The sequence below is a fragment of the Stenotrophomonas sp. GbtcB23 genome, from assembly GCF_019091045.1.
GTDB classification, from domain to species: Bacteria; Pseudomonadota; Gammaproteobacteria; order Xanthomonadales; family Xanthomonadaceae; genus Stenotrophomonas; species Stenotrophomonas rhizophila_A.
The window spans coordinates 1-88,566 of sequence record NZ_JAGXKC010000015.1 but is presented as its reverse complement, the minus strand read 5'-3'; the positions used below and the strand labels follow the sequence as shown (position 1 = coordinate 88,566).

Below are 88,566 nucleotides of genomic sequence, written 5' to 3'. Positions count from 1 at the left end.
GATGTCTACGAACGCCTCGGCAGCCGCTACGGATCGGTTTGTCTTGTTGATCAGAATGGAGGCATTGGGGTCAGCGCCGTTTCCGATCAGCCAGGTGACGGCCTCCAGGCTGGACTGCGGATTCTCGCCGTAGGCCTTGACCGCATATCTCAGCGGCGTACTTATTCCGGCCCGCGTGGTCGGGTCCACCGCTGCGCCTGCGTCGAACAGCAGCTGCCTCGTGGCGGCAGGGTGGGGCGACGTGGCGGCCAGGTGCATCGGCGTGCGTGCGGCACCGTTGGTGCTGTTTACGAAGCTCTTGAGCGCTGCAGGATCATCCGCATGCATGCGACGGTTCTTGTCCAGCGACGCTTGCACCGCAGCGTCGTCGACAAGGGTGGCGGCGTGGTGCAATGGCGAAGAGCCAGCCTTGTCGCGGGTGTGCACCTGGATGTGCTCCGCACCAAGCAGGGCGTTAAGAGTCGGTGTATCGCCCATGTGGATGGCATGATGCAGCAGCGACCATTTTTCCATGCCGGTGCCCTTGCGCAGATCCTGAGCATTGATGTTGTCGATGCCATTGGTGATGGCCAGGAGCAACATCTTGCCCTTCTCCTCGCGGCTGCGGGTTGGCTCGCACAGCCGACCGAACAGATGGACGGCCTTTTCGCGGAGCTGGGGGGATGCGGACGAAGGTGCGGCTACTGGCGTCGCAATGTCTCCAGCCGCTGTATATGCGTCAGTTGATGGCGCTTTCGGCGTCTGCAAGTCGCTCAGCGCATTCTGCAACATGGTCAACGTCAACGCGCCGCTCTCTCCAGGGGTGGGTTGGCGCGATGGACCTGCCGGCGTCAAGGTACGGACCATGGGCCCTGGTGGGATCAGATCTTTGGGAATCATGCGGGACGTTCCAGATGAGTGACCCACAACCGTAGCGGCATGTGCGCCAAGGGACTTCCCGATATTCGTCATCCTGTACCGCGTGCCGACGACTGATTGGCCACCACTGGGCGCATCGTCCGGAACGAAAACGGCCCGCTTTCGCGGGCCGTTTTCGTCTCACGCACGCGGGAGAATCAGACCTCCACGCCCTCGTCTTCCTTGTAGGCGTCGACCGGGATGCAGGCGCACATCACGTTCTTGTCGCCGTAGACGTTGTCCACGCGTGCCACCGGCGGCCAGTACTTCTGCTGGCGCAGGCTGGCCAGCGGGAAGGCGGCCAGTTCACGCGGGTAGGCGTGCGACCACTCGCTGGCCGACACCGCCGTGGCGGTGTGCGGGGCGTGCTTGAGCGGGTTGTCCTCGCGGTCCAGGCGGCCGTCTTCGATCGCGGCGATTTCTTCGCGGATCTGGATCATCGCGTTGATGAAGCGGTCCAGCTCATGCAGCGACTCGCTTTCGGTCGGCTCCACCATCAGCGTGCCGGCGACCGGGAAGCTCAGGGTCGGGGCATGGAAGCCGAAGTCGATCAGGCGCTTGGCCACGTCTTCGGCGCCCACGCCGGAGGTCTTCTCCAGCGGCCGCACGTCCAGGATGCACTCGTGCGCCACCAGCCCGTTGCGGCCGGTGTACAGCGTCTTGAAGTGCGGGGCCAGGCGCTTGGCGATGTAGTTGGCGTTGAGCAGCGCCACCTGGGTGGCCTTGCGCAGGCCTTCGGTACCCATCAGCGTGATGTACATCCAGCTGATCGGCAGGATCGAGGCGCTGCCGAAGCTGGCCGCGCTGACCATGCCCACCGGGCCGTTGTCGCCGAGCTTGCCCGGCAGGAACGGGGCAAGGTGGGACTTGACCGCGCACGGGCCCACGCCCGGGCCGCCGCCGCCGTGCGGAATGCAGAACGTCTTGTGCAGGTTCAGGTGCGACACGTCCGAGCCCCACTTGCCGGGCTTGGCCACGCCGACCAGGGCGTTCATGTTGGCGCCGTCGGTGTACACCTGGCCGCCATGCTTGTGGATGATCTCGCAGATCTCGACCACTTCTTCCTCGAACACGCCATGCGTGGAGGGGTAGGTCATCATGATCGCGGCCAGGCGGTCGCTGTACTTCTCGGCGTTGATGCGGATGTCTTCCACATCCACGTTGCCATTGCCGTCGGTCTTGGTCACCACCACCTTCATGCCGCACATCTGCGCGGAGGCCGGGTTGGTGCCGTGCGCCGAATCCGGAATCAGGCAGACGTCGCGATGGCCTTCGCCGCGCGAGCGGTGGTAGGCGCGGATCGCCAGCAGGCCGGCGTACTCGCCCTGCGCGCCGGAGTTCGGCTGCAGGCTCACCGCGTCATAGCCGGTGCACTCGACCAGCATCGCTTCCAGCCCGTCGATCAGTTCCTTGTAACCAAGGGCCTGGTCGGCCGGGGCGAGCGGGTGGATGTTGGCGAACTCCGGCCAGGTCACCGGGATCATCTCGGCGGTGGCATTGAGCTTCATGGTGCAGCTGCCCAGCGGGATCATGGTGCGATCCATCGCCAGGTCCTTGTCGGCCAGCGAGCGCAGGTAGCGCAGAAGCTCGTGTTCGCTGTGGTGGGTGTTGAACACCGGGTGGGTCAGGAACGCGCTGGTACGCACCAGGCCGGCCGGCAGGGCGTCGGCGGTGGCCGCGTCCAGTGCGTCCACGTCCACGCTGGCACCGAACAGCTGGCCCAGCGCGACGATGTCGGCGCGGGTGGTGGTTTCGTCCAGGCTGATGCCGACCGCTTCACTGTCGATCGCGCGCAGGTTGATGCGGGCGGCGGCGGCCTTGGCATGGATCGCGGTCGCGTCGATGTCCTTGACGTGCAGGGTGTCGAAGAACTGCTCGCCGACGTTGATGCCGGCCGTGCGCAGCGCGGCAGCCAGGATCGCGGCCAGGCGGTGGGTGCGGCGGGCGATGCGGGTCAGGCCCTCCGGGCCGTGGTACACCGCATACATCGAGGCCATAACCGCCAGCAGCACCTGCGCGGTGCAGATGTTGGAAGTGGCCTTCTCGCGGCGGATGTGCTGTTCGCGGGTCTGCAGGGTGAGGCGGTAGGCCGCATTGCCCTGCGCATCGACCGACACGCCGATCAGGCGGCCGGGCATCGAACGCTTGTAGGCATCACGGCAGGCCATGAAGGCCGCGTGCGGGCCGCCGAAGCCGAACGGCACGCCGAAGCGCTGCGAATTGCCCACCACGATGTCCGCGCCCCATTCGCCGGGGGCGGCGATCAGGGTCAGCGCCAGAAGGTCGGTGGCCACGGCCACCAGGCCACCACGGGCATGCACGGCATCGGCCAGCGCCTTGTAGTCGCCGATGTGGCCGAAGGTATCGGGGTACTGCAGCAGCACGCCGTAGGCTTCGGCTTCCATGGCTTCGGCCGGGGTGCCCACGCGCAGCACGATGCCCATCGGCTCGGCGCGGGTGCGCAGCAGTTCCAGCGTCTGCGGGTGCACGGCGTCGTGCACGAAGAAGGTGTCGGACTTGGACTTGGCCGAACGCTTGGCCAGGGTCATCGCTTCGGCCGCGGCGGTGGCTTCATCCAGCAGCGAGGCGTTGGCGATCTCCATGCCGGTCAGGTCGGCGCACAGGGTCTGGAAGTTGATCAGCGCTTCCATGCGGCCCTGCGAGATCTCGGCCTGGTACGGGGTGTAGGCGGTGTACCACGCCGGGTTTTCAAGCACGTTGCGCAGGATGACGTTCGGGGTGAGGGTGCCGTAGTACCCCTGGCCGATGAAGGTGCGGAACACCTGGTTCCTGTCGGCGATGGCGCGGATCTTGGCCAGTGCTTCCACTTCGGTCAGCGAGCTGGGCAGCGCCAGTGCGGCCGGCGACTTGATGCCCGACGGCACGATGGCGTCGGTCAGTGCGTCCAGCGAGGCGTGGCCGACCACGTCGAGCATCTGCGCGATTTCGGCGTCGTTGGGGCCGATGTGGCGTTCAACGAACGCGTGGTGGTGTTCAAGCTCGCGCAGGGTAGGGGTGTTCTGGGACATGGCTGGCATCCAAAAGAGTGGGCACGCACGTTCGGAAGCGCGGACGGGGCGTGTCATGGGCGACAACGATCCACCGGACCCTGCGGTCTTCCTGGGTGCCCCTCTGTCCTTTTGCCTGAGAGTTTAAAAGCGCGCGGCTGCGTGCTTCGTGCCCCTTCGGCGCCGGCACTGGCCGGTCTCTCCAGAGTTTTGGTGCGGGTGGTATCGGGCCTGAGCGATTACGGGCGTTGCGCCTTCGGCAGCGGGTGCTTCAACACAAAGCGCCGCTTCTCCCACCATGTAGCCCGGCAATTATAGCCCAGCGGCCCGTCCGGCAACGCCCGTCCGGCACATGAACAGGGGGCGCCGACCGCGTCATAACCGGGCGCCGGGCATGGTGCCAGGCAGGCGGACGGCCTATCATGGCTGCATCCTCGTATTCATCAGGCGCCACCGCAGGCTGCGGCCGGCGCCTTCCGTGCGTTCGCACGGCCGCTGACGGAAGACCCGATGACACCCGCTCCGCCCTCCAACCGCCGCCTGGCCCTGCTGCTTGCCGGCCTGGCCATGTTCGGCCCGTTCTCGATCGACACCATCTTCCCGGCGTTCCTGCTGCTGGGCGAGCGGATGCAGGTCGACCAGGTGGCGGTGCAGCAGACGGTGAGCGTATACCTGCTGTTCTACGGCCTGATGAGCCTGGCGCACGGCCCGCTGTCGGACGCGTTCGGCCGCCGCCGGGTGATCCTGGGCGGGCTGGTGCTGTTCATCGCCGCCTCCATCGGCTGCGCGCTGTCGCGCGACCTGACCACGCTGCTGGTGTTCCGCGCGCTGCAGGGCGTCACCGCCGGCGTAGGCGTGATCGTCGGCCGCGCGGTGATCCGCGACCTCTACCATGGCGCCGACGCGCAGCGGCTGATGAGCCAGGTCTCGATGATCTTCGGCATCGCCCCGGCGATCGCGCCGATCATCGGCGGCTGGATCCTGCTCGGCGGCGGCGATTGGCCGCTGATTTTCTGGTTCCTGGTGGTGTTCGCGCTGGTCTTGCTCGCCGCCACCGGCAAGTGGCTGCCGGAGACCCACCCGGTGGAAGCCCGCACCCCGCTGTCCACCCGCGCGCTGCTGCGCAGCTACCTGCAGATGGGCACCAACCCGCGCCTGCTGCGCCTGGCGGCAGCCGGCGCGTTCAATTTCTCCGGCATCTTCCTGTACATCGCCTCGGCACCGGTGTTCGTGATGCAGCACCTGCAGTTGGGCGAGGGCGGTTTTGCCTGGCTGTTCATTCCCACCATCGGCGGCATGACCACGGGCTCGTTCCTCTCCGGACGCATGGCCGGGCGGATGACCGCCGCCCGCCAGGTCGGGATCGGCTTCAGCTTGTGCGCGGTATCGGCGCTGGTCAACCTGGCCTATGTGCTGGCGGTGGACCAGATCGCGCTGCCCTGGGCGGTGCTGCCGATCTTCGTCGGTGGCGTGGGCATGGCGCTGATCTTCCCGATCCTGGCGCTTGCGGTGCTGGATATGTACCCGCACCAGCGCGGTCTTGCCTCGTCGATGCAGATGTTCCTGCAGCTGATGATCAACACCGTGGTGGCCGGGGTGGTGTCGCCGATGCTCAGCCACACTCCGCTTCACCTGGCGCTGGGCTATGCCGGCTTCTTCGCCATCGGCGCCAGCTTCTGGTTCTGGGAGCGTCGCTGCGAACGCCGCCGCGAGGCTGCGGCGGCCCTTGCCTGAGCCCCCGTGCGGTATTCTTTCACCATTGTTGCGGTACGGAACTCCCCCTGATGTCGACCACCTCCAAACTGCGTCGTGACCTGCGCCGGCGCCGCGAAATCGAAGAAGCCAACCGCGAAAAGGCCCATGCATCGCCGGTCGAGCCGCATGCCGAGCTGCGCGACCAGCAACGCACGCTGCTGGCCGGGGTGGTCCGTCGCGACGGCGAGTGGGTGCTGGGCATGGATGGCCGTATCGCCGGGCAGACCCCCAGCGCCGCCCGCGTGCTGGCGCTGATCATGCAGGCCGCCGAACTGCACGAGCGCCAGGGCACCCCGGTGCGCCTGGTGTATTCGGATGCGCTGAAAGACGCCGCGCACGCCGAAGCCAAGGGCGAGGGCAAGGATTTCGAGCAGTTCAAGACCGAGTTGGCCGCGTCGCTGAAACCCAAATCCTGACAACCGACCGCGCAGAAAAAAACCGGCCATTGGCCGGTTTTTTTCGTTTACGGGGCCTTCGGCGCCGCCGCCGCGCCAGGCGGCTGCCAGCCACACATCTGGCCCTGGTTCTGCTGCTTGAGCCACTCGTTGACCGGGGTGAAGTACTCGATCATCGGGCCGGCATCGAGCTTGTCGCCGCCGGTGATTTCCTTCAGCGTGGCCTGCCACGGCTGGCTGGCACCCTTGCTCAGCATCGCCCAGAACTTCTGGCCGGCTTCCTTGTTGCCGTAGAAGCTGCACTGGTGCAGCGGGCCCTTGTAGCCGGCCGCATCGCACAGGCCCTTGTAGAACTGGAACTGCAGGATGCGCGCCAGGAAGTAGCGCGTGTACGGGGTATTGCCCGGCACGTGGTACTTGGCGCCCGGATCGAAGAACTCCTCGCCGCGCGCCGAGGCCGGGGCCACGCCCTGGTACTTGGCCTTCAGGTCCCACCACGCCTTGTTGTACTGGTCCGGGCTGATCGAGCCATCGAACACGCCCCAGCGCCAGCGGTCGATCATCAGGCCGAACGGCAGGAACGACACGCCGCTCAGGGCCATGCGCATCTGCGCGTTGATGGTGGCCTCGCGGCTTTCCTGCGGCTTGTCGACCAGCCCGATCGAGTTCAGGTACTGCGGGGTCATCGCCAGCACGATGGTGTCGCCGATCGCTTCGTGGAAGCCATCGTTGGCACCGCCCTGGAACAGCGGCGGCAGCGGGTTGTAGGCCAGGTCGTAATAGATGTGGCCCAGCTCATGGTAGATGGTGGTGAAGTTTTCCTCGGTCGGCTTGATGCACATCTTGGTGCGCACGTCGCCTTCCATGTTCATGTCCCACGCACTGGCGTGGCAGACCACGTCGCGGTCCAGCGGCTTGATGAACTGGGTCTTGTCCCAGTACGACTTCGGCAGCGCCGGCATGCCCAGCGACACGTAGAAGTCCTGCGCGCGTTCGGTCATCTGCTTGGCGGTGCGCAGTTCGGCCTCGCGCTGCGCCTTGTACAGCGCTTCCACGTTCGCGTTGCTGCCGCCGGCCTTGGCCAGTGCACCGCTCAGGTTGGCCTGGTACTGCTTTTCCAGCGCAGCGGTGATGTCCAGGCTGCCTGCGCCCGGGTACGGCTCAAGCTGGTCCCACAGGTTGGACCAGTCCTGCTGCCACATGTTGCCCAGCAGGTGCGCGGCGATCAGGCCGCCTTCGGTTTCGGCCTTGTCCTTGCCGTAGGTGCCGTCCAGTTTGGTACGCGCGTAGCAGTGCAGCTGCTCGTACATCGGCTTGACCTGTTCCCACAGGCGGTCGGTTTCCGGGCCGATCTGCTCGGGCGGCATGTCGTAGCCGCTGCGCCACATCTGCCCGGCATCGGCGAAGCCCATTTCCTTGGCGCCTTCGTTGACCAGGCCGACGAAGCGCTGGTAGTCGGCGCGCATCGGCTTGGTGGTGCCGTGCCAGCCCTGCCAGGCGTCCAGCTGCTTGTCGTAGTCGCGGCTGCTGGCCAGCACTTCTTCCAGGTCGCCCAGCTGGCGGCAGGTGGCCGGGTTGGCTTCGTCGGTGCAGTACTTGCCCGAGCCGTACGCGCCTTCCATGCGGCTGGCGATGCGGGTCAGCTCGCCCAGCTTGGCCGGGTCGCGCGGCGCCGGCATGGCGGTCATCAGCTTGAGCAGGTGGATCTGGCGCTTGGTGTCCTCGCTCATCGGCTGGCCGTCGTACTTGCCGGCCTGGGCGATCCAGCCGTTGAGGATGGTCAGCCAGCGTTCGTTGGCCTTGGCCGCCACGCGCTCGGAATCGTCATTGATGTAGGTCGAGGACAGCCACTGGGCCGAGGTCATTTCCGGGTACAGGGCCTTGTACTCGGCGTTGACGCGGGCGATGAACTGGTCCGCGGTCTCGGTCGGCGCGGTGGTGCCTGCGGCCGGTGCGGTGGTGGGGGACGATTCCTTCTGGCAGGCCGCCAGCGTCAGTGCGGCAGCACCGACAGCCAGGGCCAGCAGGAGCGGGCGGTGGTTCACGGGGACATCCTTGGGTGGTGACAGACCGGCGAAGGCTAGTGGGGCCGCCGCCGCACCGCAAGGGCCACAGGTCCCGTCAGCGCGCGCAGCCGGCGAACAGGTCGCGGTCGCGCTCGTACAGCGCGGTCTTCACCTGCATCAGGCCCAGTACCGACGGGAACACGTTGTCATGGTCCGTGTACTGGCTGGCGCGCCGCCGCACGCAGGCCAGGTCCAGCCCACGGCTGGCGGCGAAGCCGGGCGAGAACCACATCGTCATCGGCACCCGGGTCTGTTCCTGCGGGGCGATCGCGTACGGCACCCCGTGCAGGTACAGGCCCTTCTCGCCGAGCGATTCGCCATGGTCGGACAGGTAGATCATCGCCGTGTCGTAATCCTGCATGCCCTGCAGCGTGCCGATGGTGTGGGCCAGCAGCTGGTCGGTGTACAGCAGCGCGTTGTCGTAGCTGTTGGTGATTTCCTCGCGGCTGCACTTGCCCAGGTCCGGGGTGTCGCAGGTCGGGGTGAAGCGGCGGAAGCGGGCGGGGTAGCGCTCGAAGTAGCTTGGGCCGTGGTTGCCCAGCTGGTGCAGCACCACCACCCGGTCGCCCGGCGTTGCACGGACCTGTTCGGCGAGGTTGTCGATCAGGATCTCGTCCCTGCAACGGCCGTTGGCGCACAGGGTGGGATGCGTTGCATCGTCCAGTGCCTGCATCGGCAGCCCTTCGCACACGCCCTTGCAGCCGGACTGGTTGTCGCGCCACAGCGTGCCGATGCCGGCGTGGTCGAGCACGTGCAGCAGCGACTGGTGCGCGCGGATCTTCTTCTCATCGTAATCGTGGCGGCCATAGGGCGAGAACAGGCAGGGCAACGACACTTCGGTGCTGGTACCGCACGAATGCATGTCCGGGAAGTTGATCGCGCTGGTCTGCGCCAGCTGCGGCGTGGTCTGCCGGGCGTAGCCGTTCAAGCCCCAGTCCTGCGCACGCGCGGTTTCACCCATCACGATCACCAGCAGCCGCGGCTTGCTGTCGGCCGCGCGCGGGGTGGCCTTGGCATCCAGCCCGATCGGCAGCTTCGGTGCGCGCTGGATCGGGTTGTCGCCGCGCAGCGCCTTGGGCAGGCCCAGCAGGTAGTTGCCCGGCGTGGCCAGGTAGCGCACCTCGCGCTGGTTGCGCATCAGCGCCGACATTTCCTGGAACGACAGCAGCGAACCGCCCAGTGCCACGGCGGCCGACAGCAGCAGGAAGCCGCCACGCCACAGCAGTGCCTTGCCCCAGCTGCGGCGCAGCAGCTGCACGCGCCACAGCACGACCATCGGCAGCGCCGCCAGCAGCACCAGCGGAGCGATCAGGCTGGGAGTGATCAGCTCGCGGCTTTCCTTGTGGTCGGTCGCCAGCACGTTGCGCAGCATGTCCGCATCCAGGTAGATGTGGTAGCTGCCCATGTAATGGGCGGCCATCGCCGTGCCCAGCAGCAGCACGCCGATCATCACTTTCGCATTCCAGCGCCACACCAGCAGGCCCATCAGCAGGCTGTGCGCGCCGCCCAGCAGCAACAGCAGCGAAAGGCCGAAGCGCAGGCTGCCCGGATGGGTGGCCATCGCGCTGTGCCAGAACAGGCCGTTGCAGGCCAGCGCGAAGAACATGCTGGTGAGCGCGATGAGGGTTTCGGTGGACCAGGTCGGGCGCCAGTGGCGCAGGGCTGACAGCGAGGCAAGGCGCGGCATGTGCGATGCGAGGGTGTTCATGCGCGTGCTCCCGCCATGCGGCGTACCAGCAGGAACAACAGCAGCGACACCGTCCAGCAGGTCGCCAGCGTCCACAGGTCATGCGACAGGAAATGCGCGCCGCGCAGCTGCTGCGCGGCACCGAACACGCCGCCGGCGACCAGCCCCACGGCAAGGCCACGCCATCGCCATGCCGGGCGCACCAGCAGCGCGAAGAAGTACAGGCTCACCCAGGCAAACCCGGCGCTGGAATGCCCGGCCGGGAAGCACACCCCGCGCGGCATGCCGTGCGGGCGGGTGGCGAACAGGCCCACGTATTCGCGCAGGCCGCCGTAGCGCGCCAAGTCCCACGGGCAATCCATGTTGGTGAGGGACTTCAGCAGCGACACCACGCCGGTGCCCAGCGCGACGGCCATTACCAGGTACAGCAGCGGCCAGCGCCATGCGGCCGCGCGTTCGTGGCGCCAGGCGTGGAAGCACAACACGAGGGTCAGCAGCGTTGCCGCTGCGCTCAGCCACTTGCCACCCTTGTGGATCAACTGGCTCGTCGCCCATGCGTTCTGCAGGAGCCAGTGATGGCCTTCCATGCGGTACAGCTGGTCCGCAAGCCACTGGTCACCCCCGCCCGCCATCAGTGCGGCACTGGCGGCCAGCACGGCCAGCAGCGGCCAACCGAGATGGCGGCGCAGGAACCCGGACGCCTGCGCGGGCGCGTCGGAAGCGAGCGGGACAAGTGCAGGGGAAGCAGGAAGCATCAGGCAGGGCCGGCGGGGAAACCGGCGCCATGGTCGTCAGCGGCGTGTCGGAGACCGGTCGGAGCGATGTTCCCCGCGCGTTAATCGGCCGCGCCGTGCATCCGCGATTCAGTCACCGTCGTCCACGCCGGCGGCTGCATCCCTGGACAGTTCCGCGTGGCAGGCTGCATTCCATGCCGTGCCGGGTACTAGCCACCAGCGGTTGCGGTTGGCACTGCCGATCATTACCGCCTGCGCGCGATCCACGCACGGACTGATCGCCTGCTCCAGCACCAGCAGCCAGCGGTCTTGCGGCGCCTGCGCCAGCCACGGGCCAGCGTCATGCCACTGTTCGTCCCAGGGGCGCTTGAACCCGAAGTCGGTCACCGGCCGGTCGGCCTGCAGCAGGTTCTGCTCGCGCCAGGCCAGCGCGCCCAGCTCGGCCGACGGGCCGATCCGCTCGCCGACCTGCTGCATCAATGCCGACGAAGAACTGTACGGACCCAATGCAGGCATCAGGCCCCAGCCGTGCAGGTTCCACAACAGCACCGCAGTCAACACAGCAAGCATGCCGGCACGCCGCTGGCGAAGCCAGGCGGCCAGCAGCAGCACCACAATGCCGAAGCCAAGCAGCCACGCCCCGAGTACCGGCAGCAGGGTTTCTGGCATGCCGCGCCTGGCCAGCTGCGCATGCGCCCAGGCACCGTCGCCCAGCAACTGCGCGCCGATCCCCAGCGCCGCCGCGCCCAGCACCAGCACGTAGGCCAGCAGCAGCCAGCGCGGACCAGGCCGGCGCAGCAGGCCGGGCAGCAGCGGGGCGGCGGCCACGCACAGCGCCGGCAGCATCGGGAAGATGTAGACCTCGCGCTTGCCGGGGCTGGCACTGAAGAACAGCAGCACCAGCAGCGCCCAGCCGAGCAGCAGCCAGTAGCGCCCATCCAGGCGCTTCAGGCGCCTCCACCACGCCGGAACCAGCGCGGGCAGCAGCAGGCTGCCGGGCAGCCACAGCGTGGCGATCACCTGCAGGTAGTACCAGGCCGGCTGCACGTGGTGCCAGGCATTGGCATAGCGGGTGCCGGTCTGCTTGAACAGCAGTTCGCGCGCATAGCCCTGCAGCTCCGGCGAGGGGTCATTGAGCAGCGCGATCCCAAGTGGGCCCAGCCACACGGCGGTGCCGAGCAGGAATGCCGGTATCAGCCACAGCAGTGAACGCGCGCGGGGCAGGGCAGCGCCAGGCCGCGGCTGGCCTTTCCAGCGCCACAGCGCCCACGGCAGCAGCACCAGCAGCGGCAGGAAGCCCACGCCCTTGGTGACCGTGCCGAGACCCGCGGCGAACCCGGCCACCCACAGCATCCGCGTGTTCGGCCGTTCCAGCAGGTGGCGCAGCAGCGCCCACAACGACAGGGTGGTAAGCGCGACCAGCACCATGTCGATCTGTGCACGCTTGGCCATCAGCCCGAACTGCAGGCAGCTGGCCAGCGCCAGCAGCGCCCACCAGGCGATGCGCCGGTTCCACAGGCGCCGCGCCAGGTCCCAGCTCAGCCACAACGTGGCCAGCCCGGCCAGCAGCGAGGGCAGCAGGAAGGCCAGGTTCCAGTTCCCGATGACCTGGTAGGTCGCCGCCTGGATCCACATGAACACCGGCGGCTTTTCGGCGTACAGGTCGCTGCCCCGGTGGGGCAGCAGCCACTGGCCGGTCTCGACCATGGCCCGGGCGGCCAGCACGAAACGGGGCTCATCCGGCGGGGTAGGGGCGCGCAGTCCGATCCCTGCGGCAAGGGCCAACAGCAGGGCGAGGCAGGTCAGCAGTCGCCACCGATGGCGGGTCAGGATCGTCTGCAAGGGCAAGGGATCGGTTGGAAAGCCCGCACTGTCGCCCAGCCGATGTAAGAAAGGCGTCGAACCGGGGCGATTGCGACCGGATTCCGACATTCCAGCGGCTACCATGGCGGTATCACTCCCGAGTTCCCGACGCATGCGGCTCCTGGTCATTGAAGACAACCGCCAACTGGTCGCCAACCTGTTCGAGTATTTCGAAGCGCGTGGCCATGTCCTCGACGTCGCCCCCGATGGCGTCACCGGCCTGCACCTGGCCGCCACCCAGAGCTACGACGCGCTGATCCTGGACTGGATGCTGCCGCGCATGGAAGGCCCCGACGTGCTGCGCCGCCTGCGAATCGAGCACGGCTCGGAGGTGCCGGTGATCATGCTCACCGCGCGCGACGAACTGCCCGACAAGATCGCCGGCTTCCGCGCCGGCGCCGACGACTACCTGACCAAGCCGTTCGCCCTGCCGGAACTGGAAGTCCGGCTGGAAGCGCTGCGCGTGCGCGCGCAGGGGCGCAACCCGCGCAAGGTGCTGGAAGTAGCCGATCTCACCCTGGACCTGGCCACGCTGGAGGCGCAGCGCGACGGCCAGGCCCTGCACCTGTACCCGGCCTGCCGCAAGCTGCTGGAAGTGCTGATGCGCGCCAGCCCGGCGGCGGTCACCCGCCAGCAGCTGGAGTTCGCGCTGTGGGGCGATGAGCTGCCCGACGGCGACCTGCTGCGTTCCCACATCTACGAACTGCGCCGCAGCGTGGACGGTCCGTTCCAGCACAAGCTCATCCATACCCTGCCGCGCGTGGGGTATCGCCTGGGTGCGCCGGCCACCGAAGGCCACGATGAAACTGCGTAAGCCCGCGCCGCTGCACCGGCGGCTGGTCTGGTGGCTGCTGGGCTACCTGGCGTTGATCTCGCTGGCGGTGTTCAGCGTGGGCAACTACGTGCACGAGCATGCCGAGCATTCGGCGTGGCGCGCACTGCTGAACTCCGAACTGGACAGCATCGTCAGCCACATCGAACACGAACCGCACTACCGCTGGCAGGACTCGGACACGTTGCGCCTGTTCACCGTCGATGACAGTCCCGGTGTTCCGCCGATCCTGCGCACCCTGCATCCGGGCCTGCACGACGGCGTGGAAATCGCCGGCCGCGCCAGCGCGGTGATGGTGCGCGACACCGCCGGGCAGGGCCGGCTTGCACTGGTGCTGGACATCAACGACTTCCACGACCTGGAAGAATTCGCCACCCGCTGGGTGATGCTGGCCAGCGTGGTGATGATCGTAGTGACGGTAGTGATGGCCTCGTTCGGCGTCAGCCGCCTGGTCAGCCCGCTGCGCTCACTGGCCCGGCATATCGACGGCCTCAAGCCCGGCATGGCTGGCCAGCGCGTCGAAGTCGACCCGCGCGGCAGTTCCGAGCTGTACGTCATCGCCGCCGCACTCAACGACTACCTGGCCCGCAACGAACAGTTCGTGGAACGCGAACGGGTGTTCATCAGCACCGCCAGCCACGAACTGCGCACCCCCATCGCAGTGATCACCGGCGCCGCCGAACTGGCGCTGGAGCAGCCCGCGCTGCCCGACCGTGCGCGCCAGCAGATGCAGCGCGTGCACCGCACCGCCCAGGGCGTGGAGCAGCTTATCCAGCTGCTGCTGGTACTCGCGCGCGAACCGGCGCGCCTGGCCGCGTTGAAGGAACGCATCCCGCTGGACCAGCTGGTGCCGGACATCATCGAAGACCATCGCCACCTGATGGGCGACAAGGACCTGCAGATCGCCGTGCAGGGCCTGGCCAACGTGGACATCATCGCGCCGCTCGGCGTGGTCCAGGCCGCGATCGGCAACCTGCTGCGCAACGCCATCGAAAACAGTGGCCGCGGCACCATCACCATCAACGTATCCGACCGTGCCGTGGTCACCCTGCAGGATCCCGGCGAAGGCATGAGCCCTGAAGAAATTGCCGCGGTCTACGCGCGCATGGCCCGCGGTGATCGCAACGGACAGAGCGGCATCGGCCTCGAACTGATCGCCCGCCTGTGCGAACACCTCGGCTGGGCACTCACCATCGAACAGAGCGAACCGCGCGGTACCCGCGTCATCCTCGACCTGAGCGCATCGCTGCCAGGGTAGGCGTGGCAGTGCGCGGCAGCGCAACGTGGCATGTGGTGAAGACAGTGTTAAGCTCAAAAAGGCGTCGCATCATGCGGCGCTTTTTTTTGCCCTTTCGATCGACAGAGGATCGCATGCCGACCGAACCCAGTATTGCCCTCATCACCAACGATATCGTTGGCCTTGGCCTGATCGCTGCCACCCTGGCCCTGATTTTCTGGGCCGCCAGCGGCCCGACCCCCCTGCTGAAGAAAATCTTCGCCTGGGTGCCCGCCCTGCTGCTGTGCTACTTCATCCCGGCCATCTACAACACCGCTGGCCTTATCGACGGCCACGACACCGCCCTCTACAACCCCATCGCCCGCGACGTGCTGCTGCCCGCCGCCCTGGTGCTGCTCACCCTTTCCATCGACCTCAAGGGCATCCTCAAGCTCGGCCCCAAGCTGCTCATCGTGTTCTGCGCCGGCACCTTCGGCATCATGCTCGGCGCCGTGGTGTCGTTCCAGCTGATGTCCTGGATCCACCCGGAAACCGTCGCCGGCGATACCTGGGCCGGCATGGCCGCACTGGCCGGCAGCTGGATCGGTGGCGGCGCCAACATGGTCGCCATGCGCGAAGTATTCGGTACCGACGCCACCACCTTCGGCCAGTTCGCCGTCGTCGACGTCGCCTGCGCCAGCCTGTGGATGGCCGTCCTGCTGTTCCTGGCCAACCGCGCCACCCAGATCGACACCCGCAACGGCGCCGACACCCGCGCCATCGACGAAATGAAAGCGCGCATCAGTGCCTATGAGGCCCAGAACGCCCGCATTCCCAGCCTCACCGACCTCATGCTGATCGTCGGCGTCGCGCTCGGCGGCGTCGGCCTGGCCCACGCCATCGCCGCCCCCCTGAGCGCCTGGTTCAAAGCCCACATCAGCTGGGCCAGCCAGTTCAGCCTCGACAGCGCCTTCGTCTGGGTGGTCCTGCTCTCCACGCTGCTCGGCCTCGGCCTGAGCTTCACCCGCGCACGCCGGCTCGAATCGGCCGGCGCATCCCGCCTGGGCACCGTGTTCCTGTACTTCCTGATCGCCTGCATCGGCATGCAGATGAACCTGCTGTCCCTGCTGGACCGCCCGTGGCTGTTCCTGCTCGGCGTGATCTGGATGCTCACCCACATCCTCGTCCTGTGGACCGTCGCCAAGCTGGTCAAAGCGCCGTTGTTCTTCTTCGGCATCGGCTCGATGGGCAACATCGGCGCAGCGGCATCGGCGCCCGTGGTGGCAGCGGCGTTCCATCCCAGCCTGGCGCCGGTGGGGGTGCTCCTCGGAACAGTCGGATACGCCACGGGAACCGGTCTGGCATACGTAACCGGCTTGATCCTTAAATGGATGGCCGGAGCATAACGACGCCATCAGCATCGGGAAGGCCGGCCAACGGCCGGCGCTACCGCTTTTCCGCTCCGTCATCAGGGAACTGTGGATGGCGGGGCGGCGGTGGGGGTGCGGGACTGTAGAAAACATGGATGTTTTCTACAAGCCCCCAGGGATGGGTTCACGGCGTGTCCCGCACCCCCACCGGCGTCCCGCCATAGCCGATGGAAATGCAGAGCCAAAGGAAAAGGCGGCGCGAATGCGCCGCCTTTTCGCTTCTAGAAGCCGTCTCGACCAACGGTCGAGACCTACCGTTCAACAGCGCGATAGCGCCAATGTCAGCAGCAGCGACCCCCATTGCGGCCGCCGTAACGCGCTTCCTGACGCTCGCGGAAGAACGTCTTGTAGTCCATCGGCGTGCGGTCCGGATGCTTCTCCAGCACGTGCCGCACGTAGTTGTCGTAATCGGGAATCCCGCAGCACAGACGTGCCGTCTGCACCAGGCGCCGCCAGATGCGTCGGTGCGCCTGGTACTGCCCGACCGGAACCAGACCCGTGCTCATCACAGGTCCGCCATCTGGTGCGGCTGCAGCGCCACGTATTCCGTCTCACGGTCCGTGCGCTGCGGCGTACGGCGTGCCACCACGATCGTCTTGATCGCATAGGCCAGGATCGCGAACACCACGAACAGGAACAGCACCGTCAGCCCCGTGTTGACGTACGCGTTCACCACGATCTGCTGCATCTGCCCCACCGTCTTGGCCGGTGCCGTGATCGTCCCGCTCGCAATCGCATCCTGGAACTTGTGCGCCTGCGCCAGGAAGCCCTGCGCCGGATTGCTGTCGAAGATCTTGATCAGCCCCGCATACGTCGTGCAGATCAGCAGCCATACCGCCGGCACCGCCGTCACCCACGCATAGCGGTCACGCTTCATCTTGAACAGCACCACCGTACCCAGCATCAGCGCGATACCCGCCAGCATCTGGTTCGAGATGCCGAACAGCGGCCACAACGTCTGGATGCCACCGAACGGATCCACCACGCCCGTGTACAGCAGATAGCCCCACAGCGCCACGCAGCCCGCCGTCGCGATGATGTTCGCCGTCCACGACTCGGTCTTCTTCAGCGCCGGGATGAAGTTGCCCAACAGGTCCTGCAGCATGAAGCGGCCCGCACGCGTACCCGCATCCACCGCCGTCAGGATGAACAGTGCCTCGAACAGGATCGCGAAGTGGTACCAGAACGCCATCATCGCGTTGCTGCCACTCGGGATCGCCTGGTGCAGGATCTGCGCGATACCCACCGCCAGCGTCGGCGCGCCACCCGCACGGTGCAGGATCGTCGGCTCGCCAATCGCCGCCGCCGTCGCCTCCAGCTGCTCCGGCGTGATCGTGAAGCCCCACGTCGTGGTGATGTAGTGTGCCGCCGAGACCGCATCGGCACCGATCACCGCCGCCGGGCTGTTCATCGCAAAGTAGATGCCCGGATCGATGATCGATGCCGCCACCAGCGCCATCACCGCCACGAACGATTCCATCAGCATGCCGCCGTAACCGATGTAGCGCATGTGGCGCTCATTGGCCAGCAGCTTCGGCGTCGTACCCGACGCGATCAGCGCATGGAAGCCCGACACCGCACCGCACGCAATGGTGATGAACAGGAACGGGAACATGCCGCCCTTCCACACCGGACCATCACCGCTGGCCGCGAACTGCGTCAGCGCCGGCATCTTCAGCTCCGGCATCACGATCAGGATGCCGATGGCCAGCGCCACGATCGTGCCGATCTTCAGGAACGTCGACAGGTAATCGCGCGGGGCCAGCAGCAGCCACACCGGCAGCACCGATGCCACGAAGCCGTAACCGATCAGCATCCAGGTGATCTGGATCCCGGTGAAGGTGAAGGCCGGGCCCCAGACCGGGTCCGCCGCCACCTTGCCGCCGTACCAGATCGCCAGCAGCAGCAGGATCAACCCCACCACCGAAATTTCGCCGATCTTGCCCGGGCGGATGTAGCGCATGTAGATGCCCATCAGGATCGCGATGGGCATCGTCGCAATCACCGTGAACATGCCCCACGGGCTTTCCGCCAGTGCCTTCACCACCACCATCGCCAGCACCGCCAGGATGATGATCATGATCAGGAATGCGCCGAACAACGCGATGGTGCCAGGCACCTGGCCCATTTCCTCGCGCACCAGGTCACCCAGTGAACGCCCGTTGCGGCGGCTGGAAATGAACAGGATCATGAAGTCCTGCACCGCGCCGGCCAGTACCACGCCCACCACCAGCCACAGCAGGCCGGGCAGGTAGCCCATCTGCGCCGCCAGCACCGGGCCTACCAGCGGCCCCGCACCGGCGATGGCCGCGAAGTGGTGGCCGAACAGCACGTGCTTGTTGGTGGGCACGTAATCCAGGCCATCGTTGTTGATCACCGCGGGCGTGGCCCGGGTGGGATCGAGCTGCATCACCTTGTCGGCGATGAACAGGCTGTAGAAGCGATAGGCAATGAGATAGATGGAGACTGCGGCGACCACGATCCACAGCGCGTTGATGTGTTCGCCCCGCCGCAATGCGACGGTGCCAAGACAGAATGCGCCGAGCAGCGCGAGCGCCGCCCAACCCAGCTTGGAAAAACCTTTCATGAGATTGCGTCTCCCTGAAGAACTCCGTAAGGGTCCGCCCTGGCAGTGACCGGGTCAATGCGCCTGCGGAGGCTTGCCGCTAGTACTTTGGTCGTACACGGGTACAGAACACCACGCTTGGAACAATCGGTTGCGGGCATGACGGTTGGCGCCTCCGGGGGCTGCGCCCATCTTGTATCCATCTTCCTTTCGCCGGAGTCAACATGAGCAGCCCAACCCCGGTGCGCGTGCAGCGCACCATCCGTGGCATGGCCACCTCCGACGGGGCCGGCGTGCGCCTGACCCGGGTCATCGGTGGTCCCTCGCTGCCGGACCTTGACCCGTTCCTGCTGCTGGATGAATTCGGCACCGATCGCGCCGAGGACTACATCGCCGGCTTCCCCAGCCACCCGCATCGCGGCTTCGAGACCGTGACCTACATGCTCGACGGGCGCATGCGGCACAAGGACAACCACGGCAACGAGGGCCTGCTCACCCCGGGCAGCGTGCAGTGGATGACCGCCGGCCGCGGCCTGGTGCATTCGGAAATGCCCGAGCAGGAATCGGGGCAGATGCGCGGCTTCCAGTTGTGGGTGAACCTGCCGGCGCGCGACAAGATGACCGATCCCAAGTACCAGGAGTTCGCGCCGGACCGCATTCCGCTGGCGCAGCCGGCGCCGGGCGTGCAGGTCAAGGTGATCGCCGGGCAGGTGGGCGACACGGTCGGCCCGATCGTGCAGCCGGCCACCGATCCGTTGTACCTGGATGTGCAGCTGGATGCAGGCACGGCCTGGGATTACGTGCTGCCTGAAGGGCATAACGCGTTCGCCTATGTGTTCGAAGGCGGGCTGACGATTGGCGACGGCGATGACGCGCGTCCGGTCGACCGGCAGGAAATGGCGGTGCTCGATGGCGGCGAACTGCTGCAGCTGCGCGCGGGCGCCGGTGGAGCGCGATTGATCCTGGTCGCCGGGCGGCCGTTGCGGGAGCCGGTGATGCGCCATGGCCCGTTCGTGATGAACACCAGGCAGGAACTGATGCAGGCCTTCGTGGATTTCCAGGAAGGCCGCTTCTGAAACAAGCCAGCGCCGGCCAACGGCCGGCGCTACCGGGTGTCACCGCTCGGCGGCGACCGCCGACGGATTGAGGTTCATGCCCTGCGACAACGTCTGCAGCGCGCGCAGCTCGCTGGCGTCGCTGGGATACAGCGAAATCTGCGCGTAGCGGTTCTTGTCGAACTTGACCACGGTCATGCGGCGGGTGGCATACCCCGGCGGCTGCTGTCCGCCCAGGTCAGGCTGGTACCAGTACAGCGACTCACCGGCGAAGTTGCCCTTTTCCTGGCGCAGCGGGCGGGGCAGCGGAATATCCGGGTCGCGCCCGGTGAGCATCATGGTCATGACTTCGCGCCCGTCTGCCGCAGTGGCCTTGCAGAGCACGTAGGTGGCCGCAGACTGTTCCTGCCATTGCAGGCCGCTGGATTCGGGCAGTGCCGGGCATTTGGCGGCCGATTGCGCCGTGGCGATGCCGGCCGTCAGTGAAAGGCCAAGGAATATCAAGGCGTGCAGGATCTTCATGCGTTCCCCCAAGTGTGCAAGTAGCCGTGCCGTCCCCTGCGGGCGCTTCCGGTGGCCAAGCGTTCCCTGGCCGATGTGCTGCGCATGCCCCATGCGCTTACCGGAAGGACCCGTCAGGTGACGGTCTGGTGATTTCGACCTTAACGGAATGTGACCGGTTCTTCAAATAACCGTTTCAAATGATTCTGAACCCGGTTAGCGGGGTGGGCCATCGGCACCGATCCATTTGTAGGCGATGCCGCCGATCAGGCCGCCCAGCAGCGGGGCCAGCCAGAACAGCCACAGCTGGCCCAGCGCGCCGCTGCCGGCGAACACCGCCACGGCGGTGGAGCGGGCCGGGTTCACGGAGGTGTTGGTGACCGGGATGCTGATCAGGTGGATCAGGGTCAGGGCCAGGCCGATGGCGATCGGGGCGAAGCCCGCCGGGGCACGGCCGTGGGTGGCGCCCATGATGACCACCAGGAACAGGGCGGTGAGCACCACTTCGCACAGGAAGGCGGCGGCGACGCTGTAGCCACCGGGCGAGAGTGCGCCGTAACCGTTGCTGGCGAAGGCACCGGCCTGGTTGTTGTCGATCTGGAAACCGGGTGCCCCGGAGGCGATCTGCAGCAGGATGAAGCCGGCCAGCAGGCCGCCCAGCACCTGGGCGACGATGTAGGGCAGCAGGTCGCGCGCCGGGAAACGCCCGCCGACCCACAGGCCGACGCTGACAGCGGGGTTGAAGTGGGCGCCGGAGATGTGGCCGAACGCGTAGGCGCCGGTCAGCACGGTGAGGCCGAAAGCCAGTGCGACGCCGAGGAAGCCGATGCCCAGCGGGTTGCCGTCACCGCCGAATTTCGCTGCGAGGACGGCGCTGCCACAGCCGCCGAGAACCAGCCAGAAGGTGCCGAGGAATTCGGCGGCCAGACGCTTGCCCATGCTCATTGAAGATCTCCACGGATGCCCAGGGGGAATCACGTCGGAAATCGGATGATGCAACGGGCGCGCATCACGCCGGCAGTGGAATGAATTCCTTGTCGTCGCCGGGAATGTTGCCGAAAGCACCCGATTCCCAATCGTGCTTGGCCTGCTCGATGCGTTCCTTGGAACTGGACACGAAGTTCCACCAGAGGTGGCGCGGTCCGTCCAGCGGTTCACCACCGAGCAGCATGGCCTTCAACGGCGTCTTGGCACGCAACCGGCCACGGGCGCCGGCTTCGGGAATGATGAGATGCTGGGCGGGCAGATCGACGCCGTCGAGCTGGGCCTCGCCTTCCAGGATGTAGAGCGCGCGTTCGACGTGGCCGGTATCGAGGTCGAGTTCGGCACCGGGGTCCAGGTCGATGGCGACGTTGAGGGTGTCGGCAAAGACTTTAACGGGGGATTCTTCGCCGTAGGCGCGACCGGCGATGACGCGCAGCCAGGCGCCATTGCGGCGCTGCTCGGGCAGGGTGGCGGCGGCGTGGTGGTAGAAGGCGGGCGCGGTTTCTTCATACGCCTTCGGCAGTGCGACCCAGGTCTGCATGCCGTGGATGGGATGGTCGTGTTCGCGTTCGACCGGCGGGGTGCGTTCGGAGTGGGCGATGCCGCGGCCGGCGGTCATCCAGTTGACGTCGCCGGGGCGGATCACCTGGTCGGAGCCGAGGGTGTCGCGGTGGCCGATGGCGCCGGACCAGAGGAAGGTGACGGTGGCCAGGCCGATGTGCGGGTGCGGGCGGACGTCGATGCCGGCACCGGCGCCCATGACGGCGGGGCCCATCTGGTCGACGAACACGAACGGGCCGACGCTGCGCGCCTGGATGCTGGGCACGGCGCGGCGGACTTCGAGGCCGCCGATGTCATGGACACGCGGGGCGATGATGGTCGTCATGCGGGCTTTCTCGCTGGCGGGGACAGGCAGGAAGAATGGCACGCGCGCAGGGCGGTTTCATGGCCCGTTCGGGTAACAGGTTGTTCCAGCCAACCGCAGGTCGCCCGCATTACATGTTGGTGGGTTGACCTGGATCCGAATGGGCCCGTGGTGGGTCAATCCCGATCCCAATGGGCCCGTAAAAACTCGTAGCCCCGGCCGTTGGCCGGACACCGCGCGCAGCGCGGCCCAGGTTTCCGAAGATCGTGTTTCATCGCCCGCGACCATCAACCCGACGTTTGGACCATACCGAAATCGTGTTTCAGGCGTTCATGACCCCGGACGGACGGCTTCGGAACGTTTAAACGCCGGGTGGATGGTCGCGATCGTTGCGCAACCGCCTTCGGATGCTTGGGCCGCGCTGCGCGCGGTGTCCGGCCAACGGCCGGGGCTACGAATCGTTACGTAACGTCCGCAGATCGGGATGAACCAACCAGAGGCCAGTAACCGTTATCGGCCCATTGGGATCGGGATCAACCAACTAACGGCAAACAGAAACGCCACCGGGCGGTGGCGTTTCTGTTTTGGTCAATCAACCGTCAGATCACCGGTTCGCGCAGCACTGCCGCATCCCAACCCGGTCGCGGGGCAAAACGGTCGCCGTGGCGCTGCTGCAGTACCTTCAGGCGCTCCACCAGCGCATCGGCGCCGGTGGCGCGGATGTACTGGATCGGGCCGCCGCGGAACGGGGCGAAGCCGGTACCGAAGATGACACCGGCATCGAGCAGGTCGGCGTCTGCCACCACGCCGTCGTGCAGGCAGGCGACCGCTTCGTTGAGCAGCGGCAGGATCAGGCGGTCCTCCAGGTCCTCCGGCGCCTGGTAATTGGCTGGTACGTCCGGCTTCTGGGCGCGGCCGTTGTCCCACTTGTAGATGCCCTGGCCATCCTTCTTGCCGCGCTTGCCCGGTTCGACGGTCTGCAGGGCAGCGGGGATCTGCAGGCCGAGGAACGGGGCCAGTTCCTTGCCGACGCCGGCGGCGACGTCCAGACCGACGGTGTCGAGCAGTTCGATCGGGCCCATGGGCATGCCGAACTTGACGGCGGCCTTGTCGATGACCGGGCCGGGCACGCCTTCGGCGTAAGCGGTGGCCGCTTCGAGCATGTAGGGGAACAGGACGCGGTTGACCAGGAAACCAGGGGTTCCGGCGACGGGCACGGGGAACTTGCCCAGGGCCTTGCAGAACGAGGCCAGGCGGCGTTCGGTTTCCGGGGCCATGCCGTCGTGGTGGATGATTTCCACCAGCGGCATCTGGGCGACGGGATTGAAGTAGTGCAGGCCGGCGAACTGGGCCGGGCGCTGGATGTGGTCGCGCAGTTCCACCAGCGGGATGGAGGAGGTGTTGGTGGTCAGCAGGGCGTCGACCTTCATCTTCGGCTCGAGCGTCTGGTACAGGCCACGCTTGGCTTCGGCATCTTCGATGATGGCTTCGATCACCAGGTCGGCCACGGCAACGCCGTCACCGGCGAGGTCGGCCTTGAGGCGGGCGGCGACGGCGGGGCGCTTGCTCTCGTCACGCACTTTCTTGGCGAACAGGGCCTGGGCGCGTTGGATGGCCGGGTCGATGAAGCGCTGTTCGCGGTCCTGCAGGGTGACCTCGAAGCCCTTGTAGGCAGACCACGCGGCGATGTCGCCGCCCATCACGCCGGCGCCGACCACGTGCACGTGGCGGATGCCGTGGTCCTTTCCGCCCAGTGCCTTGAGGCGCTCGGTCAGGAAGAAGATGCGGATCAGGTTGCGCGCGGTCGGGGTGCCGGCCAGCTTGACCACGGCGCGGCGTTCGGCGTCCAGGCGAGCCTGGATGCCGCTGCCGCCGGTGCGTGCCCAGGTGTTGATCAGGGCATACGGGGCAGGGTAGTGGTCTTTCCTGGCCTTGCGCGCGACCTGCTTGGCCATCTGCGGGGCGAGCAGCCTGCGCGCCAGCCAGGTGTTGGAGGCCCAGGCGGTCAGGCGCTGTTTGAACGGGCGGGTGGTGCCGGACAGGCCCAGTGCGACGGCGGTGTCGAGCAGCACCGCCGGGGCGACGACCTTGTCGACCAGGCCGATGTTGCGGGCGGCCGATGCCGACAGGTTGCGGCCGGTCAGCATCATGTCCATGGCGGCGGGGGCGCCGACCAGCTGCGGCAGCCGCGCGCTGCCACCCCAACCGGGGAAGATGCCGAGCTGGGTTTCGGGCAGGCCGATCCGGGTGGAGGGATCGTTGGAGGCCACGCGGTAGCGGCAGGCCAGCGCCAGCTCGGTGCCGCCGCCCAGGCAGTGGCCATGGATGGCGGCCACGGTCGGGCAGGGCAGCTCGGACAGCTTCTGGTAGGTGGTCTGGCCACGGCGGATGGCGTCGTTGACGGTGCCGCGGCGATCGAACTCCTGGAATTCCTTCAGGTCCGCACCGGCGATGAAGCCGGCCGGCTTGATCGACTGCACCACCACCGCCTTGGGCGGGTCCAGCGCCAGGCGTTCGACCAGGTCGCCCAGTTCCAGCAACACGTCCTGCGACATCGCATTGACGCTGCTGTCGTGGCGGTCGAGGCTGAGCACCACGACACCATCGTCACGGATCTCGGGGTGCCAATGTGAGAAGCGGAGCCCATCGAAGCCTGAGAGCATGGAGGCGTTCCATCCGGTTGTGTATGGAGAAGGGGGCTATGATCCAGAGGTTGTTTCCTCCCCGTCAAATCCCCATAGCTGGGGGGGAGGAGCACCCGGTTCATGGCGGTGATCTGGAACCTTAACGGAACGGTGGTTAAAAGCTGGTACGGCGCGCGGTGATCGGCGCTGAACTTTTCCCGGGATTGGCAGTCTCATTGCCCGACGTCGGTTGGGCTGACAGGAGTGCGGCCCCCCATGGCCGAGGTTGAAACACCACAGGAGCTGGACCTGGAGCTGGTCCGGCGCGTGCAGCGCGGCGAAAGTGCGGCGTTCGATGTGCTGGTGCGCAAGTACCAGCATCGGATCGTCGCCTTGATCGGGCGCTACATCGCCGACTGGAGTGAATGTCAGGACGTTGCCCAGGATACGTTCGTCCGCGCTTACCGCGCGATCGGCAGTTTCCGCGGCGATGCCCAGTTCTATACCTGGTTGCACCGGATCGCCGTGAATACTGCCAAAAACCATCTAGCCGCCCACAACCGCCGCCCGCCCACCGATGACATCGAGATCGGGGACGCCGAACAGTTCGACAGCGGCACCCGCCTGCGCGATACCGACACGCCCGAACGCGAGTTGATGCGCCAGGAGCTGGAGCAGACGGTGATGAAGGCGGTGTCGGCGTTGCCGGAAGAGTTGAGATCGGCCATCACCCTGCGCGAGGTTGAGGGCCTGAGTTACGAAGAAATCGCGCAGAAGATGGGGTGCCCGATCGGCACCGTGCGGTCGCGGATTTTCCGTGCCCGCGAGGCGATCGACACTGAACTTCGGCCGCTGCTGGATGTCGGCAGCGCCACCCGCGAGAAGAGCCGCGTATGAGCCACCAGATGCCTGACAAATTCGATTCCCACCACCGCCAGCAGCTTTCTGCGCTGGTCGATGGAGAGCTGCCGCTGGAAGAGGCGCGGTTCCTGCTGCGCCGCCTGGAACACGATGAAGACCTGTCGCGCTGCCAGGAACGCTGGCAGCTGCTGGGCGATGTGCTGCGCGGGCAGGCCTGTGCGCCGGCGCCGCAGGGCTTTGCCGACCGGATCCAGGCCGCTGTCGCGGCCGAGCCGGTCACGGTGGTCGCCGCAACGCCGGCGCCGCGCCAGCGCCGCGGCGGTCTGCTGCGCTGGGGTGGCGGTGCCGCGCTGGCCGCCTCGGTGGCCGCCATCGCGCTGTTCATGAGCCGCGAGCAGTTGCCCGGGCAGGCGCCGCTGGAGCAACCGACCACGATCATCGCCAGCCAGGCGCGGCTGCCGCCGGCACCGCCGCGCGCGCCGCTGGATGCCGCCGTGGTGGCCGATGCCGCCCTGGCCGTGGCCGCCGTGCCGGCCGCAGCCGTCACTGCCCGCCGTAGCAGTGCCACCCGCACCCAGCAGGCCGCCGCGCGCAGCGTGGCCGGCCGCAGCGCCGAACCGGTGCGTGCGGTGGCCAGCCAGCCGGCGCCGGCCCCGTCGGTGCCAGCCACCGATGCCCGGACCCTGCCGTTCGGTGAAGTCGGCAACCTGCAGGCCCGGCCGTGGCCGCGCTCGACGGTGGGCAGCAGCGGGGCGCTCAATGCCAGCTTCTCCACGCAGGAGCCCCAGGCGGCGTTCTATCCGTTCGAGCCGCGCCTGCAGGATGACGCGTCCGGCGCGCCGCCGGTGCGTCGCCAGCGCGACTGACCTTTGCCTCCATTCCCGACATCCAGGCGCTGCACGCGACGTGCAGCGCCACCCCTTCCCCTGAACATCCCTGACCCGGAGGCTCGAGTCTGATGACCGCCCGTATCCGCACGCACGCCATGGCCCTGCTGGCCATCACCCTTCCGCTGGTGGCCTGTGCCCAGTCGCCCAGCCCGACCGCGCCTGCAGCGCAGGTGGCCGCCGCCCCGCGTGCGCCGGCCGCGCCGCTGGTCAGTGGCCTGCCGGACTTCACCAACCTGGTGGAGCAGGTCGGTCCGGGCGTGGTCAACATTGAAACCACCATCGTGCGCAGCAACCGCCAGGCGCGCGGCGCCGGCCCCGGTCCGGGCGATGACGAGATGCCGGAGTTCTTCCGCCGCTTCTTCGGCCCGGACTTCCAGATGCCGGGCCAGCCCGGTGGCGACGATGAAGGTCCCAGCATCCGCGGCCGCGGCATGGGCTCGGGCTTCATCATCTCGCCCGACGGCTACGTGCTGACCAACCACCATGTGGTGGCCGACGCCGGCGAAGTGAAGGTCAAGCTGGGCGACCGCCGCGAGTTCACCGCCAAGGTGATCGGCAGCGACCAGCAGTACGACGTGGCCCTGCTCAAGATCGATGCGAAGAACCTGCCGACCGTGCGCGTGGGCGATTCCAACACGCTCAAGCCCGGCCAGTGGGTGGTCGCGATCGGCTCGCCGTTCGGACTGGACCACTCGGTCACCGCCGGCGTGGTCAGTGCGGTCGGGCGCAGCACCGGCGGCCAGGACCAGCGCTACGTGCCGTTCATCCAGACCGACGTGGCGATCAACCAGGGCAACTCGGGCGGCCCGCTGCTCAATACCCGCGGTGAAGTGGTCGGCATCAACTCGCAGATCTTCTCCGCTTCGGGCGGCTACATGGGCATCAGCTTCGCGATCCCGATCGACCTGGCCATGGGGGCGGTCGAGCAGATCAAGAAGAACGGGCGCGTGAGCCGTGGCCAGCTGGGCGCCATCGTGGGCGCCATCACCGGCGACGTGGCGCAGGGCTTCAACCTGCCCGACAGCCGTGGCGCGCTGGTCAACGAACTGGTTCCGGGCAGTGCCGCGGCCAGATCCGGGCTGGAAGTCGGCGATGTGATCCGCTCGGTCAACGGCACCCCGATCAACACCTTCAGCGATCTGCCGCCGCTGATCGGCGCCCAGGCGCCGGGCAGCAAGGTCCGCTTGGGCGTGCTGCGCGAAGGGAAGGAACGTGAGATCACCGCGACCCTGACCGAGCTGGCCGAGGATGCCGCCCGCGGCACCGCCGGTCCGGCTGCCGCCGACGCGGCGCCGCAGGTGGGTGCCAACGCCCTGCTGGGCCTGGACGTGGCCGACCTGACCGCCCCGCAGCGCCAGCAGCTGGGGCTGGACGCGGGCGAAGGCGTGCGCATCACCAACGTCAAGGGCCAGGCTGCCCGCGATGCCCGGTTGTCGCCGGGCATGGTGATCCTGCAGGTCGGGCGCACCCCGGTCGGCAGCGTGGCTGCGCTGAACAAGGCGCTGGGCGGCTACAAGAAGGGCGACGTGGTGATGCTGCTGGTGCGCGCGGGCAGCAACAGCGCCTTCGTGGCGGTCAAAACCGGGCAGTAAACCCCGTCCCTGCTGCGTTTCCGGGCCCGCTTCGGCGGGCCCGGTCGTATTTGGCGCCCCGGCACGCGGGGAGGGGTCGGCCATGCGATAATGTGCCGTTATCCTGACGACGCGCCGCGCCGCCGCCACCTATGTCCTCTGATTCGATGCGGAACATCCGCAACTTCTCCATCATCGCCCACGTCGACCACGGCAAGTCCACGCTGGCCGACCGCATCATCCAGCTTTGCGGCGGCCTCCAGGCCCGCGAGATGGAGGCGCAGGTGCTCGACTCCAATCCGATCGAGCGCGAGCGCGGCATCACCATCAAGGCCCAGTCGGTGTCGCTGCCGTACGTGGCCAAAGATGGCCAGACCTACCACCTGAATTTCATCGACACCCCCGGGCACGTCGACTTCTCCTATGAAGTCAGCCGCTCGCTGGCCGCCTGCGAAGGCGCGCTGCTGGTGGTGGATGCGGCCCAGGGCGTGGAAGCACAGTCGGTCGCCAACTGCTACACCGCCGTGGAGCAGGGCCTGGAAGTGGTGCCGGTGATCAACAAGATCGACCTGCCCACTGCCGACATCGAGCGCGCCAAGGCCGAAATCGAAGCCGTGATCGGCATCGATGCCAGCGACGCGGTGCCGGTGAGTGCCAAGACCGGCCTGAACGTGGTGGACGTGCTGGAAGCCATCGTGCATCGCATCCCGGCCCCGCAGCCGCGCGATACCGACAAGCTGCAGGCGCTGATCATCGACTCCTGGTTCGACAACTACCTGGGCGTGGTCTCGCTGGTGCGCGTGATGCAGGGCCAGATCAAGGCCGGTGACAAGCTGCAGGTGATGTCCACCGGCCGCAACCACCAGGTCGACAACGTCGGCGTGTTCACCCCCAAGCGCAAGGTGCTGCCGGCCCTGCGCGCGGGCGAGGTGGGCTGGGTCACGGCCAGCATCAAGGACGTGCATGGTGCCCCGGTGGGCGACACCCTGACCCTGGCCGCCGACCCGGCGCCGTCGGCATTGCCCGGCTTCCAGGAAATGCAGCCGCGCGTGTTCGCCGGCCTGTTCCCGGTCGATGCCGAAGACTACCCGGACCTGCGCGAAGCGCTGGACAAGCTGCGCCTGAACGATGCGGCGCTGCGCTTCGAGCCGGAAAGCTCCGAAGCGATGGGCTTCGGCTTCCGCTGCGGCTTCCTGGGCATGCTGCACATGGAAATCGTGCAGGAGCGGCTGGAGCGCGAGTACAACCTCGACCTGATCAGCACCGCGCCGACCGTCATCTATGAAGTCCTGAAGACCGACGGCACGATCATCAACATGGACAACCCGGCCAAGCTGCCGCCGGTGAACATGGTGAGCGAGATCCGCGAGCCGATCATCCGTGCCAACGTGCTTACCCCCGAGGAGTACATCGGCAACATCATCAAGCTGTGCGAGGAAAAGCGCGGCAGCCAGATCGGCATCAACTACCTGGGCAGCCAGGTGCAGATCAGCTACGAGCTGCCGATGGCCGAGGTGGTGCTGGACTTCTTCGACAAGCTCAAGTCGGTCAGCCGCGGCTATGCCTCGCTGGATTACCAGTTCGTGCGGTTCGACGCCGGTCCGTTCGTCCGCGTGGACGTGCTGATCAACGGCGACAAGGTCGATGCGCTGTCGCTGATCGTGCACCGCAGCCATGCCGACCGGCGCGGCCGCGAGCTGTGCGAAAAGATGAAGGAACTGATCCCGCGGCAGATGTTCGACGTGGCGATCCAGGCCGCCGTCGGCTCGCAGATCATCTCCCGCACCACGGTCAAGGCCATGCGCAAGAACGTGCTGGCCAAGTGCTATGGTGGCGACGTTTCGCGCAAGAAGAAGCTGCTGGAGAAGCAGAAGGAAGGCAAGAAGCGCATGAAGCAGGTCGGCCGCGTGGAGATTCCGCAGGAAGCCTTCCTCGCCGTGCTGCAGATGGACAAGTAAGGCTCCCGTTCCCAAGGACACTGCATGAAACTGTTTGAAATCCTGCTGGTCGTACTGACGCTGGCCTCGGGCCTGATCCTGCTGGCCGACAAGCTGTACTTCGCCAAGCGCCGCGCGGCGCGGGCCGGTCTGCTGGACAGCGAGCCGGTACTGGTGGATTACTCCCGGGCGTTCTTCCCGGTGCTGGCCATCGTGCTGGTGGTGCGCAGCTTCATTGCAGAGCCTTACAAGATCCCGTCCAGTTCGATGATGCCGAACCTGCTGATCGGCGATTTCATCCTGGTCAACAAGTTCGCCTATGGCCTGCGCCTGCCGCTGAACAACGCCAAGGTCGTCCCGATCGGCGAGCCGGCGCGCGGTGACGTGGTGGTGTTCCACTTCCCGGGCCATTCGGACAACGACCCGAACAAGGGCGAGAACTTCATCAAGCGCGTGATCGGCGTCCCGGGCGACGAAATCGCCTTCCAGGGCGATGGGGTCATCCTCAACGGCACCCCGCTCAAGTACGACAGCAAGGGGTTGTATGCTGGGCACCGTGGCCAGGGGGAGGGCGCCTCGTTGCTGGTGGAGCACCTGCCGGGCCGCACCCATACCGTGCTGGAGACCGATTATCCGCGTGGCGAAGGCCAGTGGACCGTGCCGCCGGGCAAGTACCTGGTCATGGGCGACAACCGCGACAACAGCGATGACGGCCGTTTCTGGGGCCTGCTGCCGGAAGAGAACCTTCGCGGCAAGGCGTTCCTGATCTGGCTGAACTGCTCGGGCTGGTTCTGCAAGGATGGTTTCGAACCGTCCCGCATCGGCACCGGCATCAACTGATTCCAATGGCAAACGCGTATCTGGGGAGAACGCAATGAAGACGATGAAGACGCAGCGTGGCATGACCCTGACCTCGTTCCTGGTCGTGCTGTGCATCGTGGGGTTCGGCCTGTACATCGGCATGAAGCTGTTCCCGATGTATTCCGAGTTCTACGCAGTGAAGACCGCGCTCAAGGGCGTGGCCAAGGAACCGGGCGTGGCCAACATGGAACCGGGCAAGGTGCAGGAAATGTTCTTCCGCCGGCTGGACATCAGCTATTCGGAGAGCGTCAAGCCGGCCAACGTCAAGTTCGAACGCGTCAGTGGCGGTTGGAACATGAAGGTCAACTACGAAGTGCGTCGCCCGCTGGTGGGCAACCTCGACGTGGTTGGAAAATTTGATGCACACCAGGAATTGACCCTCAGCGGTGCCGACTAAAACCTATCAACGTGGTGACCAGATCGGTCACGCCTTCCAGGATCCGGGCCTGCTCCAGCAGGCCCTGACGCATCGCAGTGCCGGCACGCCGAACAACGAGCGGCTGGAATTCCTCGGTGACAGCATCGTCAACATGATGGTGGCCCAAGCGCTCTACCAGCGCTGGCCGAAGGCCGACGAGGGCGCCTTGACCCGGGCGCGGGCCGAGCTGGTGCGCGAAGGCGCGCTGGCGGTCATTGCCCGCACCCTGCATCTGGGCGAGCGGCTCACGCTCGGGCCGGGCGAGATGAAATCCGGCGGCCACCGGCGGGACTCGATCCTGGCCGACGCGCTGGAGGCCGTGGTGGCCGCCATCTACCTGGACGCAGGCTTCGCCGCGTGCCAGGCAGTGGTCCTGCCCTGGTTTGGCCCCTCCATGGAGGCGCTGCCGGCTACCGGCAAGCCTGAAAAAGACCCCAAGACCCGGCTCCAGGAATGGCTGCAGGGCCGACAGAAGGCGCTGCCGCTGTACGAATTGGTGTCAGAATCAGGCGACGATCACGCCAAGACCTTCCGGGTACGCTGTGGCGTAGCCGATCCTGCTGTCAGCACCGAAGGCGAAGGTGCCTCGCGACGGCTGGCCGAACAACAGGCGGCAGCTGCCGCCCTCGAGCAACTGGATTCCAAGTGAGCGAAGCAACCCCCCATCATTGCGGCAGCGTGGCCGTCATCGGCCGCCCCAACGTCGGCAAGTCGACCCTGACCAACGCCCTGGTGGGCGCCAAGGTCAGCATCGTCTCCAACCGGCCGCAGACCACCCGCCACCGGCTGCTGGGTATTGCCAGCTATCCGGAAGGCCAGCTGGTGCTGGTCGACACCCCCGGCCTGCACCGCGTGCAGAAGCGCGCCATGAACCGGGTGATGAACCGCGCCGCGCGCGGCTCGCTCGAGGGCGTGGATGCCGGCATGCTGGTGATCGAGGCTGGCCGCTGGGACGAAGAAGACACACTGGCGTTCAACGTGCTCAGCGACGCCGGCATTCCGGTGGTGCTGGTGGTGAACAAGGTCGATCGACTGAAGGACAAGGCGGCCCTGCTGCCGTTCCTGCAGCAGGTCACCGAAGGCCGTACGTTCGCGTCCGTGCACCCCATCTCCGCGCAGAAACGCAACGGCCTGGAAGCGCTGGTGCGCGACCTCCTGAAGCTGCTGCCCGAAGCCCCGCCGATGTTCGGCGAAGATGAAATCACCGACCGCAGCCAGCGCTTCCTGGCCGGCGAACTGGTTCGTGAGCAGCTGATGCGCCAGCTCGGTGAAGAGCTGCCGTACGCCACCACGGTGGAAATCGAGCGCTTCGTCGAAGACGGCAACCTGCTGCGCATCGGTGCGGTGATCTGGGTCGAACGCGAAGGCCAGAAGGCCATCGTGATCGGCAAGGGCGGCAGCCGCCTGAAGGACATCGGCGCCAAGTCGCGCATGCAGATGGAGCGCCTGTTCGACGCCAAGGTCTTCCTGGAAACCTGGGTGCGCGTGCGCGAAGGCTGGTCGGACGACGAAGCTGCGCTGAAGGCCTTCGGCTACGAGTAAACCCGGCAGGGTTGCCGCTCACCGCCCCCGGCCATGCGCATCGACGACGAACCGGCCTTCGTGCTGCATGCCCGCCCCTGGCGGGAGACCAGCCTGCTGGTCGAGGTCCTGACCGAGCAGCATGGCCGGATCGGACTGCTGGCGCGCGGCGTGAGCAGCCCGCGCAGCCAGGCGCTGCGCGCCGCCCTCCAGCCCCTGCAATGGATCCGCCTGGCCGCCGTGCAGCGCGGCGAGCTGGCCCAGCTGCGTGGGGCCGAGGCCCTGGATGCCGCGCCGCGGCTGAGCGGCGATGCCATGCTGGCCGGCTTCTATCTCAATGAACTGGTGATGCGGCTGGCGCCCCGCCAGGACCCGCTGCCCGAGCTCTACGACCACTACGGGCAGGTGCGCCAGCGGCTGGCAGCCGCCGAGCCATTGGCCTGGACCCTGCGGCGGTTCGAGCGCGACCTGCTGGAAGCACTGGGGTTTGGCTTCGACCTGACCCATGGCAGCGATGGCGAGCCGGTCGACCCGGCCGCGCGTTATGAGCTGGACCCGCTGGAGGGGCCGCGACGGTTGCTCAGCGAGCGCGGGGTGGATCCGCGGCGGGGGACGGCGACCGGGAGTGCGTTGCTGGCGTTGGCTGGCGACGTCCTGCCCGGCGCGGAGGATCTGGCCAGCCTGCGGCGAGGCATGCGCGCGGTGCTGCTGCACCACCTGGGTGGGCGTGGTCTGAAATCGTGGGAGATGCTGGAGGATCTGGCGCGCAGGCGGTGAGGTGCGTGCTCGGGGGGGGGGGGCTTGGCTGGTGCGGAGGGCGGTTTACGTGCGCAGGGGCATGGCTTTGACACGCATGGCGTGTCACTACGACCCTTGGTCGCTTGGGTTTGGGGTCGAACGTTGGGGGCATCCGTAGGGACACGCCATGCGTGTCTGCGGGGTGCCTAATGCAACAGGGACTCTACGGCCGCCTTGAACTGGGTGTGGGCGCCGTTGGATTCGGGGGCCTGGTGCAGCTGGCGTACCGCGCGCGCGAGGCGCGCGGCGCCGACGAAGCCGCAGCTGGCCTGCAGCCGGTGCAGCTGGCCCTTCAAGGTGCCTACATCGTGTTGCTGTACCGCCTGGGCCACCGCGTCGCGGACCCCGGGCAGCTCGGCCAGGAACAGTTCGCGCAGGGCGATCAGGTGATGGCGCTGCCCATTCAGGGCCGCCAGGGCGGTGATTTCGTCCCAGTCCTCGCGTTCGAGCTCACTGCCCCCAGCGGCGACGGCCCGGGCGGCGCTGCCGGGACTGTTGACCAGCGCACGGCGCACGGCCTGCAGCAGCTGCTCACGGCTCAACGGTTTGACCAGGGTTTCGCTGAAACCGTCATCCCGCAGACGGGCATGGATGCTGGTGTCGCCATCGGCCGTGTGGGCCAGGGCGGGCGTGTCCGGACGCGTCAGCCGCAAGGCGCTCAGCAGCTGGCTGCCATTGCCGTCAGGCAGGTTCACATCGATCAGCCACAGATCGTGCTCGCCGTTGCGGCCCCGTTCCAGGGCAGTGACCAGTGAATCGGCGGTTTCAACCTGCGCGGGCAGGGTTTCCAGCGCGGCCCGGAAAAAGCCGCGACTGATGGTGTCGTCCTCGACGAGCAGGAGTCGGGGCATGGGAACCCTCGGGGTCATCTGCATTGGGGCTGCCTCCATGTCAGCTATGCCCATATTAAACACGATATGGCGTGCTGCAAGCCTCCCGATGGGGTCACCCGGCAGCTCGCGGTGCGTATCTGCGACAATACGCACCCTTTTTGCCCGCAGCCTGTTGCCACGTGGCCCGATCCCGTTCCCGCCTCGACAAGACGCCGTTCCAGACCGACATCCTCGACCTCAGCCATGATGGCCGGGGCGTCGCCCGCCGTGAAGGCGAGGGCGGCAAGGTCACCTTCATTTCCGGCGCCTTGCCGGGCGAAATGGTGCGCGCCGAGCCCACCGCCCGCAACCGCCATTTCGACGAGGCGCGGACCGTGGAGGTCCTGCAGCCCTCGCCGCAGCGGGTCACCCCGCGCTGCCCGCACTTCGGCGTCTGTGCCGGCTGCGTGCTGCAGCACCTGGAAGAAGGTCAGCAGATCGTGGCCAAGCAGCGCGTGCTGCTCGACAACCTGACCCGGATCGGCCATGTCAGCCCGGGCACCGTGCTGCCGCCGCTGGTCGGCGAAAGCTGGGGCTACCGCCGCAAGGGGCGCTTCTCCGTGCGCCGGGTGGAAAAGAAGGACAAGACCCTGGTCGGCTTCCGTGAACAGGACCCGCGCTTCGTGGCGGACCTGAGCCAGTGCCTGACCGTGATCCCGGAAATCGGCCTGAAGGTGGCGGCACTGTCGGCGTTCATCGAATCCCTGGATGGCAAGCGCGACATCCCCCAGGTGGAGTTCATTGCCGGCGACGATGCGATCGTGCTGACCATCCGCCACATGCTGCCGCTCAGCGATGCGGACAAGGCGGCCTGGGCCGCGTTCGGGGCTGAGCACGGGTTTGCGATCTTCCTGCAGCCCGGCGGTGTTGAATCGGTGCACCCGCTGCTGCCTGGCGAGGTGCCGCTGTCGTTCCGGCTGGCGCCGTGGAACGTGGAGCTGGCGTTCCGCCCGCTGGATTTCATCCAGGTCAACGCCAAGCTCAATGAAAAGATGATCGCGCTGGCGCTCGAGCTGCTCGACGCCGGCCCGGACGAGCGCGTGCTCGATCTGTTCTGTGGCCTGGGCAACTTCACCCTGCCGCTGGCGCGCACCGTCCGCGAAGTGGTGGGCGTGGAAGGCGAAGCCGGGCTGGTGGCGCGGGCCAGGGAAAACGCCGCGCGCAACGGCCTGGACAACGCGCAGTTCTTCGCCGCCGACCTGACCCAGGACCAGCGCCAGACCCCGTGGATGCGCCAGGGCTTCGACAAGCTGCTGCTGGACCCGCCGCGCTCGGGCGCGATCGAAGTCCTGCAGCAGTTGCCGCTCAAGCAGTTCAAGCGCATCGTCTACGTCAGCTGCCACCCCGGCTCGCTGGCGCGCGACGCCGGCTATCTGGTCAACGAGCAGGGCTTCACCCTGGTGTCGGCCGGTGCGATGGACATGTTCCCGCACACCGCGCACGTGGAAAGCATCGCCGTCTTCGAGAAGCGTTGAGATGGGCATCGAGATCGAGCGCAAGTTCCTGGTCACCGGCGATGACTGGCGCGCCGCCGCGCACGCGGTCATTCCGATGGCACAGGGCTACATCAACGACACCGCCTCGATCGACAGCGGCGCCCAGAAGGCCTCGGTGCGGGTGCGCATCCAGGGCGATGAGGCATTTCTCAACATGAAGTCGCGCGAGATCGGGCACACCCGCCAGGAATTCGATTACCCGATCCCGGTGGAGGACGCCCGCGCGCTGCTGGCGCTGTGCGTGGGCGGCCTGATCGACAAGCGCCGGCACCTGGTCCACCACGGCGGGCTGCTGTGGGAAGTGGACGAGTTCCTGGGCGACAACGCCGGGCTGGTGGTGGCCGAGGTCGAACTGGAGCAGGCCGACCAGGCCATCGACCTGCCGTCCTGGGTCGGGGAGGAAGTGACCGACCAGGTCCGGTATTACAACCTCGCCCTGGCCTCGAACCCTTACAGCCGCTGGCCCTGAATACGCCCGCCGCGCCCGTGGCCTCGGGGACACGCCTTCTGCGACAATGCGGCAGTGCGCCATCACGGCGCCCCGCTTTGGAGATCGACCCATGCTCGTGATCGGCGTTGCCGGGACCGAACTTACCGCCCAGGAACGCGATTGGCTGCAGCACGACGCCGTGTCCGGCGTCATCCTGTTCAAGCGCAATTTCGCCTCGCGCCAGCAGATCGCCGGGCTGTCGGCCGCGATCCGCGCCGCCGCGCCGCGGCCGCTGCTGATCTGCGTGGACCAGGAAGGCGGCCGTGTGCAGCGCTTCCGCGACGGGTTCAGCGCGCTGCCGCCGCTGCAGGGCTTCGACTCCCTGTACGCACAGGATCCCGAGGCAGCCCTGGCCCTTGCCGAACAGCACGCCTGGCTGATGGCCAGCGAAGTGCGCGCCAGCGGCGTGGACCTCAGTTTCGCCCCGGTGGTCGACCTGGGCCGTGGCAACCGCGCCATCGGCGACCGTGCCTTCAGTGCCGACCCGGAGGTCGTGGCCGCCTTCACCCGCGCCTACGTGCGCGGCATGCACAGCGTCGGCATGGCCGCCACCCTCAAGCATTTCCCCGGCCACGGCAGCGTGCTGGAAGACACCCACGTGGCCGCCGCCAGCGATCCGCGTGACCTCGACGCACTGCGGGCACTGGACCTGGTGCCGTTCGTTGCCGGCATCGATGCCGGCGCCGACGCGGTGATGATGGCCCATGTGGTCTACCCGCAGGTCGCACCGGAACCGGCCGGTTACTCGTCGCGCTGGATCCAGCAGATCCTGCGCGGGGAAATGGGCTTCCGTGGCGTGGTGTTTTCCGACGACATCGGCATGGCCGCCTCGTTCTCCGCCGGGGGCGTGCAGGCGCGCGTGCATGCGCACCTGGATGCCGGCTGCGACGTGGTGCTGGTCTGCCACCCGGAACTGGTCGACGAGGCGCTGCGCGCGGTCGACGGCCGCCCCTTCAATACTGCTGCGCTGCTCGGGCTGATCGGCCGGGGCGCGCTTGGCTGGGACGGCCTGCTGGCCGATGCCCGCCATGGCACCTCCCAATCCCGTTTGCTCGACACCCTTGGAAGAAACGTCTGATGCCCAACCTCACCATTTCCCAGGCCCTGGCCCAGGCCGACCTGCTGGTCGACCGCCCCACCATCGATGCGGCCATCGCGGCCATCGCCGATGCCATCGCGGCGGATTACAAGGGCGAGGTCCCGCTGTTCCTGTCGATCATGCACGGCGCGCTGCCGTTCGCCGGCCAGCTGGCGCTGGAGCTGGGCGCGCGCGGCCAGGACCTGCAGTTCGATTACCTGCACGCCACCCGCTACCGCGGTGAAACCACCGGCGGCGAGCTGGTCTGGAAGCACAAGCCGGCCACCTCGCTGTTCGGCCGCCGCGTGCTGCTGGTCGACGATATCCTGGACGAAGGCTTCACCCTGCAGGGCGTGCGCACCTGGTGCCTGGAGCAGGGCGCCACCGATGTGCGCATCGCCGCGATGACGGTGAAGAAGCACGACCGCGCGCTGCCCGACGTCAAGGCCGACTACGCCGGTGTCGAACTGCCGGACCGTTACGTGTTCGGCTTCGGCATGGACGTCAACGAAGCGCTGCGCGGCGTGCCGGCCATCTACGCGATGAAGGAATAAGCAGCGCCCATGGACCCTATTGCCCTGGCCGTCATCGGCGGCACCGGTGTGTACAAGCTGGCCCAGCTCGATGACGTGAACAGCCACGTGGTCGAAACCCGTTACGGCACGCCGTCCGGCCCGATCCGGGTCGGCACGCTGCTCGGCCAGCGCGTGGCGTTCCTGGCCCGGCATGGCGAAGGCCATTCACTGCCGCCGCACAAGATCAATTACCGCGCGAATCTTGCTGCGTTGCAGCAGATCGGTGCCACCCGCGTGCTCGCGCTCAACACTGTCGGCGGCATCACCGAGCAGTTCGGTCCGCGCGTGCTGGCCTGCCCGGACCAGCTGATCGATTACACGTGGGGCCGCATCTCCACGCTCAGCGAGGAGCCGGGCACCGAGGTGCTGCATGTGGACTTCGGCCACCCGTACACGCCGATGCTGCGCAGCAAGGTGCTGGCGGCGGCCAAGGTCACCGGGGTGCGCCTGCAGGACGGCGGCTGCTACGGCGCCACGCAGGGGCCGCGGCTGGAGACCAATGCGGAAATCGCGCGCATGCGCCGTGATGGCTGCGACCTGGTCGGCATGACCGGCATGCCCGAAGCCGGCCTGGCCCGCGAGCTGGGCCTGGACTACGCCTGCCTGGCGATCGTGGCCAACTGGGCGGCCGGCTGTGGCGATGGCGACGAGATCACGATGGCCGAAGTACTGGCCAATGTTGACGCGGCTTCGGCCGGATTGCCGGAACTGATTGGCGAATTGGCACGCGGATGATTGTCATTGCATGACAAGCTTTGCATACTCCGCCAGTGCGCTGGTTGAGCGTACACCACCCATTCATTGAAGAAGGTCTCGCATTACCATGCCGAACGGTACCGTCAAGTGGTTCAACGACGCCAAGGGATTTGGCTTTATCTCGCCGGATGACGGCAGCGCTGATGTCTTCGCGCACTTCTCCGCGATCAACTCCAAGGGCTTCCGCAGCCTGCAGGAAGGCCAGAAGGTCACTTATGAAGTGAGCCAGGGTCCGAAGGGCGCCCAGGCTTCGAACATCGCGCCGGCGGAGTAACTCCACCGCAGCGCAAGGAAAACCCCGCTTCGGCGGGGTTTTTTTTGATGCCGGACAGGACGTCAGATGAAAAAACGTACGATTGCCATCGTTGGCTACGGAACGGCGGGCCAGGCGCTCTCGATTCTCCTTTCACGCGACCATCACGATGTGCACGTGTTCGAGCGCGCGCCCAAGCCCGGTCCGGTAGGCGCGGGGTTCCTGCTGCAGCCGAGCGGTCTGGACGTGCTGTGGCAGATGGACCTGCTGCCAGAGGTGCTGCGGCACGGCGCGCCGGTGCGCCGGCTGTACGGTGAAACGCCGTGCGGGCGCGCGGTGATGGACATGCGCTATGCGGCGCTGCATGCGCACCTGCACGGCATCGGCATGCAGCGCGGCGCGCTGTTCTCGCTGCTGGCCCAGGCCTGGGAGCACCCGGGCAACCTGCAGGCCGACACCGCCATCGTCGATGTGGATACCGAAAATGGCCGCGTGCGCGACGCGCGCGGGCACTGGCACGGCCCGTATGACCTGGTGATCGCCGCCGATGGGTCGGCCTCGTCGCTGCGCACGCTGGTACAGGGCACGCGGCTTGACCGCGAATACCCGTGGGGTGCGCTGTGGTGCCTGTTGCCGCGCGGCGACTGGCCGCACCATGACGAGCTGCGGCAGCGCTACGTGGCGGCGCGCAAGATGATCGGGCTGTTGCCGGTCGGCACCCGCCCCGATGATGCGCAGCCGCGCCTGAGCTTCTTCTGGAGCCTGCCGCGCGCGCAGTTCGAGCAGTGGGAACGGGATGGCATGCAGCGCTGGCTGGAGGAGATCGCCGCGCTGTGGCCGCAGGCGCACCTGCGCCTGCAGGACGTGCGCGATGGCGCGCAGCTGGCGCGTGCCGGTTACCGGGATGCCGTGATGAGCCGCTGGCACCGCGACCGGCTGGTGCTGGCCGGGGATTCGGCGCATGCCATGAGCCCGCAGCTGGGGCAGGGCGTGAACATGGCGCTGATGGACGCGCTGGCGCTGCGCGATGCGCTGCGCGCGCACGACGCTGCCGATGCCGCGCTCCAGGCCTACCAGGCGCAGCGCAGTGCACACGTGGGCATCTACCAGTTCTGGAGCCGGTGGCTGACCCCGGTGTTCCAGTCCGAGCGCGACCTGCTCGCGCACGCACGCGATGTGCTGTTCCAGCCGATGGGTCGGCTGCCGGGTGGTCGCGGCCACATGCTGCGCGTGCTCAGCGGCACCCAGCGCGGCTGGTGGGGCACGCTGGGATTGTCGCCGGGTTTCGTCGAGGCGATGAGCACATGAATGGCAGCCGTTGACGGCAGGGTCACTTGCCTTGTGGCACAAGAACAATGCTGTGTTGTTGCCCCCAAGGAGAAAGACATGTTGTTTCCGGCCGACGTTCTCGATTCTGAAATCCGCAAACTGCGCGGGTTGCTGCAGATGCTCCACGAGGATCAGCCGGATGTGATGGAAGATGTGTTCGACTTCCATGTCACCAGTCTGATCACCCATGCCGCCCCCGAACACCACGCCCGCATCCGCGCCGCAGCGCGTTCCATGCTGGTCGAGGTGCAGCGCTGTCCCGTGCGGCGCAATCCCGATGCCCCGCAGATCCTGCTGATGGCAGCGCTGCCTTCGGCAGCGTAGGCCGCTGTACCCGCGCGTGCCGGCATCAACGTGCCGGCAGCGCGATCGCGTCGTCGTCGACGCACGCGACCAGTCGCTCGCCGGCGCCCACGACCGGTGCGATGCCGGCGGTGAAGCGCGAGTATGCCGGCAGCACGGTCAAGCGTTCGCGCAGCCAGAAGGCCGGCCAGCGTCGTTGCATGCCCGGCAGGCGGGCCAGTGGATGCAGGTGGCCACACAGCACATGCAGGCTGGGATGCGGTTGTGGATCATGGCGCAGCAGGAACGGCCCCTCCTGGACGCGTTCGCCGAGCAGGGTGATGCCCAGGTCGGCCTTGGGCAGCACGCGGTCATGGTTGCCGGCCACTGCGCCGATCTCCAGTCGCGGATGCTGCTCCCGCCATGCCTGCCATTGCCGGTACCACGCGGCCCGATGCGCAGGGCCATGCAGCACGTCGCCCAGGATCCAAACCGTGCGGATGGGGTGGTCGACCACCAGTGCCGACAGCCGCGCCAGATCGTCACCGGTGCCGCCGCTGGGCAACCCGATGCCCGCGCGCCGGAACAGATCGGCCTTGCCAAGGTGGAGGTCGGCAATCAGCAGCGCTTCGCGCGCCGGCCAGTACAGCGCGCGCGCGCCAAGCAGGCGGACCTGCTCGCCCGCGATCTCGGTCACGACGTCAGTCGGCATGGCGTTTCTCCAGTTGGCCCACGGCGCGCAGCACGCGCGTCTTCCAGTCTTCATTGCTGAGCTGCCCGCGCAGGCGCTCGGCCCACAGCGGGAAAGACAAGGGCCCCAGCGTTGCCGGGTGCTGCACGCACAACGTGCGGCCCTGGCAGCGGCGCAGCGTTTCGGCCAGGCAGGTCAGGTCGAGCTGCTCATGCAGTACCTCACGTTCGGCCAGGCCGAGCAGGATGTGCCCGGGATCATGCTGGCGCAGCACGTCATACAGCAGTCCGGCCGACGCCTGCAGCTGGCGCAGGCTGCGTGGCGTGCGGCCTGGCAATGCGGGAATCAACAGCCCGGACACACGCGCGATATCGCGGAACTGGCGGCGTGCCAGCTCGCCCAGGTTGAGGCTGTCGCGCAGGTCCTCGAACAGACCGTCCGGCTGCAGCAGCGCCGCTACCCGCGCCGCATCCACCTCCACCGCGCGCGCCGGTGCCAGCACGAAGCCGTAATCGTTGGCGGCGTAGCCGAAGGTATTGGCCTGCAGGCGCGTCCAGCGCATCGCCATCAGCGCCGCCAGCCCCTCGTTGACCTGGCGCCCGGCGAACGGATACACGAACACGAACTGTCCTTCGCGGCGGCGCACGCTTTCCACCAGCAGCAGTGACGGGCCGGGCAGCGCGGATACGCGTGCCTGCAGGCGCAGCAGCGGTGCAAGCCAGTGCATTTCAGGGCTCTCCGGCGCGGACGCGAGCACGCTTTCCATTTCGTGGCCCAGCGCCTCGGACAGCGGCAGGCGGCCCCCCTGCCAGCGCGGCACCACGCCATCGCCGCCACGCGCCATCTTGACGTAAGCAGTGAGGTTCTCCAGCCGTACCAGCTCCAGCAGCCGGCCGGCGAACTGGAAGCGGTCGCCGGGGCGCAGGCGACCGACGAACTGTTCTTCCACGCTGCCGAGCCGGCCGCCGCGCAGGAACTGCACCATGACGCTGCCATCGCTGGTGATGGTGCCGATCGACAGCCGGTGGCGCAGCGCCACGCGGCGGTCGTTCACGCGGTAGATGCCGTCGTCGTCGCGCACCACCTTGTGGAAGTCCGGGTACTGCGCAAGCGCCTGGCCGCCCTGCACGATGAAGTCCAGGACGCCCTGCCACTGCGCCAGCTCCAGCGATGCGAACGCGTGCGTGCGCCGGACCTGGGCCAGCAGCTCGTCGGCGCGGAAGCCGCCGCCCAGCGCGCAGCTCACGCAGTGCTGGGCCAGCACATCCAGCGACAACCGCAGCGGGCGCCGCGCTTCGATCACGCCAGCGGCCAGTGCACGCCGCGCGGCGGCGTATTCCACCAGCTCCAGCGCGTGCGACGGCACGCAGACGATGTGGCCCGATTCCCCCGGGCGATGCCGCGCGCGCCCGGCGCGCTGCACCAGCCGCGCGATGCCTTTCGGGCTGCCGATCTGCAGGACCTGGTCGACGGCCGGGAAATCCACCCCCAGGTCGAGGCTGGAGGTGGCCACCACGCAGCGCAGTGCCCCGTCGCGCAGGCCCTGCTCGACGATGCGGCGCTGCACCGGGTCCAGCGAGCCGTGGTGCAGGCCCAGCGTGGCCGGATCTTCGGGCCACACCGCCGACAGCGCCTGGTGCCACAGTTCGGCTTGCGCGCGGGTATTGGTGAACAGCAGGCTGGTGCCGACCGCGAACAGCTTCTGCTGCACCCGCTGCAGCTGCGACAGGCCGAGGTGGCCCGCCCATGGAAAGCGCTCGCCGTGCGCGGGCAACAGCGTTTCCACCTTTACCGGGCGTGGCCGCGCCCCCGACACCAGCGGCGCGTCGGCAACATCCGGCAGCAACACCTCGCGCGCTTCGTCCAGGTTGCCGAGCGTGGCCGACAGGCCCCACACCTGCAGCGCCGGCAGCGCATCGCGCAGGCGGCGCAGATTCAACTGCAGCAGCACGCCGCGCTTGTTACCCAGCAGCTCATGCCACTCATCCACCACCACGCAGCGCAGCCGGCGCATGCGCTCCAGCGTATCGGGGTAGCTCAGCAGCAGCGCCAGCGATTCGGGCGTGGTCACCAGTACATCCACCCGGCCTTCGCGGGCCAGGCGTTTGTCGCGCGCGCTGGCATCGCCGGTGCGCAGCCCCACCTGCCAGTCCAGCCCAAGCGCCGCCAGCGGTTCACGCAGCGCGCGTGCGGTATCGCTGGCCAGCGCGCGCAGCGGGGTGATCCACAGCACCTGCAGCGCCGGCACGGTCTTGCCGGCGCGCGCACCCGGTGCGCGCGGCAGCGGATCGACCAGCGCCTGCAGCAGCGGCCCGCCGAACATCGCCAGCGTCTTGCCGCTGCCGGTAGGCGTGTGCAGCAACCCGGATTCGCCGGCAAGGTAGTGCCGCCACATCGTCTTCTGGAACGCCAGCGGCGACCAGCCACGGCTGGCGAACCACGCGGTCAGCCGCGCCATCGCGTCGCGTCGGGTCACCGCGCCAGTGCCTGCAGCTGGGCCAGCGTGTCGGCTTCGCCGGCCGGCTTGTCATGGCGCCAGCGCAGGATGCGCGGGAAGCGCACTGCGATGCCCGACTTGTGCCGGCTGCTGCGGTTGACCGCTTCAAAACCGAGTTCGAACACCTGCTCGCCGCGGACGCTGCGCACCGGCCCGAAGCGTTCGATCGTGTTGGCCCGGATCCAGCGGTCCAGGGCCAGGATTTCCTTGTCGTCCAGCCCCGAATACGCCTTGGCCACCGGCACCAGCCGCTCGCCGTCCCACACCCCGAAGGTGTAGTCGGTGTACAGCGTGCTGCGCCGGCCATGCCCGGCCTGCGCGTAGATCATCACCGCATCGATGGTCAGCGGTTCTATCTTCCACTTCCACCAGTCGCCACGGCGGCGCCCGCCCTGGTAGACCGACGTGCTGCGCTTGAGCATCAGCCCTTCCACGCCGCGTTCGCGCGCCAATGCCCGCTGAGCGGCGGCGTCCTGCCAGTCCGTGGCATCGAGCGTGGGCGACACCACCATGCGCGTATCGCCGAGCGTGGCAAGCAATCCGGCGAGCAGGGTGCGCCGTTCGCCCAGCGGCTGCTGGCGCAGATCGTTACCGTCCAGTTCGAGCAGGTCGTAGGCAAGCACGCGCACCGGCGTATCGCGCAATGTCTTCGGGCCGGGTCTGCGCCGTTGGATCCGGGTCTGCAGTGCGGTGAAAGGCAGCGGCTGTGCCTCGTCATCGCGCCAGGCGAGAAGCTCGCCATCGATCACGGTGCCATCCGGCAACGCCATCGCGGCTGCTTCGATTTCCGGAAAGCGCCCATCCAGCCGCTCTTCGCCGCGCGACCACAGGGCGACTTCGCCTTTGCGACGCAGCACCTGCAGGCGGATGCCATCCCACTTCCATTCCAGCGTCCACTCGTCGATCGGGCCCAGGCTGTCGGCCTCGGCTTCCAATGGCGAGGCCAGGAAGAACGGATACGGCTGCTGGCGGTCTTCAGGCCGTTCTTCGGCGCTGAGCAGGTTGGCGAGCAGCCCCGGCGAGGGCACCCACTCGCCCAGCATGCGCTGCGCGATGCGGGCGATGTCGATCCCCGACAGTTCCGCCAGCGCCTGCTGGACCAGCCGCTGGGAGACGCCTACGCGCAACGCCCCGGTCAGCAGCTTGTTGAATACCAGCCGTTCGGCGGCAGGCAGCTGCCTCCAGCCTGCCTCCACCGCAGCACGACGTACCGGTTCCGGCTGGTTCGCCACGGCCAGCAGGTGGCCTTCGATCCAGTCGGCAAGGGGGCGGTCCTGCGCGCCTTCCGCAGGATCATCCAACAGCAGGGTCAGGGTTTCGGCCAGGTCGCCGACCTGGTCGTAGCTGTCGGCCACCAGCCACGCGGGCAGGCCCGATGCCTCGGCGATCCACGCGCGCAGCTCGCCGCTGGCCGCGATCTTGCGGCGTGCGCCACCGACCTTGCCGCCGCTGAGCAGGTACAGCGCCCACGCTGCGTCATGCGGGCGCGCGTCGCGGAAGTACGCCACCAGCGCGGCGCGTTTGTCCGACGTGGCGGTGCTGCGGTCCAGGCGCTGGTACAGCGCGGCAAACGCCCTCATTCCTCGCTCCCGAAATCGGTGCGGAAGGCTTCGGCGGCAACACCACGTTCGCGCAGGAACGGAATCAGCGCATCGGTATTGCCGTGGGTGGCGATCACCCGGCGCGCACCGGTCTGTTCAATGGTCTGCAGCAACGCCGGCCAATCGGCGTGGTCGGAAACGACGAAGCCACGGTCGTAGTTGCGCCGCCGCCGGTTGCCGCGCAACCGCATCCAGCCCGACGCAAACCCCAGCTGGTGCCTGCCGAAACGACGTACCCACGTGGTGCCGGCGGCGGAGGGGGGCGCCAGGATCAACTTGCCCGCCGCGTCGGGTTCGCGCCTCTGTTCGGCCACCGTACGCGTGTCCAGCATGGCGATGCCGGCCTCGCGATACACCGCCACCCCATTGGCGATGGCGCCGTGAAGCCAGGCCGGTTGATCATCCAGCGGCAGCAGTTCGGCCAGCACCCGCTGCGCCTTGCCCAGCGCGTAACACAGCAGGATCGCCGCTTCGCCGCGCTGTTCGCACTCGCGCCGCCAGGCCACGATCTCGGCGGCGACCTCGCGCGTGTCCTGCCAGCGGTAGATCGGCAATGCGAACGTCGCCTCGGTGATGAACACATCGCAGGGCACCACCTCGAACGGTGCGCAGGTCGGGTCCGGTTGGCGCTTGTAGTCGCCCGACGCCACCCACACCTGCTGGCCGTCATCGATGCGCACCTGCGCCGACCCCAGCACATGCCCGGCCGAATGCAGCGACACCTGCACGCCGCCCAACGTGAAGCGTTCACCGTAGTCATGTGCTTCCAGGGCCACATCACCCAGCCGCCAGCGCAGGATCGGCACGCTGCCGGTACTGCAGTAGTAGCGGCCCATGCCGCTGCGCGCATGGTCGCCGTGGCCGTGGGTGATGACCGCGCGCGGCACCGGTCGCCACGGGTCGATATGGAAATCGCCTGCTGGGCAGTACAGGCCCTCGGGGCGCAGTACTACCAGGTCGCTGTTTGCCGCGTGCGTCGTCATGCCTGCACTGTGCCGACGGGTTCGTGCACGAGGTGAGAATCCGCCTGAACAGCAGCCCGCATGCGGATGCGGCAGAATCATCGGGTCCGCCAGGAGGCCCGCACGATGACGTCCGCATTGCCTGTATTCGAGACCCATGAAGTGGCCAACCAGCCGCCCCCGTTCGGCGGCCGCAACCTGTGGGCCGACGACGTGGCATTGAGCGAGGCAGTGCGTCGCGAAGGTGGTGCCGCGTTCATCGATACGCTGCAGGCCTACGGCGCCATTGCGGGCGACACCCTCTACCGGCTCGGTTTCGACGCCAACCGCGACCGCCCGCGGCTACGCACGCACGACCCGCAGGGGCACCGCATCGACACCGTGGAGTTCCATCCGGCCTACCACCAGCTGATGGAGCTGGCCAAGCGCCACGGGGTGGCGGGACTGTCGTGGCACGAGGGCGGCCCCGGCGCGCACGTGGCCCGCGCCGCACTGAGTTTCCTGCACCACCAGGCCGATGCCGGTACCAGTTGCCCGCTGACCATGACCCACGCCGCGGTGGCGGTGCTGCGCCAGGACCCGTTGCTGGCCGAGTGGGCCGAAAAAGCCGCCGCACCGGTCTACGATCCGCGCGACGTGCCGATGGCCGACAAGGCCGGCATCACGCTGGGCATGGGCATGACCGAGAAGCAGGGCGGCTCGGACGTGCGCAGCAACACCACCCGCGCCGAACGTCGCGACGATGGCAGCTACGGGCTGGTGGGGCACAAGTGGTTCTTCTCCGCGCCGATGTCCGATGCATTCCTGGTGCTGGCGCAGGCGGCGGGAGGACTGACCTGCTTCCTGATGCCACGCCGGCTGGCTGATGGCAACCGCAACGCGTTCCGCCTGATGCGGCTGAAGGAAAAGCTGGGCGACTGGTCCAATGCCTCCAGCGAGATCGAGCTGTGCGGCGCCTGGGCGCGCCGGGTCGGCGCCGAAGGGCGGGGCGTGGCAACCATCATCGGCATGGTGATGATGACCCGGCTGGACTGCATGCTGGGCGCGGCGGCGGAAATGCGCATGGCCCTGGCGCAGGCGCTGCACCACACCCGTCACCGCAGCAGCTTCGGACGCCGCCTGTGCGACCACCCGCTGATGGCCAACGTGCTGGCCGACCTCGCCATCGAATCCGAAGCGGCCACCACCTTCGCCATGCGCGTGGCACGCGCGGTGGACCAGGCGCCGCAGGATGCGCAGGAGGCCGCGTTCGCACGCATTGCAACGGCGGTGGGCAAGTACTGGGTGTGCAAGCGCGCGGCGGTGTTCGTCAACGAAGCGCAGGAATGCCTGGGCGGCGCGGGCTACGTGGAGGAGTCGATCCTGCCGCGGCTGTACCGGCAGGCACCGCTGAATTCCATCTGGGAAGGCAGCGGCAACATCCAGTGCCTGGATGTGCTGCGTGCGTTGGCGCGCGAGCCGCAGGTGCTGCCGGTGCTGGATGCGGAGCTGGACGCGGTGGCCGGGCGCGATGCGGACTATGACCACGCGTTGGCGTCGTTGCGGGAGCTGTTGGCCGCTACGCCATCGGAAGCGCAGGCACGGGTGGTGACCGAACGGCTGGCGCTGCTGCTGCAGGCCGCCGTACTGCTGCGTGCGGGCAGCCCGATGGCCCCTGCGTTCGTGCGCTCGCGGTTGGGCGGGGCGCATGGAGCGGCATTCGGGACGCTGCCTGATGAGGTGGACGTCGGCGCGGTGATGGCGCGGGCGTTGCCTTGATCGATTGCCAGGCCGGACCTGGCACTACCGCTGGAGGTCACGCCGGCCGGTGGCCGGCGTGACAGGTCGCATCAGCGTTTGGCGGCGTCTGCGTTCTGCTTGGCGTCTTCGGCCACCTCACGCGCCTTGTCGGCCACCTTCTCGGCGGCATCGGCGGTCGCCTCGCTGGCATGCGCCGCCGCATCGCGCGCGGCAACCTTGGCATCGGCAGCCGCCGCTGCACTGGCGTCGGCGGCACGGTCCAAGGCCGGTTGTACATCGGCCGCGGCGCGTTCGGAGGCGGCAGCCGCTTCATCGGCGGCATTGCGGGTGGATGCCGCAGCCTTGTCCACGGCGACACGTGCCGCTTCGCCGGTGCTGTCGGCCGCCTGCGCGGCATCGGCACGCGCCTGTTCGGCTTCCGGCCCCTTGCAGGCCACCAGGGCCAGCAGCAGGGAGGCGGCCATCAGCGGGGTGGTGATCGAACGAATCTTCATGGCGTTCTCCGTCAGGTTTCAGGGACGCTGATCCTATTCACCCTGCCGTGAAGCCAAAGAAAAAGCCGCTGGCGAACCAGCGGCTTCTTCAGACTTGCTTGAAGAAAGAAGTGATTACTTCTTGGCTTCTTCAGCAGCGTCCTTGGCCTGCTCGGCGGTGGCTTCACCGGCCTTGGCAGCGTCGGCAGCAGCGTCGGCAGCAGCGTCGGTGGCAGCAGCGCCAGCCTGGGCAGCGGCATCAGCCGAAGCGTCAGCAGCGGTGGTGGCGGTGTCGGCGGCAGCCTGGGCAGCGTCGGCGGTCTGGGCGCCAGCAGCAGCGGCCTGGTCGGCAGCGACCTGGGCGTCGGCAGCAGCTTCGTTGGCCGAAGCGGCGGCGTCAGCAGCCTGCTCCTGCTTCGAGCAGGCGGTCAGAGCCAGGCCCAGGGCCATTGCGATCAGCAGCTTGTTGATGCTCATTTGTGTGAATCCTCGTCGTTAGATTAGGCAACGCGCTATTGCGCGCCCGGCAACATGATGACAAGCCACGTTGGGCTGTCAAGCGATCCCGCATTCAGTTTTGCGAAACGGGTGTTAAAACCAATCAAATCAATTCGATGGCGATGGCGGTTGCTTCCCCGCCACCAATGCACAGTGTAGCAATTCCGCGCTTTGCATCACGCTTGCGCAAGGCATTGACCAACGTCACCACCAGCCGGGCGCCCGATGCACCAATCGGGTGGCCCAGTGCGCAGGCGCCGCCGTTGACGTTGACCTTCGCCGGGTCGATGCCCAGTTCGCGGATGGGCGCCATGGCCACCACGGCGAACGCCTCGTTGATCTCGAACAGGTCCACCTGGTCCTGGCTCCAGCCGGCCTTTTCAAGCACTTTGTGGATGGCGCCGATCGGCGCCGTGGTGAACCACTCCGGTTCCTGCGAGTGGGTGGCGTGGGCGATGATCCGGGCCAGCGGCTGCACGCCGCGGGCGGCGGCATCGTCTTCGGACAGCAGCACGACGGCGGCAGCGCCGTCGGAAATGCTGGACGAACTGGCAGCGGTCACCGTGCCGTCCTTCTTGAACGCCGGGCGCAGGGTCGGGATCTTGGCGATATCCGAACGGCCGGGCTGCTCGTCCTGGCTGTACTCCACCTCGCCCTTGCGACCCGCGACCTTCACGGCCACGATTTCATCATCGAACGCACCGGCAGCCTGCGCGGCCTGCGCGCGGCGCACCGATTCGATCGCATACGCGTCCTGTTCCTCGCGGCTGAACTGGAACTTGTCCACCGCGCATTCGGCGAATTCGCCCATGGCCTTGCCGTCGTACGCATTGACCAGGCCGTCGTGGGCCATGTGGTCGACCGCCTGGAAGTTGCCGAAGCGGTTGCCGGTGCGCGAATTGGGCAGCAGGTGCGGCGCGTTGGACATCGATTCCATGCCGCCGGCGACCACGATGCTGGCCGAGCCGGCCTTGATCAGGTCGTGGCCCAGCATGATGGCCTTCATGCCCGACCCGCAGACCTTGTTCAGGGTGGTTGCGCCGGTGGCGTAGGGGATGCCGGCGGCCACGGCGGCCTGGCGGGCCGGGGCCTGGCCCAGGTTGGCCGGCAGCACGCAGCCCATGATCACTTCGGAGACATCCGCCGCTGGCACGCCGGACTGTTCCAGGGCGGCGGCGATGGCAGTGGCGCCCAGGGTGGGGGTGGGCACGCCGTTGAACTGGCCGAGGAAGGAACCGATGGCGGTCCGCTTGGCAGCGGCGATGACAATGTTGGGCATGGCAATCTCGTTATTGCGTGAGCGATTTACGAAAAGGGAACGCAGGGCATGGTATGGCGGCGCGTTTCCCGGCAGACTGCGTGGGGGTGGCCCAGTATAGAGGGTCAGCATTTACCACCGGTGTCGGCCGGACAGGCGGGACGCAACGCGTGGTTTCAATTACGTTTTGGGGAGCAGGGATGAATCAGGTAGTTTTCAGCAGGAACGTGCTGGCCGCCGCGCTGGCCGTGGCCTTGAGCGCGTGCGGTGGCGGCAGCGGCAACAGCAAGGGGGACCTGCCGGTAGCGCCGGTCGTGCCGCCGGTCACGCCACCAGTCGTGGTGGTGCCGCCGGTGACGCCGCCGCCGGTCAAGCCGACCCAGCCGGCCATCGACGCGCACCTTGCCATCATCAACGGCAAGGACCGGCAGGACCTGACCGGTGCCGGGATCCGGATCGGCGTGGTCGATTCCGGCGTGAACCGTGCCCATCCCACGCTGGCCGGCCGGGTCGTTGCCAGCCACAACTACGTGGATCCGCGCACCAACAACCTGGCGGTGGACGATGTGGTCGGTCATGGCACGACCGTGGCGTCGCTGGCCGCTGGCGCCGCATACGGCGACTGGCCGGGCGGGGTCGCCCCGGGGGCGCAGATCGTGTCGGCGCGCATCATCGCCGACAAGGCGCCGGTCGATGACGGCACCGGCAACGGCAACCAGGTGGATGGCGCGCTGGGACTGGCCACCGTGCACCAGGATCTGATCGCCGACGGTGTGAAGATCATGAACAACTCCTGGGGCGGGCTGTACTGGACCAACCCGGCTGCGACCGCTGCCATTGCGGCCGAGTATCGGCCCTTCATCACCACCAACAACGGCCTGGTGGTATTTGCCACCGGCAACGAAAGCAAGGCGGACCCGTCCAACATGGCCGCACTGCCGAGCCAGGCCGGCCCGAATGGTACCCGCCCGGCCGCCGACCTGGAGCGTGGCTGGCTGGCAGTCACCGCGGTCAATTCCAACCAGCCCGACACCCTGGCGTCCTACGCCAACGCCTGTGGCGTGGCGGCCAATTACTGCCTGGCCGCGCCAGGCGAAGCGGTGTTTGTCGACCCCGCAAGCACCACGGGCAGTACCCCCAGCTACCTCTGGGGCGGCGGTACCTCCTACGCGGCCCCGCTGGTCTCGGGTACGGCGGCGCTGGTCTGGCAGAAGTACCCGTACTTCAGCAACGACCAGGTGCGGCAGACCCTCCTCGGCACCGCCACCGATCTGGGCGCGGCCGGCGTGGACAGCGTGTTCGGCTACGGCCTGCTCAACGTGGGCAAGGCGATCAACGGCCCCGGCCGGTTCGACTGGGGCACCATGGTGGTCGACCTGCCGGGTTCGTCCAACTTCAGCACCTGGAGCAACAACATCGGCGGTGCCGGCGGACTGGACAAGTCCGGCGCGGGAACGCTGATCCTCGGCGGCAAGAACACCTACACCGGCGGCACCATCGTCCGCTCGGGCGCGCTCTCGCTGGCCGACGGCGCGTCGCTGGGTTCCGACGTCCAGGTCCTGCAGGCCGGCGGCCTGCAGTTCCGCGCCGGTACCACCGGGGTTACCGGCAACGTGGTCAACCGCGGCACGCTGTACCTGTTCGAGGCCGGCGTTACCGCCGTGATCCAGGGCAACTACACCCACGAGGCCACCGGCGTGTTCTCGACCGCGCTGGGTGCGCAGGCGTTGAAGGTGACCGGCACCGCCCAGCTCAACGGCGGTACGGTACTGATCGACCGCGCGGTGGAAGGCTATGTGCCGCGGACGGGTGTCCGGCAGGAGCTGATTACCGCCGCCCAGGGCCTGACCGGCACGTTCGATCGCTACACCGCGCTCGGCAACGTCGTGCTGCTGGATGCGACGTTCACCTATGACCACTACTCGGCCGGGTTGAACATCAACCGCGTGAGCGTTTCCGGCGCTGCGGCGTCGGCCGGATTGGGTGCCATTTCGGCCGCCTCGGCCCTGCGCGTGGAACAGGCGTTCGACCTGCTCGATACCGGCACCGGTCCGGGCACGCCGGGCTTTGCCGATGCGGCCGGCGAGCTGCAGCGGGTGCAGGGCGCGGCCGGCCTGGAGGCCAGCCTGGAAAGCCTGTCGGGCAAGGCGCACAGCCTGGCCAACGGCATGACCTTCGACAACCTCGACATGAATCGCCGCGCCTTGTCGACGCGCTTCGATGCCGTGTCCGCCGCACCGCGCCTGCGCGGCGCCTGGCAGAGTGCGTTGGGCGAGGCCGGGCAGGGCAGCTTCGCCGGCAGCGGCTTCCAGACCCAGGGCTGGATGATGGGCCAGGACATGGCGCTGGGCAGCAACGGCGTCATGGGCTTTGCCTTTGGCGAAACGCGCAGCAACAGCAGCCGCGAGTGGGGCGGCGACAGCGGTCGTGACCGCCAGTCGCAGGCCCAGCTGTACGCGGGTTGGAACAGTGGTGCGGCCTACACCCTGGCGCAGCTGGGCGCCGGCCAGTTCACCCGCGAGATCGACCGCCAGCTGTTGCTGGGCGCGGGGCAGTACGGGGTCAATGCCCGTTACGGCGGCAACTTCAGCACCGCCAGCGTGGAATCGGGCTACCGCTTCGGCGGTGCCGGGGCATCGTTGACGCCGTACCTCGGTGCGGACTACGCGCGCCTGGACAGCGACAGCTTCAGCGAAGACGGCGGCTTCGGCTTCGGCCTGCGTGCGGACAGCCGCGCGTCGAGCCGCAGCCAGGCGCTGGCCGGCCTGCGAGCGGAAACGCGCCTGCGTGGCTGGTCGCTGCGCGGCTATGCCGAGTGGCAGCAGACGCTGTCCAGCGATGGCCTGGCCTTCGATGCCAGCTTCGTGGGCGTGGATGCCTGGGCGCCGGTGGCCGGGCTGCAGCCGGCCCGCTCCGGCGGCCTGTTCGGCCTGTCGGTGCAGTCCTGGCTGACGCGCAACTCGCAGCTCTCGTTCGGCTACGACCAGCGCTTCGGCCCGCGAGGCGACCTCAGCCAGGTCGCGCTGCGGTACGCCGCCGCGTTCTGATCCAGGCGCGACAGGCAACAAAAAAGGGCGCGAGTTGATCGCGCCCTTTTTTTTCATCTGCCCGTTGGGATCACCCGCCGCGCAGCGTGCCCAGTCGCGGGCGCGCACGACCCAGCGGCATCTTCAGCTTGCCGATCGACTGGATGCGGGTTTCGGCGATGCGGTCGGCGGCGCGCTGCGGCGCAATGCCTTCCTGCTGGGACAGCGCGAAGATGCGGCCCAGGTTGTGGTAGATGCTGCGGATCAGGCGCATCGCGCGTTCGCGGTTGTAGCCGTCGATTTCCAGCGACACATTCATCACCCCGCCCGCATTCACCGCATAGTCCGGGGCATACAGGATGCCGCGGGCATGCAGCTCATCGCCGATCTCTGGCGTGGAGAGCTGGTTGTTGGCGGTGCCGCAGACGATTCTGCACTTCAGGCGCGGCAGGGTCTGCGCATTGATCGCCCCTTCCAGCGCGCAGGGCGCGAACACATCGGCGTTGACGTCGTAGATGTCATCGGGCTTGACCGCCTCGGCGCCGTACTCGGTCACCGCGCGCTCCACCAGCACAGGGTCCAGATCGGTGACGAACAGCTTGGCGCCGCGATCCCGCAACAGCTTCACCAGTTCCATGCCGATATGGCCCAGGCCCTGCACCGCGATGCTGACCTTGCCCACTTCCTCGTGGCCGAGCTTGTGCTGCATGGCCGCCATCAGCGCCTGCAGCGCGCCGTAGGCGGTGAACGGGGCCGGGTCGCCCGAGCCGCCGTGTACCTGGTGCACGCCGGTGACGTACTCGCTTTCCAGGTAGATGTTTTCCATGTCATTGACGTCGGTACCGACGTCCTCGGCGGTGATGTAGCGCCCGCCGAGCGAATCCACGTAACGGCCGAACGCGCGGAACAGCACTTCGGTCTTGTCTTTGCGCGGGTCGCCGATGATCACCGCCTTGCCACCCCCGACATTCAAGCCCGCCAGCGCGTTCTTGTAGGTCATCGTGCGGCTGAGCCGCAGCGCGTCGGCCAGCGCGTCGTCCGTGCTGGCGTAAGGGCGCATGCGCACACCGCCCAGCGCCGGACCCAGCGTGGTGTTGTGGATGGCGATGATGGCCCTCAGACCGGCATCGCGGCTGTGGCAGAACACCACCTGTTCATGGCCGGACGTTTCGAGGGTTTCAAATAACATGGCGACTCCGATGCTGCGAACGACGGCAAACGCCGGCGAACGCACCAGCAAAAGGTGGGTGTAAAACAAAAAAAGCGACGTCGTCGGTTGGTCAGGACGGGTCGCGCGGCGCCATTCTAGTGCATTCCGCCGGACGGTGTTGTCAGGGCGGGGTGACCATCGCCCGCTAAAGTTGCCCCGTTCCGGGCCGATGCCGTGGCAACGGTGCGCAGTACCGGCAAGCCAGGACGGAACACGTGGGTGCAGTGGCGACAATTCGGGTGCGGTGCCGCACCGGCAGGGGCGCGGCCCGATGATGGCGATCCTGGCGGGGGTCGGCGTGCTGGTCGTGGCATTTCTGGGGTGGGGCTGGTATCGCCGCCCGGCGGAGGCGGGACCGGCGCCGGGTAGTACCGGCGGCCGGGCCCGTACGCAGCCGCAGCCGCCGACCCCGCCTCAGCCCTGCAGTGGCGATGCGGACCAGGTGCTGCAGGCCGGCCTGCACGCACTGGCGTTGCGGCCGGGCAGCGGCAGCGCGCCGGCCACCGTCGCGCAGGACGCGGCCCTGCTGGCGGCGGTGGCGGCAGCGCTGGAGGCGCAGGACTGGTCGGCCCGGCACTTGCCGCGCCGGCCGCAGCTGCTGCCACAGCTGATCCAGACCGTGAACGACAGCGATGCCTCGGCGCGCAGCATGGCCTCGATCATCAGCCAGGATGCGGTGCTGACCGGCAACCTGCTGCGCATCGCCAACAGCCCGGTCTACCGGCTGCAGGCCAAGCCGGTGGACAGCCTGCAGCGTGCGGTCACGCTGGTCGGTACCGAGGGCATCCGCCAGATCATCAGCGCGGTGCTGGTGCAACCGGTGATGCAACTGCACAGCGACGCCTTTCCGCAGTTCGGAACCGTGGTCTGGGAGCACGCGCTGCTGGCCTCGCGGGCCGCAGCCGATCACGCCCGCCTGGTGACCCATGAAGACGGCTTCGCCGCGCAGTGGATGGGGCTGACCCAAGGCCTTGGCGCGGCCCTGGTGATGCGACACCTGCTGGACGTTGCCCGTGAACAGGCTGTGCTGCCGTCACCGCAGCTTGCCGGCACCCTGCTGGATGCCTGGACCCTGCCGGTGGCCAGCCGCATCGCGGCGGCCTGGGAACTGCCGCCCTCGGTGCACCAGGCGCTGCTGCGCGACGCCGATGCGACAGGCGGTGGGCTGGCGGCCAGCCTGCACTTCGCGCGTGCCGGGGCATCGGCCAGCCTGTTGTGCCGGCATGGCCGGATCAGCCAGGCCCAGGCGCTGGCGCTGCTGGAGCAGCTGCATGACACCCCGGCGCATGCATTGCAGTGGATCTGGCGCCGCCTGCATGGTCGCGCGGTGGAAACGCTGGAGGCGGACGAGTCGGCCGACGCGTAGCGCCACGCCCCGCGTGGCTGCTCCTAAAGTTGGGATTCCAAGGGCAACCAGCTGATGGCGCGGGCGCTGGCGCGCTGCCAGAACGAGGTGTCCGGCTCTCGATCCAGCAATTGCGGGGGCTGTTCGGCCCGATCCAGCCAACGCACCTGGTCATCGGCACCCAGCGTCACCCAATAGCTCTGCTTCGGATCGGCCAGGCGCAGGTATTCCGCGCGCAACTGCGCGGCCAGTTCCCGATCATCAAACAGCACCCCCATCTCCGTGTTGAGGTAGGCAGAACGCGGGTCCAGGTTGAACGAGCCGACGAAGCCACGCTGGTCATCGATCATGAAGGCCTTGGTATGCAGGCTGGCGCCGCTGCTGCCGAACAGGCCGCCGCTGCCGCCACCCGCGCCGCGCGATCGCAGTTCGTACAGGTGCACGCCATCGCGCAGCAGCGGTGCACGGTAATGCATGTAGCCGCTGTGCACGGCCGCCACGTCATTGGCGGCCAGTGAGTTGGTGACCACGCCTACGTAGGCGCCGCGCTGCACCATCGCGGCCATCCCGCGCGTGCCTTCCTCGCCTGGCACGAAGTAGGGCGAGATCAACAGCGCCTTGTGGCGGGTGGCCTCAAGTTCGCGCACCAGGCGGGTGACCAGCCAGTTGGCGGGGTCGTCGCGGCGGTGCTTCATCGCCGGATCGGACACGATCTCCACGCCCGGCGACCAGTGCAGGTCTACCGCATCGGTGTAGAACGAACGCGCTGCCGGCGAACGCTCGACGCGCTCAAGATAGGGTCGGGCGGCCGCCAGCTTGGCCTCGTGTGCCGATTCAAGCATCAGCAGGCGCAGCTGGGCCGGGGTGTGGAAGGCGAGGGCGGCCACGGGGACCGCCGCGTCGCTGTTCCAGTACGCATCGAAGATCGTGTTGGCCTGCTGCACCGCCTTGCCGGCCACGATCAGGTCCAGGTCGCGGAAGTTCACATCGCTGCGCGCGCTGAAGTATTCCTCGCCGATGTTGCGTCCGCCGACGATGGCGATCCGGCCATCGGCGATCCACTGTTTGTTGTGCATGCGGTGGTTGACGCTGAAGAAGCGCTGCACCATCTCCACCAGCCGCCACAGTCCATCGCGGTTGCGGAAGGGGTTGTAGAGGCGGATCTCGATGTTGGGGTGCTCATCGAGCGCCATCATCAATGCATCCTTGTCCTGCGCGTTCATGTCATCCAGCAGCAGGCGCACGCGCACGCCACGTTCGGCGGCCTGGTACAGCTCCTGCGCCATCAGGTGGCCGATCAGGTCGTCCTTCCAGATGTAGTACTGCAGGTCCAGGCTGCGGGCGGCATGGCGGGTGATCACCGCGCGCGCGGCGTACGCATCCAGCCCTTCGGACAGGAACGCCACGCCGGACTGGTCCGGGTGCTCGGCCTGCAGGCGCACCACCTCGCGATCGATCGCGCTCTGTGCCGGCTGCAGCGGCAGCACGGTGCTGCGCGGTCCCATCGCCTTGGGCGTGAGGTGGTCGCCCAGCAGCAGCCCGCTGAGCACCAGCAGGGTCACGATCGCCAGCAGGATGCCCGCGCCGCGCAGCACGCGGCGCCACAGTGGCTTCTGCGGGTTGCGTGCGCGGCTCAGAAGCGTTCGTCCGGCGCCAGGTAGCGCCACTGGCCCGGGGCCAGCTTGCCCATCGCCACCCGGCCGATGCGCAGGCGACGCACGCTGATGACCTCCAGCCCGACCTGCCGGCACATGTCGCGCAGCTGGCCGGGGGCCACCGGCTTGATCGCAAAGCGCAGACGGGTTTCGTTCTGCCAGCTGACCTTGCACGGCGGCAACGGCCAGTTGCGGAAGCTCAGGCCGTGCGCAAGCCGCTTCATGCCGTAGGGCACCAGCTCGCCGCTGACCTCGACCAGGTATTCCTGCTCCAGCGTCGCGCCGCGGTCCTTCAGATGCGACACCACGCGGCCGTCCTGGCTGACCACCACCAGGCCGCTGTCCTCATCGGCCAGCGGCATCACCAGCTGCAGCGCGTGGAAGTGCCGCTGCAGCAGGGCCACGCCGGTGGCGTCCAGTTCGCTGCGGGTCTCCGGCGTGACCAGTGCGCACAGTGCATCAGCGCGCATCCCGGCTGGTTTGTGCAGCAGCATGCTGACCGTCTCGGCGCGGGTCGCCTCGGCGTTCTCGCGCAGCACCACCACTTCATCGGTGACCATCGCCTGCGGTTGTTCGACCACCACACCGTTGACGGTCACCCAGCCTCCCTCGATGAAGCGCTGGGCGTCGCCCCGCGAGCAGCCGATCAGGCGGGTCAGGTGTTTGTCGAGTCGGATCGGATCGGTCATCAGGCAGGCAGCACAAAGCGGGACGCGGGCGGGGAGTGTACTGGCTCGGGGCCGGGGCTGCGCGTGACAGGGCTGCGGCCCCGCGCCGCTGCTGGCATGATCCGATGATGAACTGGCGCGCGTCCGCTGCCGTGAAAGTCGGCCTTTCCATTGCCGTGGCTACCGGCCTGTATGGCATTTCCTTTGGTGCGCTGGCGGTGGCGGCCGGGCTGAGTCCGTGGCAGGCGCAGGCGCTGAGCCTGTTGATGTTCACCGGCGGCTCGCAGTTTGCGTTCATCGGCGTGATCGCGGGCGGCGGTGCCGGTTCCGCCGCGTTCACCGCCGCCACGCTGCTCGGCGTGCGCAACGCGGTATACGGCATGCAGATGAACCGGATGCTCGGGCTGCGCGGCTGGCGGCGCGGGGTGGGTGCGCAGATCACCATCGACGAATCGGCCGCCACCGCGTCCAGCCAGACCGTGGCGCTGGAGCAGCGGCGCGGGTTCTGGACCGCCGGCGTCGGCGTGTTCCTGCTCTGGAACCTGTTCACCGCCGTCGGCGCCATCGCCGGCGACGCGCTGGGTGATCCGCGCCGGTGGGGCCTGGACGGTGCCGCAGTGGCGGCGTTCCTGGCGTTGCTGTGGCCCCGGCTGCGCCAGCGTGATGCGGTGGCCATCGCTATCGTGGCCGCGCTCGTCACGGTGCTGGCGTTGCCGTGGGTGCCACCGGGCATTCCGATCCTGCTGGCGGCCACGGTGGCGGCCGTGTGGGGCGCGTTCGTGCCCGGTCCACGCGATGAAGGGCTGGAGCCGGACGTTGAGCCGCGTTCGTCCGGGGAGCACGTATGAGCCTGTGGGCATGGTTGCTGCTGGGCTGCGTGGCGGCCTATGCGATCAAGCTGGCCGGGTGGCTGGTGCCGGCGCGCTGGCTGGAGTCGCCGCGCATGACCCGGGTGGCCGGCACGCTCACGATCGGCCTGCTGGCGTCGCTGACCGCCATGAACGCGGTGGCTGCCGGTGCGTCGGTGGCGCTGGATGCCCGCCTGGCCGCGCTGGCCGTGGCGGCCGTGGCGTTGCTGCTGCGCCTGCCATTTCTGGCAGTGGTGGTGCTGGGTGCGGCGGCGGCCGCCGCGCTGCGCTGGGCCGGTATCGGCTGAGCGTCAGCCGCTGGCCCGCTCCAGGTGGGTCAGGTACAGGCGCAGGTCGAACTCCAGCTGATGGTAGTCCGCTTCCATGTGGGTGCACAGCTGGTAGAACGCCTTGTTGTGGTCCGATTCCTTCAGGTGCGCCAGTTCGTGCACCACGATCATCTTCAGGAACGGGGCAGGTGCCTCGCGGAACACGCTGGCAATGCGGATCTCGCGGCTGGCCTTGAGCCGGCTGCCCTGCACCCGCGACACGGTGGTATGGGTGCCCAGTGCGTGCTTGAGCACCTGCAGGCGGCTGTCGTAGATCACCTTGGACAACGGCACCGACTGGCGCAGGTAGCGCTCCTTCAGGGCCTGGGTGTAGTCATACAGCTGACGGTCGTTGCGCACCGTGTGCAGCTCGGCATAGCGGCGTTCCAGCCAGGGGCCCAGCCGATCGGCCGCGATCAGCTCGCGCACCTGCTGCTGCAGGGCGTCGGGGTAGCCGGCAAGGTACTTCAGGGCGGTCATGCCGCTATGATGACGGCTGGAATCCCGCACCAACAGATGCAAAGGCAATGGCGAAGGCAAATCCCCTGCAGGAACAGCTGCTCAAGGCCGGGCTGGTCAAGAAATCCCAGGTGTCCCAGGCCGCACGCGAGCAGGTGAAGGCCCGCCACGGCAAGGCCCCGGTAGCGCCCACCGACAGCCAGCGCGAGGCCGAGCGCCTGCGGGCGGAAAAGGCCGAGCGCGACCGCGCGCTGGAAGCCGAGCGCAAGGAAAAGAACCGCCTGCAGGAGCTGCAGGCCCAGGTGCGCCAGATCATCGAAAGCAACCGGGTCAAGCGCGAAGGCGAAAGCGAGTACCGCTTCAACGACGGCACCCTGATCCGCACGCTGCTGGTCAACGAGATGCTGCGCCGCCAGCTGGCTGCGGGCAGCCTGGTGATCGTGCGGCTGGGCGAGGGCTTCGAGCTGGTGCCGCGTGCGGCCGCCGACAAGATCCGTGAACGCGATCCGGCCGTGATCGTGCTCGACAACGGCAAGGATCGCGCCCCGTCCGCCGAGCCCAGCACCGGCAATGCCGAGGACGATGCCTACTACGCGCAGTTCCAGGTGCCCGACGACCTGATCTGGTGATGCCGGGCTGAACGGTTCACTGGAAGCGGTGGATGTTCAGCCGGCCGTAAACCGACGTCGCCCGGCCGGATCTATGCTGGCGCTCGGGCAACGGTATGGGAGATGCGGCATGGCCACAGGGTGGGCAGGCGACGGCGCCGTCCAGGACCAGATCGACGCGACCGTGGATGACGCGATCCAGCGCGCCCGCGCGCAGCTGCGCCACGGTCCGGGGTTGACCCATTGCGAGGAATGCGAAGCGCCCATCCCCGAAGCGCGGCGCCGTGCCGTGCCCGGCGTGCGCCTGTGCGTGCGCTGCCAGGAGGCCGAGGATGCCGCGCAGCAGGATGCGGGCATGTACAACCGGCGGGGCAGCAAGGACAGCCAGCTGCGCTGACGCCGGATCACCCGTCGCCCTGGATGCCGCCCGGCGCCTGCGACGGATCACGCCAGCGGCGCACCGTGCGCTGGAAGAACATGTTGTTGGGAATCTGCAGCACCGTGCCTTCGTGGCCGCCGCTGTTTTCCTGCAGGGTGGTGTAGATCAGGTTGACGTCGATGACGCGGCCCTTCAGTCCGGGCTTCTCGCCGTTCTCCAGCACCTCGATGTAGTCGTGCAGCCGGAACGGGCGGGTGGTGAAGATCAGCAGGGTGCAGAAGATGTTGGAGAGCACGCTCCACGCGGCAAAGAAGGCCACCGCGCCCACTGCGGCAAAGCCGGTGAACGCGGTCCACAGCACGCTGGCCTGCACGCCGATGATCTGCAGCACCACCAGCAGCACGGTGAAATACACCACGAACGTGAACACCCGGCGCGCGCCCATCACCATCTCCGGTGGCAGCGTGTAGTGCTCGCCCACGCGGCGCAGCAGCCGGCGCGCGACCAGCCGCAGCAGCCACGCCACCAGCAGGGTCAGCAGGATCTTCAGGGCAGGCGCCCCGTACTGCAGCCACTCATGGGTCCAGGTGGGCAGGTGTTCTTTCATGGAAACCGGGGTTCGACGTGGGGGCGTCAGTTTACCCCGCGCGGTAGCGCCGGGCCCTGCGCGGCTGCGAGAGCACACCGACCAGCCTTGAAACGCAGAGCGGTGCATGGTCCTGGTACTGCACGCACAGGTCCGGTTGCGGCGGCAGTGCCACCCGCAGCGTCACCGGGCTTCCCGGCAGGGTGCACGCGCTGGCCAGCGACAGCAGAAGGGCAAGGCAACTGGGGGACATGGGCAACTCCTGGGACCACGCCCGGCGTGGTGACAGGAGATTGGATGCCGCGGGTGCCGGAAAGGTTTAAACCTTTTCGATCGACCCCGCATCCAAGGGATATGCTCGATACGACCATGCCCGCCCTCCGCGCTGCCAACGACGCCGATTCCACCGACGAGTGCGCGTGGGTGCGGGCGGCGGTGGCCGGCGACACCGCCGCCTACGAGCGCATCTACCATCGGCACGCGCCGCGCCTGTATGCGGTGTTGTGGCGGCTGTGCGGCGGTCATGCCGCGCGTGCCGAGGATGCGCTCCAGGAAGCGTTCCTGCAGGCCTGGCGCGCACTGCCGGCGTTCCGCTTCGACAGCAGCCTGGGTACCTGGCTGCACCGGCTGGGGGTAAATGCGGCGCTGATGGAGCTTCGCGCCAATGCCGCCCGCGACGCGGGCGACAGCGGCGAAGAAGGCTGGGACCTGCTGGCGGCAGTGCCGGCAGTGGATCGCTGCGCGGGGACCAGCCTGGACCTGGAGCGCGCGCTGGAGACCCTGCCGCCGCGCGCCCGGGCGGTGCTGGTACTGCACGACATCGAAGGATGGAAACACCAGGAGATTGCCGACCAGCTGCAGATGGCGGTGGGCAGTTCCAAGGCACAGTTGCACCGCGCGCGCGGCCTGTTGCGCGCGCGTCTGGGAGAACCGGCATGAACGACAACCACGACCTCGATTCCGATCTGCAGGCGCGCCTGCGCGCGCTGCCCGCCGAACGACTGCCGCCGGCGGATGCCTGGCAGCGCATCGCTGCGCAGCTTCCGCCGCGCGTGGCTGCGCTGCCAGCCGCTGCGCCGGCACCGCGTGCGCGCCGTTGGTCGCTGCGCGTCGGCCTGGGCCTGGCCGCCGCGCTGGCGGTGCTGATGGTGGTACCCACCTCCACGCCGCCCACGCCGCGCCCGTCGCCCCTGCAACGGCAGGCCGACGTGATCGCCGCCGAGTACCAGCAGGCGATGGCCACGCTGCCAGCGGCCCCGATCGGCGCGGACTGGCAGCCGGCGCTGCACGAACTGGATACCAGTGCCGTGTACATCCGCGCGGCCATCGCCGAAAACCCGCGCTCGGGTTACCTGCTTACCCAGCTGCAGCGCACTTACGCGCTGCGCCTTGAACTTACCCAGCAGGCCGTCAACGCCGCTGGCCTGCCATCCTGAAGGAGAGTCCCATGCGAAACACCCTTCGTTTCACCGCAGCCCTGGCCGTGCTGCTGCCCCTGGCCGCGCAGGCCGCCACCCGCGTCGACGAGCGCCATCCGCTGGCCGCGGGCGGGCGCGTGGAAGTGAGCAACATCGCCGGCAAGGTCACCGTGCGGGGCTGGGATCGCAATGAAGTGGCGTTGACCGGCAGCATGGCCGATGGCCTGCGCCTGCAGCAGGACAAGAGCACCAACCGGGTGCGCTGGGAAGTGATCTACCCGCGCAACGGCAACAATGGCGGCGCCACGCTGGAGCTGCGGGTGCCGCGCTCGGTGGAAGTGCAGCTGGGCACGGTAAGTGCCGACATCGACGTGGCCGAGGTCGACCTGCGCCGCCTGCAGGCCAATGCGGTAAGTGGCGATGTCTCGGCCGCCGGGCGCACGGCCGAAGCCAGCCTGAGTACCGTCAGCGGCGATATCCGCGCGCAGGTACAGAGCCAGCGCATGGCCCTGCGTGCGGTCAGCGGTTCGATCCAGGCCGGCGGCGGCATGGGCGGTGAGGTCTCGGCGGAAACGGTATCGGGCAGCATCCGCCTGGACACGGCGCAGGTGCAGCGCCTGGCCGCCGAAGCGGTCTCCGGCAACCTCACCGTGGCAGCGTCCGGCCTGGCGCCGGGTGGCAAGGTGACGTTGCAGACGGTGAGCGGGTCGATCGCCCTGCGCCTGCCGGCCAAGGTCTCGGCGCAGCTGGCCGTGAAGACCTTCAGTGGCGACATCCAGTCCGATGCCGGCCAGGTGGAACGGCCGCGTTATGGCCCGGGTCGCAGCCTGGACACGCGCCTGGGCGGCGGTGACGGCGATATTTCGATCAATGCCCATTCGGGCAACGTGCGGGTCTCGCTGGGCGGCCGCTGAGTGCGGCCCCCGCACCGGCCTGGGGCCGGTGCGGACGGCAGCGGCGTCAGCCGGCCTTTTTCAGCGCCAGGGTGTTGCCCAGTACTTCGATCTTGCCGCCGCTCTTGCGGAACGCAGCCAGATCGGCAGCGATGCTGGCGCTGCTCAGTGCGGTGTTGGAACCCTGCTTGCGGTCAACGCGAACGGTGTTGCCTGCCTTGGGGGAGGTCTTTGGCGAACGGGCCATGGATGCTCCTGTCATGGGTGTAGCGTGAAAAAAATCGTCGACGCATCGTGCTGTTGTCGACGGTAGTCCTGCCGCACGAGGCGGCAGTCATCGCCGCCCATCGCAAACTGGCGGCAGATCGCGGGACGCTGCGAATAAATGGTGCAGCGCAGGTGATAGGGGTCGATCGCGGCACACCAACCTTCGTCGTTGCGCGCCATCACGGTGCGGCCCGCTTCGTCGGTATCCAGCAGGTAGCCGGGTACCGCGTCGTCAGGCATGACGGTGACCGACAGCCGGCAACAGACTGCGTCGCAGCGGCGGCAGTCGATGGGGTCGGCCTTGGCGATTTCGCCCAATCGAATATCTCTTGGCGGCTCAGGGGGTGCTGCATGCTGGGAACGAGCCGGATCACAGCGATAGACGATCCCAGCGCCGCGGACGGATCCGGACGGCGGCGGTATCGGCGAGGATGGTGGCCTCTTCGAGGCTGGGTACGACATGCGCATTGCGCATCGAAGCCGAAAGATGATAGCGCTTTCGGCGTAACGTTTTGTTAATGCGAGGGTTTCACGGCCGGAAACCCTTGTCCCACGGGGCTTCGCGGCCGAAGGTTCAAGCTGCCGCGGCCCACGCCAGGCCGTGCACCACGCCGAACGAGGGGTTGCCGCGCACCAGCGTCGAGCCGGGGAAGGCAGCGGCCACCGCCGCCTGCAGATAGCCCGCGCGTGACATGCCGCCGGTCAGGAAGATCGCCGCCGGGTCGTGCCCGATATCGGCGCGGACCTGTTCCAGCAACCCGGTCAGTTCGCCCAGGTAGCTGCCGGCCGCCGCTTCCAGCCGGGACGGGTCGACATCCACCCCCAGGCCGCGTTCGATGAAGTCCAGCGCACTGGTGTGCTCTGGCGCGCTGCTCAGGGCGATCTTGCAGCGCTCCACCTCGCGGTACAGGCGTGCGGTGTTGCCGGTGTCCTGCAGCGCCTGCAGGCGCGCGCCCCACGGCGCCTCGGCCTCGCGGTAGTTGTGCTGGCGGAAATCGCGCTGGCGGGTCATGTCCTGCACCATCGCGGCCTCCACGTAGTGGTGCGCCGGCACGCGGCTGTGGCCGCGGCCGAACAGCGGCATGTAGGCGCCGAGGCTCAAGGCCAGGTCGATATCGGTACCACCGCGCGCGATACCCCATGCGCGATGGATCTTCGGGGCCTGTACGCCGCCCACCCGCGCATGCGCCACATCGGTGGTGCCGCCGCCGATGTCGACCACCACCGCGTCATGTTCCTGCGCGCTTTCGGCGTGGTAATGCATGGCTGCGGCAGCCGGTTCCTCCAGGAAATCGACGCTGTCGAAACCCGCGGCGATCGCGGCGGTGTGCAGGATGTCCAGCGCCTGGTCGTTGCCGGCCGCGCCGATCGAGCTGCGGAACTGCACCGGGCGGCCCAGCGTGGCGGTGCGCACCGGCGCGTCGAGCTGGCGCGACGCGGTCAGCCGGATGTGCTCGAGGATGTGCGTGGCGATACCGGTGATGGTCTGGCGCGCGCGCGGGTGCAGGTTGTAGCCCAGCATCGATTTCGGGCTCTGCACCAGGTTGCCTTCGTTCTCCTCGAAGTAGGCTTCCAGCGCCTCATCCCCGTACACCGCGTTCTGCAGCAGCTTGGTCGAGCTCAGCGGCGCGCGCATCTGCTCTTCCATCCACTGCCGGCGCACCACGCGCAGGGCCTCCCGGCGCAGCGCATCCGGCGCGCGTTCCTGCCCGGCGGCGCGGGCGTCGCGCGCGGCCGCGTCGATCAACCGGGCCAGTTCGTGCTCCAGCGCCGGGGTCAGTTCGAAGTCGTTCGGATCGCGCATCACCTCGGGGAAGTACACCGTGGTGCGGAACTGTTCGGCCTCGCCAAACCGGATCGGCACGACCCGGCCGTCCACCACGGCGGCGGCGGCGGAGTTGCTGGTGCCAAAGTCGATGCCGATTTTCATGCGGGGCCGGGCCGGAGGTCAGGGGGCGCGCACTGTGCGGCAAGCGGGCCGCCGGTGCAAGGCCTGGCCGGGCCGGGCGGTTACAATGGGGGTTGTTCCGAACCTGAAGGCTTCATCATGTCCGCCGCACCCGCCTGCCCGCAATGCACCCTGGAAAACACCTATGCCGATGGCGCGCTGTGGATCTGCGCCGACTGCGGCCATGAGTGGGCGGCCGGCGATGAAGGCGGCCAGGGCCTGGTCGTGCGTGACAGCAACGGCAACACGCTGGCCAGCGGCGACACCGTCACCGTGATCAAGGATCTGAAGGTCAAGGGCTCGTCGATCCCGCTCAAGCAGGGCACCGTGATCCGCAACATCCGCCTGGTCGAAGACGATGCCGAGCACATCGAAGGCAACTCGGACAAGATCAAGGGCCTGGTCCTGAAGACCTGTTTTTTGAAAAAGGCGTAGGTAACGACCGTTGGTCGTTACGGATCAGCGGCGGCACGCCGCCATTCAATTGCTGGCCGTGCGTTCCCGCCATTTCTGCAGGCTGTCCAGCTTGGCCTGGTAGGTCGCCCGCAGCACGTCGGCATCTTCGCCGGCCAAGTCGCGGGCGCGCAGCATTTCAAGTGACGCGCGGCGGGTGTTGCCGGCCAGGAAGTACGCGCGTGCCAGCCCGAAATGGAACTGGTGCGCACTGCTGTACAGGCGCACCGCCTGCCGGTAGTACTCAATGGCCTGCGCATAGTCGTGGCGCTGTTCGGCTTCGTTGCCGAACCGGAACTGCGCGAAGGGATCGCTTTTCTGCACCTGTTCCAGCCGCTTGGCCAGCACGTCAGCGCGGCGCGCATCGCCCAGCCTGCGATACAACGCGCTGGCGTTGGTCAGCGCCGCCGCATGCCGCGGTTGCAGCTGCAGGGCCTGCTCGTAATCCTTCCGGGCCTGGTCCAGGCGGCCTTCGCGGGTATCAAGCACGCCCAGGTTGTTCCAGCCGGCAGGGAAGGCCGGTGCCATCGCCAGCGCGGCGTCCAGGTACGCGCGCGCCTGCGCGGTGTCTCCCTCGGCCATGTGTTCGGCACCGCGGTTGTTGTAGAAGTGCGCCAGGGCGCGCTGCTCGGTGATCGGGCGCGGCCCGTAGCGGTCATACAGCACGTTGCGGTCCAGATCGACCACGGCGGTGCGACCGTTGAGGTTGAGCCCCACGTTGACGTGGCCCACGTTGTAGATCACGCCCTGGTCCTGGTGCCAGGTGACCACCTGTGCCACCTCCTGTACCCGGGCATCGATGCCCGCCGCGCGCGCCAGGGTGACGAACATCAGGGTGAAGGACAGGCAGTTGGCGCGGTGCGTCTTCCACGTTTCGGCCAGGGTGTGGGTGGCATACGGGTCGTACTCCAGGTGCATCGCGTCTTCGTCGAAGATCAGGTGCACCAAGCGCACCAGCCGTTGTTCGCGCGAACTGACCGGGGCGATCACCCGTTCCTGCAGCAACGCGCGAAGATCCGGCGGAATGGCCAGGATCTGCTGGGGAGAGGGAATGGGGTCGACGGCCGGGGCCTGCGCGGCAGCGGTATCCGCAGGCGCGGCCAGCACCGGCGTCGGTGCGGCGGCCAACAGGGCCAACAGGGCAAGGGATTTCCAGCCGTTCATCGCGGTCACCTCGCGGGCATGACGAAGCCTTCGTTGCTGCAGTCTAGGCCGACGCCCGGCAGCCGGCGCACCGCTTGTCGGCCTGTTTCACCAGCCAGCGCCCTTGCCATCCGCCGCGGGACCGGCCAATGATGCCGTCATGACCTTCTCCCCGCTTTCAATGCCGGCGGCCATGCAGGCCGACCTGGAAGCCGCCTACGCCACGCCCCCGCGGGCCTATCACGGCTACCCCCACGTGCGCGCGGTGCTGCTGCACTGCCAGGCGGTGGCCGACGGCCCGGGCTGGGTGCACCCGCGCGAAGTGCAGCTCGCCGCGCTGTACCACGATGCGATCTACGAGGCCGGGCGCAACGACAACGAAGCCCGCTCGGCCGCGCTGGCACGTGCGCAGGTGGAGCGCTGGCTGCCGGGCGCCGGCGTGGATGTGGCCCGGATCGAACAGCTGATCCTGCTGACCGCGCGCCATGGCACCCTGGGCACCGCCGACGTTGACCCCGAAGCGGCCTTGTTCCTGGACTGCGACATGGCCATCCTGGGCGCGCCGCCCGACGTGTTCGATGCCTACGACCGTGGCATCGCGGAGGAATACGCCGGGCATGTGCCCGGCTTCCTGTTCCGGCTCAACCGGCGGCGGTTCCTCAAGCACCTGCTGCGCAGCCCGCGCATCTTCCTCAGCGAGTTCTTCCACCAGCGCCTGGATGCGCCGGCGCGGGCCAACCTGCGCCGGCGACTCGGGTACTGACAGCGGTCGATTACACTGCACCGGTTGAAATCCGTCGCTCACGCCATGCCCGTTCCTCTCCCATCCGCCACGCCCGATCCAGATCCGCGCCCGCAACCGCCGGAAGAACCCGGCCCCAACGAGTGCTGCGGCAGCGGCTGCCCGCTGTGCGTGCTGGACCTGTACAGCGACGAGCTGCAGCGTTATCGCGCCGCCCTCGCGGCCTGGCGGCTGCGCCACCCCGATGCCGCGCCCTGAGCACTGCCTGCGATGAAGCTTCCTGCCCACGCCCATGTGGCCGGCCTGGCGCTGCTGGCGCTGGCCGGGTTCGTGCTGACCGCCTTGTGGACCCAATGGGCACGCCACGACCTTGACTGGGTGCAGGCCACGCTGAGCCTGTACCTGCATGGCCCGTGGGGCCTTGCGCTGCGGACCGCCTACTGCGTACTGGCCGTAGCGATCATGCTGCTGGCCTGGTCGCTGCACGCCGCCAGCCGCTCGCCGCGGCGCAGCGCGGCGGCGCCGCTGCTGTTCTGCGTGGCGGGACTGGGGCTGATGGGCGTGGCCATCGGCGACAGCTGGCTGCCCGGGCAGGCGCCGCTGCTGGCCCCGTTGGTCCATGGCCTGGCGGCCAACACCGCGTTCCTGTGCGTGAGCGTGGCGATGCTGCTGCAGAGCTGGTACCTGCGTGCCGACCCGCAGTGGGCGCGCTGGGCCAGCGCCGCGTGGTGGTGGGCCTGGCTGTGTTTCGCGCTGCTGTGGCTGCACGTGCTGTGGCGGGGCCCACCGCGCGGTGCCGGGCAGAAGCTGGTGATCGCCGCGGTGGTGCTGTGGTTGTTCGTGGCTGCGCTGCAGTTGTGGCGGCAGGCGCGACGTGAAGAGGCTGCACGAAAATAAAAAGGCGTATCGTGGGGCGACTTTTCCGGGATGCGTGACGATGCGGCGAGCCAGTGTGGGCAGGGGACTGGGAGTGGTGCTGGGCCTGGTGTCGATGATGGGGGCCGCAGCGGCCCCGGCGGCGCCGCAGCAGGTCAGCCACGGGCGCTTCAACGACGTCCCGATCCACGCGCCGGAAGGCCACCCGCAACGCGTGGTGGTCTGGTTCGATGGTGGCAGTGAACCCCAGCGCACGCGCGAGCGCATCGAGGCCCTGCGCGCGCAGGGCGCCCTGGTGGCCCAGGTCGATGTCGCCCGGCTGCGCGCCGGTCTGGCGCATGAAGGGGGCGGCAAGTGCAGCTTTGGCGCAGGCGACGTGGAGAATTTCTCGCGCTGGTTCCAGGCGTACCTGCACGTGCCCGGTTACCACCTGCCGCTGATCGGCGGCGATGGCAGCGGCGCCGAGCTGGCCTATGCAGTGGCGGCGGAGGCCGATACGCAGGTCTTCGCCGGCTTGATCACCACCGGGTTCTGCCCCGACCAGGCGCGCGAGCGCGCGGTGTGCGGCGCCGGTGTCAGCCATGGCCGCCTGCAGCCGGCGGAGCTGGCGTTTCCGTGGTTGAACGCCGCCGGTGACCGCAAGTGCGCGGCAGGTGACGCCACAGCGTTCGTGCACAAGGTGGAGATGGGGCGGCAGTTCCAGCGCACCGCGCGGGGCGATGATCTGCCCGGACTGCTGGCAGCCGCCAACGTGATCGGGGCGCAGAAGGGTGTCAGCCTGGCGCCGCCGCCGGATGGCCTCAACGGCTTGCCGGTGGTGGAAGTGCCCGCGCAGAAAGGCGGCGACACCCTGGCCATCTTTGTTTCCGGCGACGGCGGCTGGGCGGGGCTGGACAAGGATGTGGCCGCCGCGCTCAGCGAAAACGGCATTTCGGTGGTCGGCCTCGATTCGCTGCGCTATTTCTGGACGGCGCGCACGCCCGAAGGCTTCGCCCGCGACCTGGAACGCATCGCACGTCATTACGGCAGCCAGTGGCAACGCAAGCGGCTGCTGCTGGTGGGCTTCTCGCAGGGCGCCGATGTCCTGCCGGCCGCCATCAACCAGCTCGACCCGGCCACGCGCGGGTCGATCGCATTGATCGGCCTGATGTCGGTAGGGCGCAAGGCGGACTACGAATTCCACGTCACCAACTGGTTGGGCGGCGGCGCGGATGGCCTGCCCATTGCCCCGGAGATCGCCCGGTTGCCGGCGGACCGGACCGTGTGCCTGTACGGCGAGGACGATGGCGATGCACTGTGCCCGGAGCTGCCGAAGGGCGGCGCCACGGTGATTGCGTTGCCGGGCGACCACCATTTCAAGGGCGACTATGACCGCTTGGCGAAGACGCTGCTTGAGCATCTGCCGACGCGTTGATGGAATCATGGAAGCCGCGTCATCTCCGTTGCGTACACCATCAACGCGGATCTTCCTGCGTGGGGTGTTGAGTGTTTCCAGTTTCATCCGTTGCGCCGGCGCGCCAGTCTCCGCCTGTCGAGGTGTCCGATGAGCGGCCTTCGGTGGGACGCCTGCAGGCGCCCGCGATGATCTCCAATGCGCCTATCGAGCGGCGCTTGTACGCGCTGCTGGCCGATGACCGCTCCGCGCCCCGGGTTGGGGATGGGTCTTCCGCGCAGAAGATGGCCGACGCCCTGTCGCTCTGGCGCTCGGGCGTCCGTAATGCCTCCACCCGCGAGCAGTTCTGCGCAGGCTTGAAGGAAACGCTGGAGCGGTTGGTCAGGGACAATGACGTCGACCTGCGCAAGGCGATCCTGCAGCATCGTTTTCCCAAGGTGAAGGACTATCGCCTGCTTGTCGCTTCCCCGAAATGCGAGGCCGCGCTGCAGGCCGCGAAGAAGTTGAGGGACCTCGCGCATCCTGCGCGCATCGAGCGCGAACCGGATCCAGCCAGAAAGTCGCATTTGGAAGCGCTCGCCGCCGCCGTGGACGACGCCCGGGCAGGCAGGGGCGAGTGGGCCAGGGTGACGGCAGGCGCCTGCGCGCTGGGCGAAAAAATCGCGGCCAACTTCGCGCCGCATGCGGACGTGCTGGCCGAAAAACAGGAACTGGAACGGGACGTCAGCGTGATCGAATATCTGGCGCAGCGGGCACCGAATCAGTCCCGGAGCGGTGGCGGCGCGCGCGGGCGGGACGTGGAAGATCGCGTCGGCACCGCACTGACACAGCTCTGCAACGCAATGAACGAGGCGACCGCTTCCAGCGTTGATCCGGGCTATCGCATCGTCCGTGGTGCCAACGTCCCGCCTGCGCTGCGCCCGGCGGAGAGCAGGCACGTCAAGGGAGAGCTCGATTTCCTGCTGATGCACGGCAACGACGTGGTGCTGGTGGGTGAAACCAAGGCCGGTGGCGCGACCGCGATCGGCGCGGATTGCCTGAAGCTCCGCAACGCGGTGGTGGAAATGGCCGCCCGCGCGCAGCAGGACAGGGCCTATGCGTTCACCCTGGGCAGCGACAAGCGTTCGGCGGCGGCCGGAGAAAAGGGCAAGCCGCAGGTGCTGCAGGTCAGCGGTGAGTCGCTCAAGCGGCTGGCGGCAGCGCCAGGGGATGCGCCGGACGTGCAGCCCGCCTGGCCTGCCAGCGCGCGTTATTTCCTGCCCGACGCGGTTACCGGCATCCCGCTGTCGCAGCGTGCAGTGGCCTACCTCACCTGGCGCCCGGCGAGCCTGGATTACGCGCAGGCCTTGTTCGACGGCGCGCAACCCTCCGTCGAGGGACTCGAGTCGGTGTGGCGCGAGCTGGGGGAAGACCCAAAGCTCGCGTGGATATGGGAGGAGCGTGCCTTGGCCGAGCAGGCGCTGAGTGCCGTGCACGGCAGCGAGAGCATTGCCGGCTTCACTGCGGCGTTCGCGCAGATGAAGCCCTGGTCCTGACCGCCGCGTTACGTCTTCCGCGGTGCCAGTGAGATCAACCGTGTCGCATCCAGCAGCGCCGCCGGCAGGTGCATGCCGCCTGGCGCCGCCAGATAACGTGCGCGCCACTGCGGCGCGAACTTGGATTTGAAGCGGCGCAGCCCGCTGAAGCCGTAGAAGCGCTCGCCGTGCCGTGCGACCACGTTGGCGAAGCGGTTCCAGCGGCCGGCCAGGCGGTGCTGGGCAAGCCCCGACAAGGGCGCCATGCCGAGCGAAAAACGGTGGAAGCCCTGCGCGCGCCCCCACAGGAACAGCTCGATGAACAGGAAATCCATCGTGCCTTTCGGTGCATCGTCGACGTGCCGCATCAGGTCCACCGAAAGCTCGTGCCCGGCCGGTGCCTGCCACAGGTTGGCGAAGGCGACGATGCGGCCCTCGGCCTCGACCACGGCCACCGGGAAGCGCACCAGGTAATCCGGATCGAAACTGCCCAGTGAGAAGCCTTTCTCGTCGCCGGCCTTGTCGTCCAGCCACTGCTGCGATACCGCGGCCAGCGCGGGAATCAACGCGGCAACCTCGCCGGGCGGTGCAACGCGGAAGCTGAGGCCGCCGCGCTTGCCCCGGTTCCAGGCCTGGCGCAGGTCGGCGCGTTCGCGTCCCTCCAGCCCGAAGTCCTGCAGCGGCACCATCGCTTCCTCGCCCAGTTTCACCAGGGTCAGCCCAAGGTCCAGATAAGTCTGCCAGTACGCTTCGCCGACCTGATAGAACACTGGGCGCAGGCCAAGGCGATCCGCCTCCTCGCGGAAGCGCCAGATCAAGGCGCGTGCGACGTCGGGGGGCCCGACCGGATCGCCCATCGCGATCAGCGAACCGCCGTAGCGCTGCATCATCACGAAGCCGCGCCCGGCATCGTCGCGCAGTACGGCCTTGTCGGCGGTGAGCACCAGGCAGGCCTGGGCGTCCTGCGCCGCCTGCAGGATCGGCGCCAGCGCGTCGAGCGTGGCCGGGTCGGCCGCCGGCAGGGGCGTGCGGGTGCTGTGCAGCAGCCGCGCCAGGCCGAAAATGGCCAACGCGATCGCCACCACCAGCAGTGCGCGCAACGCACGCGGTGCGTTGCCCTGCGCGGCAAATTGCCACCACAGCTCGTTCTGGTATTCGACATGGCTGTAGACGAAGAACAGCAGCCAGATCACCGCCACCAGCACCAGACCCAGGTTGCGGATCCACGGCCACGACCACGCTTCGTCGAGCAGCGCGCCCTGCCGGTAGAACTCGCGACGCGACGCCCATAGCGCCATCGCCACCAGCGCCGAGGCCAGCGCGATCAGCACCTGCCCGCCGCGCAGCCAGATCGGCAGCGGCGCGATCACGCAGATCGCCAATGCCAGCATCCAGGCCGCGTGGCTGCGCCGCTGCAGGCCCTGGCCGATCAGCAGCAGCACCACGCCGGCCAGGCTGCCGAGCAGGTGCGAGGTTTCCAGGATCGGCAGCGAGGCATGCAGAAGGTGCCGGCGCGGAGTTGGCAGGGTGCCGTCGATCACCAGCGCGGCGCCCACGCTGAACACTGCCAGCGCGATGATCTGCGGCAGCCACGGGCGCAACGCGGTCCAGCCGGCGCGGGTGGCCCCTGCACCCACCCGCAGCGGGCGGCGCATGGCCGGCGCTACAGCGAGCACGGTGGCCAGCAGCAACGGCAGCACGTAGTAGGTGACCCGATAGATCAGGGCCGCTGCAAGCACCGCAGCTGGCGCCACCTGCGGCAGCAGCTTGAGCAGGCTCCACTCGAACACCCCCAACCCGGCCGGCACGCTGGAAATCAGTCCGGCCAGCACGGCCACCAGATACAGGCCGACAAACCCGGGCAGCCCGGTCGGGGTATCCATCGGCAGCAGCACGTAGAACGCCGCGCTGGCCAGCACCAGCTCCACCACGCTGAGCGCGGTCACGCCCAGCATGGTGCGGCGATCGGGCAGCCACAGCGCGTGCCCGCGGATCTGGAAGCTGCGGCCCTCGCGCCCGACCAGCAGCACCGTGCCCACGTAGGCGAGCAGGCCTGCCGCGCCGAGCACGCGTACGGCCTGCGCCGACACGGGCAATGCGAGTGCGGCGGCGCCCGGTTCCAGCAGGAACGCCAGCGCCAACAGCAGCCAGGCGCCGAACACGAAGCCCAGCGTGCTCATCAGTACCACCTGGCCGATCTCGGCCAGGCTCAGCCCGGCGCCGCCATAGCCGCGCAGGCGCACGGCACCGCCGGTCAGTGCCGCAAAGCCCAGCGTCTGCCCCAGGGTGTGGGCGAGGAAGGCGGTGATGCCCACCCGCGCCGGATGCAGGCGCTTGCCGCTGCGGCGCAGGCCGATCGCATCAAATCCGATCAGGCAGGCATAGCTCGCCAGACCCAGGATGACGGTCAGTGCGATCTGGCCAGCGCCCAGCTGGTGGAAGGCCTCACGGATGGCGCGATAGCCGTGGTCGTCGAATTCGTTGGCCAGGCCACGCAGGGCCAGCGCCAGGATGCCCAGGCTGAAGACGACGGTCGCCGCGCGGCGCCAGCCGACGCGGGACGAGGGGGCAGGTGCAGGATCGGTCATCGGTACAGCGTGCTCCGGGGCAGGCGATGAAGAGGTCAAAGCACGCCAGCGTGCCTCGCCGGCGCATCGTGCGCTTCCGCCGGGGACTTGCCAAGCCGGGTGGCTGTGCGCGCTGTGGCCGCTTGGATCGGCCGCAACGACAGCGTTACCCCGCTTCGGCGACAATGCCCGGACCATCACAGAGGAGCCATCGCCATGTTGGAACGTTTCGACGTCGGTCCGCGCATGTCCGAAATGACCGTGCACAACAAGGTTGCCTATCTGTCCGGGCAGATCCCCGAAGACACCAGCCAGGACATCACCGGGCAGACCCGCCAGGTGCTGGCCGAGATCGACAAGCTGCTGGCGCTGGTGGCCAGCGACAAGCAGCACGTGCTGCGCGCGGAGGTCTACCTGGCCGACATCGGCGATTTCGCCGGCATGAACGCGGCGTGGGACGAGTGGGTGGTCAGCGGCATGACCCCGGCGCGTGCGACGGTGGAAGCCAAGCTGGCCGACCCGAGCTGGAAAGTGGAGATCGTGATTACGGCCGCGTTGCCGTAAGCACCAGTTCAATGCAGTCCACCGGACACGGTGGAATGCACAATTCGCAACCGGTACACAGATCGGCGATGACGGCGTGCATGTACTTGGCGCCGCCCACGATCGCATCCACCGGGCACGCCTGGATGCACTTGGTGCAGCCGATGCAGTCGGCTTCGACCACCCGCGCGACCTGCGCGGGCTTGTGCTCGCCGCGGCTGCGGTCGAACGGCAGCGCCGGCACCTCCAGCACGTATGCCAGCGCGCGCGCGCCTTCGTCACCCCCGGGCGGGCAATGGTCCACGCCCGCCTCACCGCGCGCCATCGCTTCGGCGTAGGGGCGGCAGCCGTCGTAGCCGCACTGCCCGCATTGGGTCTGCGGCAACAGGCGGTCAAGGCGTTCGACCAAGGGCAGGGAAGGCGATGTCATGCGTGGCGTCGGCTGCGCGGGAGCTTCATTTCAGGGGTTTGCCGCGGTACCAGCGTTCCTGCGCCAATGCGAGCATCGGCCGGTCTTCGCGGCTGTCGCCGTACGCATGGATGCGCACGTAACGTGACAGGTCATAACGCGCCCGGATGCGGTCGGCCTTGTGCGGCGCGCAGTCGCCCTCGGCATAGCGCCCGGTCAGGCGGCCGTCCTGGCTTTCCAGCCGGTTGCAGATCAGGTCCAGTCCCAGCGCCTCGCACCACGGGCGCAGGTACAGGTCCAGCGAACCGGACACGATCACCACCGTATGCCGCTGCTGCAGGTGCCAGCGGATCTGCTCCAGCATCTGCGGGCGCACCACCTCGGGCAGCACCTCGCGGGAGAACCCGGCCGCCAGGGTGGCGATATCGTCGGCGTGGCGGTCGCGCAGGGTCAACCGGGTCACGCGCGCACGGATGCGCTCGGCGGAAATCAACTTCAATCGATAGGCCAACAGCCACGGACCCACCTTCCACCACGCCTGGGCCAACTGCTCGGGCGTGGCCACCCGGCGCAGGAAACGCGCGTACGTATCGCAGTCGGTGACGGTGTGATCGAAGTCGACAAGGGCCAATTCCATCTACGCCCTCCCGGCAGGCATCAGCGAACCGGCATGCCCGGCAGCGCGCTGCTGTCGGCATCGAGCAGCGCCAGCGCGCCACCGTCGAAGCCGGCCGACAGGATCATGCCTTCGCTCACGCCGAAGCGCATCTTGCGCGGGGCCAGGTTGGCGATGAACACCACGCTGCGGCCGACCAGCGCTTCGGGTTCGCCGTAGCTGGCACGGATACCGGAGAAGATCTGGCGCTTGCCCAGCTCGCCGGCATCCAGTTCGAAGCGCAGCAGCTTGTCCGAGCCTTCGACGAACTCGCAGGCCAGCACCTTGCCGATGCGCAGGTCCAGCTTGGCGAAATCGTCGATCCCGATATACGCCGGGCCTTCCGCCGTCGCAGCGGGAGCGGCGGCCGGCGCGGCAGCAGGCGCCGCCGGCTTGGCGGGCTTGGCCGGGGCTGCAGGTGCGGGGGCGGCGAGGGTGTCTTTGGAAGCGTCGGTCATGGCGTCAATCATTTTCGGGTCGATACGGGTAAACAGCGGGCTGTACACGGCGATGGTGTGGGCCAGCAGCGGCAAGGCGATGTCGGTCCAGCGCTGCACCGGCGCGGCCAGGAAGGCGTCGGCCTGCGCGGCAGTAGCCGGCAGCACCGGCTTGAGCGCGGTGACCAGCACGCGGAACAGGTTCAGGCCCTGGGTGCACACCGACTGCAACTGCGCGTCGGCGCCCTCCTGCTTGGCGATCACCCACGGCTTCTGTTCGTCGATGTAACGGTTGGCCTCGTCGGCCAGCGCCATGGTCAGGCGCAGCGCGGCAGCCGGATCATTGCGCTCGTACGCCTCGCGGACCGGCGCCAGCGCGGCCACGAAGCGGTCGTACTGCGCGGCATCGGGCAGCGCGTCGGCCAGGCGGCCGTCGAAGCGCTTGCTGATGAAACCGGCGCAGCGGCTGGCCAGGTTGACGAACTTGCCGACCAGGTCGGCGTTCACGCGCGCGATGAAGTCGCCCAGGTTCAGGTCGAGATCGTCGACGCCGCCGGAGGACTTGGCCGCGAAGTAATAACGCAGTGCTTCCGGCTCCAGCCCGGCATCCAGGAAGGTGCGGGCCATGACGAACGTACCGCGCGACTTGGACATCTTCGCGCCATCCACGGTGAGGTAGCCGTTGACGTGCAGGCGGGTCGGCGCGCGGTGGCCGGTGCCGTGCAGCACCGCCGGCCAGAACAGGCCGTGGAAATTGACGATGTCCTTGCCGATGAAGTGGTGCAGTTCCGTGCTGGTGCCGGCGCGCAGGTGCGCGTCGAAATCCTCGCCGTTCTTCGCGCACAGCGCCTGGAAGCTGGACAGGTAGCCGATCGGCGCATCCAGCCACACATAGAAGTACTTGCCCGGGTGGCCGGGGATCTGGAAGCCGAAGTAGGGCGCATCGCGGGAAATGTCCCACGCGCGCAGGCCGCCTTCGGCATTGAGCCACTCGCCCAGCTTGGCCTTCACCCCGGGCAGGGCGACATCGCCGGCCAGCCATTCGCGCAGGAAGCTTTCGAACCGACCGACCTCGAAGAAGAAGTGCTCCGAATCGCGGATTTCCGGCGTGGCGCCGGAAATGACCGAGCGCGGGTCCTTCAGGTCGGTGGGGGCGTAGGTGGCGCCGCACACTTCGCAGTTGTCCCCGTACTGGTCAGGCGTGCCGCAGTTGGGGCAGATGCCCTTGATGTAGCGGTCGGGCAGGAACATGCCCTTGGCCGGGTCGTAGAACTGGGCCACGGAACGGCGCGTGATGTGGCCTTCCGTCTCGAGCTTGAGGTAGAACGCCTCGGTCAGGGCCTTGTTGCCGGCCGAGTTGGTCGAGTCGTAATGATCGAACGCAACGCCGAAGGCGGCGAAGTCGCGCTCGTGGCTGGCCTGGATGTTGGCGATGAACGCTTCCGGGGTCACGCCGGCCTTCTCGGCCGCCAGCATGATCGGGGTGCCGTGGGTGTCGTCGGCGCATACGAACCAGGTCTTGCCGCCGCTCATTCGCCGCGCGCGCACCCAGATATCAGCCTGGATGTAGCCGACCAGATGGCCCAGGTGCAGCGGGCCGTTGGCGTAGGGCAGTGCGGTGGTGACAAGAGCGGTGCGGGTCATGATCTGCGCGGGTGCGGGGGGAACGCGGGATTATCGCATGCTCCCCGGAAAGACGAAGGGCCGGCGCGGTCATCCCGCGCCAGCCCCATTTCGTTGATCTGCCAGCGCTTTACGCGGCGGGATTTACTCGCGTACCCAGGTCTGGGCGCGGCAGATGAACGCCACGCAGCCGGACATGTCCAGCTTCTTGCCACCCGGCTGCAGCGCCAGCTTGGACTTGTAGGTCTTGCCGTTGGCCGGATCCAGCACCGTACCGCCGGACCACTTGGTGGTGGTGCCCTTGTCCTGCGTCAGGTTCCACAGGATGGTCATGCCCTTTACCGGCTTGCCCTTGTTGGCGCCGCTGCAGTCGTCACAGACCGGGTTCGGGCCCTTGTCCGAGTGCAGCACTTCCACCACTTTCCCGCTCAACGTGCCATTGGCGGCCTGGGTGATCTCCACGATGGACTTCACCTTGCCGGTCTTGTCATCGATGGTCTTCCAGCGGCCTACCGCGCCGTCGGCCGCCGAGGCCGACATCGCGGCCATCACCAGCGGCAGTGCCAGCAGCAGGGTCTTGAAAGTCTTGCGCATGTTCCCCTCCCAGGGATGTACGTGAATGCCGGCGCGGGGCCGGGACAGCTGGACTGTATACCCATTCGCTCTGGTACGGAACGCATCCCGGCGGTCAGCCACAACGCATTCAGGTGGTTTCGTACAGCTCCAGCGGCAGCCCGTCGGGGTCGGCGAAGAAGGTGAAGCGCTGGCCGGTGTACTCGTCAACGCGGATCGGCTCGCAGGGCACGCCTTCGGCCGCCAGGCGTTCAATCATTGGCTCCAGTGCCGCCACCCGGAAGGCCAGGTGGCGCAGGCCCTGCGCCTCCGGGCGACTGGGCCGCGGCGGCGGCGACGGGAAGGAGAACAGCTCGAGCTGGCCACCGTCAGGCAGGGCCAGGTCCAGCTTCCACGAATCTCGCGCGGCGCGGTGGTGTTCGGCCTTGACCGTCAGGCCGAGCACGCGGACGTAGAAGTCGCGCGAACGGTCGTAATCGGCACAGATCAGAGCGACATGGTGGATGCCGAGCAGCGGTGTCATGGGATCGATTCCTGGTGGCGCATCGGCGCAACCGTCTGAGTGGGGTCGCTACAAATACCGCAACTCGCGCCGGCTTTCTAACTTCTTGTAGAGCCTTGCCCCCCGGCCGTCTCCAACATGCAGCCCTCATCGAGAAGGGCCGCAGACCGCGTCCCGCCTCGGCAAATGCCTGAACGGGAGTGGTCGGATGCACGTCATCGTCAATGCAGGGCAGGACCCCATCGACCTCACCGTCGCTGGGCAGGTCATTCAGCTTGCGCCCGGTGACCGCCTGCTGTTGGCCGGCGTGCCGCTGCCGCGCAACAGCGCGCTGAATGCCGTCGCGCTGGCCGGCAGTGGCATGGCACGGGCGCTGGCCCACTTCGACCATGCCAGCAACGTGCTGCGCCCGGCCGGTGAGCCGCAGCCGGTGTGCTGGGTGGCACAGGCCGCGCTGGAAGACCCCGATGTGGCGGCGGCCTGGCTGATTGACCAGCTCGCCCGCGGTGCCGGCCAGCCTGACGACGGCCAGGCAGCCCAGCTGCTGCGCCACCTGGCGCGCAGCGAAAGCTACGGCCTGATGCGTTTCCTGCTGGACGAAGGCGGCGAAAACTCCGTGGCCGCGCTGGCCCAGCGCTATGGCCTGTCTTCGGCGCAGTTCCACCGGCGCTGCCGGCAGGTACTGGGCCGCCCGCTCAAGCGCGAGCTGCGCATCCAGCGCGCCGCGCGCGCGCTGCTGGCCTATCCCGGCCGCGCGCGCTCGTTCACCTACCTCGCCGCCGATCACGGCTACGCGTCGCTGTCGCACTTCTGCACCGACGTGAAATCGCTGATCGGTTGTTCGCCCCTTTCCGTCTACCGGGCCGTCTCGACGCCCAACGAGTGATCCATGCGTTCCCTGACGTTGTACGTGTTGTTGCTGACCGTTCCTTCCTTCGCCTTCGCACAGACCCCGCTGGAAGGCACCGCGATCCAGGATCGCGCCGACCTGCCGCATGCCTCCGGCTTCGTTTCCCGCGCCGACAGCGCCAGCCACCTGCTCAATGCCATCGGTGCGCGTGCACGCCAGGCCGTGGTGATCAGCCCCAAGGCACTGAAGAAAAAGGTGAGCGGCAGCTTCGATCTGGCCCGCCCGCTCGACGTGCTGGCCAAGGTCTCCGCCGAACTGGGCCTGGTCTGGTACAGCGACGGCCAGTCCATCTACGTGTATGACGCCGACGAGCAGAAAAACGCCGTGGGTCGCCTGCAGCACACCTCCATCGCCACGTTGTCGGACTTTCTGCGCAAGGCGCGGTTGTCCGATACCCGCTACCCGGTGCGCGGCGGCGGCGCCGATGGCACCTTCTACGTCGCCGGCCCGCCGGTGTACGTGGACATCGTGATGAACGCGGCGCGCTATCTGGACGACCTGTATGAAGGCGCCGACGCCAGCCCGCACCACGTGGAAGTGATCAAGCTGGAGCACAGCTTCGTCAATGGTCGCCGCTACGGGATCCGCAGCACGGAAGTCGGCCTGCCGGGCATCGCTGAAGTGCTGGCCGGGGTGCTGCAGCTGGGCGACTTCGGCGCGGTCGTCAAGCAGCCGTCGCTGCCGGTCGACCCCTCCACCATCACCGAGGAACTACTCCCCGCCACCCCCGCGGCGCAGCCCGTGGCCCAGGTCGCCAGCACCGTGCCCAGTGGCCCGACCCCGGCAGTGGTGATGGCGTATTCGGAAACCAACAGCCTGATCGTGCGCGGCACGCTGGCGCAGATCGAACAGGTCAAGCGCCTGGTGGGCGAACTGGACGTGCCCCGCAAGCAGATCGAGATGTCGCTGTGGATCATCGACATCAAGAAGACCGAGCTGGACCGCCTTGGCGTGAACTGGAGCGGCGGCATCAACATCGGCAACCGCCTGGCGATCGGCATCAACCAGTCGCCCTCGGTGAGCACCCTCGATGGCAGCCGCTTCCTGGCCTCGGTCCAGGCCATGGCGAGCAAGGGTGACGCGCACATCATCTCGCGCCCGGTGCTGCTGACCCAGGAGAACATTCCGGCGTACTTCGACAGCAACCAGACCTTCTACACCCAGCTGGTGGGCGAGCGTGCGACCTCCCTGGAACAGGTGACCTACGGCACCCTGATCAGCGTGCGTCCCCGCATCTCCAGCGGCAACGACGTGGAAATGCAGCTGAAGATCGAGGACGGTGCCGCCGATGGCACCCGCTCGGTGGACGCACTGCCCCTGGTCAACCGTACCGTGATCGACACCGTGGCGCGGGTGCCGCAGGAACTCAGCCTGCTGGTGGGTGGCTACACCCGCACGCAGGCCGACGACGGCTACAGCGGCATTCCCGGCCTGCGCCGCATTCCCGGCGTGGGCAAGCTGTTCGGTCACAACAGCCGTACGGCTGAAAGTCTGGTGCGCGTATTCCTGATCCAGCCGCGCCTGCTGACCGGCAGCGACCCGGTGGATGGCTACCGCATGCCCGAGGTGTATGGACCGGGGGTCGGCGACGACGTGCGTGACCAGATCCGCGCGCTGCACCCGCATCTGAAGTCGGTGGAGGGCGCGCATGGCACTGCCGGCCATTAATCGACCCGTCTCCGCGCCGCTGCCGGTGACGCCGCGGCAGGCAAGCACGCAGGGCGACCGTGATGACACCGCCAAGGACCTGCTGTCCGGTCTGGGCAAGCCGTCCAGGCCCGGTTCGCTGGCCACGGCCATGTCCATGCAGGACGACCTGGCCGCGCTGGTAGCCTCGCTGCGCAATCGCCGGGACGGCCAACAGACCGGTGCCAGCGTGGAATCGCAGGCGTGGATCGACCATGTACTGGACGATGAGGTGCACGCCAAGGTCACGGACCTGCGCGCGCTGCTCGACGGCATGCGCAGCCCCGTGCAGTTGCTGGCGCTGCTCCGGCAGCTGTTCCCCGATCCCAGCGACATGCTGGCGGTGCTGCGTTCGCTGATCGCCGATGACGAACTGGAGGAGTTGCGCGAGCTGTTGCAGCAGTCGATGGAGCAGCTGCTCGCCGACGACGCAGCGCAGGGCAATGGCGCGGCTACGCGCGGTGGCCTGAACGTGGCGATCAAGGCGCGGCTGGCCGCGCGCGGCAGCCAGTTCTCGGCCCGCGCGCTGCGCCAGAGCTACCGCGACTTCATCGGCAACCACCAGGACTGCGTGGGCGAATACGCCGGCTGGATCGCGCTGTACGGATTCGAGCGGCGCGCGCAGGTGGTCGACTTCATGGAGCAGGCGCTCGGCGCGGACATGTACTCACTCGACCCCAGTGCCTCGCACCTGGAGTTCGGCCGGCTGCTGCGCCAGGTGCGCAACCTGGCCGTGCTGCGCTCGACCGACCACCTGCTGGTCCAGGAAGCCACCCGCGACCGGCTGCTGGCACGGCTGTCCACCACCGCCGAAGCGGTGGTCGGCGGGTTGCTGGATGTGGTGCGCGGCCTGCAGGACTGGGCCGGGCTGTTTGCCGGCCCCCTGGCCGATGCGCGGGTGGCGCTGTCGGCGCCCGAACGTGCGCGCCTGGTGCAGGCGCTGCGGCGCGCGCTGGGCGGTCTGCCTGATGCGGTATGGAGCGATGACCTCGCGCGTGAACGCGCGGCGCAGTCCCTGGAGAGGGTGGTGGTGGAAAGCATGAAACGCGAACGCTGGAGCGCCGGCCACGCCGGTGGGGTGGCCGTATGAACACGGTGACCCACACCCCCGCAGGCGGCTGGGGCGAGCGTGCCCGCGGCATCCTGCGCCCGGAGCTGGCCCTGGTGGTGCTGATGGCCGTGATCGTGGCCATGCTGATCATCCCGCTGCCGACGATCCTGGTCGACCTGCTGATCGGCCTGAACATGGCCGTGGCCATCGTGATTTTCCTGAGCTCGTTTTACGTCGAGCGCATCCTCAACTTCTCCACGTTCCCCTCGGTACTGCTGTTCACCACGCTGATGCGGCTGGCGCTGTCGGTCAGCACCAGCCGGCTGATCCTGCTCGACGCCGATGCCGGCCACATCATCAGTGCCTTCGGCGATTTCGTGGTGGGCGACAACCTGGTGGTGGGTGCGGTGATCTTCGCCATCATCACCCTGGTCCAGTTCATCGTGATCACCAAGGGTTCCGAGCGTATCGGTGAAGTGGTGGCGCGCTTCTCGCTCGACGGCATGCCCGGCAAGCAGATGAGCATCGACGCGGACCTGCGCGCCGAAGCGATCACCTCGGAAGAAGCACAGCGCCGCCGCCGCGACGTTGAACGCGAAAGCCAGCTGTACGGCTCCTACGACGGTGCCATGAAGTTCGTGAAGGGAGATGCCATCGCCGGCATCGTGATCGTGTTCGTCAACCTGTTCGGTGGCATCGCCGTGGGCATGCTGCAGCATGGCATGGCCTTCTCGCAGGCGCTCAACACCTTCACCCTGCTGACCATCGGCGATGGCCTGGTCGCGCAGATTCCCGCACTGCTGATCTGCATCAGCGCCGGTTTCATCGTCACCCGGGTGAGCGGCGAGAGCAACAACCTGGGTGCCAACATCCTGGGCGAATTGTTCAACAGCAACGTGGTACTCGGCACCGGCGCGGTGCTGGTGCTGCTGCTGGGCCTGCTGCCCGGCTTCCCGCTGCCGGTGTTCGCCGGCCTGGCCGTGGGCCTGGCGGCCATGCTGGTATGGCGCCTGCGCCGCGCCAAGACCGCCGATGCCGGTGGCAGCCCGGGGACGGGGCAGGGCGGCGCTGCGCCGCCGGCCGCCAAGGGCGACACCGCCAACGCCCGCCTCACCAGCGAAACCCTGCCGCTGATCCTGTTGATGCCGCCGTCGCTGCATGAGGCGGGCGTTGCCGGCCAATGGGAAGAGCAGCTGCGTCACGACGCCTTCGTCAACACCGGCATGCAGCTCGCACCGCTGGTCCTGCGCAGCCACACCCCGGCCAAGGACCACGAGGTCAAGGTGCTGATCAACGAGATTCCGGCAGCGTCCTCGCACGTGGTCAGCGGGCACGTGCGGGTCTGGGGCCGGCAGGACGAACTGGAAGCACTCGACATGGGGCTGGTGGTACCGCACGACGGCGGCACCGCGCGCTGGGTGCTGGCCGACGCGCACGAAGACGTCCGCGCACTGGGGTGCGATGTCTCCAGCGACTACGAGGAACTGCGCCGGCTGGTGCACGGCGCGGTACAGCGCAACATCGGTGAGCTGTTCGGCATCCAGGAAGCCAAGCATGTCCTGGACGCGTTGGAGAAGCGCTTCCCCGAACTGGTCAAGGAAACCTACCGGCACATGCCGATCCAGCGCGTGGCCGAAGTGCTGCAGCGCCTGCTCCGCGAGGACGTTTCCATCCGCAACATGAAGGTGGTGCTGGAAACCCTGGCCCAGTGGGGCCAGCGCGAAAAGGACGTGATCCTGCTGGTGGAGCACGTGCGTGGCGCACTGGCCCGCTACATCTCCGCGCGCTTCGCCCGCGATGGGCGCATTCCCGCGATCCTGGTGTCCAGCCCGGTTGAAGACCAGATCCGCGCCGGTATCCGCCAGAGCCAGGGTGCGGCCTACCTCAACCTGGAGCCAGCCGAAGCCGGTGAGCTGATGGATCGCTTCGCCCTGCATGTCGGCGAAGTCGCCGCGCACCGCCCCGACGTGGTGCTGATGGTCGCGCCGGACATCCGCCGCTTCGTCAAGCGCTTCATTGAAACCCGCCTCCCCTCGACCGCAGTGCTCTCGTTCGCCGAGATCTCCGACACGGTCACCCTTGATGTGATGAGAAGCTTATGACCTCCCTGCTGGATACCCTCAACTCCGCCCTCAAGGAACTGGGCTGCGACCCATCGCGGTTCCAGTTCGACACCCACTCCTCGGTGGTGATGGGCTTTGCCGACGTGGGCGAGCTTCTGCTCGATCCGGTGGACGACATGGTGTACCTGTGGGGCCGCCTGGATACCTCGCCGGCCGAGCGCTTCAGCAACCGTGCCGATGAGCTGCTCACCGCGCTGTCGGCACCGGCCGCACACTTCGCCAATGGTTGCCTGGCGCTTCGCCAGCTTGAAGACGGCTGCCTGGTCGGCGGCGCGCTGCAGCCGGATTGTCGCCACGAGTCGAGCTTGCTGGCCGGTGCCATCGAAGGGTTCCACGCGCGCGTGATCGAACTCCAGGCCCTGCTGCGGTGACAGCGGCCACGCCCTGCTGGCGCCCTTGTGCCACGCCGGTCGCGATGCGTGCCGGCGAGCTGCGGGTACCCCTGCCGGATGTCGCGGTGGGCGAGCACTGCCACGTGCGCCATTCGGCGGGCGACGACCGTGTGCTCACCCATGGCGTGGTGACCCGGGTCGACCATGGCGTGGCCACGCTGGCGCTGATTGGTGCCCCGGTGCGGCTGGCAGCCGACGTGGTGGTGGCTGCCACCGGTCGCCCGCTGCAGGTGGCACTGGGCACGCATCTGCTCGGGTGCGTGCTGGACGGGTTCGGTGAAGTGGTGGAGCGGCTGCGCGATGGCGAAGACGCGACCGTAGCCGGTGTATCGGCACCGGTGCAGGCTGCGCCGCTGGACTATCGCCAGCGCCGTGCCATCCAGACCCCGTTCGCCACCGGTATCCGTGCCCTGGACGCGTTGCTCACCGTAGGCGAAGGACAGCGCATGGGGGTTTTTGCCGCAGCCGGATGCGGCAAAACCACCCTGGTGGAGATGCTGCTGGCCAACGCCGACTGCGATGTGCGCGTGGTGGCGCTGGTGGGCGAGCGGGGCCGTGAAGTGGCCTCCTTCGTCGATGCCATCCGCCACGGTCCGGCGGCCACGCGCACCATCATCGTGCAGGCCACCTCCGATACCTCGCCGGCCACCCGCGTCAACGCGGCGATGGTGGCCACCCGCATTGCCGAATACTTCCGCGACCAGGGCAGCCGGGTGCTGCTGGTCATGGACTCGGCCACCCGCTACGCGCGCGCGCTGCGTGACGTCGCATTGTCGGCCGGCGAACCGCCGGCACGGCGTGGTTTCCCCGCGTCGGTGTTCGAAGCACTGCCACGCCTGGTGGAGCGCCCGGGCAACGCACAGGCCGGAAGCATCACCGCGTTCTACACCGTGCTGCTGGAAGACGACGCCGACCCCGACCCGGTCGGCGAGGAAGTCAAATCGTTGCTGGACGGCCACGTGTACCTCAGCCCGCGCCTGGCCCAGCGCGGCCACTTCCCGGCCATCGACGTGCTGCGCAGCGCCAGCCGGCTGTACCCGCAGCTGGCCAGCGAGCGCCAGGCCGCCGCAGCCACCCGCGTGCGCGCGGTGATGGGCCGGTTGGATGACCTGCAGCTGCTGCGCGACATCGGCGAGTACCGCCCCGGTGCGCAGCCCGAGCAGGACGATGCGGTGGCCCGCGAACCGCGCCTGCTGGCATTCCTGCGCCAGCCGCTGCACGAGCCGGTCACCTTCGATGCGGCGGTGGAGGCACTTGATGCGCTCGCCCGCTGACCCCGTGCGGCTGGCCACGCTGCTGGAGCATCGCGCCCACCGCCTGCGCCGCGACGCCCGCGCGCAGGCAGAGCAGGCTGCGCAACGGGACCGCGAAGCGCAGACCCTGCGCAGCGCGGCAGACGAGCGCCTGCAGGCCGCGCAGCTTGGCGAGGAACACGGGCTGGACCGCCAGCGCCTGTTCGAGCGCCTGCGCGGCGTCGCCATTGCCCGGGCGCACGTCCTGGAATGCGAGCTGCGCGCCGGCCACCTGCAGGAGCAGGCCGGCGACGCCCGCGAGCAGGAACAGGAACTGCGCCATGCCGCCGCCGGCAACCACTCACGCGCGCGCCGGCTGCAGGCCGTCGGCGCGCATATCGACCAGAAGCACCGGCAGGCGCGCCTGCGCCGCCAGGAGCGCCAGATCCAAGAGGAATACACATGTCGTTGAAGATCCAAGAACCGCAGGTTGCCGTCATGGCGGCCAGCCCCGTCGACGCGGTCTCCCTGAGCGAGCGCGTGCAGGCCAGGCGACCCCAGCCGAGCGCGCAGCAGGCGGCCGAGCGGACTCCTGAACCCACTGCCGAACCCACCGCTGAACAAGCGCCGGAGCAGTCGCCTTTCCCCGGCGACGTCGCCATGTGGGCGCCGGACGAGTCGGACAGAGACGTTGAGCAGGAGTGGGCGCGTGATTCCGCACCCTTGCCGCAGCGTGAGGTCCACATCCTGGCGACGGTGCAACGCGAGGGCGGCAGGGACGGGCAGGACATCGCCCACCGCGCTCGGCGCGGAATGGCCGCACACGTGCAGGCGGCGGCTGCAGCGCCCGTGCTGCCGGCCATCACCTCACGGCCGCTGCCGACGGTGGCCAGTCCTGCGGCACCGATCGTGTCCGGCAATGAACCCGCGGCGCTGCTGCCAGCAGCGGTGGAGGGCAGCGTCCTGCCCGGCGCCAAGGCGCCGGCCGCCACGGCGGCCAGCAACGCCAGCGCCAACCTGCACGCCACCTCCCTGAACGGTGGCGCGGTGACCGATACCGCAGAAAAGCCCGGCCCGGCTGCCGCTTCGGCACAGGCCGCCACGGCCACCACGGCATCAGCACTGCCTTCGCGGGTGCAGCCGGGGCAGGGTGAGCGGACCGCGCGTGATGCATCGCCTGGCGCGCCGGTGAGTGCCGGCATGATGCGTACAGCGCCTGCAAGGGATGTCCCGGTCGCTGCGGCAGCTCCCGAACCGTCAGCGCCGGAACTGCTGCCAGCCGCCGGCCGCCCCGCCCCGACCGACCTCGCACAGGCCGCAGGTGCCACCGTGATGCCGCAACCGCACACCGGCGAAGCCGCGCCCGACGCGCAGGCAATGGCCGACGCGCGTCGTGCCGAAGCCAACCTCGGCACCCGCCAGCATGTCCGCGCGGTGCGCCAGGCCGAAGCGTTGCAGACGGCCATGGCCCAGCGCGCCGACACCGCCATGCGTGAGGTTGTCACGCTGGCTGACCTGTATCAGGCGATCGCCGGCCCGGACGCACTGGCGTGATCCGCTGGACGGTCGGGGTGGTGGTGGCATTGGCCGCCACCGCCCCGCCAGCCAGTGGTAGCCAGGTATTCGCCACCCTGGATCGCAATGGTCAACTGCAGGTGTCGAAAGCCCCATTCGTGGGCGCAAAGGCGTTTGACCCGCACCGACTCTACATGCCTACAGCGCGCAAACCCATGGCAACTGGCCCCGGGCCATCGCCCGCGGCACCGACCGCCATGCCCAAGGCAGCAGCACACTGGAACCCGTTGATTCAACAGGTCGCCGTCGAATACGGCGTGGACGCCCGCCTGGTGCACGCTATCGTCCGGGTCGAATCCGCCTACAACCACCAGGCACGCTCGCACGCCGGCGCGCTTGGGC

85 protein-coding genes and 1 riboswitch are annotated in these 88,566 nt (G+C 68.1%); of the genes, 49 read left to right on the top strand and 36 right to left on the bottom strand.

The window, feature by feature from the left end:
• Positions 1-879, bottom strand: an 879-nt coding sequence (locus tag KVS69_RS08670) for a hypothetical protein (protein WP_217537771.1), incomplete at its 3' end; no start/stop codon positions are given.
• Positions 880-1,055: 176 nt separating this feature from the next.
• A complete protein-coding gene (gene gcvP / locus KVS69_RS08665; RefSeq protein ID WP_217537770.1) occupies positions 1,056-3,935 on the bottom strand; it encodes an aminomethyl-transferring glycine dehydrogenase in 2,880 nt (959 codons plus the stop codon).
• 84 nt (positions 3,936-4,019) lie between these two features.
• Positions 4,020-4,121: riboswitch (glycine riboswitch) on the bottom strand.
• A 294-nt stretch (positions 4,122-4,415) separates the two neighbouring features.
• Here gcvP and KVS69_RS08660 point away from each other — a divergent pair.
• Both KVS69_RS08660 and KVS69_RS08655 read left to right on the top strand, forming a co-directional pair.
• The gene (locus tag KVS69_RS08660; RefSeq protein ID WP_217537769.1) at positions 4,416-5,639 is read left to right on the top strand and encodes a multidrug effflux MFS transporter; all 1,224 of its coding nucleotides are present in this window, start codon (positions 4,416-4,418) and stop codon (positions 5,637-5,639) included.
• A 50-nt stretch (positions 5,640-5,689) separates the two neighbouring features.
• Positions 5,690-6,076, top strand: a complete 387-nt coding sequence (locus tag KVS69_RS08655; protein WP_095364411.1) for a hypothetical protein — start codon at positions 5,690-5,692, stop codon at positions 6,074-6,076.
• Between the two features lie 47 nt (positions 6,077-6,123).
• Here the strand turns inward: KVS69_RS08655 and KVS69_RS08650 are convergent, their stop codons facing one another.
• From KVS69_RS08650 to KVS69_RS08635, 4 genes are all read right to left on the bottom strand, one after another.
• Positions 6,124-8,100 (bottom strand): M2 family metallopeptidase, encoded by a 1,977-nt coding sequence (locus tag KVS69_RS08650; RefSeq protein ID WP_217537768.1) that lies wholly within the window; start codon positions 8,098-8,100, stop codon positions 6,124-6,126.
• Between the two features lie 76 nt (positions 8,101-8,176).
• Positions 8,177-9,829 (bottom strand): phosphoethanolamine--lipid A transferase, encoded by a 1,653-nt coding sequence (locus tag KVS69_RS08645; RefSeq protein WP_217537767.1) that lies wholly within the window; start codon positions 9,827-9,829, stop codon positions 8,177-8,179.
• Complete coding sequence (locus KVS69_RS08640) at positions 9,826-10,440, bottom strand: phosphatase PAP2 family protein (protein WP_254622096.1); 615 nt, start codon at positions 10,438-10,440, stop codon at positions 9,826-9,828. Before KVS69_RS08640 ends, KVS69_RS08645 begins: the two co-directional genes overlap by 4 nt.
• Before the next feature lie 231 nt (positions 10,441-10,671).
• A complete protein-coding gene (locus KVS69_RS08635) occupies positions 10,672-12,384 on the bottom strand; it encodes a glycosyltransferase family 39 protein (protein ID WP_254622091.1) in 1,713 nt (570 codons plus the stop codon).
• A 133-nt stretch (positions 12,385-12,517) separates the two neighbouring features.
• Between KVS69_RS08635 and KVS69_RS08630 the strand changes: the two genes are divergently transcribed.
• The 3 genes from KVS69_RS08630 to KVS69_RS08620 all read left to right on the top strand — a co-directional run bounded on the left by KVS69_RS08630 (position 12,518) and on the right by KVS69_RS08620 (position 15,859).
• Complete coding sequence (locus tag KVS69_RS08630; RefSeq protein ID WP_217537764.1) at positions 12,518-13,219, top strand: response regulator transcription factor; 702 nt, start codon at positions 12,518-12,520, stop codon at positions 13,217-13,219.
• A complete protein-coding gene (locus KVS69_RS08625; protein ID WP_217537763.1) occupies positions 13,206-14,495 on the top strand; it encodes a HAMP domain-containing sensor histidine kinase in 1,290 nt (429 codons plus the stop codon). Before KVS69_RS08630 ends, KVS69_RS08625 begins: the two co-directional genes overlap by 14 nt.
• A gap of 113 nt (positions 14,496-14,608) precedes the next feature.
• Positions 14,609-15,859: a DUF819 family protein gene (locus tag KVS69_RS08620; RefSeq protein WP_217537762.1), complete on the top strand. Its 1,251-nt coding sequence runs from the start codon at positions 14,609-14,611 to the stop codon at positions 15,857-15,859.
• Positions 15,860-16,164: 305 nt separating this feature from the next.
• Here KVS69_RS08620 and KVS69_RS08615 read toward each other — a convergent pair whose 3' ends face one another.
• Together KVS69_RS08615 and KVS69_RS08610 are read right to left on the bottom strand one after the other, a co-directional pair.
• Positions 16,165-16,389, bottom strand: coding sequence for a CstA-like transporter-associated (seleno)protein (locus KVS69_RS08615; protein WP_068853636.1), 225 nt, complete (start codon positions 16,387-16,389; stop codon positions 16,165-16,167).
• A complete protein-coding gene (locus tag KVS69_RS08610) occupies positions 16,389-18,470 on the bottom strand; it encodes a carbon starvation CstA family protein (protein WP_068853635.1) in 2,082 nt (693 codons plus the stop codon). The genes KVS69_RS08615 and KVS69_RS08610 overlap by 1 nt, the downstream gene beginning before the upstream one ends.
• Positions 18,471-18,673: 203 nt before the next feature.
• Between KVS69_RS08610 and KVS69_RS08605 the strand changes: the two genes are divergently transcribed.
• Positions 18,674-19,525, top strand: a complete 852-nt coding sequence (locus tag KVS69_RS08605) for a pirin family protein (RefSeq protein ID WP_217537761.1) — start codon at positions 18,674-18,676, stop codon at positions 19,523-19,525.
• Between the two features lie 39 nt (positions 19,526-19,564).
• Here the strand turns inward: KVS69_RS08605 and KVS69_RS08600 are convergent, their stop codons facing one another.
• The 4 genes from KVS69_RS08600 to KVS69_RS08585 all read right to left on the bottom strand — a co-directional run bounded on the left by KVS69_RS08600 (position 19,565) and on the right by KVS69_RS08585 (position 24,517).
• Positions 19,565-20,026, bottom strand: coding sequence for a hypothetical protein (locus tag KVS69_RS08600; protein WP_210130831.1), 462 nt, complete (start codon positions 20,024-20,026; stop codon positions 19,565-19,567).
• A 195-nt stretch (positions 20,027-20,221) separates the two neighbouring features.
• On the bottom strand, positions 20,222-20,950 hold the full coding sequence (gene aqpZ / locus KVS69_RS08595; RefSeq protein ID WP_217537760.1) for an aquaporin Z: 729 nt from the start codon (positions 20,948-20,950) through the stop codon (positions 20,222-20,224).
• Between the two features lie 64 nt (positions 20,951-21,014).
• Positions 21,015-21,875: a pirin family protein gene (locus KVS69_RS08590; RefSeq protein WP_068853632.1), complete on the bottom strand. Its 861-nt coding sequence runs from the start codon at positions 21,873-21,875 to the stop codon at positions 21,015-21,017.
• 578 nt (positions 21,876-22,453) lie between these two features.
• The gene (locus KVS69_RS08585; RefSeq protein ID WP_217537759.1) at positions 22,454-24,517 is read right to left on the bottom strand and encodes a 3-hydroxyacyl-CoA dehydrogenase NAD-binding domain-containing protein; all 2,064 of its coding nucleotides are present in this window, start codon (positions 24,515-24,517) and stop codon (positions 22,454-22,456) included.
• A gap of 237 nt (positions 24,518-24,754) precedes the next feature.
• On the opposite strand from KVS69_RS08585, the gene rpoE reads away from it, so the two are divergent.
• The 9 genes from rpoE to recO all read left to right on the top strand — a co-directional run bounded on the left by rpoE (position 24,755) and on the right by recO (position 33,314).
• Positions 24,755-25,375 carry an RNA polymerase sigma factor RpoE gene (rpoE, locus tag KVS69_RS08580; protein ID WP_068853630.1) on the top strand — a complete coding sequence of 207 codons (621 nt, stop codon included), beginning with the start codon at positions 24,755-24,757 and terminating at the stop codon, positions 25,373-25,375.
• Between the two features lie 8 nt (positions 25,376-25,383).
• Positions 25,384-26,205: a sigma-E factor negative regulatory protein gene (locus KVS69_RS08575; RefSeq protein ID WP_254622090.1), complete on the top strand. Its 822-nt coding sequence runs from the start codon at positions 25,384-25,386 to the stop codon at positions 26,203-26,205.
• Positions 26,206-26,297: 92 nt separating this feature from the next.
• A complete protein-coding gene (locus KVS69_RS08570) occupies positions 26,298-27,821 on the top strand; it encodes a DegQ family serine endoprotease (RefSeq protein WP_217537757.1) in 1,524 nt (507 codons plus the stop codon).
• A gap of 146 nt (positions 27,822-27,967) precedes the next feature.
• Positions 27,968-29,758 carry a translation elongation factor 4 gene (lepA, locus tag KVS69_RS08565; protein ID WP_068853627.1) on the top strand — a complete coding sequence of 597 codons (1,791 nt, stop codon included), beginning with the start codon at positions 27,968-27,970 and terminating at the stop codon, positions 29,756-29,758.
• A 24-nt stretch (positions 29,759-29,782) separates the two neighbouring features.
• A complete protein-coding gene (gene lepB / locus KVS69_RS08560) occupies positions 29,783-30,577 on the top strand; it encodes a signal peptidase I (RefSeq protein ID WP_095363548.1) in 795 nt (264 codons plus the stop codon).
• Between the two features lie 34 nt (positions 30,578-30,611).
• On the top strand, positions 30,612-30,995 hold the full coding sequence (locus KVS69_RS08555) for a DUF4845 domain-containing protein (RefSeq protein ID WP_068853625.1): 384 nt from the start codon (positions 30,612-30,614) through the stop codon (positions 30,993-30,995).
• On the top strand, positions 30,985-31,665 hold the full coding sequence (gene rnc, locus KVS69_RS08550) for a ribonuclease III (protein WP_068853624.1): 681 nt from the start codon (positions 30,985-30,987) through the stop codon (positions 31,663-31,665). The genes KVS69_RS08555 and rnc overlap by 11 nt, the downstream gene beginning before the upstream one ends.
• Entirely contained in the window at positions 31,662-32,558 is an 897-nt protein-coding gene (era, locus tag KVS69_RS08545; protein ID WP_068853623.1) for a GTPase Era, read from the top strand. Before rnc ends, era begins: the two co-directional genes overlap by 4 nt.
• Positions 32,559-32,591: 33 nt before the next feature.
• On the top strand, positions 32,592-33,314 hold the full coding sequence (recO, locus tag KVS69_RS08540) for a DNA repair protein RecO (protein WP_217537756.1): 723 nt from the start codon (positions 32,592-32,594) through the stop codon (positions 33,312-33,314).
• Between the two features lie 167 nt (positions 33,315-33,481).
• Here recO and KVS69_RS08535 read toward each other — a convergent pair whose 3' ends face one another.
• Positions 33,482-34,210: a response regulator gene (locus KVS69_RS08535; RefSeq protein WP_217537755.1), complete on the bottom strand. Its 729-nt coding sequence runs from the start codon at positions 34,208-34,210 to the stop codon at positions 33,482-33,484.
• Between the two features lie 137 nt (positions 34,211-34,347).
• Here KVS69_RS08535 and rlmD point away from each other — a divergent pair, with 137 nt between their 5' ends.
• From rlmD to KVS69_RS08495, 8 genes are all read left to right on the top strand, one after another.
• Complete coding sequence (gene rlmD, locus KVS69_RS08530; RefSeq protein ID WP_217537754.1) at positions 34,348-35,682, top strand: 23S rRNA (uracil(1939)-C(5))-methyltransferase RlmD; 1,335 nt, start codon at positions 34,348-34,350, stop codon at positions 35,680-35,682.
• Position 35,683: 1 nt separating this feature from the next.
• Positions 35,684-36,172 (top strand): CYTH domain-containing protein, encoded by a 489-nt coding sequence (locus tag KVS69_RS08525; RefSeq protein ID WP_217537753.1) that lies wholly within the window; start codon positions 35,684-35,686, stop codon positions 36,170-36,172.
• Positions 36,173-36,263: 91 nt separating this feature from the next.
• Positions 36,264-37,271 (top strand): beta-N-acetylhexosaminidase, encoded by a 1,008-nt coding sequence (gene nagZ / locus KVS69_RS08520; RefSeq protein ID WP_217537752.1) that lies wholly within the window; start codon positions 36,264-36,266, stop codon positions 37,269-37,271.
• Positions 37,271-37,825, top strand: a complete 555-nt coding sequence (locus KVS69_RS08515; protein WP_068853617.1) for a hypoxanthine-guanine phosphoribosyltransferase — start codon at positions 37,271-37,273, stop codon at positions 37,823-37,825. Before nagZ ends, KVS69_RS08515 begins: the two co-directional genes overlap by 1 nt.
• 9 nt (positions 37,826-37,834) lie before the next feature.
• Entirely contained in the window at positions 37,835-38,581 is a 747-nt protein-coding gene (locus KVS69_RS08510; protein ID WP_068853616.1) for an S-methyl-5'-thioinosine phosphorylase, read from the top strand.
• A gap of 88 nt (positions 38,582-38,669) precedes the next feature.
• Positions 38,670-38,876 (top strand): cold-shock protein, encoded by a 207-nt coding sequence (locus tag KVS69_RS08505; protein ID WP_068853615.1) that lies wholly within the window; start codon positions 38,670-38,672, stop codon positions 38,874-38,876.
• Between the two features lie 66 nt (positions 38,877-38,942).
• Positions 38,943-40,163, top strand: a complete 1,221-nt coding sequence (locus tag KVS69_RS08500; RefSeq protein ID WP_217537751.1) for an NAD(P)/FAD-dependent oxidoreductase — start codon at positions 38,943-38,945, stop codon at positions 40,161-40,163.
• Positions 40,164-40,508 carry a hypothetical protein gene (locus KVS69_RS08495; RefSeq protein WP_254622088.1) on the top strand — a complete coding sequence of 115 codons (345 nt, stop codon included), beginning with the start codon at positions 40,164-40,166 and terminating at the stop codon, positions 40,506-40,508.
• 25 nt (positions 40,509-40,533) lie between these two features.
• Here the strand turns inward: KVS69_RS08495 and pdeM are convergent, their stop codons facing one another.
• From pdeM to KVS69_RS08475, 4 genes are read right to left on the bottom strand one after another with little or no spacing between them, the layout of a single operon-like run.
• Positions 40,534-41,178 (bottom strand): ligase-associated DNA damage response endonuclease PdeM, encoded by a 645-nt coding sequence (pdeM, locus tag KVS69_RS08490; protein WP_217537750.1) that lies wholly within the window; start codon positions 41,176-41,178, stop codon positions 40,534-40,536.
• Complete coding sequence (locus KVS69_RS08485) at positions 41,168-43,615, bottom strand: ligase-associated DNA damage response DEXH box helicase (protein ID WP_217537776.1); 2,448 nt, start codon at positions 43,613-43,615, stop codon at positions 41,168-41,170. Before KVS69_RS08485 ends, pdeM begins: the two co-directional genes overlap by 11 nt.
• A 14-nt stretch (positions 43,616-43,629) precedes the next feature.
• On the bottom strand, positions 43,630-45,234 hold the full coding sequence (locus KVS69_RS08480; protein ID WP_217537749.1) for an ATP-dependent DNA ligase: 1,605 nt from the start codon (positions 45,232-45,234) through the stop codon (positions 43,630-43,632).
• A complete protein-coding gene (locus tag KVS69_RS08475) occupies positions 45,231-46,238 on the bottom strand; it encodes a ligase-associated DNA damage response exonuclease (protein ID WP_217537748.1) in 1,008 nt (335 codons plus the stop codon). The genes KVS69_RS08480 and KVS69_RS08475 overlap by 4 nt, the downstream gene beginning before the upstream one ends.
• 105 nt (positions 46,239-46,343) lie before the next feature.
• Here KVS69_RS08475 and KVS69_RS08470 point away from each other — a divergent pair, with 105 nt between their 5' ends.
• Positions 46,344-47,975: an acyl-CoA dehydrogenase family protein gene (locus KVS69_RS08470; protein ID WP_217537747.1), complete on the top strand. Its 1,632-nt coding sequence runs from the start codon at positions 46,344-46,346 to the stop codon at positions 47,973-47,975.
• 71 nt (positions 47,976-48,046) lie between these two features.
• Here KVS69_RS08470 and KVS69_RS08465 read toward each other — a convergent pair whose 3' ends face one another.
• The 3 genes from KVS69_RS08465 to KVS69_RS08455 all read right to left on the bottom strand — a co-directional run bounded on the left by KVS69_RS08465 (position 48,047) and on the right by KVS69_RS08455 (position 50,207).
• On the bottom strand, positions 48,047-48,451 hold the full coding sequence (locus tag KVS69_RS08465) for a hypothetical protein (RefSeq protein WP_217537746.1): 405 nt from the start codon (positions 48,449-48,451) through the stop codon (positions 48,047-48,049).
• A 114-nt stretch (positions 48,452-48,565) separates the two neighbouring features.
• Positions 48,566-48,907: a hypothetical protein gene (locus KVS69_RS08460; protein WP_068853606.1), complete on the bottom strand. Its 342-nt coding sequence runs from the start codon at positions 48,905-48,907 to the stop codon at positions 48,566-48,568.
• Positions 48,908-49,031: 124 nt separating this feature from the next.
• Positions 49,032-50,207: an acetyl-CoA C-acyltransferase gene (locus KVS69_RS08455; protein WP_217537745.1), complete on the bottom strand. Its 1,176-nt coding sequence runs from the start codon at positions 50,205-50,207 to the stop codon at positions 49,032-49,034.
• 179 nt (positions 50,208-50,386) lie between these two features.
• On the opposite strand from KVS69_RS08455, the gene KVS69_RS08450 reads away from it, so the two are divergent.
• The gene (locus tag KVS69_RS08450) at positions 50,387-53,233 is read left to right on the top strand and encodes an autotransporter serine protease (protein WP_217537744.1); all 2,847 of its coding nucleotides are present in this window, start codon (positions 50,387-50,389) and stop codon (positions 53,231-53,233) included.
• Between the two features lie 70 nt (positions 53,234-53,303).
• On the opposite strand, the gene KVS69_RS08445 is transcribed toward KVS69_RS08450, so the two are convergent.
• Positions 53,304-54,401 (bottom strand): Glu/Leu/Phe/Val dehydrogenase dimerization domain-containing protein, encoded by a 1,098-nt coding sequence (locus tag KVS69_RS08445; RefSeq protein ID WP_210130816.1) that lies wholly within the window; start codon positions 54,399-54,401, stop codon positions 53,304-53,306.
• Positions 54,402-54,693: 292 nt separating this feature from the next.
• On the opposite strand from KVS69_RS08445, the gene KVS69_RS08440 reads away from it, so the two are divergent.
• Positions 54,694-55,788 carry an HDOD domain-containing protein gene (locus KVS69_RS08440; RefSeq protein ID WP_254622087.1) on the top strand — a complete coding sequence of 365 codons (1,095 nt, stop codon included), beginning with the start codon at positions 54,694-54,696 and terminating at the stop codon, positions 55,786-55,788.
• Between the two features lie 23 nt (positions 55,789-55,811).
• Here the strand turns inward: KVS69_RS08440 and KVS69_RS08435 are convergent, their stop codons facing one another.
• Entirely contained in the window at positions 55,812-57,362 is a 1,551-nt protein-coding gene (locus KVS69_RS08435) for a phospholipase D family protein (protein WP_345776799.1), read from the bottom strand.
• 38 nt (positions 57,363-57,400) lie between these two features.
• Complete coding sequence (locus tag KVS69_RS08430; RefSeq protein WP_217537743.1) at positions 57,401-58,111, bottom strand: rRNA pseudouridine synthase; 711 nt, start codon at positions 58,109-58,111, stop codon at positions 57,401-57,403.
• Between the two features lie 107 nt (positions 58,112-58,218).
• Between KVS69_RS08430 and KVS69_RS08425 the strand changes: the two genes are divergently transcribed.
• Positions 58,219-58,938 (top strand): AzlC family ABC transporter permease, encoded by a 720-nt coding sequence (locus KVS69_RS08425; RefSeq protein WP_217537742.1) that lies wholly within the window; start codon positions 58,219-58,221, stop codon positions 58,936-58,938.
• Positions 58,935-59,246, top strand: a complete 312-nt coding sequence (locus KVS69_RS08420) for an AzlD domain-containing protein (RefSeq protein WP_068853601.1) — start codon at positions 58,935-58,937, stop codon at positions 59,244-59,246. The genes KVS69_RS08425 and KVS69_RS08420 overlap by 4 nt, the downstream gene beginning before the upstream one ends.
• 3 nt (positions 59,247-59,249) lie before the next feature.
• Here the strand turns inward: KVS69_RS08420 and KVS69_RS08415 are convergent, their stop codons facing one another.
• Entirely contained in the window at positions 59,250-59,747 is a 498-nt protein-coding gene (locus tag KVS69_RS08415) for a M48 family metallopeptidase (RefSeq protein ID WP_093533469.1), read from the bottom strand.
• A gap of 47 nt (positions 59,748-59,794) precedes the next feature.
• On the opposite strand from KVS69_RS08415, the gene KVS69_RS08410 reads away from it, so the two are divergent.
• Entirely contained in the window at positions 59,795-60,355 is a 561-nt protein-coding gene (locus KVS69_RS08410; protein ID WP_217537741.1) for a DUF2058 domain-containing protein, read from the top strand.
• 109 nt (positions 60,356-60,464) lie between these two features.
• Positions 60,465-60,731, top strand: a complete 267-nt coding sequence (locus KVS69_RS08405) for a DksA/TraR family C4-type zinc finger protein (RefSeq protein WP_068853598.1) — start codon at positions 60,465-60,467, stop codon at positions 60,729-60,731.
• A gap of 7 nt (positions 60,732-60,738) precedes the next feature.
• Here KVS69_RS08405 and KVS69_RS08400 read toward each other — a convergent pair whose 3' ends face one another.
• Together KVS69_RS08400 and KVS69_RS08395 are read right to left on the bottom strand one after the other, a co-directional pair.
• A complete protein-coding gene (locus KVS69_RS08400) occupies positions 60,739-61,320 on the bottom strand; it encodes a mechanosensitive ion channel family protein (RefSeq protein ID WP_217537740.1) in 582 nt (193 codons plus the stop codon).
• Between the two features lie 31 nt (positions 61,321-61,351).
• Entirely contained in the window at positions 61,352-61,552 is a 201-nt protein-coding gene (locus KVS69_RS08395) for a hypothetical protein (protein WP_217537739.1), read from the bottom strand.
• A 101-nt stretch (positions 61,553-61,653) separates the two neighbouring features.
• Here KVS69_RS08395 and KVS69_RS08390 point away from each other — a divergent pair, with 101 nt between their 5' ends.
• Genes KVS69_RS08390 through KVS69_RS08380 form a run of 3 tightly spaced genes read left to right on the top strand, consistent with a single transcriptional unit; the run spans position 61,654 to position 63,631 of the window.
• Positions 61,654-62,238 (top strand): sigma-70 family RNA polymerase sigma factor, encoded by a 585-nt coding sequence (locus KVS69_RS08390; RefSeq protein ID WP_217537738.1) that lies wholly within the window; start codon positions 61,654-61,656, stop codon positions 62,236-62,238.
• A complete protein-coding gene (locus KVS69_RS08385) occupies positions 62,235-62,735 on the top strand; it encodes a hypothetical protein (RefSeq protein ID WP_217537737.1) in 501 nt (166 codons plus the stop codon). The genes KVS69_RS08390 and KVS69_RS08385 overlap by 4 nt, the downstream gene beginning before the upstream one ends.
• 11 nt (positions 62,736-62,746) lie before the next feature.
• The gene (locus tag KVS69_RS08380) at positions 62,747-63,631 is read left to right on the top strand and encodes a DUF4097 family beta strand repeat-containing protein (protein WP_210130810.1); all 885 of its coding nucleotides are present in this window, start codon (positions 62,747-62,749) and stop codon (positions 63,629-63,631) included.
• A gap of 46 nt (positions 63,632-63,677) precedes the next feature.
• Here the strand turns inward: KVS69_RS08380 and KVS69_RS08375 are convergent, their stop codons facing one another.
• The 3 genes from KVS69_RS08375 to KVS69_RS08365 all read right to left on the bottom strand — a co-directional run bounded on the left by KVS69_RS08375 (position 63,678) and on the right by KVS69_RS08365 (position 65,807).
• A complete protein-coding gene (locus tag KVS69_RS08375) occupies positions 63,678-63,857 on the bottom strand; it encodes a hypothetical protein (RefSeq protein ID WP_068853593.1) in 180 nt (59 codons plus the stop codon).
• Positions 63,858-63,868: 11 nt separating this feature from the next.
• Complete coding sequence (locus KVS69_RS08370; protein ID WP_254622086.1) at positions 63,869-64,195, bottom strand: YkgJ family cysteine cluster protein; 327 nt, start codon at positions 64,193-64,195, stop codon at positions 63,869-63,871.
• A 256-nt stretch (positions 64,196-64,451) separates the two neighbouring features.
• Entirely contained in the window at positions 64,452-65,807 is a 1,356-nt protein-coding gene (locus KVS69_RS08365; protein WP_095363530.1) for an Hsp70 family protein, read from the bottom strand.
• Between the two features lie 117 nt (positions 65,808-65,924).
• Here KVS69_RS08365 and KVS69_RS08360 point away from each other — a divergent pair, with 117 nt between their 5' ends.
• Positions 65,925-66,260 carry a zinc ribbon domain-containing protein YjdM gene (locus KVS69_RS08360; protein WP_068853590.1) on the top strand — a complete coding sequence of 112 codons (336 nt, stop codon included), beginning with the start codon at positions 65,925-65,927 and terminating at the stop codon, positions 66,258-66,260.
• Between the two features lie 45 nt (positions 66,261-66,305).
• Here the strand turns inward: KVS69_RS08360 and KVS69_RS08355 are convergent, their stop codons facing one another.
• Positions 66,306-67,442: a tetratricopeptide repeat protein gene (locus KVS69_RS08355; protein WP_217537736.1), complete on the bottom strand. Its 1,137-nt coding sequence runs from the start codon at positions 67,440-67,442 to the stop codon at positions 66,306-66,308.
• A gap of 139 nt (positions 67,443-67,581) precedes the next feature.
• Here KVS69_RS08355 and KVS69_RS08350 point away from each other — a divergent pair, with 139 nt between their 5' ends.
• The 5 genes from KVS69_RS08350 to KVS69_RS08330 all read left to right on the top strand — a co-directional run bounded on the left by KVS69_RS08350 (position 67,582) and on the right by KVS69_RS08330 (position 71,967).
• Positions 67,582-68,184 carry a hypothetical protein gene (locus tag KVS69_RS08350; RefSeq protein WP_210130808.1) on the top strand — a complete coding sequence of 201 codons (603 nt, stop codon included), beginning with the start codon at positions 67,582-67,584 and terminating at the stop codon, positions 68,182-68,184.
• A 45-nt stretch (positions 68,185-68,229) separates the two neighbouring features.
• Complete coding sequence (locus KVS69_RS08345; RefSeq protein WP_068853587.1) at positions 68,230-68,421, top strand: oxidoreductase-like domain-containing protein; 192 nt, start codon at positions 68,230-68,232, stop codon at positions 68,419-68,421.
• A gap of 12 nt (positions 68,422-68,433) precedes the next feature.
• Positions 68,434-69,060, top strand: coding sequence for a DUF998 domain-containing protein (locus KVS69_RS08340; protein WP_217537735.1), 627 nt, complete (start codon positions 68,434-68,436; stop codon positions 69,058-69,060).
• Positions 69,061-69,100: 40 nt separating this feature from the next.
• Positions 69,101-70,453 (top strand): AcvB/VirJ family lysyl-phosphatidylglycerol hydrolase, encoded by a 1,353-nt coding sequence (locus KVS69_RS08335; protein WP_217537734.1) that lies wholly within the window; start codon positions 69,101-69,103, stop codon positions 70,451-70,453.
• A gap of 167 nt (positions 70,454-70,620) precedes the next feature.
• The gene (locus KVS69_RS08330; protein WP_217537733.1) at positions 70,621-71,967 is read left to right on the top strand and encodes a hypothetical protein; all 1,347 of its coding nucleotides are present in this window, start codon (positions 70,621-70,623) and stop codon (positions 71,965-71,967) included.
• An 8-nt stretch (positions 71,968-71,975) separates the two neighbouring features.
• Here the strand turns inward: KVS69_RS08330 and mprF are convergent, their stop codons facing one another.
• Complete coding sequence (gene mprF, locus KVS69_RS08325) at positions 71,976-74,534, bottom strand: bifunctional lysylphosphatidylglycerol flippase/synthetase MprF (protein ID WP_217537732.1); 2,559 nt, start codon at positions 74,532-74,534, stop codon at positions 71,976-71,978.
• A 195-nt stretch (positions 74,535-74,729) separates the two neighbouring features.
• On the opposite strand from mprF, the gene KVS69_RS08320 reads away from it, so the two are divergent.
• Positions 74,730-75,077: a RidA family protein gene (locus KVS69_RS08320; protein WP_217537731.1), complete on the top strand. Its 348-nt coding sequence runs from the start codon at positions 74,730-74,732 to the stop codon at positions 75,075-75,077.
• Here KVS69_RS08320 and rnfB read toward each other — a convergent pair.
• The 5 genes from rnfB to KVS69_RS08295 all read right to left on the bottom strand — a co-directional run bounded on the left by rnfB (position 75,058) and on the right by KVS69_RS08295 (position 79,276).
• Positions 75,058-75,486, bottom strand: a complete 429-nt coding sequence (gene rnfB, locus KVS69_RS08315; protein WP_217537730.1) for an Rnf electron transport complex subunit RnfB — start codon at positions 75,484-75,486, stop codon at positions 75,058-75,060. The two genes, KVS69_RS08320 and rnfB, sit on opposite strands and share 20 nt — an antisense overlap.
• A gap of 25 nt (positions 75,487-75,511) precedes the next feature.
• Positions 75,512-76,102: an HAD family hydrolase gene (locus KVS69_RS08310; RefSeq protein ID WP_210130802.1), complete on the bottom strand. Its 591-nt coding sequence runs from the start codon at positions 76,100-76,102 to the stop codon at positions 75,512-75,514.
• A 20-nt stretch (positions 76,103-76,122) separates the two neighbouring features.
• Positions 76,123-78,201, bottom strand: coding sequence for a methionine--tRNA ligase (metG, locus tag KVS69_RS08305; RefSeq protein ID WP_217537729.1), 2,079 nt, complete (start codon positions 78,199-78,201; stop codon positions 76,123-76,125).
• A 123-nt stretch (positions 78,202-78,324) separates the two neighbouring features.
• Positions 78,325-78,774, bottom strand: a complete 450-nt coding sequence (locus tag KVS69_RS08300; protein WP_217537728.1) for a DUF2147 domain-containing protein — start codon at positions 78,772-78,774, stop codon at positions 78,325-78,327.
• Between the two features lie 109 nt (positions 78,775-78,883).
• On the bottom strand, positions 78,884-79,276 hold the full coding sequence (locus KVS69_RS08295) for a VOC family protein (RefSeq protein WP_217537727.1): 393 nt from the start codon (positions 79,274-79,276) through the stop codon (positions 78,884-78,886).
• A 187-nt stretch (positions 79,277-79,463) separates the two neighbouring features.
• On the opposite strand from KVS69_RS08295, the gene KVS69_RS08290 reads away from it, so the two are divergent.
• The 9 genes from KVS69_RS08290 to KVS69_RS21055 form a co-directional block, all read left to right on the top strand.
• Positions 79,464-80,141, top strand: a complete 678-nt coding sequence (locus tag KVS69_RS08290; protein ID WP_068853576.1) for a helix-turn-helix domain-containing protein — start codon at positions 79,464-79,466, stop codon at positions 80,139-80,141.
• Between the two features lie 3 nt (positions 80,142-80,144).
• Positions 80,145-81,833: a type III secretion system outer membrane ring subunit SctC gene (gene sctC / locus KVS69_RS08285; protein WP_217537726.1), complete on the top strand. Its 1,689-nt coding sequence runs from the start codon at positions 80,145-80,147 to the stop codon at positions 81,831-81,833.
• Positions 81,814-82,941, top strand: a complete 1,128-nt coding sequence (gene sctW / locus KVS69_RS08280) for a type III secretion system gatekeeper subunit SctW (RefSeq protein WP_217537725.1) — start codon at positions 81,814-81,816, stop codon at positions 82,939-82,941. The genes sctC and sctW overlap by 20 nt, the downstream gene beginning before the upstream one ends.
• Before the next feature lie 5 nt (positions 82,942-82,946).
• A complete protein-coding gene (locus tag KVS69_RS08275; protein WP_345776798.1) occupies positions 82,947-85,004 on the top strand; it encodes an EscV/YscV/HrcV family type III secretion system export apparatus protein in 2,058 nt (685 codons plus the stop codon).
• On the top strand, positions 85,001-85,396 hold the full coding sequence (locus KVS69_RS08270) for a hypothetical protein (RefSeq protein ID WP_217537723.1): 396 nt from the start codon (positions 85,001-85,003) through the stop codon (positions 85,394-85,396). The genes KVS69_RS08275 and KVS69_RS08270 overlap by 4 nt, the downstream gene beginning before the upstream one ends.
• Positions 85,397-85,440: 44 nt before the next feature.
• Positions 85,441-86,691, top strand: a complete 1,251-nt coding sequence (locus tag KVS69_RS08265; RefSeq protein ID WP_217537722.1) for a FliI/YscN family ATPase — start codon at positions 85,441-85,443, stop codon at positions 86,689-86,691.
• Positions 86,675-87,121: a hypothetical protein gene (locus KVS69_RS08260; RefSeq protein WP_217537721.1), complete on the top strand. Its 447-nt coding sequence runs from the start codon at positions 86,675-86,677 to the stop codon at positions 87,119-87,121. The genes KVS69_RS08265 and KVS69_RS08260 overlap by 17 nt, the downstream gene beginning before the upstream one ends.
• Positions 87,112-88,203, top strand: coding sequence for a hypothetical protein (locus KVS69_RS08255; RefSeq protein WP_217537720.1), 1,092 nt, complete (start codon positions 87,112-87,114; stop codon positions 88,201-88,203). Before KVS69_RS08260 ends, KVS69_RS08255 begins: the two co-directional genes overlap by 10 nt.
• On the top strand, positions 88,200-88,566 hold a 367-nt coding region (locus KVS69_RS21055; protein WP_345776797.1), incomplete at its 3' end, for a transglycosylase SLT domain-containing protein. The genes KVS69_RS08255 and KVS69_RS21055, both read left to right, overlap by 4 nt.

Coding starts and splice junctions, on each gene's coding strand:
- KVS69_RS08535 (WP_217537755.1), bottom strand. CDS start 34,210: ATGCAGATGACCCCGAGGGTTCCCATGCCCCGACTCCTGCTCGTCGAG.
- aqpZ (WP_217537760.1), bottom strand. CDS start 20,950: ATGAGCATGGGCAAGCGTCTGGCCGCCGAATTCCTCGGCACCTTCTGG.
- KVS69_RS08660 (WP_217537769.1), top strand. CDS start 4,416: ATGACACCCGCTCCGCCCTCCAACCGCCGCCTGGCCCTGCTGCTTGCC.
- KVS69_RS08655 (WP_095364411.1), top strand. CDS start 5,690: ATGTCGACCACCTCCAAACTGCGTCGTGACCTGCGCCGGCGCCGCGAA.
- metG (WP_217537729.1), bottom strand. CDS start 78,201: ATGACCCGCACCGCTCTTGTCACCACCGCACTGCCCTACGCCAACGGC.
- KVS69_RS08485 (WP_217537776.1), bottom strand. CDS start 43,615: ATGGCGCGGCTGACCGCGTGGTTCGCCAGCCGTGGCTGGTCGCCGCTG.
- KVS69_RS08295 (WP_217537727.1), bottom strand. CDS start 79,276: ATGACACCGCTGCTCGGCATCCACCATGTCGCTCTGATCTGTGCCGAT.
- KVS69_RS08505 (WP_068853615.1), top strand. CDS start 38,670: ATGCCGAACGGTACCGTCAAGTGGTTCAACGACGCCAAGGGATTTGGC.
- KVS69_RS08300 (WP_217537728.1), bottom strand. CDS start 78,774: ATGCGCAAGACTTTCAAGACCCTGCTGCTGGCACTGCCGCTGGTGATG.
- KVS69_RS08380 (WP_210130810.1), top strand. CDS start 62,747: ATGCGAAACACCCTTCGTTTCACCGCAGCCCTGGCCGTGCTGCTGCCC.
- KVS69_RS08340 (WP_217537735.1), top strand. CDS start 68,434: ATGAAGCTTCCTGCCCACGCCCATGTGGCCGGCCTGGCGCTGCTGGCG.
- KVS69_RS08265 (WP_217537722.1), top strand. CDS start 85,441: ATGCGTGCCGGCGAGCTGCGGGTACCCCTGCCGGATGTCGCGGTGGGC.
- KVS69_RS08570 (WP_217537757.1), top strand. CDS start 26,298: ATGACCGCCCGTATCCGCACGCACGCCATGGCCCTGCTGGCCATCACC.
- KVS69_RS08510 (WP_068853616.1), top strand. CDS start 37,835: ATGGACCCTATTGCCCTGGCCGTCATCGGCGGCACCGGTGTGTACAAG.
- KVS69_RS08600 (WP_210130831.1), bottom strand. CDS start 20,026: ATGAAGATCCTGCACGCCTTGATATTCCTTGGCCTTTCACTGACGGCC.
- KVS69_RS08355 (WP_217537736.1), bottom strand. CDS start 67,442: ATGAACGGCTGGAAATCCCTTGCCCTGTTGGCCCTGTTGGCCGCCGCA.
- KVS69_RS08575 (WP_254622090.1), top strand. CDS start 25,384: ATGCCTGACAAATTCGATTCCCACCACCGCCAGCAGCTTTCTGCGCTG.
- KVS69_RS08500 (WP_217537751.1), top strand. CDS start 38,943: ATGAAAAAACGTACGATTGCCATCGTTGGCTACGGAACGGCGGGCCAG.
- KVS69_RS08605 (WP_217537761.1), top strand. CDS start 18,674: ATGAGCAGCCCAACCCCGGTGCGCGTGCAGCGCACCATCCGTGGCATG.
- KVS69_RS08625 (WP_217537763.1), top strand. CDS start 13,206: ATGAAACTGCGTAAGCCCGCGCCGCTGCACCGGCGGCTGGTCTGGTGG.
- KVS69_RS08290 (WP_068853576.1), top strand. CDS start 79,464: ATGCACGTCATCGTCAATGCAGGGCAGGACCCCATCGACCTCACCGTC.
- KVS69_RS08385 (WP_217537737.1), top strand. CDS start 62,235: ATGAACGACAACCACGACCTCGATTCCGATCTGCAGGCGCGCCTGCGC.
- KVS69_RS08430 (WP_217537743.1), bottom strand. CDS start 58,111: ATGACCGATCCGATCCGACTCGACAAACACCTGACCCGCCTGATCGGC.
- KVS69_RS08270 (WP_217537723.1), top strand. CDS start 85,001: ATGACCTCCCTGCTGGATACCCTCAACTCCGCCCTCAAGGAACTGGGC.
- KVS69_RS08320 (WP_217537731.1), top strand. CDS start 74,730: ATGTTGGAACGTTTCGACGTCGGTCCGCGCATGTCCGAAATGACCGTG.
- KVS69_RS08555 (WP_068853625.1), top strand. CDS start 30,612: ATGAAGACGATGAAGACGCAGCGTGGCATGACCCTGACCTCGTTCCTG.
- KVS69_RS08475 (WP_217537748.1), bottom strand. CDS start 46,238: ATGACGACGCACGCGGCAAACAGCGACCTGGTAGTACTGCGCCCCGAG.
- KVS69_RS08480 (WP_217537749.1), bottom strand. CDS start 45,234: ATGAGGGCGTTTGCCGCGCTGTACCAGCGCCTGGACCGCAGCACCGCC.
- KVS69_RS08260 (WP_217537721.1), top strand. CDS start 86,675: ATGCGCTCGCCCGCTGACCCCGTGCGGCTGGCCACGCTGCTGGAGCAT.
- KVS69_RS08400 (WP_217537740.1), bottom strand. CDS start 61,320: ATGAAAGAACACCTGCCCACCTGGACCCATGAGTGGCTGCAGTACGGG.
- KVS69_RS08330 (WP_217537733.1), top strand. CDS start 70,621: ATGATCTCCAATGCGCCTATCGAGCGGCGCTTGTACGCGCTGCTGGCC.
- KVS69_RS08495 (WP_254622088.1), top strand. CDS start 40,164: ATGGCAGCCGTTGACGGCAGGGTCACTTGCCTTGTGGCACAAGAACAA.
- KVS69_RS08310 (WP_210130802.1), bottom strand. CDS start 76,102: ATGGAATTGGCCCTTGTCGACTTCGATCACACCGTCACCGACTGCGAT.
- KVS69_RS08460 (WP_068853606.1), bottom strand. CDS start 48,907: ATGAGCATCAACAAGCTGCTGATCGCAATGGCCCTGGGCCTGGCTCTG.
- KVS69_RS08390 (WP_217537738.1), top strand. CDS start 61,654: ATGCTCGATACGACCATGCCCGCCCTCCGCGCTGCCAACGACGCCGAT.
- gcvP (WP_217537770.1), bottom strand. CDS start 3,935: ATGCCAGCCATGTCCCAGAACACCCCTACCCTGCGCGAGCTTGAACAC.
- KVS69_RS08640 (WP_254622096.1), bottom strand. CDS start 10,440: ATGGCGGGCGGGGGTGACCAGTGGCTTGCGGACCAGCTGTACCGCATG.
- KVS69_RS08350 (WP_210130808.1), top strand. CDS start 67,582: ATGACCTTCTCCCCGCTTTCAATGCCGGCGGCCATGCAGGCCGACCTG.
- KVS69_RS08465 (WP_217537746.1), bottom strand. CDS start 48,451: ATGAAGATTCGTTCGATCACCACCCCGCTGATGGCCGCCTCCCTGCTG.
- recO (WP_217537756.1), top strand. CDS start 32,592: ATGCGCATCGACGACGAACCGGCCTTCGTGCTGCATGCCCGCCCCTGG.
- KVS69_RS08365 (WP_095363530.1), bottom strand. CDS start 65,807: ATGAAAATCGGCATCGACTTTGGCACCAGCAACTCCGCCGCCGCCGCC.
- rnfB (WP_217537730.1), bottom strand. CDS start 75,486: ATGACATCGCCTTCCCTGCCCTTGGTCGAACGCCTTGACCGCCTGTTG.
- KVS69_RS08440 (WP_254622087.1), top strand. CDS start 54,694: ATGATGGCGATCCTGGCGGGGGTCGGCGTGCTGGTCGTGGCATTTCTG.
- rpoE (WP_068853630.1), top strand. CDS start 24,755: ATGGCCGAGGTTGAAACACCACAGGAGCTGGACCTGGAGCTGGTCCGG.
- KVS69_RS08405 (WP_068853598.1), top strand. CDS start 60,465: ATGGCCACAGGGTGGGCAGGCGACGGCGCCGTCCAGGACCAGATCGAC.
- KVS69_RS08415 (WP_093533469.1), bottom strand. CDS start 59,747: ATGACCGCCCTGAAGTACCTTGCCGGCTACCCCGACGCCCTGCAGCAG.
- KVS69_RS08610 (WP_068853635.1), bottom strand. CDS start 18,470: ATGAAAGGTTTTTCCAAGCTGGGTTGGGCGGCGCTCGCGCTGCTCGGC.
- KVS69_RS08345 (WP_068853587.1), top strand. CDS start 68,230: ATGCCCGTTCCTCTCCCATCCGCCACGCCCGATCCAGATCCGCGCCCG.
- lepB (WP_095363548.1), top strand. CDS start 29,783: ATGAAACTGTTTGAAATCCTGCTGGTCGTACTGACGCTGGCCTCGGGC.
- KVS69_RS08470 (WP_217537747.1), top strand. CDS start 46,344: ATGACGTCCGCATTGCCTGTATTCGAGACCCATGAAGTGGCCAACCAG.
- KVS69_RS08450 (WP_217537744.1), top strand. CDS start 50,387: ATGAATCAGGTAGTTTTCAGCAGGAACGTGCTGGCCGCCGCGCTGGCC.
- KVS69_RS08590 (WP_068853632.1), bottom strand. CDS start 21,875: ATGACGACCATCATCGCCCCGCGTGTCCATGACATCGGCGGCCTCGAA.
- pdeM (WP_217537750.1), bottom strand. CDS start 41,178: ATGCCGACTGACGTCGTGACCGAGATCGCGGGCGAGCAGGTCCGCCTG.
- KVS69_RS08410 (WP_217537741.1), top strand. CDS start 59,795: ATGGCGAAGGCAAATCCCCTGCAGGAACAGCTGCTCAAGGCCGGGCTG.
- KVS69_RS08645 (WP_217537767.1), bottom strand. CDS start 9,829: ATGAACACCCTCGCATCGCACATGCCGCGCCTTGCCTCGCTGTCAGCC.
- KVS69_RS08255 (WP_217537720.1), top strand. CDS start 87,112: ATGTCGTTGAAGATCCAAGAACCGCAGGTTGCCGTCATGGCGGCCAGC.
- KVS69_RS08585 (WP_217537759.1), bottom strand. CDS start 24,517: ATGCTCTCAGGCTTCGATGGGCTCCGCTTCTCACATTGGCACCCCGAG.
- KVS69_RS08360 (WP_068853590.1), top strand. CDS start 65,925: ATGTCCGCCGCACCCGCCTGCCCGCAATGCACCCTGGAAAACACCTAT.
- KVS69_RS08515 (WP_068853617.1), top strand. CDS start 37,271: ATGCCCAACCTCACCATTTCCCAGGCCCTGGCCCAGGCCGACCTGCTG.
- KVS69_RS08630 (WP_217537764.1), top strand. CDS start 12,518: ATGCGGCTCCTGGTCATTGAAGACAACCGCCAACTGGTCGCCAACCTG.
- KVS69_RS08425 (WP_217537742.1), top strand. CDS start 58,219: ATGAACTGGCGCGCGTCCGCTGCCGTGAAAGTCGGCCTTTCCATTGCC.
- KVS69_RS08375 (WP_068853593.1), bottom strand. CDS start 63,857: ATGGCCCGTTCGCCAAAGACCTCCCCCAAGGCAGGCAACACCGTTCGC.
- sctW (WP_217537725.1), top strand. CDS start 81,814: ATGGCACTGCCGGCCATTAATCGACCCGTCTCCGCGCCGCTGCCGGTG.
- KVS69_RS08455 (WP_217537745.1), bottom strand. CDS start 50,207: ATGCCCAACATTGTCATCGCCGCTGCCAAGCGGACCGCCATCGGTTCC.
- KVS69_RS08525 (WP_217537753.1), top strand. CDS start 35,684: ATGGGCATCGAGATCGAGCGCAAGTTCCTGGTCACCGGCGATGACTGG.
- KVS69_RS08620 (WP_217537762.1), top strand. CDS start 14,609: ATGCCGACCGAACCCAGTATTGCCCTCATCACCAACGATATCGTTGGC.
- KVS69_RS08420 (WP_068853601.1), top strand. CDS start 58,935: ATGAGCCTGTGGGCATGGTTGCTGCTGGGCTGCGTGGCGGCCTATGCG.
- lepA (WP_068853627.1), top strand. CDS start 27,968: ATGCGGAACATCCGCAACTTCTCCATCATCGCCCACGTCGACCACGGC.
- KVS69_RS08335 (WP_217537734.1), top strand. CDS start 69,101: ATGCGGCGAGCCAGTGTGGGCAGGGGACTGGGAGTGGTGCTGGGCCTG.
- KVS69_RS08615 (WP_068853636.1), bottom strand. CDS start 16,389: ATGAGCACGGGTCTGGTTCCGGTCGGGCAGTACCAGGCGCACCGACGC.
- nagZ (WP_217537752.1), top strand. CDS start 36,264: ATGCTCGTGATCGGCGTTGCCGGGACCGAACTTACCGCCCAGGAACGC.
- KVS69_RS08445 (WP_210130816.1), bottom strand. CDS start 54,401: ATGTTATTTGAAACCCTCGAAACGTCCGGCCATGAACAGGTGGTGTTC.
- KVS69_RS08395 (WP_217537739.1), bottom strand. CDS start 61,552: ATGTCCCCCAGTTGCCTTGCCCTTCTGCTGTCGCTGGCCAGCGCGTGC.
- mprF (WP_217537732.1), bottom strand. CDS start 74,534: ATGACCGATCCTGCACCTGCCCCCTCGTCCCGCGTCGGCTGGCGCCGC.
- sctC (WP_217537726.1), top strand. CDS start 80,145: ATGCGTTCCCTGACGTTGTACGTGTTGTTGCTGACCGTTCCTTCCTTC.